Here is a 95772-nt window from a genome sequence, read left to right as displayed (position 1 = left end):
AGACCATCGGGGTGGGCGAACTTCGCCGTGTGGAGGATCGGGGTGCCGGGGTGGTCGGCCGCAGGGCAGGGCCAGTGGAGGGCTTCGGGCCTGTTGAGCCGCTCGTAGTTCATGCCGTGGTAGGACGGGGTGACGGCGGCGATCTCAGTGAAGATCTCCTCGGCGCTCTGGTAGGGGAACTGCTTGGCGTAGCCCATCTTTGCGGCGAGTTCGCTGATGATCTGCCAGTCGAGTTTCGCCTCGCCGGGGGCTTCCTGGGCCTTGCGCCACATCTGGACACGCCGCTCGGTGGAGGTCTGGGTGCCGTCGCGCTCTGCGTAGCAGGCGGCGGGCAGGACGACGTCGGCCATCGCAGCGGTCTCGGTCATGAAGATATCCTGGACGACCAGGAATTCAAGGCTCTCGAGGGCATGCTTGACGTGGGTCAGGTCCGGGTCGGAGAGCATCGGGTTCTCGCCCATGATGTACATGCACTTGAGTTCGCCGGGCTTGTCGGTCAGGACGTCCATCATGACGGTGACCTCGTAGCCGTTCTTGGGCTCGCAGATGCCGTCGGGGAAGCCCCAGGCGTCGGCGAACTTCTTGTGGGCGGCCTCGTCGATGACCTTCTGGTAGCCGGTGAAGACGACCGGGAGTGCACCCATGTCGCAGGCGCCCTGGACGTTGTTCTGGCCACGGAGCGCGTTCACGCCGGCGCCGGGCTTGCCCAGGTTGCCGAGGAGCATCTGGATGTTGGCCACCGACTTGACGTTGTCGACACCGGTGGTGTGCTGGGTGATGCCCATCGAGTAGAGGATCGCGCCGGGCTTGCAGGTGCCGAGCCACTCGGCGGTCTGCTTGAGCTGGTCGACCGGGATGCCGGAGATCTTCGAGACGTTCTCAAGGCTGTAGTCCTCCTTCATGACGACTTCCTTGAGTTTCTCGTAGTCCTTCGTCCGGGTGGCGATGAACTCCTTGTCTTCCCAGCCGTTCTTGATGATCTCCTGCATCAGGCCGTTTAAGATGGCCACGTCGGTGCCGGAGACGAAGGCCATGTAGAGGTCGGCCTGGCGGGCGGTCGCGGTGTAGCGCGGGTCGGCGTAGATGATCTTCGCGCCGTTCTGCTTGGCCTGGACGACCCTGCGACCGATGAGCGGGTGCTGCTCGAAGGTGTTGGAGCCCAGGATGAAGAGACACTTCGATTCGGCGATGTCGCCGATGGAGTTGGTCATCGCGCCGGAGCCGAACGAGGCGGCGAGGCCGGCGACGGTGGACGCGTGGCAGAGCCGGGCGCAGTGGTCGATGTGCCGGGTCTTCATGACGCCGCGGGCGAACTTCATCAGCGCGTAGTTCTCCTCGTTCGAGACCCTTGCCGATGCGAGCGCTGCAAACTCGTCAGGCTTGTAGGACTTGAACTTCTGTGCGATCAGGTCGTACGCCTCGTCCCAGGTCGCCTCGACGAACTTGCCGTCCTTCTTGATGAGCGGCTTCGTCAGGCGGTCGGGACTGTTCACGAACTCGTGAGCGTAGGTGCCCTTGGGGCAGACCTTCCCCTCGTTGACGGGCGAGCGGCGGTACGGTGCCGTGCCGACAACCTTCCCGTCCTGGACGACAAGGTTGAAACTGCAGCCTGTTCCGCAGTAAGGGCACGTCGTAGCTACATAATTCAACGTCATGTTTTTACCACACCTCTATGGCGAACCGTTTATCTGTGGTTAAGCTACTTAAATGGACGTGGTTAACCGGATCTGCCCCGTCCTTATCGGGAGTATGAAAAGGCGAATATCCACCTGTATCACCTCTTTTGACCATTAACCGGGCCTCACCCGGGAAAATCCGGGTTCGGGTGTCGATGGAGAGCAGATATAAGTGATAAACCGATCTCCGGGCGGGGTTCAGGGGCCGCCTCCAGAGCAGAACGATGCCTGCGGCCGAACCGGGAGCAGGAGTCCCGATATCCGAAAGATGCCTTAAGAGACCTGAAACGACCGCCGTGCCTTGCACCAGTCGTCTTTCCTATCTGAGAGAAGATGTTATTATCGGTGGAATCCTACACCGATTATATATCTGCACAGGGAGAGGAGCGCAACCGTGAAGAAGAAGATCCTGATCTCGCCGATGCTCGTGGACCTGGTGGGGAACGCTCTGGCGTCGATGGACGGCGTGAAGTTCACCGAACTCGACGCCTGTCCGTCGTGCGGCGGCCCGGTCACCGGACACGACTTCCGGGAAAAGCGGTTCGCTGTCCTGCTCGATAATGGGAAGGAGCAGACGATCCGTGTCCACGTGAAGAGATTCTACTGCAGGCAATGCGGTGCCCTCTGCTACGCCGACGCGCCGTTCTACCCCGACACCCGGCTTGCTGCGCCCGTCGTCGACTTCTGCCTCGTTCTGGCGCAAAGAATGCCGTTCAACCGGGTGGCGGAGTACCTCCGTGCGATGGGGATCGTCGTCGACCGGGGGACCATCCGGAACTACGCCTCCCGCGACTTCGGCAAGATCCCGGTAACCGAACTCTTCGGTCTCCCGCTACCCTTCTCGCTGCTGAACCTCGCCATCTCCGCCCTCGGACGCGAGAGCTATCCCATCGTAGGGGCAGAAGCGCTCGCTGCCTGCGGTTTCCCACCCGCAGGCCGGGCAGCGCTTTCGGGCTCGGGCAGGCGGTCTCCCGAAGAGCGGTATCAGCGGTATGAATAGGAAGAGGAAGAAGAACGGGAAGCCGAGGGCGAGCGAAACCCCCGTGATGGCGACCGATATCGCCAGCAGGAGGATGGTCAGTCCCCTGCGGCCCGCCGTAACGCCACCTCCCTGACGGCGTACGCCGGCAGCGCGTCCGAGACCGACCCGATCTCCCTATCCAGCGTGGTGCAGCTCAGTTCGCGGGCGAAGAGGTCGGCCCCGATCCCGGCCGCGATCACCTGTTCGGCTCCGCTCTGGAAGAGTGCGCGCCCCACCGCACGAACGATCAGTGTCCGCTGAGCCTCCCAGAACTGCCGGGCCACCTGAACGGCGCCGGAGTTCCCGATCTCGTCGAGGTCCGCGCAGACGACGCGGGCAAGCCTCCGGAGCGCCGCATCCGCGGTCTTCTCGCCGTTGTCGGGTGCCGGGCAGGTGTAGTCCTCCGGGGCGATGTGACCGAGCACGAGATGTGCGTCGGCGCTTGCAGCGAAGTACTCGGTGCTCACCGGGGTCACTCTCCCGTCCAGCGTGACTGAAGAGAGGATCGTGGCGACGTTCGTTCGGAGCATCCCGGTATAGACGAGGTACTGCTTCTGCAGCCGCCGGGTGTCGGTCAGGCCCTTGAGACTCTCGAAGTCGTTGAGGGGAATGATGTCGGCGGTGGTGCTCCCCACGTCGAGGAGGACCGCATCGGGATACTCCTCCCGCAGGTAATCTGCCGAGGCCAGCCAGTTCGCGGCCGCGAGAGCCGGGACGGGCCGGGTATGAAACGCCGCGTCGGTCCCGTAGAAGGCGGCGTCCGGGACGACCGTTCGGACGGCCCCCACGATCCACTCTATCCCCTCCATCTTGTTCACAAAGCAGTCCGCGAGCTCGCCGCTCATCACCACGGCAGCAGGCTCCGCGTAGGGCTCCAGGAGATCCGCGAGCGGCGCACCCTGCCAGAGAGGACAGTAGTGAATATGCACCCCGTCGTCGTCGACGACCTTGAGGTTCGCTCCGCCGATATCGATCCCTATCATACCCGGCTGATCCTCCCGTCTTTGTCAAAGAGGACTCTTCCTGAAAGATGGACCTCTGCCGGCCCTTTACCACGCGACGCCGCAACGAGGATCTCGGCTATCTCCTCCTCCATGACCGCCGCGATCCCGACCAGGCTGGTCGTGGGCCTCGGGTTGACGTCCACCACGTAGACCCGGTCGCCGACGACGACGTCGATCCCGGCATACCCCTGGCAGCCGAGGACGTTCATCGCCTGGACGGCGACATCGACGATCTCCTCCTCGCGGTCGGGGTGGACCGGCGTCTCTCCGCCGAGATACCGGAGATGCCCGTCGTCGCCGACGGCGATCTCCTGCCGGTTTATCGCAAGCAGGAGCGGCGGGTTGCCCGAGTGGAACTCGCAGACGTTGCCGGTCACCCGGCTCCCCACCAGGCTCACGCTCAGGGCCTCCCCTTCGATGTATGCCTCGGCAAACTCGCCGGCGCCCGGCTCCTCGTCCGTCAGCCTGACCCCCACGGCCCCGCAGCCCGTGATCGGCTTGACGACCCTCTTCCCCTCTCCCGGTGCGGGCGGGACCGGGATGCCGTGCCGGGAGAGGATTGCTGCCGTCCGCTGCTTATTCGCGCAGACCGCCGCATTCATGCTTCCACACCCGATGTTATGGGTGAATTGCTCGATAAGGTGCGTGTACCGGAAGATGAGGTGGTCCGGCGCGATGACCAGGCCTACGTCGCACCCCGGTGCGAGCCTCCGGATCTCACCCTCGAAGTCGGGTCCTTCCGGGGTCACCACGTCGTAACCGCACCGCTCGAAGCTTGCGCTGAGCACCGAGAGCATCGCGGCACCCTCGGGCGCAAGCTCAGGGTCGTTGCATACGGAGTATTCGGCAAGAATCGCCTTCATCGTAGTAGAGGTTGGTCGCCAGGCACTTGACCCTGACGATCGGGCAGGTTTTTGATGCGCGGACGCCATCCCTATAGACAAGAATGAAGCCGAAGATTATGCTCACCAACGATGATGGGATTACGTCAGTAGGGCTCTGGGCGGCATACGATGCGCTCGCACCGATCGCAGACGTCACGGTGGTCGCTCCCGCCACCCAGCAGAGCGCCGTAGGGCGGTCGATCTCCATCTTCGAGCCGATCCGCGCGAACAAAGTGACGATGAACGGGGTGCCGGCGTACTCGGTCGGCGGGAAACCGACCGACTCCGTGATCATAGGGCTCTTTGCGCTGCACCTGAACCCGGACCTCGTGGTCAGCGGGATCAACATCGGCGAGAACCTCTCCTACGAGTCCATCATGACCTCGGGCACCGTCGGCGCGGCCCTGGAAGCGTCCAACCAGGGAGTGCCGTCCCTTGCATTCTCGCTCCAGGTGGAGGATCAGGGCGACAAGTTCGACGACCCGTCACGCGTCGCCGACCGGTTCAGCGACGCGAGGCGCGTCGTCCGCGAGGTCTGCGAGCGGGTCCTCACAAACGGGTTCCCGGAGAACGCTCACGTCATCAACGTGAACATCCCGGCATCGGTGCGCGGCGGCTACGAGATCACCCGCCTTGCCGAGAAACTCTTCTACACCGGCGTGGAGGAGCGCCTCGACCCCCGCGGGCGCCCCTACTACTGGATCGACGGGCCCCTGCACGAGGATGCGGAAGAAGGGACCGACGTGCATGCGGTGCAGAAGGGCAACGTCTCCATCACGCCCATCACGCTCGACTGCACGGCGTTCGGGGCCACGGATGCCCTCAGAGGCATCTTCCCCTGACGGCATGGCTATCTGGATGAACGGCGAAGAGTGATCATGAGTACACCGCAGACAGAGTCGAAGCGGAACGCAGGGTATCAGGCGGCAGGAATGGTCGAGGACGGGATGGTCGTCGGTCTCGGCACCGGCTCGACGGTCTTCTTTGCGATGGAGCGGCTGGGCGAGCGGATTCGACGAGACGGCCTTTCGATCGCCGGCGTCCCGACGTCCTACCAGGCGGCAATCCGGGCACGCGAGTACGGGATCCCGCTCACGAGCCTCGACGAGCACCCGGAGATCGATATCGCGATCGACGGAGCCGACCAGGTCGACCCGGCCGGCAACCTGATCAAGGGGCGGGGGGCGGCGCTCCTCCGGGAGAAATGCGTCGCAGACGCGGCCCGGAGAGTGATCATCGTCGTCGATCCGACGAAGATGGTGGAGACCTTCGATGCGCTCGTCCCGGTCGAGGTGCTCCCGTTCGCCTCCACGTCGGTCTCCCGGCGGCTCTCCCTCCTCGGCGCCGTTCCGACGATGCGGGAAGGGGTGAAGAAAGACGGCCCGGTCGTGACCGACAACGGCAACTTCATCCTCGACTGCAGCTTCGGGACGATCGGTTCGCCCCGGGACCTGGAGGCAAAAATAGCCGCCATCCCCGGAGCGCTGGAGTGCGGTCTCTTTACCGCCTACGGAGAAAAGATAACGGTCATCGTTGGTGAGGAGAAGGGGTGCCGCGTCGTATCACTGCGTTGAGATGCATTCACGCATCTTCTGGATAAGGTCTAGCTGGTGGCGGGCTTCTCTCTTCTTTTCTTTCTCGATCGTATCCATGATCTCCGTTATCGGGCGCGAGAGCATGTAGATCTTCACCGGCCGGCCTTTACTCTCGGATTTGCTCTCGCGGGTGTCCACCCAGTCGCATTCCTTGAGGTAGCGCATGGCGATGCTGACCTCGGGCTGGCGGAGATCGGTGCCCCGCTCGATGTCGCGGGATGTTGCCTCCTCGATGTTTGCAAGATAAACAAGCACTTTCGAGACGTTTCTCTTGATGCCGATACCTATGAGGAGTTCGGCAAGTTCCTCATCGCGTGGCGTAAAATATCGTACCTTATCTGACCTCATCCGTTCACCATCAGGCAGTAGTTATTGTTTTAAATCTGACTATAAAAATATTATTATTTCAATGGGAGATTTTGCGATTGTGATGGTTTTAAGAGAATCGATGCAGCATTGCACCGATAGGATACGCTTGTTCTTTGCCTGACCGCGCTCATTTCGGCGGTGAGGGGGTGGCCTCCGGGAGAGGGAATAGATTACGCCTCCACGGCACCTCCGGTACTTCGTTCGCGCCGGACTGCCCAAAAAAGAGATTATTCGATGGAGTTCAGATGAGGCCGAGACTGGAGAGCTCGGAGAGGATCCGCTGAACCGCACGCCTCGCGTCTTCGGGCACCTTGCCGCCGGTGATGATCAGTTTGCCGGAACCAAAGAGGAGGACGACCACCTTCGGGTCGTCGAGCCGGTAGACCAGCCCGGGGAACTGTTCGGGCTCGTACTCGATGCGGTCCAGGTTGAAGCCCACGGCGATCTTGTTTAAGTTGATCGGCGTGCCGAGATCCGCGGACGTGACGATATTCTGGATCTTGTAAGTCAGGTTCTCGGGAATGTCGATACCGAGCGCCCGGAGCTGGTCGCCGAGGATCTGGAGGCCACGCGAGAGACTGTCGATGCTTTTAGCACCCGTCAGGACGACCTTGCCGGAGCCGAAGACGAGCGCGGCGATCTTTGGGTCCTGCATCCGGAGAACGACTCCGGGAAACCGTTTTTTATTGTATTCCGCATCCTTCAGCTGCGAGGCAAGAGAGGGGAGATCAAGAGAATCCGTCACTTTCGCCGAAGCAACGATATTTTCTATCTTGAGGGACTCCTCTGGACTGTGCTCATTCATATTTATAAGATATATAAAAGAGTATATAAAGGGTTGGTTGGTTATTCCTCCAGGGTGGAGATGTCTCCGGGGTCCATACCCAGTTCCTGCGCTTTTAAGACGCGCCTCATGATCTTGCCGCTCCGGGTCTTGGGGAGCGACTGGACGAACTCGATCTCGGAGGGTATGGCGATGGGGCCGAGCGTCATCCGGACGTGGTAGACGAGGTCGTTCTTCAGCTTGTCTCCAGGCTGGCGGCCGTCCTTGAGGATGACGAAGGCTTTGATGACGTTCCCCTTCATGGCGTCGGGTTTCCCGATGACGGCGGCCTCCGCGACGGCTTCGTGGGAGACGAGCGCGCTCTCGACCTCTGCGGTCCCGATGTTGTGCCCGGCGACGACGATCAGGTCGTCCGACCGCCCGATGACCATGATGTAGCCGTCTTTATCCTTCACCGCGAGGTCGGCGGCCGTGTAGCAACCGGGAATGGTGTTCCAGTACTTGCGGTACCGCTCGTCGTCGTTCCAGACCGTCCGCATCATCGAGGGCCAGGGCTCCTTGACGACCAGGAGGCCGCCGGTCCCCGGCGGGCATGAGTTGCCCTCCATATCGACGACATCCGCGACGACGCCGGGGATCGGCTTGCCCACGAATCCGGGGCGCATGGGTTCACCGATCATCGTGGTCAGCATGTGCATCCCGGTCTCGGTCTGCCACCAGGTGTCCACGATGGGGCACCGGTCCTTGCCGATAGTGCGGTAGTACCACTCGAACGCCTCCGGGTTGAGCGGCTCGCCGACGGAGCCGAGCACGCGCAGCGACGAGAGGTTGCAGCGGTTCGGCCACTCCTCGCCTACCCGCATGAACATCCGGATGGCGGTCGGAGCGGTGTAGAAGATGGTGACACCATACTCCTCGATCAGGTTCCACCAGGTGCCCGGGTCCGGGTAGTCGGGGGTCGCTTCGGCGATGAGGCAGGTGGCCCCGTTCAGGAGCGGCCCGTAGACGCCGTAGCTGTGGCCGGTGATCCAGCCGGGGTCGGCGGTGCACCAGTAGACGTCGCTGTCCTTGACGTCGAAGACGTACTTCGTCGTGTAGTAGGTCCCGACGGTGTAGCCGCCGCAGGTGTGGACGATACCCTTCGGGGACCCCGTGGTGCCGCTCGTGTAGAGGATGAAGAGCGGGTCCTCGGCATCCATCGGCTCCGCCGGACACTCCCGGTCCACGCCTTCCGTCAGGTCGTAGTAGTCCACTTCCATCTCGGGGTGGAGTTCGACGGGTTTGTCTGTGTCGCGCCGGAGGATGACGATCCGCTCGACGCTCGGGGCGCTCACGACCGCCTCCTCGACGATGTTCTTGAGCGGGATGGCCTTCCCGCGCCGGTAGGTGACGTCGGCGGTGATGACCACCTTCGCCTCGATGCCCCTGATCCGCTGGTTGAGCGCGTTGACCCCGAACCCGCCGAAGACGACGGAGTGGATGGCTCCGATCCGGGCGCAGGCGAGCATCGCGATGACCTGCTCGGGTACCACCGGCATGTAGATGCAGACCCGGTCGCCTTTGCCGACGCCGAGGCGCTTCAAGCCGTTTGCGAACCGGCAGACCGCCTGGTGGAGCTGGCGGTAGGTGTAGATCTGCTCGTCACCCTCGTCCTCGCCACGCCACATGAGAGCGACCTTGTTCCGCCGCTGGCTGTGGGCGTGGCGGTCCAGGCAGTTGTGGGTGATGTTGAGCTTTCCGTTCAGGAACCACCGGGCATACGGGTAGTTCCACTCCTTCACCCGGTCCCAGGGCTGAAACCAGTCGAGCTCCCGGGCGATGCCGTCCCAGAACCCATCGGGGTCGGCCAGGAACGCCTGGTAGGTCCGGTTGTAGTCGCCTATCCAGGACTGCTCCTTGCAGCAGGCATCAGGGGTGTAGTACTTCACCTCATCGAGTCTGACATTGAAATTATCAGCCATCTTGTCGCCCCTATTATACATTATTAATAATGTATATTGTATATCAACATTCTGGTTGAGGAGGCGGATGCACCAGAGAGGCACCACCCGGCAGCGGGCGGGGAAAACCTCCCGGTCAAACTGTGGACTACGTCATCGCCTGTATGGGGGTCAGATAGCGGTCCCCGTAAAGATACGGGCAAAGAAGAGGGATACGGGGCTTACGCCCGGGATTTAGTCGTATTCGCGCCAGGTCTTCCCGCAGGCCGTGCAGCGGAAGAACCGGACCTCGCTCTCATCTGCCGCCCGCAGCTGCCGCAGCCACCAGTATGCCGTCAGGCAGTCGCACTCGGGACATTTGATGCTCGCGGTCGGAAGGGTTGCTATCTTATCCTCTTCGTCAACGATGGTGATCTCCTTCTCCACACGTTTGTCTGTCTTCCTCAACCGGTCGAGGTCGTTGATCTCCCTGATATAACCGCATTTTTTGCACTTCAGCTGACCCCCGGACGATATCATCAGGCCTTTGCACTGTGGACAGAACATCATTATTATGAATGGGATACCGATCAAAATTAACCCTTGGCCTTGCCGTATGGCCGGGACCGCGCAACCGGCGGCGCGACCGGATCGGGCGCACAAATGCTTTATTGCCGGTTACGCCGATGGGTAAAGGATGAAGGATTACCTGGTGCTGATCTCCTGCATCTGCTTTCTCGCCTTTCTTGTCCCGGGCCGGTTCCGGAAGTACTTTGCCGTCGGCGGCTGGGCAAGCATCGTCGGATACCTCTTCCTTGAGCTCCCCTACTACTTCTCCCTCAATAACTTCATGTATCCGATAATAGCCCTGCTCTCGGTCCCCTTCCTCTATATCACCATCAAATATCTGCTCCTTGGCGATCCGCGGGTGATGCAGCTCTCGGGGATCGCGGCCGTGGCGTTCCTGATCTTCGCTCCCTTCGCCTACATCCCGGCACTCGGGGACTGGCTCATCGCGATCGTCGTGAACCAGACGTCCGCGGCGCTTGCGGCGGTCGGGTACCCCGTGAACCTGGACGCCTGGAACCTGGTGGAGCGCAACGGCTTCAGGACCGAGATCATCCTCGCCTGCACGGGGATTCAGAGCATCGCGATCATGCTCGGCGTCGCCTGGGGCGTGCAGTCGACGCTCCGGCAGAAGGTCATCGGGTTTCTCGTGGTCTTCCCGACGATCTACGTCTTAAACATCGTCCGGAACGTCTTCGTGATCACGGCGTATACCGAGCAGTGGTTCCCCTTCCTCCCCCAGATCGCCGGCAACGGCGAGTTCGGGTACGAGAGTTTCTTCTGGGCGCATAATGTCATGGCCGAACTGGGAGCGCTCGTCTTCCTCGTCGTCCTCGCCTACGCCCTCTTCATGGTCCTTCCCGAACTCGGCACCCTCGCCGACAACCTCTACCGGCTCTACAGGAGCGAGGTGGAACGGATCCTCCGGCCGAAGGCCGCGCGGTCCGATCTCCAGCCCTGACAGGAACCGGCGGAGGCCCCTCCCGGCCAGGGCCCGTGGTTACCGTTGCATGCCTCCACGGGTCCGGGGCATCGCACTTCACACCTCTCGGTGAATCTCGCTTCGTTCGCACCTCGCACCTGATGCCTTCTCATGCTCCGCTCCTCACGGAACATCGCACTTCGCGGCTTCACGTCTTTCGCGTGAGGCCTTATCATTACCCTTGTACATAGTCTCACACGAAGGCGCGAAGGACGCGAAGGCTGGTAGAGGGATGCTGCAACTCCCTTCGCGCGAGGCACTGCCAATTCACGCCTGCCGGCTCAGGGGATACCTCCGGTCGGAGTTAGTGTCGCCGATCTTCGTGGACGACGGGTATTGGGCAGGACATATCTCCCAATCTGAAACGTGAAGAAAAAACGAGGAAAGCAGTCCCCGTTCAGGAGTACTGCCGGTAGAGGTAGAAGATCCGCTGCACCGCCGAGAGGTTCGTGCAGACTGCGATGAGGAGGATCGCGGCCCAGATGTACCCGGTCACGCCGCCGAGCACCAGCACGAGGACGGTCTCGGGCCGCCCGAAGAAGCCGACTCCCTCGAGGGGGTCCTCGATCTTCCCGGCGACTCTCTCCGTATAGCCGATCTCGGCGTAGGTGACCGGCTTGATGAAGGTATTGATCAGCGACCCGGCGAGCGCCAGCCCCACGACGCCGAAGTCGAAGACCGGCGGGACGGCTACAAACTGGCTGATGATGGGGATGCCGGCGAACCCCACGCCCAGGATGACCGCTGCATCGACGTATTTATCGGCGACCCAGTCGAGGACGGCACCGAACTTGCTCTCGGAGTGGTTCCTGCGGGCGACGTTGCCGTCCACGAGGTCGAGGATCGCCGAGACGACCAGCAGCAGGCTGCCCGCAAGAAAGTACCGCTGGGAGTAGGCGAGTGCGCACGAGAAGCCGAAGAGCACGGAGAGGAGCGAGACCTGGTTTGGCGTAACGCCCAGTCGTATAAAAAACGACGCGACTGGCTCCGTATATTTGATGAATTTCGGCCGCAGCGAGGTTATATTCATCGCATACTTTATCATCCCGTGAGGGGTTTAACCTTTGCTCTACCCCGCAGGAAGGTACCTCCTCACCTCGAACGGCGCATACGTTCCAGAATCACCATATTCATAAATGCTGCCGCCAGATAGATCTGCGGGAAGGAAGTCCAATGGTTGTTCACGACAGACCGCACGTGCTCATGATGTCGGAGATCACCGTCGACGGGAAGCTCACTCTGAAGCGCGGGGCCTCAAGCAAGATCCTCATGAAGTACATGGCGCCCGAGACCGAGATCCTCCTCCACCGGACCCGGGCGGAGTGCGACGCCATCATGGTCGGGGCAAACACGATCAGGATCGACAATTCCTTCCTGACGGTCCGGCTGGTCGAGGGGAAGAGCCCGCTCCGGGTCATCCCGTGCAGCCAGGCGGATCTTCCGCCGGACGCGAACGTGCTCGGCCCCGACGCCCGGACGGTCATCGCCGTCTGCGCCAACGCACCGGAGGAGAATGTTGCCCGGCTCCGGGCGTGTGGCGTCGATATCGTCGTTACAGGGACCGACGGGGTCGATCTCCCGGAACTGATGCGGATCTTGAAGACGGATTACGGCGTCGACCGGATGATGATCGAGGGCGGGCCGACGCTGAACTGGTCGATGTTAAACCACCGCCTGGTGGACGAGATCCGCCTGATCCACCTGCCGTTCATCGTCGGGGGCGCCGATACCCCCTCACTCGTCGGCGGCATGCATATCGAGACCGAGAACGAGATGATCCGGCTCTCCCTGAAGCAGTGCTTCATGTGCGGGAGTAACCTGGTCACCGAGTGGAACGTCCTCTACGGGGAGAGTTCCAGCGACTAACCCTTTTTTGCTCCGTAAAATAGTTCCACGCGGCCCTGGAGTCTCACGCAAAGACAGGACCCCCCCAGGTTCTCCCGGTATCGATGAAGATGGTGGGTGATGTGGCCCCGGGAGGCTATTCCGCGAGGCCTTTGCGATTCCGGCCGTCAGATCATGACGTAGGGGTCGGCCTTCATGTACTCGCGGCAGACCGTCGTCGCGTAGTGGCCGGGAGGAAGCGTGAACCGGAGACGGACGTTCGCGCCCGATACCTCCGCTTCCACCTCCGTCGAGAGCGCGATCGGCCGGAGAGCGCCGGCAAATTTCGTCGCCACGAACCGGGAGGCACGCTCGAAGTCCTCAGCGCCGATACCCCGCTCGCGCATCAGGTCCTGCATCACCTCGTCGGTCCGGCCGTGCGGCGTCACCGGCTCCGCCCCCGGAACGAATATGGCGATCCGGCACCGGCCGCGGCGGATCTGGAGCAGGGCCGCCTGCCGGTTCCGCGCCGAGACGATATCCTCGCGGCCGTTCGAGAAGAGCAGCCGGTCCCCGACCTCGGGCTCGGCGAGCGAGAGGCCGGCCTCGATGCGGCGGGAGAGCGCGCAGTTGAAGAGGTAGGACTGGAACGCGCTTACGAGGAGCGAGAGGAGTTTCGGCGGGAGGACCCGGAGCGCACCGGCGTAATCGCCGGGGTTTCCGGCGAGATGGTTCGCCATCGCCCGCTCGTAGGTCATCTGGACGGGGAGAGCGGCGAGCGCGGCTTTTGCGTCCCGGTCCTCGGCGAACCGGCTCCGCGCCCGCTGCGCCTCCTCCGATTCGAGAGGGTATGCCCGGCCGATGTAGGTGACCACGGCACCTTCGTAGTCCCCGCGAAGGATACTCTCGCCGACAAGATGCGTGACCGGCCGGACGACGCCGAACCGCTGCAAGCCGTAATAGTTCGGTATTCCGGCGGAAGCGACCTCTGTGGCCGCCCGCACCCGTTCGGCAAGGCCCTCCGCGGCGCAGTCGCGGATGACGATATCGAACCGGTTCCCCGCGAGGCCGCCGAGAGCGAGCGGGTGCTGCGACCGCCCCACGACCTCAAGCGAGATGTCCTTGAGGTGTACGTGCTCTATCGCCTCGGGCGGAACCTCGTAGAGCGAGAGGTACTGGGTGGTCACCGCGTTCTTGTCCTTGGTCCCCGCCCAGGCGATCCGCCGGTGGCTGATCCCGAGCTGCTTTGCGATCTCCTTGACCGCCCGCTGGAGTTCCCAGTTCGTCTTGGTGAGCCGGCAGATGAGGAAAGGGCCATCCGGATCGCTGATCGGGAGCGGGAGTTCTTCGACGATGAAGTCGGCGGGAGTTGACCGGAGCCGCCCGCCGATGCCGGGTGCCCCGGACGCGTAGTAGCGCATCCCGAGCTCCTGTTCCAGGGGATAGGGCGAGGGCATCATAGCAGGGAGAGGTCGCCGGTGATCCGGTCGAGGTCCTCGGAGCGGGCGGGTCCGAGGCCGAGCGCCGTCACGGTTCCCGGCGGGATCTCGGTCATCCCGGCATCCTGGATGATCGATGCGGGGATGCCCGCGCGCTCCGCGATCGTCTTGAGCTCGAAGAGCTGCCGTTCGGCCGAGACCTTCAGCACCACTTTCTTCTGCCCCTCGTCGAGCCAGGCCTTCTTCGCGATCTTGTCGGCCTTCTCGTAGGCGCCGACGGCGGCGTGGGCGATCTGCGCACACTTCTTGCCGCAGCTCATCTTGATGTCGGCGCGCACGACCAGGCACTGCTTCCACTTAAAGTCCCGTTCTTCCGGCATTTCGGTACTACCTGGGGCATGATCCGTCAAATATACAGCTATGGGGATGGCGCCGGACAGACACGCGCCGCCGCCTCTTCCCGCGCGGAGGCGGATATCTGTCATGCCTCATGGACGCACGCTCAATGCGAGCGTAAGCGGAGCAGGAGCACCGCAGGTGCTGAGAGGAGTCACCTACATCCATAAATTGCACTTCGCGTTCTTCGCGGCTTCGCGTGAGGCTGAGTGCAGGGATACTGACGAGGTCTCACGCGAAGAGCGCGAAGCCGCGAAGGAGCATTACCTGACACCGCCCGACCTCCGGTCTGACAGCCGGCTGTTATCGAAGGGCATCCTCACCCCCCACCCGCCCCCTTTTTATGACCCTGCAAGTCCATTATAGTCTAGAATCGGTCGGCCTGCACACAGGCACCGGCCGCCTGAAACCCACGTCTGCGAGGCATGATAGTCTGGTCTGGGATGTTGTTGTGGTGGGCGCGGGCCCCGCCGGGAGTGCCGCCGCGCGGGCTTGCGCGGAGGAAGGGCTTTCGACGCTCTGCATCGAGGAGCACGGGACGATCGGCCACCCGGTGCAGTGCGCGGGGCTCCTCTCAGCCTCCGCGCTCGCCGAATGCGACGTTTCGAAGAGGTCGGTCTTGAACGAGGTGACCGGTGCCCGGATGGTCTCCGGTCTTGGGGGGGAGCTCCTCTTCGACGCGGGGGTCACGAAGGCATATGTCGTCGACCGGTGCCTCCTCGACCGGGAGATGGCGGAACGGGCGGCGGAGGCCGGAGCGGAGTTCCGCTTAAAGACCGGTGCGTGCGGCGTCCAGGGCGCCTCTCTCCTGACGCGGGGGGTCCGCGGGCGCGAGGAGATCCCCTTCCGCCTCCTGATCGCCGCCGACGGGCCGCGGGGGTCCGTCGCCCGCATGCTCGGCCTTCGAAGGGCGGGAGTCTACCTCGCCGGAGTGCAGGCGGAGGTGCCCTATACGATGGACCCGCGCTACGTGGAACTGCACCCCAACGCCTCCCCCGACTTCTTCGGGTGGGCGATCCCGGTCTCGAGAACCCGCGCACGCGTCGGGCTCTGCGCACGGGAGCACGCCGGAGACCACTTCGCCCGGTTCGTCGCCCGTTACGGGGGAACCTCCCTCCACCTCGTGAGCGGGGTCATCCCGCTCGGCGTCATGCCCCGGACCTACGGCCACCGTACGCTCTTCGTCGGCGACGCGGCGGGTCTCGCCAAACCCACGTCGGGGGGCGGCGTCTACACCGGCGTCCGGTCGGCGAAGCACGCCGCCGCGGTCGCGGCAGCCTGCGTGGCGCGCGGGACGTTCGACGACGAGAGCCTCCGGGAGTATGAGCGGCGCTGGAAGGAGGACTTCGGGCGGGAACTCGATACCGGGATGAGAGCGCTCAGGGTCCGGCAGAGGATGACGCCGGAGGAGATCGACCGCCTCTGCCGGGCCTTGAACGACGAAGACCTCATCGCGACGATCGTGGAGCACGGAGATATGGACCGGCCGGGCGCCCTGCTCAGGAGGCTCGCCCTGAAACCCGCATTGGCCAGGGCTATGGGCATACTTTTCGCATCGGGAGTACGTCAGATTCTTACCGGCTGATACAACCGTCGCGCTTGGTAATACATTTATACCTAAACGTAATACAACTCGTCAGGTGTGTAATGCATATACCTGACTTCATGTTCCCGGTCACCCAGGGCCTCGTCTACTGGGTCATCGCTCTCATCTTCATCCTGCTCGCCCTCCGATGGGCGCGGCACTCCATGGGTGAGGAGAAGGTGCCGCTGGTCGCCGTGCTCGCCGCCGGCATCTTCGCCATCCAGGCGCTGAACATCCCCATCCCCTGGGGGACGAGCGGCCACATGGTCGGTGCGGCGCTCGCGGCGATCGTCCTCGGGTCGCCGTTTGCAGGGGTCTTCATCCTGACGCTGGTTCTCCTCGTGCAGGGGTTCATCTTCGGCGACGGCGGCATCGTCGCGATGGGCGCAAACATCATCAATATGGGCGTCGTCGGGGGCTTTGTCGGCTACTACGGCTATACAGGCATAAGAAAACTGACCGCGAACTCGTTTGCCGCCGCGTTCATCGCCGGGTGGGCTGCGCTCTTCATCTCCGCAATCCTCTGTGCGGTCGAGCTCGCCATTGCCGGCACCTTCCCGCTCGTCCCCGGGCTCACCTTCATGGGGACCTACCACGCGGTCATCGGGCTCATTGAAGGAGGCATCACCGCGGTCGCCCTCTACCTGATCGCATCGGCACGGCCCGACATCCTCGAACACCCGACGGGAGTGAGCTCATAATGGAGACAAAACAGTTCGTCGTCATCGGGATCGCGATCGCCCTCGTGATCGCCGTTGCCGCGCCGTTCCTGGCATCAGGCAACCCCGACGGGCTTGAGAGCGCCTTCTTCAGCATCTACGATGCAAAGCCCTTCATGGGCGACGAGCTCGACGAAGATGCCGCCGGTGCTGCCGAAGAGCACGCGGCGGCCGTGACCGGGAACGAGTTCGCGCACGAGGCCCTCATGCCCGATTACACCATTCCGGGCCTCGACAAGACCGGAGAGGTGCTTGCCGTCGTGATCGGCACGCTCCTCATGCTCGCCCTGGTATACGGAGTTGCCCGGGTGGCTGCACGGCCCGATAATTAGATACCCCACAAACTCCCACTTTTTGCTACCATGCACCTGGTCGAGACCCGCGATCTCACCCACACCTACCGCGGCAATGTCCACGCCCTCGAGGGCGTGAACTTCGTTGCAGAGAGGAAGTCCCGCATCGCCGTCATCGGGCCGAACGGGGCCGGGAAGAGCACGCTCTTCAAGCACTTCAACGGCATACTCAAGCCCGCCTCCGGCGAGGTGCTGATCCGGGGCGAACCGATCACGAAGGAGAACCTCCGCGAGATCCGCAAGTTCGTGGGGATCGTCTTCCAGAACTCCGACGACCAGATCTTCTCCCCCACCGTGGAGCAGGACGTCGCGTTCGGCCCGACGAACCTCGGCCTCGACGAGGCGACGGTCGCCCACCGCGTCGAGGAGGCCCTGCACCTCCTCGGGGTGGAGGAACTCCGTCACCGGGTGCCGCACCACCTCTCCGGCGGCGAGAAGAAACGGGTCGCCATCGCCGGAATCCTCGCGATGGAGCCGCAGGTCCTGGTCCTCGACGAACCGACCGCCGGCCTCGACCCCCAGGGCGTCGCCGACCTGGTGGCGTTCGTCAACCGGCTGCCCGACGAGTACGGCATGACGGTGATCTTCTCGACCCACCAGGTCGACCTCGTGGCGGAGGTGGCTGATTACATCTACGTGATGGACCACGGGAGGATCGTGGCCTCCGGGACGGTCGAAGAGATCTTCACCCGGCCCGAACTGCTCGCCCGGACCCGGCTCGACGTGCCGGTCATACCGAAACTGATCCGGTCGCTGCAGGAGGGCGGTGTCGCCATCGATATGGCCTACACCTACGAGGGTGCAAAGAAGTCGTTCCTCGACGCCTACACGAGAAGAGCATGATCGACGACCTCTACTTCATCGAGAAGCACGCTTACCGGACCAGCATCGTCCACCGGCTGGATGCAAGGATCAAGCTCCTGGTGACCCTCGCTGCCGTCCTCGCGATCATCGCCATGCCCTACTCGACGAAGGTCTACGAGCTCGGCGCCGTCCTCCTCGCCCTCTTCATCGTCCTCTGGGGCGCATCGCGCCTCCCCCCGACCGCCTACCTCCGGAGGCTCGCGCTGATCCTGCCGTTCGGGATCTTCCTCATCGGGTTCCAGGTCTTCGTGAAGAACCCCTACTACGATGTCTTCCACCCGATTGCAGCACTGCCGCTTGGGATCGAGATCTACGCGGAGTCGGTCGAGTTCGCCTCGATCCTCCTCGTGAAGTTCGTCGTCAGTATATCGTTCGTCATCCTCCTCTCGTCGACGACGCGGATGCAGGACCTTCTCGACGCGTCGGGGAGGCTCGGCCTGCCCCGCGAGTTCATCCTCCCGCTCGGGATGATGATCCGCTACATCTTCGTCTTTGCAGAGATCTTCGCCAAGATCCGGTCGACGATGGAGACCCGGTGCTTCGACCCCTTCGACCGCACCCTCCCCTATCGCTACCGGTTCCGCCAGCTCGGCTACACGGTCGGCATGATCTTCATCAGGTCCTACGAGCAGGGCGAGCGCACCTACACGAGCATGCTCTGCAGGGGTTACGGGGAGGACGCCCACCTGCACATCGGGCGAAAGTCCCTCAGCGCCGGGGAGATCTTCTTCTTTGTCGGTGCGATCGCCCTCATCGTGACCTCGTCGGTCCTGATATACCTGCAGCCATAAGAGAGATGCGCGAAAAAGAGATCGTTCATATAACCGGTTGTCCAAAAGGGATGGTATGCCCGCAAAGAGCGAGTTCGGCAGGGGTTTTATCGTCAACCTCATGCTGCTTTCACGGCACTTCGGCCTCCCTTCGGAGAAGGCTTTCTTCGGCGCCGCCGACCACCTCAACGAATTCACCGTGCCGGAACAGTTCCGGGGGACCGAGATCGAGGAGCTCGTCGGACGCCTCCGCAAGATGGTGATCTGGCACCAGCCGGGCACGCTCGACAAGGAGGACGCTGCAGACGTGCGAAGGCTCCTCAACCGGATCGCGGTCGCGCTCGATAAAGAACTCGGCATCAAGGATCCCGACACGGGCAAGTACGACTGACGGGCCCCCTCTCTCCCCCGGCGGATGCCCGGCCGGAGACAGCAGAGTATCGATCCCCGGACCGGGAACCGCGAGGCCCGACCGGTCCCCGCGGACATCTTCGCGCCGGGACGCCATCGAGCCGGGGACCCTCAGAATAAGCCCAAATCAGTGGATTCTTCGGAGCCGTTCAGTATAAGTGGTTACACGACCAATATATACTGTGAGTTTTGCTGCGATTCAGGACGCCGCTCGTTCAGCGGAGGTCACAGATGACTGATACCTACGATGCTTCCCATATCACGGTACTCGAGGGTCTACGGCCCGTGCGGGAACGCCCTGCCATGTACATCGGCAGCACGGAGACCCGGGGACTGCACCACCTCGTCTACGAGGTCGTGGACAACTCGGTCGACGAAGCGCTTGCCGGGTTCTGCGACCGGATCCTCGTGACCGTCCACCGGGACGGCTCGGTCACGGTGGAGGACAACGGGCGCGGTATCCCGGTTGACACGATGCCTCAGTACGGCAAGAGCGCTCTTGAGATCGTCCTCACGGTGCTCCACGCCGGCGGAAAATTCGACAAGAACACCTACCAGGTCTCCGGCGGCCTGCACGGTGTCGGCGTCTCGGTCGTCAACGCCCTCTCAAGCTGGCTCGACGCGACGGTCTTCCGCGACGGCAACGTCTATACGATGCAGTTCCGGCAGGGAGTCGTTGCAAAGCAGATCTCCACCCGCACCGAGACCGAGCGCGAGATGGAGATCCGGTACGAGGAACGCTACGGCAGCCAGCCCGGAAAGCCGCTCGACTACGAGCGCCTCCAGGGAACCCGGATCACCTTCCAGCCCGACCGCTCGATCTTCGAGACCGTCGAGTTCGACTACGACGTGCTGGACCACCGGCTTCGCGAGCTCGCGTACCTCAACAGCGGCCTTACAATCGTCCTCAGAGACGAGCGCACCGGGGATTCGGTCACCTACTGCTTCGAGGACGGCATCAGGCAGTTCGTCGCCCATATCGGCGAGGGGAAGGGGAGCCTCCACGATGATGTCATCTACTTCCAGAAGCGCGACCCCGAGAGCATGGTCGAGGTCGAGGTGGCCCTGCAGTACAACGACTCATACTCAGAGACGATCCACACCTACGTCAACAGCGTGAACACACGCGAGGGCGGCACCCACCTCGAGGGGTTCCGGAGTGCCCTCACCCGGGCGATCAACAGCGCCGCCCACAGAAACAACCTCCTCAAGAACAACGACGCCCAGGTCAAGGGCGAAGACGTCAGGGAGGGACTCGCCTCCGTCATCAGCACCCGGGTCGCGAACCCGCAGTTCGAGGGGCAGACCAAGATGCGCCTTGGGAACAGCAACGTCAGAGGCATCGTGGACTCGCTCGTCTACTCGTCGCTCACCGAGTACTTCGAAGAGCATCCGAAGACCCTCCAGGTGATTGTGGAGAAGGCGATGACCGCTGCCCGGGCCCGGGAAGCCGCCAAGAACGCACGCGAGCTCGCCCGGCGGAAGAGCACGCTGGAGTCGACCGGTCTGCCCGGGAAACTCGCCGATTGCCAGGAGCGGGACCCGGCGAAGAGCGAGATCTACATCGTGGAAGGAGACTCTGCAGGCGGTTCGGCAAAGCAGGGACGGGACCGGAAGTTCCAGGCGATTCTCCCCCTGCGGGGAAAGATCTTAAACGTCGAGAAGGCCTCGGAGCATAAGATCTTAAAGAACGCCGAGATCCAGGCGTTGATCTCGGCTATCGGCACCGGGATCGGCGACAGTTTCGACGCGGAGCGGGCCCGGTACCACCGGATCATCCTGATGACCGATGCGGATGTCGACGGTGCGCACATCCGGACGCTCCTCCTCACGTTCTTCTACCGCTACATGGTGGGGCTCGTCGAGCACGGCTACATCTACATCGCCCAGCCGCCTCTCTTCCGGGTCGCCAGGGGCAAACAGGAGCGATACGTCTACCGCGAGGAGGAGATGCGGGAGATCATCGCCGAGTGGGGCGAGAAGGGCGTCTCGATCCAGCGCTACAAGGGTCTTGGTGAGATGAACGCCGGACAGCTCTGGAGCACCACGATGGACCCGGCAAACCGCATCCTCAAACAGGTCAAGATCGAGGACGCTGTCTATGCGAACGAAATATTCGAGAAACTTATGGGTGAAAATGTAGATGCCCGGAAGGACTTCATCCGCCGGCACGCAAAAGAGGTGAACAACCTTGACATCTGATCAGGTTGTCCCGATCAACATCGAAGAGGAGATGAAATCATGCTACATCGACTACGCGATGAGCGTGATCATCGGCCGCGCCATCCCCGACGCGAGAGACGGCTTGAAGCCCGTCCACCGCCGCACCCTCTTCGCCATGTGGGAGATGGGCAACACGAGCGACAAGCCCTACAAGAAGAGCGCCCGTGTTGTCGGAGACGTGATGGGTAAGTACCACCCTCACGGCGATTCGGCCATCTACGATACGCTGGTGAAGATGGCGCAGCCCTTCTCCTACCGCCACATGCTGGTGGACGGCCAGGGGAACTTCGGGTCGGTCGACGGGGACGCCGCTGCCGCCATGCGATACACGGAGGCAAGGCTCACGAAGATCTCAGAGGAGCTCCTGGCCGACATCGACAAGGAGACCATCGACTTCGTCCCGAACTTCGATGAGTCGCTCCAGGAACCCGACGTTCTCCCGGCCAGGGTCCCGAACCTCCTCATCAACGGGTCGAGCGGGATTGCGGTCGGCATGGCGACGAATATGCCGCCTCACAACCTCAGGGAGGTCTGCGAGGCGACCTGCCGTATCATCGACGAGCCGGGCGTCTCCACCGAGGAACTGATGCGGATCATGCCCGGCCCGGACTTCCCGACCGGCGGGATCATGATGGGCACCGAAGGGGTCCGTGACGCCTACCTGACCGGACGCGGGAAGTGCGTGGTCAGGGGGGTCGTGGAGATCGAGGAGGAAGGCCGGACACCGCAGATCATCATCTCCGAGATCCCCTTCCAGGTGAACAAGGCACGCCTGATAGAGCATATCGCGGGCCTCGTCCGCGACAAGAGGATCGAGGGGATATCCGATATCCGCGACGAGTCGGACCGCGACGGGATGCGGATCGTGATCGACTTAAAGAGAGGTGCCGCACCCCAGGTGATACTCAACTTCCTCTACAAGCATACAGCGCTCGAGTCTTCCTTCGGCATCAACAACCTCGCGATCGTCGACCGCCAGCCCCGAACCTTAAACCTCAAGGAAATTGTCCATGTGTTCCTCAAGCACCGGGTGGACGTGGTCCGGCGGCGAACCGAGTTCGATCTCACGAAGACGGAGGAGCGGAGGCACATCCTCAGCGGCCTCCTCGTTGCCCTCGACAACATCGACGCCGTCATAGCAACCATCCGGGCATCCGGGACGACCGATGAGGCCGGGGCGGCCCTGATGGAGAAGTTCGGGCTGGACGAGATGCAGGTGGATGCGATCCTAAAGATGCAGCTCCGGCGGCTTGCGGCGCTCGAGCACCGGAAGATCCAGGACGAGCGCGATACCCTCGCCAAGGAGGTTGAGCGGCTCTCCGCTATCCTCGCAAGCGAGGCAAGCATCCTCGCCGAGATCCGGAAGGAACTTGTCGATATGGCCGCCCAGTACGGTGACACAAGGCGGACCAGGATCGGGCACACGGCCGAGGCTTTCGACAGGGAGGATCTCATCGAGGACAAGCCGATGCTGGTCTCGCTCACCTCCTCAAACTACATAAAACGGATCGACCTCGACACCTACCGGAACCAGCGGCGCGGAGGCCGGGGCGTCATCGGCATGGCGACCAAAGACGACGACGGGGTCGAGAACGTCTTCGTCGCGAATATGCACGACTACCTCCTCTGCCTCACCGACAGGGGGAAGGTCTACTGGCTGAAGGTCTATGACCTGCCCGAGGGGCAGCGGACCGGGAAGGGCAAGGCCCTCGTCAATCTCCTGAACCTCGGCGGCGACGAGCGGGTGACGACGGTGATCCCGGTCAGGGAGTTCCGGCCCGACCACTTCCTCTTCTTCGCGACGAGGAACGGAACGGTCTCGAAGGTGGCGCTCGACGAGTTCTCGCGGCCGCGGCAGAGCGGGATCAACGCCATCAACCTCCGCGACGGCGATGCGGTGGTGGATGTCAAGGCGATCGACGGGAACCGGGAACTGATCCTGACGACGAAGTTCGGGCAGAGCCTACGGTTCCACGAGGAGACCGTCCGTCCCGTTCACCGGGGTGCGATGGGCGTGCGGGGGATCAAGCTCCGCCACAGCGACGCGCTCCAGGCGATATCCATCGTCGAAGACGACCACCTGCTCACCATAACCGAACAGGGGTTCGGGAAGCGGACGGAGTTCGATGAGTTCCGCGGCCACGGCAGAGGCACGATGGGCGTCCGCAACATCGTCGTCGACGTCCGGGGCGGCGGCGTCGTCGGGTCGACGGCGGTCTCCGACGACAACGAGATCATCGTGATGAGCGCCTCCGGCATCGTGATCCGGACGAAGGTCTCGGAGATCTCGATCCAGAAACGGGGCACCCGCGGGGTCCGGATCATGAAGCTCGACGACGGCGACCGCGTCATCGGGTTCACGATCCTCGATTCGGGCGAAGAGGTGTGAGGCCTCTCTCAGTCCTCTTTTGTTCGGAACTCTCAGCCTGAGATGGCCTGTGAGCGGTCTTTTGCAATGAACCGGGCTGCCCGGGCCGAAAAAGGTTAAAATGCCGGTTTTGCGAAGTACCTGAGCGCTTCGGGCCGGTGCCGCTCGAGCTCCCCGAAGAAGTACTGCGCGAGCTGCGGGTCGGAGTCGTCGATCGCCTGCTGCAGAGTGCGCATCAGCCATCCCTTGATCTCCTGACCCGAATCAAGCGTGTTCATGACGACGACCACCGCCTCATCCACATCCTGTCTATCATTCCATCGATAGGGCATAACTACCGTCTCCGGAGAGGAGATACCCGCCTCACCTATAAAGGGGTTACGGGCCCCCGCACCTCCGGCGGCTCCTCACGGTGCGCCGGTTCCCGGACCGGCCGGTGCCTTCACAGAACAGCAGCCCTCCGCTGATGCGGGAAGTTTATCCGGGTGCGGGGGTAACAGGACGTGCGGACGAGGTGTCAGGCATGTTTCATACGACAGTAGAAGTCAGGACCCGTGGGGAAGGGGAGATCGTCAACCTCACGCCCCGGGTAGAGCAGGCGGTCGCGGAGAGCGGTGTGCAGGACGGGCTTGCGAATATCTTCGTCGTGGGCTCGACCGCCGCCGTCACCACCATCGAGTATGAGCCGGGGGTGCTCTCGGATCTCCTCCGGGCGCTCTCGGTCATCGCCCCGGCCGATATCCCCTACGCGCACGACGCGGCGTGGGGCGACGGCAACGGGCGGTCCCACGTCAGGGCGGCGATCGTCGGCCCGTCGCTCTCCGTCCCGGTGGTCGGGGGCAGGCTCGCCTGCGGCACCTGGCAGCAGATCGTCCTCCTGGAACTCGACGTACGGTCGAGCCGCGAGAGGACGGTCCACGTCACAGTCATGGGCTGATGAACGCCCCGAAAATGATAAACGTAGGATTCCGACTGCCGGAGGGCATATACGCCGGGCAGAGGCGCGGCGCCTGGCTCACAGCCCCGCGAGAGCGTTACCGTTCCGCTCAGCTGCCGGAATCGTTCAAGAATGAGTGGTTTAGTCGAGAGGTACCGTCTCGAGTTGCGATACCAGTTCCCAGATGCGGGTCCGTGCGTGAACCGGCATGTTGGGGTCGTTGCTGACCTCGTCGATCATGGAGATTGCAGTTGCGGCGCGGAGACCGATGCTCCGGGAATCGTCCTGGAGAACCGTTTTCGTCTCATCTGCGACGCGTCGGATATTGCGCGGGATTGTAGAATCCTCGCTGATATTCTGCAGCATCTGGATGCAGATCCGTATTGTTTCGTCTGGACTTGCCATTAGAATTACCCCTCTATTATTAATGGCATCCAGACATATATAAGTTCATCAAGGGAGTTTCACAGAATGACGGCAGATAAGGCAGACGAAGTCATGGCCGGGTATCTCCTGAAAGGCGGGAAGATGCTCGCGAAATCCTGTAAAGTCTGCGGGTATCCTTTATTCGAGTATAAGGGAGAGACACAGTGCGTGATCTGCCCGCTCACGGCGCCCGAGGGCCGCCTACCCGAACCGGAACCGGTTGTGCAGGTCTCCCCCGAACCGGTGCAGTCACCGTCATCCGCACCGGCCGCGGCCGTCCCGGAGGCCGGGGGCCGGGTTGCCGGGGAGATCGAGCGGACGATCGTCCACCTCTGCGAGCGGATCAGGAGCGAACCCCGGGCCGACGAGTGCCTGACCCTGATGAGAGCGGTCAAGAAAGGCGCCGAAGCGCTTGCGGCACTGGGTCAGCGGTAAGGCCTGCGGGCGAGATCCCAGATCCCGCGGGCCGTCTTTTCTCCGATCCCGTGCACCGCGGCAAGGTCCTCCGCCTCGGCATCGACGATCGCCTTGAGCGATCCGAAATGCTCGAGGAGGAGCCTCGCACTCTTCAGACCAATGTTCGGGAACGCCGCAAGCGCGTACTCTTGCTCCTCCTGGACCGAGCGGTAGGACTTCTTCGGGTGCACCTTCCGCTCCCCCCGCTCGCTCCCCTCCCGCTGTGCGAGGACATAGAGCACCTCAGCGGTGTCGTCGGCATCCCTCGTGCGGATCAGCGCGATCCCCATATCGACCGTGATGGCAGCAAGCGTGCCCCGGACGGCGTTCGGGTGGATATTCCGCACCGCGTAGAGATCGTCTTCTCCCTCGATGATCAGGACCGGCCGCAACGCAGCGTCGGCCATGGCCCTGAGCTGCCCGAAGAGGTCCCGCTCGACCAGGGTGTTCATGAAGTCCTGCACGGTCTTCCTCTCGACGAGGATGCGGTCGCCGATGGCGTAGTCGCCGGACTCGAGACGTTCGAGCGTGATCGACGCCCCGAGTTCGTGCAGACGCCCGGCGACCCGTGACGACGTCTCCCGGTCATCGACGGTGATCGCCGGACCTGCGGGGGTAAAGTCCTGGAAACTCACCTGTTTTGTCGCGGCCGGGATGGATGGAGCGGGCGGGACAGGGGGCACCAGGAGAGACCCGGGGTCTGGCGCAGGAACGGGTGCAGGGTCAGGCGCCGTAACCGGTTCGGGGCTAGAAGCAGGGGGGGTGCTCATGCTCCTTATCCCCGTCACCATCGCCCGCTCCCGGTTCTGGCTCACGTAGCGGAACGTCTCGTCAGAGGTGCCTTTCGTCACCAGCACGATGATCGTCCCGCTCCCGCTCCGCCCGGTCCGCCCCTTCCGCTGGATGCTCCGGATCTCCGAGGGGACGGCCTCGTAGAAGATCACCATATCGGTCGAGGGGACGTCGAGCCCCTCCTCGCCGACCGAGGTCGCGACCAGGCATTTGAACGCACCCTCCCGGAACCGGGCGAGGCTCGCGATCTGCTCCTTCTGCGAGAGCCCCTTCTCTGCGTCCCTGGAGGCCTGGCCGACGAACCGCTCGCAGGCGATCCCACCCGCGGTGAGCGTTTCGACGAGGGTCTGGACGGTGTCGCGGTAGGTGGCAAAGACGATGATCCGGCTCTCAGGGTGCGCCGCAAGCTGCGCCTTCACGAGCTCGCGGACGATCGAAGCCTTGGGGTGGAGCTCCTCCTTCCAGCCGCCGGCGACCTCGACGAGGTGCTGGTAGACGGGGTCCCCGACGAGGCGCTTGCTCGCCTTGCTCCCCGCGCTCGAGGCCCCTTCCGCGCCGAGCCTGGCGAGATAGAGTCTGAGCGCCTCGCTGCCCTGAGTCTCGGCGAGCGATATGGCATGGCGAAGTTTCATGCACTCGGCGTGCAGGGACGCCGCGATGAAGGCCGAGGGATCCCGCGTCCGGATACGCTGCTGGATCTGGGCATTGAGGGCGTTCAATGCCTTCATCGAGAGTTTGTCCGGTTTCGGAACGCGGAAGTTGAGTTCCGCGAGCCGGTCGAGGCGCGACCCGACGAGTCCCCGGAGGGCGACGAGCGCCGCCTGGAGCTCTTCGGGGAGGTAGACGTCGAGGTACTGGACGTCGCGCTCGTGAATGTAGGGGCGGACGTCCTCGTCGGTCTCGACCCGGGTCTCGACCGCCTCGATACGGAGGTTCGTGCAGACCTCCTGCACCTTCATCTGGTCGCCCCCGGGGGAGGCGGTCATTGCAAGGAGAAGGGGCCTGTCCGCCGTAGTGCAGTAGTGCTGGGCGAGGAAGACATACGCATAGTTCCCGACCGCCCGGTGGCACTCGTCCACGACCATCATGACGACGTCGGCAAGGCTGTACCTGCCTCCCAGGCAGTCGTTCTTGATCACCTGCGGGGTGGCAAAACAGATCCGGCACGCCTCCCAGGCTCTTGCCCGCTCCTCCGGAGGCGTGTCCCCGGTGAACATGGCAAAGTCGGAGTCCTGCGGTTCGGAGCCTTCACGAAAGAGTAGAAACTGCTTGAAAAAGCGGAGGTGCTGTTCGACCAGGGGTTTCGTGGGCGCGAGCATCAGCACCTTTCCCTGGTGGGAGCGGAGGCGGGATGCCGCGACGAGGAGCGCGACGGCCGTCTTCCCGAGGCCGGTCGGGAGGACGACCATCGTGTTCGCGTCGAGCGCCCGGAGGGCGATCGCGAGCTGGTATCGCCGCTCCTCAATGCTCTGTGGCCGTATCAGCGGGTGGGAGACGCAGTTCATGCCCTGATTTCACGCAACGTGGTGGCGCCGGTGAGGAGCGCGGAGAGGATCTCCGGCAGCCGCTCGACCGGCACGCGGACCTGCTCCATGCTGTCGCGGTCCCTGACGGTCGCGGTGTTGTCCTCGAGCGTATCGTAGTCGACGGTGACGGCAAAGGGTGTCCCGATCTCGTCCTGCCTCCGGTAACGCCGGCCGATGGCCCCGGAGTCGTCGTACTGGGCGAGGATGCGGCACTGCACGAGCCGGTCCGTGATCGTCTGCGCGATGGTGTCGAGGCCGTCGCGGTTCATCAGGGGGAAGACGGCGACCTGGACCGGTGCGACCGCCGGCGGGAGCCGGAGCACCTTCCGGATCTCTCCCTCGACCTCCTCTTCGGCGTAGCTGTGCTCGAGCGCGACGTAGATCATCCGGTCGATGCCGTACGACGGCTCGATGACGTGGGGCATCACCTCTTCGCCGCGGACCTCAACCTCCTCCTCGCGGACCTGGTAGAGGTCGCCGGGGATGAAGAACTCCTCGCCGTCGACGGTGACGTGCGCGCCGTCGTCACCCGGCTCGGATGCAGCGAGAGCATCTGCGATCGCCTTCGCCTTGCCGCGGTAGCGGGGGCCGAGCACGCCCATGTCGGCGGTGATCCGCTTCTTCGTGACCTTCTTCGGCTCGTCGTAGGGCATGAAGACCGTCATCGAGGTGCCGGACTGCCCGGAGTGCGAGCGCAGGTCGTAGTTGGTCCGGTCGGCGATGCCGACGATCTCCACCCAGCCGAAGCGGTCGGAGTAGACCTCGGCGTCCCAGCAGTCGGCAGCGTAGTGCGCCCGCTCGTCGATCAGGTGCTGGCGGAACCGGAGTTTTCCCGGGTTGACGCCGATGGAGGTCAGGATCTGGTGCGTGAGCGCGATGTAGTAGGCGACGTACTCGTTTGCGACCAGCCCCTCGTCGACGGCGGCGCGCATCGTGATCGGGGCCGGTTCCTGTTCATCGAACTGCCGCGCGATGGTGAGGAGGGGCACCAGGTAGTCCGCGTAGCGGTGAAACGCGGGGTGGTCCTTCTCGTTGGGGTGGACGAATATCTCGGCCTCCGCCTGGGAGAACTCCCGCAGCCGGATCATGCCCTGGCGGGGGGAGATCTCGTTCCGGTAGGACTTCCCGATCTGGACGGCGCCGAAGGGGAGCTTATCGCGGTAGAAGCGCAGGAGCCGGGCAAAGTCGGTGAAGATGCCCTGGGCGGTCTCGGGGCGCAGGTAACCCCTCCGTTGCGACCCGGGTCCGATGGTGGTCTCGAACATCAGGTTGAACGCAAAGACGCCCGCCTCGCCCAGGCGCTCCTTGCATGCGGGGCAGGGCAGTTCATAGAGCACTGCCTGGAGCGCCGCGGCCGGGAGCGTGCCCGCGTTCTCGATGCCGTTCTCCGCCGCGATATGGTCGGCGCGGAGGTACTCCCCGCAGTGCGGGCACTGCACCATCTTGTCGGCAAACTCTTTCACATGACCGGATGCGATAAAGATTGCTTCGGTTCCGACGGTGGGACATTCGATCTCGTAGTAGCCTTCCTGGAAGACGTAGAAGGAGCGCCAGAGGTTCTCGACGTTCCTCTTCATCATCGCTCCGAGCGGACCGTAATCGATGAAACCGGCGATCGACCCGTAGATCTCGGATGAGGGCCAGACAAAACCGCGTCTTCTGGCCACTTCCATGACTTTCTCGTAAATATCGCTCGTCTCGGCCATAGTGCTGCAGTACACTTGAGCGGCGGTGCTAATAAAGAATGGTTCTTCGCTCGCACGAGATCACAATTCTTTGTAAAACAGGCACGAAGAAGGGCATTTTTCTTCCAGGGTCGACGGCATTCAGGAAGAGATGGTTACATCCGCGGAAAAGATCACGCTCTTTTGACGGATTATATGGCAAGATTTAAATGTTAAAAGTTGTAATGTAGGGAGCGTTACGCCCCGGTTGGGGGATAGTTATATATATACGAGGTCATCATGGGTGACCTTCAGAGTCAGGCGGTGGAACGCAGACAGAGAGACACGGACATGGCAGAAGATACCCGCAAGCAGCAGCTCCTCGAGCTGTTCACGACCATCACGAACAAGAAGACGATCGTTGAGCCGATGAGGAAGGTTCACGGTACGCTCCGGGATCGCGACGCCGTCGAGCGCGAGATTGCCCTGATCATGCGCGAAGTCCTCGATCAGGGATACTTCAAGACCAAACTCGCTCCAAGGCAGCTCGCAAAACTCGTGGTCGCGTACTACGACGGCAAGAACGATACGGAGATTGCGAGGGCGCTCGGCGATGAGAAGCTGAGCAAGACCGTGGCACGTGCGCGGGTCCGCCTCAAACTCTTCAGGGAACTCGACTTCAAGATGCCGTTCGATCGCGAGACGATGTCGGAACTTCTTGATTCGGGGAAGACCATGAAGGAGATCAGCGAGGAACTCGACGTGAGCCCCTCCACACTTCGTGAGTACCGCCATGTGATCGAGCAGGAGAGGGACACCACTCTCGACCCATACCTGGAGCGGATCCGGGACGTGATGGAGGACCGCGATCTCTCCGAACAGATGACGCGCGGTGTCGCGAACGACGGCCTCTCCGAGGCCATCGACATCACCGAAGCGATCGATATGGGGGAGTTCTAAACTCCCGGTCCACCCTCTGCTTTTTCTCCTGAACATTTTTTAGTGGATAGATCGATCTCTTCTCCATGAGGTTGACCTGGCTTGGCCACGCATGTTTCTCGCTTGAAGGGTCGCAGAAGATCCTGATCGACCCCTTCATCCCGGAGGGCTCCCTCTCCGTGGAACCCGATATCGTCGCCGTGACGCACGCCCACGCGGACCACATGGGCATTACGGCGCAGCTCAAGAAGAAGACGGTCGCGAACAACGAGGTGGCGAAGTACCTGAAAGCAAAGGGCGTTCCTGCCGAATCGATGAACCTCGGGGGCAGCATCACCGTAAACGGCGTCCGGTTCACGATGACGCCCGCGCTCCACTCGTCGTGGCTGGAGGACGAGGGGATGGGCTTTTACGGCGGCGTCGCCGCGGGGTTCGTCATCGCAATGGACGGCGTCACCGTCTACCATGCCGGCGATACGGCGCTCTTCTCCGATATGCAACTTATCCGCGACCTCTACCGACCGGACGTGGCCCTCCTCCCCGTCGGGGGGCGCTTCACGATGGGGCCCGAGGAGGCGATGATCGCGGCCAGGTACGTCGGCGCGCGGCTGGTGATCCCGATGCATTACGATACGTTCCCGGCCATCTGCCAGGACCTGGAGAACTTCAAACGGGCCATCGAGCGGACGACGTCGATCAAGGTCAGGATCCTCGCGTCGGGGGAGGGGATCGACCTGGGGCCGGAAGTGGCCGGGGAGTGAGGGGGCGGCCGCTCTTCACGTTACCGCCCCTCTGCCGGAGGCCGCGTGACCGATGGCGGGGAAGCCGCCCTTCGCACCTGACGGTGCTCACGCTCACTTCGTTCACGCTTCACACCTGCGGTGTTCGAACTCCGTTCCTGAGGGAACGTCGTCCTTCGAAGCCTGGGGGCTTCTCAACCTCGCTTACGCTCGGACTTCGCGTTCTTCGCGGCTTCGCGTGAGATAATCGGTGCGGATAGCGATAGAACCTCACGCGAAGCCGCGAAGCCGCGAAAAGCTCCGGACGTTCCGTCCGGAGTTTGAGCACCGAAGGTGCAAGGGAAGTCAATGGTTTGATCTTCGGGCGGACTGCTTCAAACATTCCAGCAAAGCATTGATATCGGCGACACCAGGGCCCACCACCCTCCCAGAGACGCGCCTTCCCGGGCAGGCGCATCCCCGGGCGCGCACCACTCCCCACCATCGGACCCCGGCAGCCCTCACCAGATCCTGCACAAGGTATATGTGGTCTCAGGCCCGCAGTGAGGCCACGCTCACCGGCATCCGGTGAGAATACCACGTATGGGGTGATGAGAATGGAAGAGAAGATGTTTACCTCCGGCGGCATGGAGCGCCTGCAGGCGATGAGCGACCGGCAGAATGTTCCCTACCCCCGCGGGGACGGAAAGGTCAAACTGGTGACCGCGGACTGGCTTGCCGACCACATAAACGACACCGACCTGAGGATCGTCGACGTCCAGCCGGACGTGCACGACTACATCCAGGAGCACATCCCCGGCGCCGTTTACCTGACAGAGGGAATCCTGCGGGTCTCCAACCGCGGTTTTCCGACATCCTACAGTCCGACCGGCTGCATCCAGGAGTCTTTCCGGCGCGCGGGAATCGAGGCGGACTCGCCGGTCGTCGTCTACACCGGGAAGGGCGCGTTCTCCGGAAGGGGCGAAGGGCTCGGACAGACGATGATGGCCTACTCGCTCGCGAAGTACGGCCACAATATGGTGTACATCCTCGACGGCGGGATCGATCACTGGAAGAGTGCGGGCGGGGAACTCTCGCAGGAGTTCCCCGATGTCGAACCGTCCTCGTTCACTGCCGAGCCTCGCGAGGAGTATGCTATCAGGTACGACGAGTTCCGGCGGATCAAGGACAACGACGATGTAGTCGTGCTCGATGCGCGACCGGCGAAGGTTTATGAAGGACAGGGTCCCTGGCGGATGAGGGGGCACATCCCCGGTGCCATCAGCCTGCCCTGGAGGAGCCTGATGGACGATGGGAACCCGGCGCTGCTCAAGCCGAATGCAGACCTCGATATCATGCTCGAGGAGCACGGCGTCGACCGGACCCGGACGGTCATCTGCACCTGCGGGACCGGCCGGGAGGCCACGAACGAGTTCGTCCTCTTGAAATGGCTCTATCTCTACCCCAATGTCCGGCTCTACGAGGGCTCGTTCACCGAGTGGTCGGCGTATCCGGACAACCCGGTCGTAGAGGGGCCCGAGCCGCGAGCGGCAAGAGCTGAGGCGGCTTTACCACGGTAAACCGCAAATGCCCGGGCAACCGGTCAAAACCTTTATTTTCCCCTTTTTAAAAAGGGAAATTATTATATGCCCCTACAGACCAAGTAGACCTAGAGAGATTTGGATCCGCACAAGACACTTCCCCCCTTGACGTCGTCTTTTTGTGCATCCTCTTCTCTCTAAACCGCATTTCTTCCGGTAACCCCCGTAGTTCCGATCTCCAACAGTATCCTCTCCGGGACCGACCTCCGGTTCGCTCACTCTCTCGACCCTCCCGGACAGGCAGGCCTATCCCCGGCAACCATTTCCAGGCAAGATGCGTTCCCGCCCACTGCTGGCCCACTGCTGTCCGGGACCGCGACAGTCCTCCGCAACCTCGTCTCCATGAGGGCCGGCCGATCCCGGATCGTCCTGCTCCCCTGCGCGCCCGGGATAGTTTAATTTCACCTGCCGCATTACACCCCCGTGGCCGGGACCACGACCATCTCCTCCCCCATACCGCCGTGTTGCGGAGCCTCGCTCCCGCTGGCTTATGGCACGTTACTCCGGAGCGAACCCCGTTAAAAAACGGACCGGGATCTTCAGTCGCCGGGACCGGCAGCAGGCACCTGCGCGGATCATGAAGAAGGTCGTCGTACACGTACGGGAAGACGGGCGCCGGGATGTAGAGAACGCTCTCGAAGGTCTCCGCTACACGATATCCCTCGTGCAGGACGTCTACGAGATCACCACCTACACACCCGAGGAGAACCTCGACAACCTGATCGAGAAGATTCGCGACAAACTGGACCTCGAGCATCCCGAGAACATGATAGAGGTCTCGTCTCCGGACTTCGTCGTCTCCTCGCTTCTCGAACGCTTCGAGAAGGATGTCGACGGGCAGGAGGAGACGACGCCGGTCGAGAAGCTGCTCGACACCATAAAAGGATACGAAACCCTCGACCTCGACAAACTGGCGTTGACGTCCATCGCCGGGCTGATCGCCCTCTCCGGGCTGCTGCTTGACAACGAGACGATCATCATCGGGGCGATGCTCCTCTCCCCGATCATGGGCCCGATCTACGGGTTCGCCGTTTACGCCGCTCTGGGCATGATCCAGGACGCCCTGCGTTGCATCGGCGTGCTGGCGGCGCTGCTTCTCGGCGTCTTCGTCCTTGCCGCCGTCGCCACCTTCCTGATCAGTCTCGTCATGCCGCTCGGACCGACCGACGAGATCACCACGCGCCTCGTGTTGAATCCCATCTACACGCTGATGGCTGTGCTTCTCGGCTTCGCGGCGGCAGTGGCGTTCAACAAGGGCACGACGGAGGTGATTGCCGGCGTCGCCATCGCTGCCGCCATCATCCCGCCGACCGTGGTGGCCGGGTTCATCCAGATACTCGATCCCATCCAGCTCTTCTCTTCAGCGCTGCTGGTGATCGGGCAGATCGTCGGGCTGATGGCGGGGGCACTGGTCGCCGTGGCCCTGCTGAAGATAGAACCGCGGCGCCCGCACGAAAAGGCAGTCGCACGGCGGTACCGGAAATGGTCGGTCGTAACGACCATAATCCTCTTCGCCCTGCTCCTCTGGCTCACGACGTTCATGTGGATATAGCGGCCCGGCCGCCCCATCACTTCACGTCCACCCTTCTCCCGGTGACCATGTAGCAGACCTGTCCGGCGATGTCGCAGGCGTGATCGGCACAACGCTCCAGGTAACGGGCGATCATCACGTAGTCGATGCACCGGGTGATCTTCTGCGGGTCTTCCATCATGTGCGTGATGCTCTCGCGAAAGATTGTGTACCTGAGGTTGTCCACGACGTCGTCCCGGTCCGACATGCCCACGATAAGCCCGACATCCTCGGATCGGTAGGCCCTGAGGGCGTCGTCGACCATGCCGCAGACCAGGTCGGCCATGTGCGGCAGGCTCATCAAGTTCGCGGGAGGGGGATTTGCCGGGAGTACGTCCACGAGTTGTGCGACATCCTTCCCGTACCGGCCGATACGATAGAGTGCGAAGTTCATCCGGAGCGCGCAGACGATAGCGCGGAGATCGCGTGCCATGGGCTGGTAAAGGGCGATGAGGCGGAGCGCCGCCTCTTCGATGGCGTGACTCCGGTCGGCGAGTTCCGTCTTTCGTTCGTACACCTGCCCGGCAAGTTCGGGGTCGCGGTTCTGCAGGGCGATTATGGAATCCGCAAGCATGCCGTACGCAAAGGCCCCCTGTTCGAGAACGAGGTTCTTGAGGTCTTTGAGTTCTTCGTGAAATTTGTCAGCCATATTACCTTCTACCCGAAACGTCCGGTCACGTAGTTGTTGGTCAGTTCCTCCTGCGGGCTCTCGAAGATCCGACCGGTCGGTCCGAACTCCACGAGTCTCCCAAGATACATGAACCCCACAACGTCGCTGACCCGGGCCGCCTGCTGCATGTTGTGGGTCACCATGACGACCGTGTAGCGGTCCTTGAGGTCGTTGACGAGGTCCTCGATCTTTGCCGTGGCGATGGGGTCGAGCGCGGAGCAGGGCTCGTCCATGAGGATGATCTCCGGCCCGACCGCAAGTGTCCGCGCGATGCAGAGCCTTTGCTGCTGTCCCCCGGAGAGGCCCATCGCGGACCCGTGGAGCCGGTCGGCCACCTCGTCCCAGAGCGCGGCGCTCTCGAGGCTCTCTCTCACGGTCTCGTCCAGTCTCTTTTTGTCGCGGATGCCGTGGACGCGGGGCCCGTAGGCGACGTTGTCGTATATGGACGACGGGAAGGGGTTCGGCTTCTGGAAGACCATCCCGATCCTCTTCCTCAGGTCCACGACGTCGCAGTCGGGGGCGTGAATATCCCCCCCCTCAAAGAGGATTCTGCCGTCGATCCTGGCGCCCTCGACGAGATCGTTGAGCCGGTTGAAGCAGCGCAGGAGGGTCGATTTTCCGCACCCCGACGGCCCGATCAGGGCGGTGACCCGGTTTCGCGGGATGGAGACGGATACGTCGCGGAGAGCATGACTCTCACCGTAGTGGAGGTTCAGGTGTTCTGTCGTAAGGATACTGTTCTCGTTCTGCATGTGGTCACCACCGGATAGATTGCTGACAACGGTTCCGGACGACGATCGCGACCAGGTAGACGGCCGCCACCAGCGTGAGAAGGACCAGCGCCGTCCCGTACTGGTTCTCCCGCGCCCCGGGAACGCTCGTCGCCAGGATGAAGAGGTGGTAGGGGAGCGCCATCACCGGTTCCATCACCGACGTGGGGAGGAACCGCTGCGAGAAGACGACCGCAGTGAAGAGGATCGGCGCGGTCTCTCCTGCAGCCCGCCCTATACTGAGGATGGTGCCGGTCAGGATTCCCGGCACCGCCGGCGGGAGGACGACCCGCCGGATGGTCTGCCAGGGCGTCGCGCCGAGGGCGAGGCTCCCCTCCCGGATACCGCCGGGAACGCTTCTTAGTGCCTCTTCGGTCGTCCGGATGATGGTGGGGAGGACCATCAGCCCCAGCGTGATCTGGCCGGCGAGCAGCGACACTCCGAGGTTCAGGTAGAGCACCAGGAACGCGAACCCGAAGAGGCCGAAGACGATGGACGGCGTGCCGCCGAGGAGGTCGACGCCCGCCCTGATGATCCTGGTGATGCGCCCCTCCCGGATGTACTCCTGGAGGTAGATCGCTGCACCGATGCCGACGGGGAGAGCAAAGAGGATGGCGCCCCCGACCAGGTAGAGCGTCCCGACGATCGCAGGTCCTATGCCGCCCGCCCGGCCGAGGTTGCTCGGCGGGGCGGTCAGGAACTCCCAGGAGATCGCCGGTATGCCGTTGTAGACGATATCGAAGAGGATCACCCCGAGCACGAAGAGGACGACGCCCGCGGCAGAATACAGGAGCCCGAACGCGATCTTCTGCCCGGTCCTGGGGGAGATCCTGCGCCGGACGTATGCCGCGACGAGAAGCAGCACGGCGACGACGGCGGCAACCAGGACGCCTGTAGCCGCTGCAAGGAGGATGAGCGCGACGGTGCCGGCGACCGCATAGGCATAAGGTCCGGCCACGTTGCGCCTCCCCCTCCGGACCCCGCAGGCCGCGGTCGCCGTATGCCGCTCGCCGACCCGCGCGAGGATCTGTCTCGCGAGGAGGTTGACCCCGAGGGTGATCGCGAGAAGGACGACTGCGACCCCGAAGAGCGCGTGGTAGTGGGAGCTGCCGACGGCGACCTCGCCCATCTCGATACCCAGCGTCCCGGTGAGCGTCCGGACCGGGGAGAGGACGTTCCAGAGGGGATCGGGGAGAACGCCCGCGTTGCCCGTCACCATGATCACCGCCATCGTCTCGCCGATCGCCCGTCCCATCCCGAGGATGATCGCGGCAGTGATGCCGGAGAGCGCGCCCGGGACCACGACCCCTGCGATCGTCTGCCAGTGCGTCGCGCCGAGGGCGAGCGACCCCTCCCGGTACGTCTGAGCGACGGCGCTGATCGCATCCTCCGAGACGCTGACGATCGTGGGGAGCGCCATGATGCCGAGCAGGATGGAGCCGGCAAGCCAGGTCTCGCCGGACGCGACGTCGAAGGAGACGCGGATCCAGTCGGTCAGGATGATGAGACCGAAGAAACCGTAGACCACCGAAGGGATCCCGGCAAGAAGTTCGACGGCGGGCTTCACGACCGCGCGGACCCGTGGCGGCGCGAGCTCGGCGATGAAGACGGCGACCGCGATCCCGAACGGGACGGCGAGCGCCATCGCACCGAGCGTGACGAGAAGGGTGCCGGCGATCAGGGGGAAGATGCCGTAAGACGGCGTCATTCCTGTCGGGTTCCAGACGTCGCCGGCAAGGAAGTGCCATGCCCCGGCCTGCTCGAAGATCGGGTAGCCGTTCATGGCGAGGAAGAGGAAGATGAAGAAGACGGCGACGACGGCAGAGACCGCCGTGCAGAAGAGAAGCGTTCTTGCGGCTCCCTCGCGGATCCGCCGGACCTTCACCGGGAGGGAGAGAGGTATCCGCGGGGCGGGCAGATCTTCGGGCACCCGCACGACCCCGGGGCGGGTGAAGGCGGCCGGGTCATAGAACCCGGTCTCCCCCTCCGCGTGGAGTGGCATACTGCCGCCTGAAGGGAGGGGCATGATAGGATCGTTGTCTCCTCTGTTCATGGTAACGGACCGAACTCCCTGCCGTCTTCCGGCAACCGGGCAATACCTGTTGTCTGGGTCTGCCGGCAGGATAGGCATTTCCGAAGGAGACTATACCGGTATATGTAATCACCATAAAAGATAGGGCGGTATATACTGCCCCGAACATATATATCGTCACGGCACCAACGCGTACCGACCCATGGAGATCAGAAAGGTTCAGATAACCGGCGGCTCGTCGTACATCGTATCCCTGCCCAAACAGTGGATAAAATCGGCAAACATCCAGAAGAACGACCCGGTAGGACTGATCGTCCAGCCCGACGGCTCGCTCCTGATCACCCCGAAGATCGACGGGGAGGCGGTCCGCCGGACCAGGGTCTTTGAGGTCGGCGCCACGACGGACCGCACCTACCTGCTCCGCCTCCTCGTCGGTGCGTACATCACCGGGTTTACGGCTATCCGTATCGAGTCGAAAGGCCGGCTGCCGCCGTTCGTCCTGCAGCTCGTCAGGGAGTTCACGCAGATGGCGATAGGCCAGGAGGTTGTCGGCGAGACGGACTCCTCGATAACGATCAAGGATCTCCTCAACCCCGCAGAGATGCCGTTTGAGAACACCATCAAGAGGATGCACGTTCTGGCACGGGGGATGCAGCAGGACGCGGTGGCCGCGGTGAGGGGGCGCGATGCGGCCCTTGCCCGGAGCGTCATCGACCGGGATACGGAGGTGGACCGGCTGCACTGGCTCGTCGCGCGGCAGGACAACCTTATCCTGACCGATACCACGCTCTCGCGCCGGATGGGCATCCCGGTGAACCAGGCGGCATACTACTTCCAGGTGAGCAGGATCATCGAGCGGATAGCCGACCATGCCACCCGGGTGGCATACAACGCTCTCATCCTGATAGAATTCGACCCCGATCCGGAGACGCTCGATCTCATCGATGCTGCGAGCACGCTCTCCCTCGAGATCTTCACGTGGAGCATGGAGGCGTTCCACACGGGCGATCTCAAGAAGGCGAACGCGACGCTCCAGAAGGTGCGCGACCTCGAGGAGAGGACCCGCGAGATCAACACCCGTGCGCTCCAATCCGAGGCGGTGGCGGCGATCCCCGTGGGGCAGATCGCAGACAGCATCCGGCGGATCGGAGAGTACTCCGGGGACATCTGCGAAAACGTCATCAACCATATCGTCGGGCAGGAAGCCTGAAGGGGCAAAAAGCCTCCCGGTGATCCCTTTTTTCGGGCGGAGAGCAAAACCTCGATCAGGATATCCCTTCTGCCGGTGATACCGTGAGCAGCCTCGTCCCGATCGTCGTCCTCACCGTCGTCTTCTTCCTGATCGCCGTCCGGAGGATCGGGGGCATTAACTTCCGGATCTGGCAGGTGATGCTTCTAGGGGCCGGCGCGGTCCTCGCGGCCGGGGCGATCACGCCACAGGATGCGCTCGCGTCGATCAACCTCGACGTGATGCTCTTCCTCTTCTTCATGTTCGTGATCGGGGAGGCGCTCGCAGCGAGCGGCTACCTCTACCACCTCTCCTACCGCCTCTTCGCGCGGGCGGAGTCGGTGAAAAGCCTCGTCCTCCTCATCCTCGTCGGCGCCGGCGTGCTCTCGGCGCTCCTGATGAACGACACGCTCGCGGTCGTCGGCACCCCGCTGATGCTCTACTTCGCCCGCCGGCACGGCATCTCCCCAAAACTCCTCCTGCTCGCACTCGCGTTCGCCGTCACGACGGGGAGCACCGCAAGCCCCATCGGGAACCCGCAGAACCTCCTCATCGCGCTCTCGGACGGGATCGAGAACCCGTTCGTCACGTTCCCTCTCTACCTCGCCGTCCCGACGGCGATCTCGCTCCTGCTCGCCTACGCCTTCCTCTGCCGGGCGTTCCCGGGAGAGTTCCACGCGGCCCCGCTGGTCCACCGTAACGAGGAGATCTGCGATCCCGCCCTCGCGGCCCTCGCCCGTCTCTCGCTCGTCCTGCTCGTCCTCCTGATCGGCGTCAAGGTCGCCGCGGCCGTTTTCATCCCGGATATCGAGATCAGGCTGACCTGGATCGCGGTCATTGCGGCCATACCCGTCCTTGCCGGGAGCGGGCGGCGCTTTGAGCTCGTCCGCCGGATCGACTGGCCGACGCTGGCCTTCTTCGCCGGGCTCTTCGTCCTCATGGCAAGCGTCTGGCAGTCGGGATTCTTCCAGCCGCTTATCGAGGGAAGTTCGCTCGATCTTGCCGCCGTACCGGTCATCGCCGTAGTGAGCGTCGTCGTCTCCCAGTTCGTCTCGAACGTCCCCTTCGTCGCCCTCTCCCTCCCGGTCCTCGAGCACCTCGGCGCCTCCACGGTCGGGATGATGGCGCTTGCGGCCGGCAGCACCATCGCCGGGAACATGCTGATCCTCGGCGCGGCGAGCAACGTCATCATCATCCAGGGCGCGGAGAAGGAGGGGGAGACGCTGACGTTCGGGGAGTTTGCCCGGATCGGCGTCCCGCTCACCGTCGCCCAGACCGCCGTCTACGTCCTCTTCCTCTCGCTCCTCCCGGTATAAGGGTGGCTCAGGGCCGGAAGGACTCCATCGAGCCGGGTTCCGCGTCGAGGTCGAGCGAGAGCGAGCCGAACCGGACCGATGCGGCGGCGGCATGGTCGAAGGCCGGGGCCAGAACTTCGATCAGGCGACCTCCGGGGTGCATCTCCCGGACGAGGGCGAGGGCGAGGCTGAAGTTCTCCGGGTCGTTGAAGGAGACGAGCCTCCCCCCGACCCCGCGGGGGGCTCTCAGGTCGGGGACCCGGCCCTGGAGGCCGAGCCCCTCAAGCACGACCTCCTGCGGGGTTGTACCGGCAAAATAGGCCAGAAAACGCTCTTCGCGGTAGCGCCGCCGTCCGAGAGGGGGCCGGGAGACGGCCGCAGGGGATACGGGGAGGCGGTGAGTCGTGATCCCGGAGTGCCGGGCGAAGTTCGCAAGGATCCGCTCCAGTTCCCGCCCTCGCTGGAGAGCGACGATCCGCGTGGGACGGAGCAGGTCGATCATCTGGACCTGGAACTCGGTGCCCACCCCGCCGGCGACGAGACCGGGCGAATCGATGACGACCACGCGGGCCCCGAGCTCGGCAGCCATCTCGACGAGGCGTTTTGCCCCCGTCAGCGTCTGGACGAAGTGGCCTCCCGGCGAGGTCGAGCCGACGAACCGGAGATAAGGCCGGCCGGGCGGCTCCGGCGCGCCGGGATAGAGGACCATCCCCTCGGTCGTCGGCGGGCCGAGCCGGGACTGCCCGGTGTCGCAGTCGACGTACGCGGTCCGCACCTGGGCTGCGGCCGCTTCAACGAGGTAGCGGCAGAGCGTCGTCTTCCCGCAGTCCGTCCGCCCGACGACATACACCCGCTCCGGACCCTCGCCCGTCGCGAGCGTCGCGGCGAGTTCCTCCCATCCGTCTCCGATCCTGATCATAAACTTCCGGAAGAGGATATTGCGGCTCATAGGTATAGTTCCTGACGGAACGCCCCTCCGGCCCGATCCGCGGGCTCTCTTCCGGCCGCCAGGTGCCGGGGAGAGGATTTATCAGGAGTGCCCGCCACCCGCAGGCCATGCACAGAACGGCAGCAACCACGGAGACGGTGCCCGCAGCGCTCGGGAGGACGTTCCCCACCCTCCTCGCCACGTCGCTCACCGGCCGGGTCGTCACCCTCCCCGACGACGCGGAGGGGGAGATCTCGCTCATCGTCCTCGTCTTCCTCGAATCCGCAGGGCCGATAACGGAGCCAGGGCGCGGGCCCTTTGCCGGGGCGTTCACCGAAGAATCCCGGGTGAAGACCTACCTCGTGGCGGTCGTCGGCGACAGCCTTGTCGGCAGGTCCCTTGCCGAGAGCATCGGCCGGGGGCTGCGCGGCGGCGTTCCCCCGGCGCAGCACGATATGGTGCTGACCATACCCGGGGATATCGAACAGTGCCGGCGGGCGTACGCGATCGGCGACCCGTCGCTCGCCCACATCTACCTCCTCGACGGCCGTGGTATCATCCGCTGGATGGAGCGGGGCACCGCCACGCCGGAAGGGCTCGCCGCCCTGGTGGACGCGGCCAGGACGACGCTTGAGCCGCTCATCGAGTGATGCCGCGGCCCGCCGGCATGAGGGCGGCGGCGAAGGCGAGCAGGGGGCCGACCACGAGCCCCGCCCAGACGGCGAGGCCGAGGATGCCGAGCACCGCCATGGCGACCCGCTCCCACGCTCCGACCCGTTCGTGGAGGGCAACCCGGAGTGAGAGGACGCCGAGGAGAATGGGGGCGAGCGCGAAGGCGAGGGTCAGGATGACGGCGGCACCGGGGGCCGTCCCCATGGCCGCGATAACCGTCTGCGAGAGAGTCATGGCGCCGCCCCCGATGAAGAGGAGACCCGCGGCCGCTCCGGAGAGCGCAAAGAGGGAGAGGTCCCCGCGCCGACGGAAGATCAGCCAGGCTCCCACGGCGATGACGGCGATCATCGGGGCGAAGATCAGGAGGTAGGACTGCCCTTCGTGGCGGTGGATGCGGACGAGGTCGACCGGGACGCGTATCCACTCCGTAAGGGTGTACGACTCCACAAAGCCGAGCGCGAGAGTATAGTTCCCACCCGGCCCGGCCGTGTAGACCGCGAGGGTGTAGTCGCCGGCCGCGGGTGCCGTCGTATCGATCCGGGCGACCGGGTAGAGTCTCGACGGCGTGAACGGTTCATACTCCGCCTCTTCCGGAAGGCTCCCCGGAACCGCCGTGGCGCCGGCGCCCTCCGGGACAGCGACGTAGGGCGGGACGGGGCCGGAGGTCTCGATGAGCGGCCCCGCGAGCACCATGCCGGGGACGAACTCTCCGGCCCGGGAGACCTGGAGGGTCGCATATATCCGCTCCCCCTCCTCCACCTGGAACCGATAGTACCGGACAGCGGGGCCTTCGGGCAGCGAGCCGTAGATCGCCCAGGACTTTGCCGGGTCCTCGATGACGATCGCCGACTCCGGCGAGGAGCCGTCCTGAGGGAAGAGGGGGACGTGGGCGAGAGCGGGGATTACGCCGAGGAGAGCGACGAGAAGAGCGACGAGCGTCAGGCGTGGTCCGGGTGCCATGGGTCTGCCACACCCGCCGGAACCATAATGGTTCCGCCCCGGCGGGACCCCGGCAAAAAGGAATTATAAATTCTTCAACGCAACGATGTCCGTCACGCCGGTAAGCTTCCAGATATTCGAGCGCTCTTCGGAAGCGATGGCCTCAAGCGGCTCCTCGGGCTTGTGGCCGAGCGCGGCAAGGATATTCTGCGAGAGGTTGTGCGCCCGGATCATGCTCACGAACTTCTCCCGGATGAGTTTCTTCTCGATGGCGTCCTCAAGCTGCACCAGGTAGCCCTGCATCGTCACGAAGGTGTAACAGGACATATCGCTCGAGTACTTCTCGATCTCGACCGAGACATAGGGGTGCTGCCGGAAGAGGTCGTTCTTCCTGCCGTACTTGGTCGCGAGGAAGTAGAGGAACTTCCCGTCGAAGACATACAGGAACGGGGCGATATACGGGTATTTACCGCCCTGGAACGCAATACGGCTGAGAAAACTCTCTGCGATGAGTTTATCGTACTCTGCTTTATCCATACTCGGGATCTTCACGATCTCCATCAGGCATCCTCTTATCCCGGTAACCTGTACGAGTACATATAGATTTCCCCCGGCGGGCTTACTCTGTCCTGTGCGGGCAAAATCCCTGTTTACCGTCGCCCTGACAGCAAGAACCTTCCGTCATTACCGGTAGTGCTCCATAACATCTCTCCTCATCGCCGGAGCCGTGCTCATCGTTGCACCGTGTCCATGAACTGAAACGTCTTCAGTGCTCCGAGATACGCTGCGAGCATGGCGATCGACCAGGCGAAAGGTCCCGGCGTCATTCATCGTGAGTTATGAGCATCTCACAACCGCGATTGCAAGGGCGTTCCAGAAATAGCAGCGAAGAGAGGTTATCGGGAGAAAAGAGTAAAGACAAGCCCGGGGTCCCGGGTACGCTTCAGAGATGTTGAGCCAGTAGCTATATTTACCGCCCCGGATTAATTTCCTTTACGCGCGACGTTGCCTGCGTATCTGAACAATCAGGCATCCGAAGGCTGGTGGGTAGAAATAACTCTGTAAGTCGATAAAGTACCAATCACCGGCTGCCGACATGGCCCGGATATGACTTCAACCCCACGCCAGCCAACTACATTCACCGTGCCGGTAACCGGGATAGAGCAAAAACCGCCATAGTAACCGCGGGCGGCGGCATTGATCCGCTCAACTACCGACAGGCCATGCGAAACATCATCCAGAGCGGAAACAGCACAGTCTACGGAGTCACTACGATCTTCAGAGGCGGAAACATCACCGACAAACCTTACCCGGCCGCAAGCAGCGTTCTGCTGTGAGCGTGGAAAAGATGCGAAAATACGCAGCTATCCCCAGCACCGTCTCGGCAGTCCGCATTGCCGCCCTCCCCCTTCTGTTATTTCTGATGAGCCAGAACTCTCTGCTGAGTCTTCCGTTCTTTCTCTTCTTGTGCGCAACCGACCTTGCGGATGGCTATCTGGCGAGGAGACTCGGCGTAGCCTGCAAAATGGGCACGTTTTTCGACTCAGCAGCCGACTTCGCCCTGATAATGGGCTCCTTCGCACTATTCTATGCGCACGGCCTCTACCCGGCCTGGGTTTTAATCCTGATCCTGTTCTCCTATGCCCAGTTCGTGTTGACGAGTCTGCATCGTGTGCAAATCATAGACCCCGTGGGCAAATACTTCGGGAGCTTCCTCTACATCGCTATAGCCGCCACACTGCTCTTTCCCATAGGCACGACGTTTGAAGTCGTAGAAGTCGCTTTTGTAGCATTCGCGGCCGCGTCATTTTCGAGCCGCATATTGTTCTTTGCCCGGTTTCACCGCAACAAAACTCCAATCACGGAAAGCGTCGGTAAAACCGTTCGGGAGGAGTGACTGCGGGAAGTCGGCTGGTGCATGCCTGCTCTGCATGCTACAATTATTGCTGAGTGAACCGGCAAAAACAGGGATTGGATCGATAAGACACCCCATAGAGATAACTATCAACCAAAAAAGGGCGGTGCGGATCCTATATGACCGACACAGCCCTCGTAGTGCAGGCTAATAGCAATCCCCCCGTGAATACCTCCTGTGACTAAAGGTGCAAAAGGATCTCTTGAAGACGCACTACAGGTATTCTGCCGCGCTCGGGCCGCTTCAAACGGTCCATTCTCGCAAGCCCACGACAGACGGGCATCAGCCTGCAGCGGAAACAGTTTCCTCTCCGGGGCCCTTTTTCCAAACAGAAAATATAATAATGTTTATATATATTAATCAAAAGAAAAATGCGCATGAGCAAGCACCATGCAAACGCTCTGATTTTCTTAGGGATTGCCGCCTGCGCGGGATTCCTCCTCTCCGTACCGGCCGTTGCCGGTTCCGGCCAGGGGCTTCAGGTGCTGGAGTCAGGGGAGCTGTTTCTCTCCCCGTTCAGCAACCTGACGGCACCCGGAAACGGATCCGGACCATCCGGCTCCCCGGCACTCCCGGACGAGGAGGAGATCTCCGATGCACCCGCGGCCCCCCTGGATACCGGGTCTCCCGACCTTCCCACCGGAATGGAGACGGTGACCCCCGCCGATCCGGAGACCGGCAGCGAACCTGTCGATCCGGCTCCCCTGGCCGGGACACCCTCCGGCGGGACAGGCGGGTACGACGACGAGCGGCTGGCGAGACTGATCAACACCGCCGGCATCAGCCTGATGCGGCTCTCGATGGAGCACGCCCATGCCCTCTACATGCAGGATGCGGACGCCGCCGCCGTAGCCGCGGACGGGCTGCACGCGCTCTCCATCAGGCTGCTTGCCGAGGTGCAGCCGCTCCAGGTCTCCTCTGGCCAGCAGCCCGTCAAGGACGAGTTCATCAGGTCGCTCTCGGCATACACCACGGCGAGCCAGACGCTTCTCGACTCAACGGCTGCCACGAAGGAAGAGGCGGTTCCGGTGGCTCTCAGGGACCTGGCGACAGCGTCCGGGAACCTTGAAACGGTCAGCCGGCAGGCCGTCTCCGTACAGCCGATCGACACCGGGAGCTCCACGTCGGACGCCACCGTCCTGACGGTGGAGACGTCCAGGACCCGGACGGGCACCGGAACGGCCGCACCGCCCACGGAGCCCCTCCGTATCGGGGAACGATACACCTACGACGACCAGCCGGGAGAGAACATGATCTCGCTGCTCGCGGACTCGGCGAGGGTCGTGAAGAAGTACGAGACTGCCGCCGTCAACGGCTCGATGGTGATGAACGAGGCGGACGAGGGGCGTGCATTCTTCCTCGTCGCCGTCAAGGCGACCAACCTCGGCCACAAGGGTGACTCCGACCTCTATACCATCGAGACACCCGGACGGGACGCATTCGTTCTCGAACAGCACGGGATGACGTATGCGCCTCTCGAGGCCCCCCCGTTCACATCGCTCGGAGAGTCCTTCGATCGGAAGATGCTCGACCGGTATCAGACACTCAAGGGTTACCTCTACTTCGACGTGCCCGCGACCTTCGAGGTCTCCGGGGCGACACTCAGGGCGGAACTCGGGTATGCCGGCACTCCCGCATGGGGCCTCGAGAGAGAGGCCGGCAACGCGAGTGCGGTATAACCCGCACGACGCTTTTTTTGACCCTCCCCCGTCCGATCAGAGGGAGAGCAGCTCCACGTCCCGGCCCGACGTGTCCAGCACGGCGATGGTCGGCTGCCCGGTCAGGTAACCGCAGGCCTCTCCGGGGTTGATGACGAGCGTCGCTCCGAATTCCCTGACCTCCGCGCGGTGGGTGTGGCCGTGGACCACGACGTTGAAGGCCTTTTGCCCTATGAGCGCCTGCAGGAGTTCACGGTCGTCGCCGTGCAGCAGCCCGATGGTCATGCCGCCTGCGGTTACGGCGGCAAAGCCTCCGCGCAGGCTGAGTGCCTCGTGCTCGGCAAACCGTTCCGATAAGAGCCTGTGGTCGCCGTCGTTGTTCCCCATAACGCCGATCATGGGCGAGTGCAGGTTCGCGAGCCGGGGGATGACGAACGGCGAGACGTAATCTCCCGCGTGGAGGACCAGGTCCACCCGCTCGCTGTTGAGCTGCCTCACGGCCGCATCCACCGCCCCGAGGTTGTCGTGTGTGTCGGAGAGGATCCCGATACGCATGGATCACTACCTTGCCGCCGTCACGATATAGATGACGGCTGCGTAACGACCCGGGGGCAGGGTGCCGCCCCGCCTGCCGATGGTGCGGGATATACCGCGTTCTCTCCGTCCCGCCGTGCGCCTTCACGCACAATAACCCCCACAATTCCCGAATAGGCGTATATACTCAGGCCATTTACACCGGAAGCTCTTTATCGGGCTATTGTCTGATACTGGAATAGGAGCATGCTCCGGAGTGCATCGGATACGATGTACCGGGAGCCCTGAGAGAAGAATGGATTCATGGAGGTACAGCATGTGGGCTTATATCAGGTATCCCGACGGCAGCACAGAAGAGCGTGAATTCCCTGCGGGGGTGTCTATCGAGATCGGCGACATCCTTGAGGACGGCGCGGTTGTCATTGATCTCCCGTACTCCGACAACTGCGACGACGATGCGGAAGTGCCGACAATCTACGACGACTGAGGCGTTTTGCCGTCCCGGGCTCCTCTTCTGAACGGCCCGGCGACGCGGCGCATCGGCTGGACGTTTGCCCCCTCCATCTCGCCGAGGGCAAACGCGAACCTCGCCCGGATGGTCGGCGGGAGATCGCTCTCGGGTATCGAGACGAACCCGTACATCCCGTAGAACTCGACGAGGTTCAGGACCGAGTGCATGTACAGGGTGTCGTGCTGGCACGCTTCGACGAGCGCGTCCATCGCCCTCCGGGCATACCCTTTTCCCCTGAACCGGGCGGGTGTGAAGACCCCGTCGACCTCGTAGCCGTCGGGATGCCGGCGGCACCGGGCAACGGAGACGAGGGTGCCGTCCGCGAAGACCCCGAAGATCCGATCGGTCTTCCGGTCCGCTTTTAACTGGTGGTAATCGGTCCAGATCTCCTCGGCAAATGCGAACTCATCGCTCCTGAGCTCCCGCGCTTCTATCCGCAGGTCGGTTGGGGCCGAGATCACCAGCACCGGCTGTTTTGCGCAGCCCGCGACGGCGGCGGTGACGCTCCCGAGCGAGACGTTCCCCGGGGCGTCGCGCTTCCCGATGCGCGGGATGACGACTGCGGAGGCACCAAGTTCGTCCGCCACGGCGCAGATGGTGCGGGCCGGGTCTCCGGTTCTTACCAGTGTGCGAACCTCGCGACCGGAGGGAGTCAGGCCGTCTTTGAGGAGAGCAAGCCGGGTACCTGCTTCCTGCCCGGTCACCGCGCTTCCGGGCTCGACGACGTGCAGGAGCACCGCCGCTCCGTCGCCGGCAGGACGTTCCAGGATCGAGCGGATCTCCGGCGCCGGCGGCGAGAGGTCGGTCGGGACCAGGAGCCGCGCAAAGAGCGGCGGCCCCCCTCCTCCCGACTGCGGGGCGATCAGGATATGCACCCGGGCCTCCCGGAGCACGGCGGCCGCGACGTTCCCCGCAAAGGGGTTCCAGAGCAGGCCATGGTCCCTGACGCCCATCGCGATCAGGTCGGCACCCGTCCCGGCAGCGGCCCGGAGTATCCTCTCCGAAACGCCTCTCCCGTCGTCGTCTTCGATCACCGTCTCGACGGAGAAGCCCTGTGCCGCGAGCGCCTCCTGCACCCCGCGCAGCACCCCTTCACCGGGCAGGGAGCCGGCCGATACCCGGGCGTGGAAGAGGACGACCTCACGGATACCCGGGATCTCGCGGAGCCGCTGGGCCACGCTCATCGAGGCAACGGAAAGGTCGGTCGGGATAAGCACCTTCGTAAACATGCTCTCGCCTCACACGATCCGGTATCCGTCCGGCGGCACGTGGATGACAAACCTCGCCCCTTCGCCGGGCATCCCGGTCTCCCGGATCGTCATGCCGGTGATGGAGAGGATCTCGCGGACGAGGAAGAGGCCGAGCCCGCCTCCCCCGCCGATGCCGTAGGCGAAGATCTCTTCCTTCCCGGCCTCGGGGATACCGACGCCGTCATCCTCGACGTAGACCGCGAGCCCGTCGTCCCGGAGCTGGTAGGTGACGACGACCTGCGAGACGGTCTTCCCGTGGCGGACCGCGTTCTCGATCAGGTTCGAGAAGACCTTCTCAAGCATCGGGTCGGCGAAGACCTCGACCCGCTCCACCCAGGCTCGGACCGATACCTCGTGGAGCGGCAGTTGCGACGCCGCCCCCCGGACGACCTCCTGGAGAGGCTGCCACGCCGGCGGCCGGAGACCGAGGTCCTGGTAGTCGCGGGTGATCTCCGCACGGCGCTGCACGAGCCGGGCGTCCTCGCAGAGGTCGTCTAAGTAGCGGCGGACGACAGGGTCGCGGAACTGCTGCATGCCGCCGCCGATCCGTCCGAGGAGGCCGGATACCGCTGCCATCAGGTCGTTCCGGGTGAGGCGGCCGAGCATGTTGAGTCTGGTGTTCGCCTCGCGGAGAGCGTCCTCCGCGTTCTTCCGGGCGGTGATATCCACGAGCGTGAGGATGACCCGCCCGTCGGGGAGCCGGCCGCCCGATACGAGCACCCGGACGGCGGCACCGTCCGTGCGGCGGAGGCTCGTCTCGTAGCCGTAGATGGCGTCATCGCGGAAAACCCGCGCCCGGACTTCTTCCCAGGCTCCCGGATCCTCGAAAAATCGCGTCACCGGCTCGCCGACCAGGTCTCTCTCCCGGGAGCCGAGCAGGGCGGTGCCCATATAGTTGGCCTCCTCGATGCGCGGCCCGGTCTCGTCAGGTGCGATGAGGAACGTCGCCGCCTCGGAGTTGTTGAAGATCCCGCGGTAACGCTCCTCCTGCTCCCGGAGCCTCAGGGTCAGGAAGGATACGACCGCACCGACGGCGACGAAGACCGCCGCCCGCGAGAGCGCCGAGACGATCACGCCGGGCTCACCGCCGGCAAACGGCAGGGCCATCGCCAGGTAGCCGAGGCCGAGAGCGAGCGAGAAGACGATGCCGCGGCGGGGGAACCAGTAGGCGGCAAGCACGATCGGCAGGTAGATCAGATGCGGGAGGACGATCGTGATCCCGGCAAAAAGCCCGGCGGCGTTCACGGCAAAGACGATTGCGGCCGATGCCGCGAGCAGGAGAGGCCGCATGCTCGCTCCTGCCGGGAGTGCTGCTCTACGGTGCGTGTTCGGCATGGTTCCTGTAAGGCGCTTTGGTCCCGGCGCCTTAAAATGGATCTGATCGATGTGGCGGCGCGGACGGGCCCGCCGGCTCCTCCTGTGTCCCTTCCCCGGGGACGGGGTCATGCAAAGGCATATGCCCTTCGTTCCGCCATACTTGATCGAACTAACCGGGAGAAACCATGAAGATATCGCTCCTCCAGGTGAATACGGTTGTCGGCGACCTCTCCGGCAACGCCGACCGGATAGCGGCGGGCGTCGAGGAGGCGTCCCGCTTCCGGCCGGACCTGATCGTGACCCCCGAACTCTCCCTGCCCGGCTGCCCCGCCCGGGACCTGCTCCTCGAGAGAGGGTTTGCAGAGCGGGGTCTCTCCGTCCTGGAGGACCTTGCGGCCGACCTTGCCGGCGCGCCGCCGGTCCTCGTCGGCTTTGCGGAGCCGAACCTCTCCGGGAGAGGCCGACCGCTCTACAACGCCGCCGCCCTCCTCCGGGGCGGGGTGGTGGAGGAGACGTTCCGCAAAGCCCGCCTCTCTTCCGGCATCCTCGATGAGGGCCGTTACTTTGAGGCGGCGGCCCCGACCCCGCAGGTCTTCCGCCTCGGCGAAAGGACGATCGGGGTCTGTATCGGCGAGGAGGTCCGGGGCGGCGGGGAGGCGATCGTGAACCTCGCCGCACCGCCGTTTGCCGCCGGCGCTCCCGCCCGGCGGGAGGAGGCGCTCTCCCGCCTTGCAAAAGAGAACGGCGTCCCCATCCTCTCGGCAAACCTCGTCGGCGGGAACGACGACCTCATCTTCGCCGGCCGGAGCTCTGCCTTTGACGCCGGGGGGACCCTCATCGCCCGCGGCGCGGCCTTCGCCGGGGACGTCGTGAACGTCGACCTCGCCCGTCCCACACCGCAGGCGGTCGCTCCTGCCGCCCCGGCACCGGAGTCCGAGATCTGGCAGGCGCTGGTGCTCGGCACCCGCGACTACGTCCACAAGTGCGGCTTTACCTCGGCTCACCTCGGCCTCTCCGGCGGGATCGACTCCTCGCTCGTCGCCTCGATCGCCGTCGAGGCGCTCGGTCCGGAGAACGTCCTCGGCGTGCTCCTCCCCTCCCCCTACACCTCCGCGGCAAGCGTCGAGGACGCCCAGGAACTCGCGGGGAACCTCGGCATCCGGGTGGAGTGCATCCCGATCGCCCCGATGATGGAGGCGTTCGACGGGGCCCTTCAGGGGGTCTTTGCCGGCAGGCCCCGTGACACCACCGAGGAGAACCTGCAGGCGAGGATCCGGGCGACGGTCCTGATGGCGCTCTCGAACAAGTTCGGCTCCATGCTTCTCTCCACCGGGAACAAATCGGAGGCCGCGGTCGGCTACTGCACTCTCTACGGGGATACGGCAGGAGGGCTCTCGGTGATCGCCGACGTCCCGAAGGGGATGGTCTACCGGCTTGCCAGACAGCTGAACAGGGAACGCCCTGTCATCCCCGGCCGGGTGCTCGAGAAGCCCCCCTCCGCGGAGCTCCGGCCCGGCCAGACCGACCAGGAGAGCCTCCCCCCCTATGACCTCCTCGACGCGATCCTCCACCGCCACATCGACTGCTTCGAGTCGCCCGAGAAGATCGTCGCCGCCGGGTATCCCGCGGCGACCGTCTACCAGGTCTTTTTGATGATCCGGCAGACGGAGTTCAAGCGCCGGCAGGCTGCGCCCGGACTCAGGGTGACCGGCCGGGCGTTCAGCACCGACTGGCATATGCCGATCGCTGCGAGGCCCTGGTGGCAGGGGGACGCCCGCTGATGGCGGCGCCCCTCACGAAAGACCTGCTCGCGATCTACGGCGCTCTCCTGGCTGCTCATGGCCACCGGCACTGGTGGCCGGCGAAGACGCCGTTCGAGACGATGATCGGGGCGATCCTCACCCAGAACGTCTCCTGGACGAACGCAGCCCAGGCCGTCCGGAACCTGGAGGACGCCGGGATGCTCGACCCGGACCGGCTCGCCGCGGCCGATGCCGGCGAGATCGCCCGCCTGATCGTCCCGTCCAGGTTCTATAACCAGAAAGCCGGGCGGATCCGGGAGTTCGCCCGGGTCTACGCCGCGGAGTTCGAGGCGGACCCGGCGGTGATGGCCGCCGTGGAGACCGACGCCCTGCGCGAGCGTCTGCTCGCGGTCAGGGGACTCGGAAAAGAGACGGTGGACTCCATCCTGCTGTATGCCTGCAAAAAGCCGGTCTTCGTCGTCGACGCCTACACGCGGCGGATATTCTCGCGCTACGGCCTCATTCCCGAGGATGCGTCATATGACGAGATGCAGCGCCTCTTTACGGAGAGCCTCGCGCCCGACGTGACGCTCTTCAACGAATACCACGCCCAGATCGTCTTCCTCGGGAACACGGTCTGCAGAAAGACGCCGATCTGCGGCCGCTGTCCGATCCGGACGATCGGGGATACGCTCGCGTGCGCCGGCGCGCGGGGGTGATGGGGACGGGCGGCCGCATCTCGCGGCTTCACGCGAAATCCCGTCCCCTTACAACTGTTATCTCATGCGAAGGCGCGAAGACGCGAAGTCAGTATCTTTGCTAGCCACCCATATCTTCGCGTCTTTCGCGACTCGAAACCTGAAGGCCTCTCACGCTCCGGTCCTGATGGACCATCGCGACTCGAAACCTGAAGGCTTCTCACGCTCCGGTCCTGATGGACCATCGCGACTCGCAATTCGCACTTCGCGCGAAACTTCTCCCGCCTACAGTCACTGGCTCACCCGAAGTTGCGAAGTGTGAAACTTGGGCGCCACCGGGTGCAGGGGGGTTCAACGCCTGCTCACTTCTTCCGGTAGATGTTCAGACCGATCTTGATATCCTCATGCTCCGGCACCGAGACGTTGCCCTCGGTGGAGGCGACCGTGATCGATTTTCCGCTCTTTGACTCACCGAACTCTTTTGCGAGGTCCACGCGTATGGTGAGGATGCTCCCCTCGATCGTCATATCGACGTTCTTCATACTCATCCGTCATACGCCCGGACAGATATGCGCTTTGATCGATCGGATCGGGGTGGCGTGGAGCCGTCGGACAACAGGGGAGCGCTGAAGAGTTCTACTGGTGCAGGTTTAGCAGCTTCTGTTTACCCAGCCCGGAATGGCAATCGTTAAATAACCGCCTCACGTTCCATTATTTTAGTTATGGTAGGCAAAATCAAGCGCATGATTGAAACAATCATCGAAAAACGGTCCAACGGAAACGAAACATTGAAGAATACGACCCGTACCAAGTTGATCATCAAGGGATACAGCCCCGAACGCTGGACATCACAGTCCGAGGACGATCCGGCAAAGATTGCAGAACTCAGGCAGATCGCCCGGGATATGGGCGTAGAGATCTAGGAGGTTTTTTCATGAGCGTTACTACCGCTTCTACAACGGCACTATCGATCGAGCAGGCTGTCGACGAAATCAGGGATCAGTGCAGCGGAATCTCTCCACGGCTGGTGCTCTTCTTCGCATCCTCCCGGTACAACCCGGCGTCGATCGGCAGAGCGATGCACGATGCATTCCCTGGAGCTCAGGTCATCGGCTGCTCGACCGCCGGGGAGATCACCAGCGGCCGGGTTATGAAGGACTCGATTGTTGCCATGGCGTTTGACGAGGGCACTATCGAGGGTGTCGCCTGCAGTGCCGTCACCGACATAACCTCTCCTGATGCACTTGCGGATGCCGTCAGGGGGCTCGAAGGCGGTATCGGTACGCCGCTCAGGGAGCTCGATTTCCAGAAATACGTGGGGGTTATCCTGATCGACGGGTTGAGCGGTGCCGAGGAGCAGGTAATGGACCGGCTCGGAGACCTGACCGACGTGGCGTTCATCGGTGGCTCTGCAGGTGACGACCTCAAATTTCAGTCTACCCATGTCTACCTGAACGGGGCGGCATATACCGGCGCTGCCGTGCTCGCGCTCCTGAAACCCGCCGGTGAGTTCGACATTATCAAGACCCAGAGTTTCCGGACCCTGGATGCCGTCCTCGTGCCGACGAAAGTGAACGAGGAACGGCGCGAGGTCATCGAGTTCAACGGGATGCCTGCGGTCCTCGCGTACGCGAGAGCGCTCGGTGTCTCCGTCGAGGATGCGCCGAAGAGGTTCATGCACAACCCGGTCGGACTCGTGACCGGTGACGACTTCTTCGTCAGGAGTCCCCGGCAGATCGACGGCGGCGGCATCCTCTTCTACTGTAAGGTCAAGGAGGGAATGGAACTCGCGCTGCTGGAAGCCACGGATATCGTCGAAGACACCCGCAGGGCCGTCGACGAGAAAGTCCGACAGCTGGGCGGAGCCTCTGCCCTCATCAACTTCCACTGCATCCTGAGGGCGCTGGAACTCGAGGAAAAAGGGCAGGAAGAGGCATACGGGTCGATATTCACCGATATCCCGACGATCGGGTTTTCCACCTACGGCGAGGAGTACATCGGGCACATCAACCAGACCTCGACGATGCTCATCTTCAAATAACCTCTTTTTTTGGCCGGGGACGGCAAACGCTATCCCGGCCCCGGTCCAACCCTACCGGCAAACCGGACTACGTGGCGCGATGGAGACAAAACACAGCATTCTTGAGAGATACTTCGGCTACACCTCGTTCCTCCCCCACCAGGAGGAGATCGTCGATGCCGTGCTTGCCAGAAAGGATGTTCTCGCCGTCATGGCGACCGGGGGCGGCAAGTCCCTCTGCTACCAGCTCCCGGCGCTCGTCTTTGAGGGGCTGACGGTCGTCGTCTCCCCGCTCATCGCCCTGATGAAGGACCAGGTCGACAGCCTACGGGCAAACGGCGTTGCGGCCGCGACGATCAACAGCTCGCTCGGCTACGGGGAGCAGAAGATCATCGAGCGGGTCATCCTCGAAGGCCGCATCCGGCTCCTCTATGTCTCGCCGGAACGGGCCGTTCAGCCGGCATTCCTCTCGCTCCTCTCAAGGGCGGACGTCCGGCTCATCGCCATCGACGAGGCGCACTGCATATCGATGTGGGGCCACAACTTCCGGCCGGAGTACCGCCGGCTCCGGGTGCTCAAGGAGCGGTTCCCGCGGGTCCCGGTCATCGCCCTGACCGCGACCGCGATCCCCGCCGTCCAGGACGACATCGTTGCAGAGCTCGCCCTGAAGAGCCCGGTCCGGTTCGTCGGGAGCTTCAACCGCAAGAACCTCACCTACCGGGTGGTGCCCAAAGCCCGCTATTTCCCGAGACTCGTCGCTTACCTGAACGAGCACCGGGACGACGCCGGGATCGTCTATGCCGCAACGAGGGAGGGGGTCGAGACGCTCGCGACGAAACTCCGGAGCAAGGGTTTTTCAGCGCTCCCTTACCATGCAGGCCTACCTGAGACCGTCCGCACGGAGCACCAGGAAGCCTTCTCCCACGGTGACGCCACGATCATCTGTGCCACCATCGCCTTCGGGATGGGGATCGACAAACCCGACGTCCGGTTCGTCATCCACACCGACCTCCCCAGGGACCTGGAGTCCTACTACCAGGAGACCGGGCGGGCGGGGCGGGACGGGGACCCGGCCGACTGCATCCTCTTCTACAGCCGGGGCGACTACGGCATGATCCGGTTCCTCATCGAGAAGGAGTCTGCCGATGCGGGCATAAAGGACGTGGCCTACCGGAAGGCGGGAGCGATGCTCGACTACTGCGAGACCACCGGGTGCCGGAGGAAGTTCCTGCTCGCCTACTTCGGCGAGGCTTACCCTGGAGATCGGTGCGGCGGGTGCGACCGGTGCGAGACGCAGGTCCAGGTCTTTGACGGGACGGAGGCCGCATCGGCGATCGTCGCCTGCATCCGCGAAACAGGAGAGCGCTTCGGGGCATCCTACATCGCGGACGTCCTGAGCGGAGCGAAGACCGCGAGGATCCGCGAGAACGGGCACGATACCCTCCCCGCCTACGGCTCGGGCAGGGGCTACACCCGCGATCAGTGGCTCCTCTTCATCCAGGAGATGGTCCGGAAAGGGTTCGTCGCGTCGACCGGAGGCCGCTATCCGGTCGTCGTACTGAACGACCGGAGCCGGGCGGTGACGGGCGGCGGTCTCGCGGTGCCGCTCACGGAGCCACAGCCAGAGGGCGTCGTCGCGGCGGAGGCGGAGGAGGACTACGACGAGGCCCTCTTCGCCAGGCTCCGCAGTCTTCGGAAGGTCCTCGCCGACCTCGAGAACGTGCCGCCGTTCGTCATCTTCAATGACCGGAGCCTGCGGGAGATGGCGAGACGCCGCCCGGCGAGCGGCGTCGAGCTCCTCCGGATCTCCGGCGTCAGCGAGGCGAAACTGCAGCGTTACGGCAGGAGATTCCTCGACGCCATCGAGAAGCACTGTGCCGGGCAGGGGGCCGGGCCGAAGCGACGCCGCGGGTGATGAGCGGCCGTCCCGGCTCCCTCTTTCCCGTCTTGCTGCGTATCCGATGACTCTTTTGCGGTGTCCCAAGAGGACGGAGCGTTCAGGAGCCGGCGAAGCCGGAGGGGATGACGAAGAACCGGACGGTGGGTTGCAGTGGTCGCACTTCCGGCAGGTACCGGAGAGGAGTATATCTGTGGAACAGACGGTGGATCAATCCTGCCCACTAAAAATATATCGATATTAATATATATTTCAGAATATTATCCCTTCTTCGCAGACCGGGGGTGTATCAGCAACTGCACCAACCGCCGATTCACAGAAGATCAACCGATAACGCAACCTTCAAGGTACCCGCTTACCGCCCCGTAAGGGCTCACACGACCGCCTATAGCCGCCCATCCACCCGTATGCCGTGACTCGAATGCAATGACGCCGGCGTGTTCTGATACACCTGCCTTGCCCGGGCAAACTGCTTAAGGAGTTGACGTGATGGGAAAGAAGAGCAGAATTCTGATCTTCATATTGTTAGCCTCGGCATTGGCGACCATCGCCGGTGCCGCCGCTGTAGATATCTCTGTGGTATGGAATAAGACATACGGTGGACCCGGTGCAAACGACTCGGCATACGCGATCGTTCAGGTGCCAGGGGATAGAGGATACCTCTTTGCCGGCGAGACCGGGTCGTTCGGTGCGGGAGAGGCAGACGCCTGGCTGGTAAATCTGACCGGATCGGGCGACGAGCGATGGAACAGAACCTATGGCGGCCCGGAAAAAGATACAGCCCGCGCACTGATCAACACCTCGGACGGGAATCTCCTCCTTGCAGGGACACTCACCTATGTCACCGAAGAGAACCGGAAGGATACCGACGCCTGGGTGATGAAACTCACTCCTCAGGGCGAGATCCTCTGGAATGAGACCTTCGGCGGACCGGACGTCAACATCTCGACGTTCGCGGTTGCCGGAGCATCGGACGGAGGCTACATCATTGCGGGTGAGACAGCGTTGTGGGGCGAACCGGATACCGATGCCCTGGTGATCAAACTCAACAGTTCCGGATACGAGGAATGGACCCGGACCTTCGGGGAACCGGGGTGGAACGACTCGGCCTATGCGGTTGTTGAGACCGAATCAGGTGAGATCGGTGTTGCAGGAAGCACGGAATCGTTCGAGTCGTTCGGAACGGATGCACTCATCCTGAAGCTCGACTCCTCCGGGAACGAGCTCTGGAACGTGACCTTCGGCGGTCAGGAGAACGATACTGCCCGTTCGATCGTCCTTGCTCCGGACGGGGACTTCGTCTTCGCCGGGAGTTACATGAGCCGGACCGCCCCCAACAGTACGGAGGATGACGCCCTGGTCGCCAAAATCAATCCCGACGGAGAGATCGTCTGGAACTGGACCTATGGAGACGCGAACGAGAACGAGTCGGCCGAATCGATCATCGCCACCTTCGGCGGCGGGTACCTCTTTGCCGGCAGGAGCGGGAATCTTTCTACCGACAACGACGCCTGGGTCGTGAAACTTGATAGCCTTGGGGCCGTCGAGGGCGACCTGGCGTTTGGAGGTGTAAACCCGGGTGACCGGGCCGCATCGGTCGTCCAGACAGCGGCATCCGGGTATGTTGTCGCCGGAACTTTCAACAACACGGCGATAGGCGGCACGCCAGAGACCGATGCCTGGGTCGTGAAACTTGCAACGATAGAGAAGAGTGTGACACAGCCACCGGCAAAACCGCCGAAACCGCCGAGGGTCTGCCCCGTGCAGTGCCCCCCGCCGACACCGAAGCCGAAACCGCCCGCACCAACAACCGGATGCATCGGTAACTTCGTCTGGAACGATACCAATGCCAACGGTATCCAGGACAAAGACGAGGGAGTGATAACCGGAGTCACCGTCACCCTCCTCGATGCGCAGCAGCGGACGATCACCACCACGACTACCACCTCCCGGGGATACTCCTTCAGCGGTCTCAACCCCGGCAATTATTACATCAGGTTCAGCCTCCCGCAGGGCTACGCGTTCACCGTGAAGGATGCCGGTCAGAACGATAGACTGGACAGCGATGCGAACGTAACGACCGGCAGGACCGACAGGATCTCCCTGAAAGCAGGAGAATGGCAGTGCTGGTGGGATGCCGGGCTGATCAGGCAGCAGGAACCGCCGGTGCCGAACACAACCGCAAACAGCACTATCGGCGGTTTCGTCTGGAACGATACCGACGGTAACGGCCTCCAGGACGAAGAGGAGGGGGGCATCGCCGATGCCGGCGTCGAACTCTACCACATAAATGAGACACTCGTTAACTCCACAACAACAGATGCAAACGGGACCTACGAGTTCGATGCCCTCCTGGCGGGCGACTACTACCTGCACTTTGAACTGCCGGACGGCTTCAACTTCACACCGATGGACCAGGGTACCGACGACGCTCTTGACAGCGACGCCGACCCGGCAACGGGGAGGACGGAGAAGATCACGCTCGCCGAAAACGAGACGCAGTCCGACTGGGATGCCGGGGCGAACGTGACGGCTGTAATAGAACCAGCTGACGAGAACGCCACCATCGGCGGCTTTGTCTGGAATGACACGAACGCGAACGCGCTTCAGGACGAGGGCGAAGAAGGGGTGCCCGGGGTACTCGTGCGGCTCCTCTACGAAAATGAGAGCCAGGTCACGGATGCGGCCGGAACCCCCGTTGAAACGACCACAGGAGAAGACGGATACTACACCCTGCAGGGCGTGGTCGGCACGACCTACATCGTCGAGGTCATGCCACCTGAAGGCTTCACCTTTGTTGCGCCGGATGCCGGGGATGACACGCTGGACAGCGACATCCTCCCGGAGACCGGCCGGACCGGGCCCTTTGAACTGACGGGAGAGGGCCTCACCCGCGATGCAGGACTCGCGGTATCCGAAGAAGCGACCGCTACTGTCGGCGGGATTGCCTGGAACGATACGGACGCGAACGGTATCCGGGATGCCGGCGAGATGGGACTCGCGGGGATCGTGGTGACCCTCCTCGACATGGGTGGTGCGGAAGCCGGGACGATGATGACGGATGATGCCGGAGCCTACCGGTTTACTGATGTTGCCGCCGGGGCCTACGCCGTGCGTTTCACGCCGCCGGAGGGCTACACCTTCAGCCCGGCAGGCGAGGACAGCACCGCCGATCCCGCCACCGGTACGACGCCGCAGTTTGAACTCGACCCGGGCGAGGAGCAGACCGACTGGAACGCGGGGCTCGTACCGCCGGTCGCGGAAGGAGAGGTGACGCCGGAGGAGGAAGTGACGCCGGAAGAAGAGATGACACCTGAAGAAGAAGTGACTCCGGAAGAGGAGATAACACCTGAAGAGGAGGTGACGCCGGAAGAAGAGACAACACCTGAAGAGGAGGTGACGCCGGAAGAGGAGATGACACCGCAAGGAGAGACGAATGAAAGCGGCATTGTGTATGTGTAGGCCCGCGGGAGAGACTCCTCTGTCCGGGCGAGGCAGCACCGGGCGCTTCCGGCGCGGAGATTGTGCGGAGAGCGGCCCCTTTGCCGGGAGGCCGGTGCCGACCGGAAGTTCCCCTTTTTTTGGCGTGCGCTCTGCGGCAGACCGCTCAAACATCCTGAACAGGTCCCGCAACACCGTTCTAAACTCGATGTCTTAATGAGCAAGGAACGCCAACGCGCAATGTATTGGCACCATGCGGCTCATATCGTGGAACATAGATCTCTTCCGCTCCGGTTTAAAGAGCGTGGAGAAGAAGGTCGAAGCAGTCTGCCAGCATTCGCCGGATATCGTCGCCTTCCAGGAAGTGACGGACCGGGCACTGCCGCTCTTCCGTGAAGAACTGGAGAACTTCGGGCTGGTCTACTCCGTCGACAGCCTGGGCCTGGTGGAGATCGCCCGGGTGGCATATATGGCCGAGCGTCTGAACGAACTCCGTTCGCGGAACGCGAACGATCCCTTCCAGTTCGCATACAACATCTCCCGGCTCTCCGAGCAGTGCTCGCCGACCGCCGAAGCGAAGGACTACGGGTGCCTTATCGCGAGCAGGTATCCCCTCACGCCGTTAAACCCGCTCGACTTCGACATCCCGTGGAAGCAGCGGCTGGTCTCCGCCGCCGTCAGCGCACCCACGGGCGAGTTCGAGCTCCACAACGCTCATGTGCCGACGGCGATAGGCGGCCGGAGGAACGAGATCGTCAAGGCGGAAACGCTGGTCGGGATCTACCAGCGTCTCGCCGTGAGATCGATGAGGCCGCGGATCCTCTGCGGTGACCTCCATATCCCTGAAGCGGAACTCTCCGACGGAACGATCGTCCCCTTCTACCGCGACATCGTCCCGGACGAGGCCTATACCACCACGGTCTCCGAGAACGACGAGTATCTCGGCCGGCCGAGGAAGTGGTGGTATAACGCCGAGATGAACGTCCTCTCCGGCCTTGCGGAGTACGACCTCCCCGACGTCTTCCGGAGACTGCACGGCTACCGGGCACGGGAGTACAGCTGGTGCCCCGACCGCGGCCCCGAGGACGTCCCGAAGTGCAAGCGCTACGACCATGTCTTCGCCTCCGCGCGCCTGAACCCGACGGCGTGCTGGTACCTGCACGACCTCCGGGGGCAGGGGCTGAGCGACCACTCGGCCGTGGTGGTAGACTTCGAGCCGTGAACGATCCTTTCGCTCCACAGGGGGCCGCTTCCCGGTTCTAAACTATTTTCCCGCATCGGGGCTAACGCTTCCCCCGGAAGTGACGGAAGCGTGAAGATTGCCGCAATAGTGGGAAGCCCGCGGGGGATGCGGAGCAGGACGAGAAAACTTGCAGGCCTCGTGCTTGCCGGGGCCGAAAGTGCCGGGGCCGGGGTCGACCTCATCGACCTCGCCGACCTCCAGATCGTCCCCTGCACCGCCTGCGAGAGTTGCAGCCTGGATGGAACGTGCGTCTTTGCCGATGACTTTGCTGCCGCATACGACCGGATGCTGGACGCCGACGGGCTGGTGCTCGCCTCGCCGGTCTACGTCGACAACGTCAGCGGGCAGATGAAGGTCTTCATCGACCGTCTGGCGGACGCCATCCACTACCAGACTCTCGCCGGGAAGTACGGCTGCAGTCTCGCGACCACGCAGGTATCGGGCGGCGACGCGGTCGTCGGCTACCTGAACCACGCCCTCAACTATCTCGGGGTGGCGGCGGTCGGAGGGATGAGCGTCGCGCTCGACGACGGCCCGGAGGCGATCGACCGGGCGGAGCCGGCGGCACGCGATCTCGGCCGGCGGCTCGTCCGTGCCCTCGGCGACCGGCCGCGATACCCGGACCAGGAGGCCGAAATGGCGGAGAACCGGGATTATTTTGCCGGGATAGTGCGGGCGAACCGGGACTGGCGGCCGGACGAGTACGAACGGTGGGTGCGGGAAGGCTGGATCAGGGACGAGTGAGACCGGGCGGCTGTAACGGTCTCAACCACTCTTTCCCAAGCCCGGGCAGCCGCGTTACACACACGCGAGCTCCAGTACTTCACTAATGTTGTGAGGAAGCCCGCTCGAAGGTAAACCATCGACCTCGCGTCGCACCTAGCGGTGCTCGAACTCCGGACCCGCACCTTCGGTGCTCCAGCTCCGTTCCGTTGGAACGTCGCACCCTTCGGCCCATCGCACTTCGCCCCCCCTTCGCGGCTTCGCGTCTTCGTGTGAGACTGTATCGATATCAGCACCAAGTACCTCACGCGAAGTGCGAGCGTAAGCGAGCTTGAGCACCGCAGGTGCGAGGCGCGAAGAACGCGAAGTCCAGTGTCCGGGGTACCGTCAGCGCTTCTTCGCACCTTCGGTGCTTGAGCTCCAGTCGTTCGACCCGCCCGCACATCGCGGCGTTGCGCGAGACCGCATCACGTGATGCCAGGTGCAAGATTTAGCGAAGTATTGAGTTCTGTCAACAGGGATCAAAAGGCGCCGTGCTCTTCGCCACGGCCCGGACATAAACAGTGAGCGCCGGGAGGGAGATTTGAACTCCCGAGGTGCCAGGCACCAGAGGCTTTCAAGGCCACCGCCTTCCCGGACTAGACTATCCCGGCTCGCCTTAACCTATTGGTCGGCGGATAAAAAAAGGTTGTTCATCCCCGGCGCGCGAGGACGACCGCAAGGAGTGCGAGGAGCGCGAGGAGCGCGGGGACCGGTGCGGCCTGCGCCGGGGTGGGAACCGCGTCTCCGAAGAGGCCGGGCGCGGTCTGGCTCACCCGGACTGCGTCCGCGTTCGACGCCGAGACCTGCACCGCTCCGCTGTCGTTGTAGCTCATAGGGTAGACCTTCACGTAGACCGGGCCTCCCCGTGCCGCAACCGTCACGGTCTCCGGCTCGAGCATGCCCTTGTCGTTGACTTTGCGGGAGTTGTTGTCCTCGTCGATGTACTCGACCACCCAGTCGATCCCGGCCGACGTCACGATCGTCACCGTGCCGCTCTTCGTATCAACCTCAAAGTATGCCGGGGCGGACCGCGTCGCGGGGGCGCTCGCGGAGATCATCGCCGGCGTCGCCGTCGGGCCGGGGGTTCCGGAGATCACGAACTCACGGGTGCCGATGTAGCCCCTGGAATCTCCGAAGGTGACCCTGTAGACGCCCGCGGCGGAGATGGGCACCGCCGTAGAGAACGCCCCGTCGGCGTTGGTGGCGATGAACTTCGGCCCGTAGACGGTGGCGCCCTGGTGCTCGACCTCGATCTGCACGCCGGCGCTACCGATCCCGCTGATCGCGCCCCGGAGGTCGAGGCTGCCGTCGAACTCCTGATTCGACGGAGAATCTACCCTGAGATCCCCTGAACGGTCGACCAGAGTGACGAAGAGCTGGGTCTTTGAAGTACTCCCGAAGGTGGTCCGCGTGGGATCGATGATCTCGATCAGGTACTGGCCTGCAGTAAGGCCCCCGGTATCAAACGTCGCGGAGAACCTGCCGTCCTGCTGCACGACGATCGTCTTCCGGGCCACTTCGCGTTTTGCGTGCTGGACATTATACAGGATGATCTCCGTGCTGAATCCCGGGCTGAGCGAAGGCGTTCCGGCCTCTCCCAGAATCGAGGTGCCCGTGACATCGAGCGGGCTGCCGACGTACACGGTCTGCGGCCCGCTGATTGCGACGTACGCGGCAGACACCGTGCCGACAAGCACCATCGCAGCAACAAGCGTCAGCCATGCGATCCTTTTCATACCAGTACATCAACGAATATGAGGTATAATGCTATCCAAATTTACCGAGAAACCGCTGGCGTCCTGGCGGGGGAAAGACCGCTATGACGGGCAGATCCTCGATACGCTGACGGTTATCTTCCGGAGCGGCGGATGCTCCTGGAACCGTTGCCGGATGTGCGGCTACCGGCACGAGCGTTACCCGGACCTCCCCCGGGACGAGCTCGCCGAGCGGCTGATCCGCCAGGTCCGCTGGGTCAAAGAGAACTTCCGCGACGACGATTACCAGATGCTCAAGATCTTCACCTCCGGCAGTTTCTTCGACCCCAACGAGGTCCCCCCTGCAGCCCGCCGCGCCGTCGCGGAGGCGTTCAGGGGCAAGCTCGTCATCGCCGAGACCCGGCCCGAATATGTCGATGCAGAGGCGCTCGAAGAGTTTCGGGACGGCATCGATACCGGCACCTGGTCGCGGCCGCTCGCCGTCGCGATGGGGCTTGAGACCACGAACGACGCCATCAGGGAGAAGAGCATCGATAAGGGGTTCACCTACGCCGACTTCCTCCGCGCCGCAGGGGTCGCACACGCCGCCGGGACCGACGTGAAGGCCTATCTGATGATGAAACCCCCGTTTCTTACCGAGCGCGAGGCCCGCGACGACATGGTCCGCTCCATCAGGGACGTCTCCACGGTCGCCGAGAGCATCTCCATGAACCTCTGCACCGTCCAGAGCAGGACCGAGGTCGAGCGCCTCTGGAACCAGCAGGCCTTCCGCCCGCCCTACCTCTGGAGCGTCCTTGACGTGCTGATCGGATCGCCCGTGCACGTCCTCTGCGACCCCGTCGGCGGCGGGCAGGCCCGCGGCCCACACAACTGCGGCACCTGCGATGGCCCGATCGTGAAGGGGATCGGCGACTACTCGCTGACGGAAGACGTCGAACTCCTCCGTGCCCTCGCCGAGACGGAGTGCGGGTGTAAAGAAGAGTGGGAATTCGTGCTGGAACGGGAAGAACCGTTCTGTATGCCGCTCACCCGCTAGCACTTCTCTTTTTGTTCCTTCAGCTGCTCGCAGAGCAGCGGGAGGAACGTCCCGGCGTCGCTCACGACGCCGATCGCCTGGGTCGTGCCCCGGTCCATCAGTTTCGTCACCGACGCGGGGTTGATATCGACGCAGACCGTCTTGACGTAGGAGGGGAGACAGTTCCCCACGGCGATCGAGTGGAGGAGGGTGCCCACCATCAGCACCATCCCGATATCGTGGATGTGACGGCGCATGGCGTCCTGCGCCTCCACGACGTCCGTGATCACGTCGGGGAGCGGCCCGTCGTCCCGGATAGAGCCGGCGAGCACGAAGGGGACGCCTTTCTTCACGCACTCGTACATGATTCCCCCCGTGACGACCCCCTGGTCGACCGCGTTCTTGATCGACCCGGCCCGCATGATCTCGCTGATGGCGCAGATATGGTGCTTGTGCCCGCCGGTGACGAGCGTGCCCGTCTTCACGTTCATCCCGAGCGACGTCCCGAAGAGGTTGGACTCGATATCGTGCGTGGCGAGCGCGTTGCCCGCAAAGAGCACGTCGATGTAGCCGGTACGGATCATCTTCGCAAGGGCATCGGCCGCTCCCGTGTGGACGATGGCGGGACCGCCGACGAGCGCGATCTTCTCCCCCTTCTGCTTCATCACGAGGATCTCGCGGGCGATCTTTGCGATGATCGCCTCGCTCGGCCGCTCCGACGAGACGGTTCCGTGCATGAACTCGAAGGTGCTGACCTTCCGCGGCCGCTCGGGGTAGACCACCCGCACGCCGCCCTCGCTGACGACGACGAGATTGCCGGCCTTGATCTTCGAGATCGGGGTGCAGAACGCCCTCTTCTGCTCCTCGTCGATCACGATATGGCAGTCCATCTCGATGTTCTCGACAGGCAGCCATTCACCCTGGTATTTGACGAAGGTCGGGTGGTTGGTCGTCGAGTAGAACCCTTTCGGGACGATCCGGTCACCCTCGGCCGGTACAAGGGTGATGTCGTCGATCTCGGGGGTGCGTGCGCCGAGCCGGTGCAGTTCGGAGAGGATGGCCTCGAGTTGCCCCTCTGCGTGAGCCGCCACGCGCAGCCGTGCGTAGCTCGTGTCCGTCTTCTGCTTCCCGACGTTGAACGTGAGGATCTCGAATTCCCCTCCCATATCCATGATCCTGTCAAACACAAGGGTCATAACGCCGGAATCGATGATATGGCCCTCCAGTTCGATTTCCCGGCAGAACTCCATATATAGAGATCGGTGATAGTCGGATAATACAGTTTCCCCGCATGCTCGCGGCGTATCCCGCGACGGGGACCCACTCCGGCTGCGGCAGGCAGCCCCGGAGGCTACGGATTCCGATTCCGGCAGAGGTAATCCTGCACCAGCACGAGCTCCTCGCGCGTGTTGATGTTGAAGACGAGCCTCCGGTCGGGGAGGAGAAGCTGGAGTTCATCCTGGGGGCCGCCGAGGTCGCCCGCCGTCAGGATGTTGATCCCGGCCGGGCAGGCCGGGACGCCGTCGACCGTCTCCACGTACTGCGTGCGGCAGCCGTGCTCTTCGCAGAGGGCGCGGGGGACCCACGTGGAGCAGGCCGCCGTCCCCGCCCGGCGCCAGGCCTCCTCGACGCCGGCGACGATATCGGACGCAAGGCAAGGAAGGTCGGAGACACAGGTGAAGAAGGGCTCTCCGACCCCCGCGAGGTCCGTCGCCGCCGCACGGATATCCTCGACATAGCCGAGCCCTTCGGCCGCATACAGGGCGACCCCCTGCGCCCGGCACCAGTTCTTGGTGAACGGGGTCCGGTGCGAGGCGACCACGACCACCTCGTGTCCTGCAGCCCTAAAAGCGTCGACGACGTAGGCGAGCATCGGCCGCCCGCAGATCGTGACGAGCGGCTTCTCGCCCATCCCGAGCCGGGAGCCCTGCCCCCCGGCCATGATCAGGGCAAGCATGCTTCGAGCGCCTCGATCAGTTGCCGGTTCTCCTCACGGGTCCGCACGGCCACGCGGATATGACAGGGGAGCCCGAACGACCGGCAGTCCCGGACGAGGATGCCGCGCGAGAGGAGCCGTTCGACAAGCAGCTCCGCGGGGAGCGGGATTTCTATAAGGATATAGTTTGCAGACGGCGGCTCGTAGGTGAGGCAGAGGCTCTCAAGGCCGGCAGAGAGCCATTCTCGCTCGCGGGCGATCCGCTCCCGCGACGCACGGAGCAGGTCATAGTGCCGGAAGGCCTCTATGGCAAAGGCCTCGGCAAACGTGTTGACCGTCCAGGGGAGGCGAACCGTCTCCACCCTCGCGATCAGTTCGGGCGTGCCGAACGCGTAGCCGAACCGGATCCCCGGCACGGCGAAGCTCTTCGTCAAGGAGCGCAGGAGAAAGAGATTCTCGTGGCGGACATCGACAACGCTCTGGCGGGGGTCGGCGAGTTCGATGAAGGCCTCGTCGAGGAAGAGGTAGCTCCCCCGGGCGGCCGTCCCAGAGAGCAGCCGGAGGACCTCCTCCCGGCTGCAGAGCCTTCCCGTGGGGTTGTTCGGATTGCAGAGGAACCGGACGGCGGCCCCGGCCTCTTTGGGGGTGCAACGGGCACCGGCAAGCCTCACCGCCATCTCGTACTCGGCAAACGTCGGAGGGACGATGCAGGCGGCGTCTCCCCTGCCGAGCACGGCGGAACAGAACGCGCGGATCAATTCGACGGATCCGTTGCCGACGGCGATCTCATCCGTCCCGCGCCCGAATGCTCTCCCGATCTCCTCTTTGAGCGCCTCATATCGGTCGTCCGGGTAATCATAAAGCGCCGAAGGGTCGGGGTTCCAGGGGATCTCCGGGGGGTAGGGGTTCACGTTGGCGCTGAAGTCGAGCAGCCTGCCCTGCTCCCGGGTGCGGTGCCAGCGCACCCGGCCACCGTGCTCCATCCGTTCGGGAAGGTTATCTCTCATATCTCTGGCAATCCTGTGAAGGTATGTTGTCGGCTGCTATCCATAAAACCGTTATGTCGGACAAAAACTCATTTCAGAAGGTATATATACGATACAAATATTATTATGGCTTATCTGATGAAGTCAGACGAAAAGATCACCGTAGTCTGACAAATGGCAGACTTCAGGCTGCCATATGTCAGATACGAGTGATTGAGATGATGGATCGGATAACTATCAGACTGCCCCGGCAGCAGGTTGAGATGCTCGAGAGGCTGGTGGAGGCTGGCGAGTTCCCCACGGTATCGGAGGCTGTGAGGTATTCGGTCAGGGCGCTTCTGGAGAAACATGGAAACCGTGCTCTACGCGAGGCCGATCAGATTTCATTCCAGGTTTAGGAGGTATTAAATGCAGACGATCATCAACGAGGCGTTAAAACACGCGGAACGCGAAAAATTCCTGAAGACGGATTCGGTTGAGGGAGAAGACGACATCCTCGGCCAGCCGAGGATTGTCATCGTCGGATGCGGCGGTGCGGGCAACAACACCGTCAACCGCCTGTATCACATGCAGGTGAACGGTGCGGAGACGATCGCGATCAACACGGACAAGCAGCACCTGGACATGATCCAGGCGGACAAGAGGGTGCTTGTCGGCAAGTCGCTCACCAAGGGTCTCGGCGCCGGCGGGTTCCCCGACGTCGGCAGGCGTGCGGCCGAGATGGCCCGTCCGACCCTCGAAACCCTGCTCTGCGACGCGGACCTCGTCTTCATCACCGCCGGTATGGGTGGAGGTACCGGCACGGGAACTGCCCCGGTCGTCGCGCAGATCGCAAAGGAGCAGGGTGCGATCGTCGTCGGCATGGTCAGTTATCCCTTCCAGGTCGAGAAGGCCCGGCTTCTTCGTGCGGAAGAAGGGCTTGAGCAGCTCTCGGCCTCGGCCGACTCGGTGATTGTCCTCGACAACAACCGCCTCATCAAGTACGTGCCGAACCTCCCGCTCGGCCAGGCATTCTCGGTCATGGACCAGCTCATCGCGGAGACTGTCAAGGGCATCAGCGAGACGATCACGGAACCGTCTCTCATCAACATCGATTACGCCGACGTACGCGCCATCATGAGCAAGGGAGGCGTCGCCGTGATGCTCGTCGGAGAGAGCAAGCAGCAGAACAAGGCCGAGAGCGTCGTCCACGAATGCCTCAACCACCCCCTGCTCGACATCGACTACCGCGGGGCGACGGGGAGCCTCATCCACATCACGGGCGGCAACGACCTGACTCTCCAGGACGCCGAAGAGATAGCAAGCTCCCTGACCTACGAACTCGACCCCCACGCCGATGTCATCTGGGGAGCGCGGGTGAACAGCGACTACGAGGGAAGAGTCCGCGTCATGGCGGTCATGACCGGCGTCAAGAGCGCGCAGATCCTCGGGAGCCACCGCACCTACGAACCGGCGACACAGCGGTCCGGCGCGCCCATGGGCAGGCGCATCGCCGGAGACGCCCCGAGCGGACACCTCATCGACTTCCTCTGAAGTCACCCAACCCCCTTATATCATTTTGTCCCGATCGCCCCCCGGCAGCGCGCCGCCCGATTCTCCTGCGAAATACTTAATAGCAGAGATGACGTTTGAAATATAGACGTTCTTGTATAATCCCTCCAGCACGGGGTGTATTGTGCAGGGCGCAGAACCACAAGTTCTGCGATTGCCAAGTACCGAGGTTGAACACATGAACAGACCGCTGAACGACGGCCTCGAAGACGAGTCCGGAAAACGTCTTTTCTTGTGGTGTAGCCGCTACATCAGCCTCCGGTATCCCTCTGGACACACGGGAGCGATCCTGCTGGCGGGGATATGAGACAGGTACCGAATATCGAGGATTGGTAGAGAATGCTGAACGATCTGATTGAGAAGAGAAAGAAAGTCCTTGCGGAGTCTGAACAGCACAAAGACCGGCGCAATGAATTGAACGCGCTCGCCAGCAAAAACGCCCGCGAACGCAACACCTTAAACACCCAGACCCGCGAGTTCGTCGAGGAGGCGCAGCAGCACAAGGAGCAGCGGGACAAGATCAACGAGGAAGTTCAGGCGCTGAAGGACCAGAGAAACGATTACAACGACAAGGCCAACACGCTCTTCGATGAGATCGAGTCCTTCAAGAAGGACCACGGCAACCTCAAGAACCGGGGCGTCAAGGAGATCCAGAAGCAGATCGAGCACCTGGAGTTCAAGCAGCAGACCGAGGTCTACAGCACCGATAAAGAGCGCGAGCTGATCGAGAAGATCAAGCAGCTGAAGGCGGCGGCAAAGGACCAGGAGGCCGAGTTCGAGCAGAACAAGGAGATGCGGACGAAGCTCACCGACGCCCGCGAGTTTCGCAGGCTTGCCTCCGAGATCCACAAAGACGTCACCGAGAAGGCCGAGGCCGCACAGCAGCACCACGACCTGATGGTGGAGTCCTACCGGAAGGCCGACAAGTCCCGCGAGGAGGCGGACAAGGCTCACCAGCAGTTCGTCGAGGCCCAGGAGTCGGCCGACGAGGAGCACAAGCAGTTCATCGCCTGCCAGAAGGAGCTCCGCGACTACGACAAGGTCATCTCCGGCCTGCGTAAGAAGACCAAGAAGACCAAAGTCACCAAGGAGCAGAAGGCCGTCCGGAAAGAGGCGGAGCGCATCTTCCAGCAGTTCCGCGGCGGAGAAAAACTCACGACCGACGACCTGCTCCTGCTGCAGCGTGCAAAACTTATTTAATACTTTTTTATCCCCTGCTGCAAATTATTTAATAGATCCGAGGAGATGTTCTATTGCATGGCAAAAGAGCGGACGCTCGTCCTCTGTGTCGATCGCGATGACGATCTGGGGTTCAAAGCCCGGATCGATGGTCCCATCGTGGGCAGAGAGGCATGCCTCCATGCGGCCACATCCCTTGCCCTGACCGATCCCGAAGACTCCGACATCAACGCGATCTTCGAGACGATCCGGCTCTACGACGACCTGGTCAAGCGGGGGGAGGAGGTCGCCGTCGCCGTCCTCTGCGGCAACCACATGAACATGCTCGAGGGCGACCGGAGGATTGCGGCGGACATCGATACGATCCTCACGGCAACGGGTTCCACATCCTGCATCCTGGTGACGGACGGTGCCGAGGACGAGTACGTCCTCCCGATCATCCAGTCCCGGGTGCCGGTCAGCAGCGTGCGGCGGGTCGTGGTCAACCAGATGCCGAACCTCGAAGGGACCTACTATATCCTCAAGCGGCTTCTCGACGACCCGAAGGTCTCGAAGATTGTGCTGGTCCCGGTCGGCCTCGCCATGCTCCTGTATGCCCTCGGGTACCTGCTCGGGTATCCCGAGGGGGCAACCATCGTCGTCGTCGGCGTCATCGGCACCTACCTGCTCTTCAAGGGCGTCGGTATCGACGAGGTCTTCGGCTACCTGGTCACTTCGTTGAAGTCGTCGCTGCACGGCGGCCGGTTCACCTTCGTCTCCTATATCGCCGCGATACTGCTCGGGATCGTCGGGCTGGTCCTCGGCCTCATCAGCCTCCTTGAGTACTACACATCGTTCGGCATCTTCTTCCAGATCCTCGCGTTCATCTACGGTGCCATCATCTGGTTCACCGCCGCCGGCCTCGTTGCATCGGTTGGAAAGATCATCGACGTCTTCTTGAACGAGCGGGAGGCGATCCAGCGGGTGGTCGCCCTGCCGTTCTTCGTGCTCGCCATAGGGGCCATCGCCTACGGTGCGAGCATCTACATCCTCTCGATCAGCGATATCCCCGGCTTCCCCATAACGAGTGCGGATGGAGTGAAGTACATCATCTTCGCGACGATCGGCGGTCTCTTCTGCGCGTTCTTCGGCGTCTACCTCCAGTCGCTCCTCGGCCGCTGGGTGGACGAGCGAGAGCCGGTCCCGCTGAAGAGAGGCGCGTGAAGGTTCGGGCATCCCCTCATTTATCAACGACGTAGCGGAGGAACCGCTTCGGCCTGATACCGGCCACGTTGAGGAGCATCACCAGGATGTAGACGGCGCTCAGGCGATACTTCCCGACCTCGAGATACCGCCGCGGCGATACGCCGATGGGACGGTCCGCCAGGACCAGCCTTCCATACCGGCGTGCCGCCCGCGAGAACTCCACGTCCTCCAGGTAGGGGAGCGGCTCGTATCCCCCGATCGCAAAGAAGGCCTCTTTTTTGATGAATATGCCGAAGTCGCCGAAGAAGGTCTGCGTCCGCGCCGCCAGCAGGTTCCCAAACCAGCTCGTCAGGGAGAGGAGGGGATCGCGACTCTCAAACGCATGACGGAAACCCCCGCCGATCACCCCGTCCTCTTCCAGCGCCCGACCGATAGCACCCGGGGCATCCGGAGCGATTCTGCAGTCGGCGTGAAGGAAGAGCAGAACGGTTCCCGTGGCGTGCCGGGCTCCGGCGTTCATCTGGATGGCCCTCCCTGCCGGGGAGGAGAGCACGGCGATTCGACGGGAGAACGAGCCCGCTGCCGCCCGGAGTGCCGCACACGTGCCGTCCGTGCTCCCGCCGTCGACGACGATCAGCTCAAGCGGTCCCTCGAGAGCCTCGATATGGGCCAGAAATGCGGGGACATTCTCCTCCTCATTGAGCACCGGCGTGACGATCGAGAGCATGAAGAGTCCTCTCCTCAGCCACATCTCCGTCACCGAGATATATGATGATGCGCATGGTAGGAGCGTGTTCGCGAGGCTGCTGCCATGAACGATGAGGGACGGAACGTCGATACGGCCATCACGCGGGGCTGCCTTCATCCCGCTGCAGGAGACGTGATGCGCTATTTTGAGGAGGAACGGGTCTACTCGCTGCAGATCGAGTCGACCCTCGCCTGCCCGCAGGGGTGCCGCTACTGTTACGCCCCGCCCGATGCCGGCCAGGTCAGGGAACTCCCCGCCGCCGATATCGCAGCCGTCCTCACCTCGGCGGCTGCGATGGGCGTGAGAGTCGTCGACTGGCTGGGAGGCGACCCGCTGGCCCGCGGAGACTGGCACGATCTCGCACTGCAGGCCCGGGATCTCGGTCTCGTCAACAACATCTGGTCGAGCGGCATCCCGCTCGCCGATCCCTCTATCGCGGAGCAGGCCGTCGCCGTAACGGAAGGCGGCTTCATCTCCGTCCACCTGGATACCCTCGACCCCGCGATCTATGCCCGGCTCCACGATGGGGATGCCCGGGAGAAGATACGGGCGATCTGCCGCGGTATCGAGAACCTTCAGGCCTTCGGCAAACCCGCGAGCGAGCTGGTCAACTGCATCACGTTCACGCGGCCGCTTGCCGGGAGCGACCTTGCGAGGACGATGCGGTACTTCTGCGAGGAACTCGGGATGACGGTCTGCCTGACGCAGATGTGCACGGTCGGCGGGGCATGCTCCCGCCCGGAATGGGTGCCGACCGTTGCCGAGATCCGCGACGCCTGCCGTGCACGGGACGCGATCTGTTGCCCGGGCTCGCCCCGCTCGTTCGGGACGATGGACGTCGATAAATTCTACTGCGGGACCGCGATCTGCGTGACGGTGGACGGCGACATTACGCCCTGCTCGGTCATCAGGGAGGGATTCAAGAATATCAGGGACCGGACACTCTGCGAGATCGTAACGGATCACCGTGACGAACTGCTCTTTTCAGGGATGAGACGGAAGGGCCCGAGCTCATCCGCCTGCGCCCGGTGTGAGCAGAACTCCGTCTGCTGGGGCTGCCGGGCGATGGCGTACTACGAGACCGGAGACCCCCTGGGGCCCGACCCGAAGTGCTGGCGGGCGGCGGGCGGGAGGTGAAGGAAGGTGCCCGATATCAACATCGGCGACGTCGTTGCGGCCTACGAGGGGCCTGTGGGCAGGATCTGGGAGATGCTGATGGGCGAGGAGATCCATGTCGGCGGGAGAGAGGAGACCGGGATTCTCGCGGAGGTTGCGGGCGTGAATGCGGGCACGCGGGTGCTGGACGTCCTCTCCGGTCTCGGGGGCCCTGCCCGTCACCTGGCACGCACCTACGGCGCGAGGGTGACCGGTCTCGATGCAACGGGACGGATGGTGGACGAGGCGGTCAGACGCACCGCAGACGCAGGCCTCAGCAATCGAGTCGCCTTCCGGCTCGGGAACGCCCTCGATATGCCCTTCCGATCGGGGACGTTCGATATTGTCTGGGGGCAGGACGCCTGGTGCTACGTGACCGATAAAGACCGGCTAATACGCGAGTGCCGCCGCGTAGCGGCTCCCGGCGGCAGGATCGCCTTCACCGACTGGATTGAGGCCGGGCCCATGGGCGACGTTGAACGCGAGAGCCTCAACGCCTTCATGCTCTTTTCCTCCATGGAGACCCTGAACGGATACCAGAGGCTGCTCCGGCGGCACGGGTTCGTCGTGGAGCGGTGCGAAGACCTCAGCAGGGAGTTCTCATCGCACCTGCACCGTTATCAGGACGCCCTCGCAAACGACCTGAAAGAGCGGATCGTCGAGCTCTTCGGGATAGATCTCTTTCTGGACGTGGAGCGCGGCCTTGACCTCTGGGCGAGGGCCGCCGACGAGGGGAAGGTCGGCAGGTGCCGCGTCGTGGGCAGGAAAGAGTGATGGAGGCGGCTGCCGTTATGGCCCGGGTGCCGGTCCCGGGAGAGGTGAAGACGCGGCTCATCCCGCCGCTCACGCCCCCGGAAGCGGCGCGGCTATACACCGGTTTCCTCCAGGACGCGATCGCCCGTCTCGCCCGGCTCGATGGCATCGCCCCGTTCGTGGCCTACACGCCTCCGGCTCCGGGCGAGCACCTCGCCGGGCTCGTCCCCCCGGAGATCCCCATGCTCCCCCAGACCGGCAGAGACCTGGGGCAACGCCTCGCCTCCGTTGCAGAGGCGCTCTTCTCGCGGGGGGCAACGGCGGCCGTGCTCTGTGACAGCGACAGCCCGACCCTTCCCGGCCGGTATATCGAGGAGGCCTTCCGGAGACTCCGCGAGAGCGATCTCGTCATCGGGCCCTGCGACGACGGCGGTTACTACCTGATCGGGATGCACGGATCCATCCCCCGCCTCTTCTCCGGCATCCCCTGGAGCTCGGCTCATGTGACGCAGCGGACCGTCGAGGTTGCCGGGCGCCTGGACCTCACGGTCTCCCTGCTTGACCCCTGGTACGACATCGACACGCCAGCCGATCTGGACCGCCTCTGCCGCGAGGTGGCGCCGTCGCCCAAAGACGGGACCGTTGCCCGTCATACCCGCCGCGCCCTGGAGGAGATAGGGCTGCTGCCGAAAACGTAAAGCCGGGCAGAAACCTGCCCACGAAGACCGGATCCCCGGCCCTCTCACTGCCCGGCAAAATAGCCGAACCCTTCAGGGAACTCGCTGATGTTCTCGTAGTATTTGATGTCGTGCGGGGTGACGATGGTGACCGACGGCACGACCACGCCGAACCTGTGCGCCGGGAACCAGTAGGATCCCCGTCCGTAATCATCGGAGACGTTGTTGACGCGCACCTCGATACACTCGAGATCGAGACGGCGGACCTCCGTATCGTTGAAGTTCAGTATGCCGAGCGCCTTCTGTCTCAGGTCGGATTTTCCGAGGAGGAGAACGAGAAACTTGATGCCGCCGTCGACCGTATAGTTCATGGTGACGAAAGCATCCTCGTTCTCCAGCCGGACGGTAACGTCCTGAACGGTGATGTAACTGTACCGCTCCTCGCCCTCCGCTGCTACGGGCAAGACGAGAGTGGATATCAGCATCAGCATGACGCCGAAGGCCAGCCACTTCATTAATAGAATAGTTATGGAAGGGGTCATAAATGCTTTATGGTGCACCGGCGTAGGAGAGGCCGTTTTACCGGCATATCGGCATCCTCACTCAAATAAGACCCGATTTTTCGGTACTCCGGTGCCCGGGAGCGCAGATCTCGGGACGGAGAGGTACCGCGTGAACTGTACGGGAGCCCGGCGGATAGGTTCCGTCGTGCATCCCGATAGAGTAAAAAACGATGGAATAAAAAAGTGCCTCTAACCCTACCTCGCATGCGTGAGGACGATCTCGATACTGGAGACGTTCGTCTTGCCTGTGTCGGTGTCGATCATCTCGGTCGAGGTGAAGATCTCCTTCTTGTTCACGTTCTCGAGGAACCGGTTGAGCGCAATCTCGGCCGTATCGACCGCACGTGAGATTGCCTTCCCCCGGGCCTTGATCGCGACTTCCTCCGCTCCGTTGTTGAACTGGGTGACCACCGCGAGCACATAGTTCATGACTGGCTTGTTTCCAACGAATACTGTGTTATCCTTTATCATTCGCCCACCTCGTCTAAAGGTACTTCTTCGAGCATATCAGCTCCGCGTTGAGGACGGATGCGCCTGCGGCCCCACGGATGGTGTTGTGTCCGAGCGCAACGAACCGCAATCCTTCCCTGATTCTCCCGACAGATACCGTCATGCCCCGCCCCCGGTTACGGTCGAGCCGCGGCTGCGGACGGTCGGACTGGTCGAGGAGCTCAACTGCCTTTGCCGGCTGCAAGGGTAGATTGCTTAAAGGTGACTTAAAGTTTGCGTAAGCTTTTTTCACTTCGTCAACCGGCTCCTTCACGTCGATCCAGACCGCAATGGTGTGCCCGTCGATGACGGGAACCCGGTGGCAGCTTGCGCTCACGCGGAACGGTGCGGGGATCACCTCGGAACCGTTGAACTTCCCCATGATCTTGAGGGTCTCGGTCTCCATTTTCTCCTCTTCGGAGCCGATGTAGGGGATGACGTTGTCGTAGATGTCCATGGCAGAGACGCCGGCAAACCCGGCTCCCGAGATCGCCTGCATGGTCGCTGCACGCACGTCGTGGAACTCAAACGACCTGATAGGGGCGAGGGCCAGTGCGAGGACGATGGTCGAGCAGTTCGGGTTGGTCACGATGAACCCGCCGCGGCCGCGGTCCCGCTGGACGTCGATCAGCCCCAGGTGATCGGGGTTGACCTCCGGGATCACCAGCGGGACCTCAGGGTCCATGCGGTGCGAACGGGCGTTGCTGCAGACACCGATACCCGCGTCGGCGATCTCGGTCTCAAGAGACGTCGCCACATCCGCAGGCAGCGCTGAGAAGACAAGGTCGCAGTCTTTGACACTCTCGACGGTTGTGGGAGTGACGACGAGATCGCTGACGTTGTCCGGGTACGGCGCATCGAGGCGCCAGTTGACCACCTTGCCATACGGTTTTCCTGCACTCCGTTCAGAAGCGGTGAGCGTCTGGAGATTAAACCAGGGATGATCCGCTAAAAGCTGAACGAAGCGCTGTCCCACCGCTCCTGTGGCACCAAGCACTCCTACGTTAATCATAGACAAAATATCTGTAGTGTAGGTGGTATTAAAAGAGATGGTTTCTTCATTTTGCGGAATGAAGGGCCGGAGTTGGGAGATAGGCCGACCAGAAAGCCCCGTTTCTCAATAATCTGGCATATAGAGGATAAAAACGGGATAAAACCCCGCAGATTCGAGATATACGGGCGTCGGGCGTATGCGCCGGGCGGCCGAAGATCCGACGTGTCAATCGGAACAGTCATCTTACCTATTGCCAGGAGCGGCATCCCGTACGGGGTACGGCAACGAGTCCGCGGACCTGCCGCACCAGGGGAAAAGAGGCAGGAAGCCTCGCCCCATCAGGGCGAGACCGATTACTCCATCGATATTGCTTCGGACGGGCACTCGTCGACGCAGGTCTCGCAGTCAACGCAGAGATCGGCGTCGATCTTTGCCTTGCCGTCTTCCATGCTGATGGCCGAAGCCGGACAGATATCCACACAGGATTCACAGGCGGTACACTTCTCGATATCAATAACTGCTGACACTTTGTCTCCTCCAAACGTACGTTACGAATATGTTAACATGTTTTAGAAGGGTATCAAAAATAAATTTCGCTTTCTCCGGATTGGCCGGAGACACTGTTCAGAGTTCGAGGACTTCCTGCATGGAGTAGATCCGGGGTTCCCTGCCGGAGACCCACCGGGCGGCCCGGACCGCACCCCGGGCAAAGACTGCCCGATCATAGGCGCGGTGGGAGACCTCGATGCACTCGAAGTTCCCCGCGAAGAGGACGGAGTGATCGCCGACGATGTCGCCGCCGCGGATGACGTGCATCCCGATCTCGTTCTTCCGCTCGGTCTCCCCGACGCGGCCGTAGACCTTCTCGCGGTCGCCGAGCTCCTGGTCCAGGATCTCGAGGATGGTCTTTGCCGTCCCGCTCGGCGCGTCCTTCTTGTAGCGGTGATGGGCCTCCGTGACCTCGATGTCGTAATCGCCGAGCTGGCGGGCGGCCTCCCGCACGAGCTTCCAGAAGATGTTGACGCCGATCGAGAAGTTGCTTGAGATCACCGCAGGGACGTTCCCCTCGACGGCGACGCGGATCGTCTCCCGCTGCTCGGGGGAGAACCCGGTCGTCCCGACGACGAGCCCCACGTTGTTCCGCGCTGCGGCCTTGATGTTCTCGACCGCAGCGGCCGCAACGGTGAAGTCGATCAGGACATCGGGCCTCGTCTGTTTGAGGAATTCATCGATTCTGGCTGCAGGGACCACTTCCTTCTCAAAGAGCGTCCCCTCTTTCACATCGATGCCTCCGACGAGCTCCATGTCGGGAGCCTCGTCGACGAGCCGGCCGATGTTGGTGCCCATGCGTCCCAGGGCCCCGGATACGACTACCTTAACCATAATTTACCAGCACCTCTCTCAGTTGTTCCGTCCTCTGCCCGTCCAGTTCGTCGAGGGGCAGCCGGACGGGGCCTGCGGCCATCCCGATGAGCTCCACGGCTCTCTTCACGGGGATGGGGTTCGTGTCGATGAACATCGCCCGCATGAGCGGAGCGAGTTCGTGGTGCAGGCCCTGTGCGCGGGCAAGGTCGCCTGCACGGAAGGCCTCGTACATCCGGACCATCCGGCCGGGGTCGATGTTCGCGGCCACCGAGATCACGCCCGCGCCGCCGATGGCGAGGACGGGGAGGGTCATCGCGTCGTCACCGGAGAGCACGACGAACTCCTCGTCCTGCGTCCCTTCGATGATGCGGGAGATCTGGGTGATATCGCCGCTGGCCTCCTTGATCCCGACGATGTTCGGGTGCCGGGCGAGCTCGATGACCAGATCGGGCTGGAGGTTCTGTCCCGTCCGGCCGGGAACATTGTAGAGGACGACCGGGAGGTCGAGGTCCGCGAGTTTCGTGAAGTGCTTGACGAGCCCGGAGCGGTTCGGCTTGTTGTAGTACGGGCTGATGACGAGGGCGCCGTCCGCGCCGGCATTCTTCGCCGACCGGGTCAGGCGAACGGCCTCCTCGGTGTTGTTCGAGCCCGTTCCCGCGAGGACGGGCACCCGCCCGTTGACGACCTCGACGGTCTTGCCGATCACCTGCTCATGCTCCTCGAACGTGAGCGTGGCGGACTCCCCGGTCGACCCGCAGGGCACGACGCCGTGGACCCCTCGTTGCACTAGCGATTCGATGTTGGACCGTAATCCTTCAAGATCGAGACTCGACCCGGAGTCCCGGTGAAAAGGAGTAATAATGGCCGGAAGGATTCCCTCAAACATATAGTGAGGTTTACCGCTTCCTGGTATTTATCTTTCTTGAGATGTATCCGGCAACCCTGTTGCGGACGAACTTGCTCCCGATGATGGCGACCTCAGAAACGGCGTGCTTGTTCTCATCAAAGTCTCCGCTGAACCTCTCACGGTGCTTGACCAGGAGTTCTTCGCCGAGGTTCTTGATATAAGATGGCTTTATACCCATGTGGACCTTCCCTTATAATTGTGCATAGATTATGCGATTCGACAGTTTAAGAATATTTTGTGCGACCGCGACCGGATCTTCTCCTAACACCCTGATCATCGGCTCTTTTCCCATGGCCCCCCGGTCGTAGATGATGTCCGGGACGCCTTCCTTGCAGCAGGAGGCGACGCCCCAGTCCATCGTCCGGACACCGGGCGGCTCTTTCGTCCGGTCAAAGGAGCAGACCTCGAAGAGAAGGTTATCGAGTTCCGGCAGGAGCGCCTCGGAGAAGCGGATGTTTGCCGCGCTCCGGATCCGGGGATCGAAACGCATCGCCGTAAGGACGATCCGGGCCACATGATCGCTTGCCCCAAAGCGAACCTCCCCGACGGGGTGGACCGCCTCACCGAGCCGGACGATCCTGCCGAGGACCGCCGCGACGTCCTCGTTGCCGCGCGCGTCGGGCAGCGCGTAGACGACGTTCATCCCGACCTCCGGGATGAGCCGCACGTCCATCCGTTCGACAAGCAGCGCTACCGCCTCATTTAGACGTTCGATCACTCTTCCACGGTCTTCCGGTGCCATGTCCTCTATCCTCGCCGCCGGTGCCATATATGGGTTGCGTTCAGGCAAGGCCGAGGTCGCCGCGGACGTCCTTGAGCCCCTCGATCGCAAGGCCGTAGAACGTCTCGAGGTCCACCAGGGGCTCGATCAGCCGGATCCTCTCGCGTTCGCAGCCGGCGGCAAACGCCTTCTCCTTGAACTTCTTCTTCACCGTCCGGGGGGTGACCTCGTCGAGCGCCCCGCCCTTGACGAGAGCGCAGGCGAGGATCAGGCCCGATACACTGTCTGCGGCCTGGAGCGCAAGCTCGACCGGGCGCTCGTAGTCGGAGGTGAGCATATGGTTGTGGCGCCTGACAACGTCCGCAATCTCTTCAGGGACCCCGTTGTCGCGGAGGATCCGGTAGCCCTCGACCCCGTGGCGATCCATATCCCCTCCGACGAGGTCGTAGTCGATGTCGTGCAGGAGGCCGATGATCTCCCACGTCGCGGCGTCCTCGCCGAGGTGTTCCGCGACCTTCCTCATGATCCCCGCCGTGGCGTGACTGTGCACGATGTGTGACGGCGACGCCACGTAACGCCGGAGCAGGGCCACTGCCTCGTCTCTCTCCATGCGGGATGGATTGTCGCCCCTGCACCATAAGTATGCGGGTCTCCCGCGCCGGCACGAATCGGGCGGCTCCTCCTCCGGGGATAGAGATATACCTGCCCCTGCCCCACCTCTGTACATGAATCTACGGGTTCTTGAGGTGCTGGTCGCACTCGGGTGCCTCGCACTGTTTATCGTGCTGCTGGTGATGCTGCCTGCTGTGATGGTGGGAATGGAGGGGATCGCGTACATCGTCGCGCTGGTCATCTTTATCGCCGTGCTCAGCACTGCGGGCTACATGGTCGACAAAATGGCCGTTTAGCCCCGCTTCTTCTTTACGTTTTTCCTGAGCCGGTAGTAACTCAGGGGGTGGTTGACCCGTTCGCAGTCTTTATTGCGGTTCGCACAGAGCCCGAAGGTGCGCATGGTGGCGCACGACGGCGGGGTATACTCGGTGCCGCCCCGGCCGGAGATGTGCTCGACCTGGTACATCGTCTTCTCCACGTCGAAGTCGGGCGCACGCGAGAAGATCTCGGCGATCCCGGTGGTGCTCATCCCGACGGTGTGGAGGAACGACGTGATCGCGAACCGGCCCATGTGGGTCAGGTTCGTCCCTTCGGTGATCGCCCGGATGAGCGCGTTGATGCAGGGCGGGAACGCCTCCTCCTTGATCTCGCCGAACTGTTCGAGGGCCTGCTGCTGCTGCAGCGCCGCGATCTCTTTTGTGGCCGGTGCAAGACGCTCGCAGATCCCCGAAGGGACCCGGAGAGGCATATGGTCGACGAGGATGACCCGGATCCGCTCCCGGATCAGGTCGTCGATCTCGCCCGGCGCAAGGTGCACCGTCCCCTGCCGCACGTCACGGTTGACGAGACGCCAGCGCAAGTCGCGCATATGGGTCACCAGTTCCACGTAGTCGATGACCGGGAGAGCATCGGCCCCGGTATCGATGCCGATGCTCATGGCTACGAAGCGGCGGATCTCCGGGTCCTCGGTCGCAAGAAAGAACGATGCGCGTTCAGACTCGTACCGCGCGAGGCGGTCGACGAGCAAGCGGTCGCCGACGCAGGAGACCAGCACCCGGGCCAGCGCGTAGCCGGCGATCTCGAACTCGGGCCTTAAGTTGCGTGCCGCCTCGTCCTGGAACTCCTTCTTCTGGGTAAGCGCGGCGATGACCCGCTCCTTCGCCCGATCGAGCGCCGCCGCGCCCGGGCTGCTCGCGAGGAATTCTTCAAGCGACTCCACGTGCCGGCGGGCCAGCTCCTGGGACTCTTTCAAAAAGGGGTATCTGGGGAGTACTTTCTGGTCGAGTGCAATATCCATCAATCGGCCTCGATCCGAGGAGCAAGGAGGTACTCGACGCGGCCGTTGCCGTCAGCAATGTCAAAGGCAAACCGTACCGGGTGGTCGATGCCGAGGTAGACCTCCACCTTCTCCGCGCGTGCCATGACCCGGCCCATGTCCTTTAAGTAGTCGAGCGAGAAGAGCGAGCGGGCCCGGACGGGAGTTAGGGCGACAAGTTCGTCCTCGCCGAGGGCGAGCTTGATGTGGTCGGTGTCCCCTTCCGCTTCCATGTAGAAGGTCATGGCATCGGGGTCGATCCCGAGCGCGATCTTGTCGGAGATGACGGCGGCCGCCTTGATGGCACTGTTTAACGCGTCGCCGGCGATGATCGCTTTCCCGGGGAGTTCGATTCCCGGCGGGTTCGGGTCTTTCCGGATGGTGTTGACGTCCAGAAGCGTGATCGAGTAGCGGTAGCCTCCGAAGCTCAGCTCCAGCTTCCGCTCTTCGTCGAGCAGACTCAAGGTCAGCGCATCGCCCTTCCCCATCATGCCGATGATATTCTTCATCTTTGCGATATCCAGGCCCAGTTCTCCGGCTGTCGCCATAAACGAGTTGAACGCCGTGCTCCGGAGTTCCAGGGAGACCATGGCCACGTTTGCGGTATCGACGGCCCGCGTCCGGATCAGGTCGTCGGCCGTGTGGAGGCGGCACTCCGTCACCAGTGCGGCGATCGCGTCGATGGATTCCCGAAATATATCTGCATCAATCGTTGCCTTTAACATTCTGACCCCTTATCAAACTCTCGTTGAAAGTATATAATCGCGTTATTCATTATAGTGCTTTACGATATGCCCCAATCGTGCCCCGTCTTCCGGAACGGGTCGGCATGACATCCATCGGGGCCGCACCGTCCGGGCGGGTGGCATATCCTATACATTCAAGGTTGAACGCATCGATTAGTACATGTGATCTCCCGATCACGCTGATGGTGAGCAACCGCCTATCAGCCCCAAGCGGAGGAGAATCTGGCAATGGGCTCCCAATGGACAAGAGACAGCGTCTATCGCAAGGCAATGAAGGCGGGGTACCGGGCTCGGGCCGCCTACAAGCTGCTGGAGATCCAGCAGAAGAACGGGATCATCAGGCCCGATGACAACGTCGTCGACCTTGGGGCAGCGCCGGGCAGCTGGCTGCAGGTGCTCCGCGACCTGACCGACGGGAAGGTCATCGGGGTAGATCTCAATCCGATTGCACCGATGGAACGTATCACCACCATCGTCGGAGACTTCACCGATCCTCAGGTCCAGGAACGGATCCACGAGGAGGCAGGCGGGGTCGTCAACGTCGTGGTCTCCGACGCCTCACCGAAGCTCTCCGGGCAGAAGAGTTACGACCAGGCCCGGGCGACCGGGCTCGGCGAGGACGCCCTGGCGTTCGCCTGCACGCTCTTAAAACCCGGCGGCAACATGGTGATCAAGTCGTTCCAGGGAGAGCTCTTCGCGGAACTGCTCGCCGAGGTGCGCAAGCATTTCTACTCTGTTCGGGGCTACCGGACGAAGGCGTCGCGGAGAGGGAGCGCCGAGACCTACATTATTGCCAAGAACTTCAAGGGACAATGCGATGGTGCTGAAGGACCCCTATAACCGGAGCGTGACCAATCTCCGGATCAGCCTGACCTCAAGGTGCAACCTGCGGTGCATCTACTGCCACGCCGAGGGCGAGGTGAGCCCGAAAGAGCAGATGAGCGCCGAAGATATCGCCGAGTTGATGCGGGTGGGCGTGCAGTTCGGTATAAAGAGTATAAAATTCACCGGCGGCGAACCCCTCCTCCGCCGGGACCTCGTCGATATCGTCCGTTCGGTGCCGGAGGGCATCGAGTCGTCCCTGACAACGAACGGGACGCTCCTCGCCGCGAAGGCGGCGGAACTCAAAGAGGCCGGGCTTGCCCGGGTGAACGTCAGCCTCGATACGCTCCGGCCCGAGCGCTACAGGGCCATCACGGGGAAGGATTACCTCGCCGACGTCCTCGCGGGGATCGATGCGGCGATCGAGGTCGGCCTGACCCCGGTCAAGCTGAATATGGTGCTCCTCGAAGGCATCAACGAGGACGAGATGGACGACTTCATGGCGTTTGTCCGGAGCAAAAAGGACGTCATCCTGCAGGTTATCGAGTTGATGGAGTTCAACGAGTGCAAGTTCCATGGCGACGTGGACAGCATCGAGCAGGAGTTGAACGAGCGGGCGACCCGGATCGTCACCCGCCGGATGCACCACCGGAGGAAGTACTGCCTCGACGGCGCCGAGGTCGAGGTGGTCCGCCCCCTCCACAACACGGAGTTCTGTGCCTTCTGCAACCGCCTGCGTTTGACCTCGGACGGCAAACTCAAGCCCTGCCTCCTCCGGAGCGACAACCTGGTCGACATCCAGGGCAAGCACGGTGCGGAACTTGAGGACGCGTTCCGCGAAGCCGTCAACAGGCGCAAGCCGTTCTTCACGTGAACAGCGGATAGGCCGGCGGGGTCGAACGAAGTCCCGCTTCCAGAACCCCCGTCCTCCTCCTCTCCCCGCCGGTCATCGCCACTCGAACGGTCATCGCCACTCGAAAATTGCTGCGCAATTTTCTCAAGCTCCTGCCGTTCCGGCAGTCGCATTCTGCATAGAAGGAATACTTTTTGTACCACCCTCCCCAATAGGAGTGTATGCTGGAAACGAACGAGTACGCCCGCGTCATGCAGAAACTGTACGGCAAATCGCTGATGCTGGAGAGCCCCTCCGAGTTCCACCCGGTCCTCCACTTCTACTTCACCGATGCCCTCGCCCACATCGATTTCACCCTCGGCATCCTCGCCTACAATTACATGTCGCCCCGGAACGTCATGAGCATGGAATACATGCGGTGGCGGCTGGACGAGGAGAAGGTCGGGGAGCGGGCGTACTTCCCCGACTTCATCAACTGGCTCAAAGAAGAGCACCCGGAGAAGTTCGGGGAACTCCCGATGCTCTGGTCGGGTGTCTACGACCGCGCCGATCCCGCCCAGTACCGGAGCTTCCGGATCGTGCTCAACCCCGACGACAAGAAGGCGCTTCCCGCCGACTACCTCTCGGCGTTCATCGACGAGTTCTTCGACCCGAAGTTCGTCAAACAGCTCTACAAGACCTCATCGCTTGCGCGCCTCTTCGACGAATTCGCGGCGAAGAGAGCGCCATAAGGAGATCCATGTATGGATGTCGCCCGACTCGCTTCATCACTCGTCCGGATCAAGAGTGAGAACCCGCCGGGGAATACCGCCGACGTGGTCGCGTTCATGGCGGAGTTCCTCGACTCGCTCGGGGTGAAGAACCGGATCGTCTCTCATCCGGGCGGGCGGGACAACCTCATCACGACTGAGGCGGGCTCCCGGCTTCTCCTCTGCGGCCACGTCGATGTGGTCCCGGCCATCCCCGACGACTGGACGCACGACCCCTACAGCGGCGAGGTTGCCGGCGGCTACGTCTGGGGAAGAGGCTCGACCGATATGAAAGGGGGATGCGCCGCCCTCCTCGCCGCTTACCGGGACCTCGTCGAGAGCGGGGTGGAGCCGAAGGCGCAGTTCGCCTTCGTCTGCGACGAGGAGACCGGCGGGGAGCACGGGATCCGGTCGCTCCTCGCACAGAACCTTCTCTCGCCCTGCGACTGCCTGATAGCCGAGCCGACGCCGGAGATGAGCCCGGCCCTCGGCCAGAAAGGCCTCTACCGGATCAACCTCTCCTTCCGCGGCAGGCCCGGCCACAGCTCCCTCTACCCCCTCGTCGGGAAGAGCGCCGTCATGGCGGCCTTCGACCTCATCGGCTACCTGCGGGAGGTCCACGCACGCCCGTTCCCGCCCGGCGAAGATCTCAAGCCGCTGGTCGCCCAGTCCGCCCGGGTCTTCTCCGAGATATTCGGGATCGAGGGAGGGGATAAGATCCTCACCCGGGTGATGTTCAATCCGGGACGGATCGAGGGCGGCGAGAAGGCGAACATCGTGGCGGAGCAGTGCCGGATGGAACTCGACATGCGGGTGCCGTGGGGATGCTCCCTCGACGACCTCAGGAAGGGTATCGCCGAACATGCCCCGGACGCCGCGATATGCGAGACAGACGTCGCCGAACCGACCCTGACGCCCCCGGACGCCCGGATCGTCAGGACGGTCTGCGCCGAGGTGGAGCGGGTCTACGGCAGGCCGGCGGTCCCGTTCCTCCAGTGGGCCGCAAGCGACGCGAAGTACCTCCGCGATAAGGGATTCGACGTCGTGGAGTACGGGCCCGGAGAGGTCCCGACGCTGCACGCGGTGGACGAGCGGGTCTCCGTGAAGCAGCTCGAGCGGGCGGTGGACGTCTACCGCGGGGTCATCCGGGCGTACTCGGCGTGAAGAGGGACATCTTATTTTCTCACCGCTACCTGTTGTGCAGAGCGACTGGCCGATCTCCTTCAGGCGTTTACGGCATCCTTGAGTGCGTCAAGAGAGAACTTCGAGAAGACGAAGCCCAGGACCAGGGCAAAATACATCGAGATCGTGCGGTCGACGAGGACGATGGCGATGGCCGTCGCCGAAGGGACCCCCATGGATGTGATGAAGTAATTCAGCGAACCTTCCATCGCCCCTACGCCGAGAGGGATCTGTGAAGCAAGACCGATGATAAAGGCGAGGCTCATAAATATCGATAGCTGGATCGGGTTTAAGAGGAAGCCAAACGCCATCGCCACACACCAGAGCCTGATGAATTCCAGGACGAGCGAGATGAGCGTGATCAGGAAGACCACGATGATGTTGGAGAGCGGCATCTTCCGGATATGCAGACTGGGGCCCTGTTCTCTCTTCTCGATGGGCAGCCTGACCAGGACCTTCTCCGCTAGCCCCATAAAGAAATCCGCTTTGTAGTAGAGGACCAGCAATAGAAAGAGTACGAGCAGGGTGAACTCCAGTGCAATTACCGTCACGGCCCTGAGCTGGATCATGACGATCCCCGCAGCGACCAGGAAGAGGATGGTCAGTTCAAAGAAACGCTCGTAAAAGAGCATGGACACCCCATCCAGGAACTGGAGGCCGTACTTTCGTTTCATGAAGTAGGCTTTATACAGGTCGCCGACCTTCCCGGGGGTTATATTCGCAAAAAACAGACTGGATACGCTCACGAGGGAGGCATCGTACCATGAGATCTCCTGGTAGTAATATCTGCTCAGGTACTTCCATCGGTAGACCTTCGACCCGATATTTGCGAGGGACAGCGCAAATGCAACGACCAGCAGGGGAATACTGATCGTCGTGATAATCCATAGGTTGCCGATGATGCCCGATTGCGATATGAAGTAGGCCAGGATGACGAGGCCGATTAAGAGAAGCAGCAGCTGGATGGCTCCCTGGCGAGTTACACGAAATCTCATGGCATCCTCGGCACTTCAGGCATGTATACGCAGGCAGGACAGGCGGGTGAAGCCGGATTCTCATCTCCATGTGTCTTCTCGACACATTAAACCAGCGTAGAAATCCGCCAGACGCCAGCCCTCCGCAACGATAACCATCGCCCAGATTTTATCAACTCCAGACGCAAATAATACTTTACCGTTTCGTGGTGAGGATCCGATGATTTCCATAGTCATTCCGCTCTACAACGAAAGAGATAACATCCTGACGTATAAGGACGAACTTTTTCCAAAAGTCGAGCATATTGCGGAAGTCATAGGAGAATCCTTTCAATATATCCTTATCGACGATGGAAGCCGGGATGACACGTATCCCTTGATCCAGGATCTCGCACGCGAACGATCCGACGTCATCGCGGCGACAAACGGGACGAACAAAGGCATGGGCGCGGCAATCAAGCACGGGCTGCGGTACTGCGAAGGAGACCTCGTCGTGACGATGGATTCCGACCTCACGTTTCGCCCGGAGGATATCGAGGGCCTGGTAGCCGCATACCGGGCGTCGCATCCGGACTGTGTCTCAGGGTCTCCGTACCTCGAGCAGGGGCTGATGGAGGAGGTCACCTTCATCAGGTACCTGCCGAGCAAAGTGGTGAACACGCTGTACCAGATCGCGCTTGGTGCGAAGATTACCTGCGTAAGCCCCATCTTCCGGCTCTATAAGAAAGAGGCCCTGGACGGGATGCACATCCAGAGTAACAATTTTGAAATTAATGCCGAAATACTGGCAAAATTAATTCTGAGCGGCAGGTCGGTGGTAGAGATCCCGGTTGAACTCCATACACGCAAGTATGGCGAATCGAAGATCAACACTCGAAAGGAGATTGTGAACCACGTGCGACTGCTGACCAAGATCGCCAGGATCCGGATCTTCAAAGGAGACTGGGATTGACGCAGGTTAAATCCTGATTTATCATAGCTACAGCGAGTTCGTGACCATCGAAGGTGATCCGTATGCGTATAACGGTTGTAATCGGAACCCGTCCTGAGATCATAAAGATGTCCCCCATCATCCGGTATTGCGAAGAGCAAGGTCTCGACTACTCTCTTGTCCACACCGGCCAGCACTATTCTTACGAGATGGACGCGATGTTTTTTGACGAACTCGAACTCCCGCAACCTGAGTATAAGCTGAATGTGGGGTCCGGGACACATGCCGAGCAGACCGGGAAGATTATGGTCGGCCTGGAACGCATCCTTCTGCGCGATAGATCCGATGTTGTCCTCGTGCAGGGCGACACCAACACGGTGCTGGGCTCGGCGTTATCCGCCGCGAAGTTGAACGTGGAGGTCGGGCACGTAGAAGCCGGCCTGCGGAGCTGGGACAGAACGATGCCCGAGGAGGTGAACCGCCTCCTGACGGACCATATCGCACGATACCTGTTTGCCCCTACGGAGACGGCGGAGACCAACCTTCTCCGGGAAGGCATCGACGGGAAGAAGATCTGGGTCACCGGAAACACGGTTGTCGATGCCGTTTTCCAGAATATCAAGATAGCACAGCAACGATCAGATATTCACCATGACCTCGGACTCGAGCCGGGACAATACTTCTTACTCACCGCTCACCGGCAGGAGAACGTCGACGATCGTGAGAGACTGGAGAGGCTGATCGGAGCAATGCGGGATCTCTATACGGCCTATAACCTCCCGATCGTGTTCCCCGCACATCCACGCACACTAAAGCGTCTCGACGAGTTTGGCCTCTCCGTTCCGGAAGGGCTGCGCATACTCGATCCACAGGGCTACCTGGAATTTCTGCTCTTAGAGCAGTCTGCGAGGGCGATCCTGACAGACTCCGGCGGCATCCAGGAAGAGGCGTGTATACTGCACGTTCCCTGCATAACATTGCGGGAGAATACCGAACGGCCGGAGACGCTGGATGTTGGAGCGAATGTTCTCGCAGGAACCGAGCCGCACCGGATCCTGAATGCCGTCTCGGCCATGCTATCGAGAGAGGCGTCGTGGGCGAATCCATTCGGTGACGGTCAGTCGGGTAGAAAGACCGTAGAGATACTTCTCGATTCCCGATGATATCCCTCCATTTTTTCAGCCCGCCAATATACGTCCCGGTAAACCCGGGAAGATGCGCCTGATGCCCCACCCCCTATGGGCAGGGCAGTTCATCGAAACGGTCTTGACCGTTTACATCCCCGAGGACGATCTCAACCGGGCCTTTTCGGCAACGCTCCCATCACTGAGCGCCGGGGGTCGCCGTCAGGCCGCAGGGTTCAGCCGCTGCCTTCCTATGCCGACCGGAAGAGGAAGATCCCCATATGCTGTCCGGCAAACTCCGCATTCCCGTCAAGCCAGCTGACCGCGTCGCCGCTGGGGTCCACGGCAAGGATATCTCCGGTCACCACGTAGAATGCGCGCCGGTCGGGATACTGCTCGCGGATAGCCCGGAGTTCGTCCCCGGTCGTCGCCCCGAGCTCGATAGTCCCGTCGGTCGCGTTGCTGTAGTAGTAGTCGAGCGGCTGCGCCATGTAGGGCGGCAGCACGACGACGAGGTCCCCCTCCGCAGTCATCCCGCCGAGCTCCGTGGAGAATCCGCGCCAGTCGTTCTTCTGCGGGGTCGTGTAGTAGGTCGCGAGGAAGGGGGTGCTGATGAGGAACGCCGCTATCACGACGACGTAGACCGCCCGCCTATCCCGGACCAGGGCATGGAGTGCGGGATACGCCGAGGCTATCCCGACGAAGTAGATCGGGAGAAGGAAGATGAGATGGCGCGGGATCATCGGCATCCTCGAGGAGAGGATGATGCTTGCCGCGAGGGGGAGGACCAGCATGAAGAGGAGGAGGAGCGCCCCGTTCCGGTCCTCGCGCCAGGTGACGGCGACACCGAGCAGGAAGAGGAGGAGGAAGAGCGCCATGAGGAGGTCGCTGAACCCCGATACCTGGAGAAGGGTCTGGTAGATGACGTCGAACCCCTGCACCCCGAAGGTCGGGGCGGACGATGTCCGGACGAAGAAGAGATTGACGGTGACGATGAGGAGAGGCAGGGCGGCAACGATGAAGGCAGCAAGCCCCATTGCCGGTTTTCTCGCGCTCCGGGGGTCGCGCCGGATCTCGCCGGCACGGGTGACGAGGGCGTGGAAGACGAGGACGGCGACCGGCACGATGGCGTAGAAGTGCATCCAGAACGCGATCGCGGAGAACACCCCGAAGAGAACCCAGGAGCGGGCCTCATCCGACCGGCTCGCCCGGACGTAGAAAAGCAGCGCGAGGGAGAAGAAGAAGAGCATCGGGGCGTAGGCCCGGGCCTCCTGCGAGTAGAAGATGTGGAAGGGCGAGAACGCAAGGAGGGCGGCGGCGATGAGCCCGACGTTTCTGTCCCTGAACTCCTTTCCGATATAATACACAACAGGGATCGTCAGGACGCCGAGGAACGCGGGGAGGAGACGGAGCACGAACTCGCTCTCCCCGAAGATGAGCATCCCATGCTCCAGCCAGTAGAAGAGCGGCGGGTTGAACTCCCCGCCTGCGGTGCTCTCCCAGATGCCGATGAGCGACTGCCGGGCAAACATGAGGGTCGAGGCCTCGTCGAGCCAGAGCGAGTTTCCGCCGAGGTTGTAGAACCGGAGGAGGAGCCCCGCAACCGTCAGCCCGATGAGGGCCTGCAAGTGCCTGCTGGCCCTGACGGCGGCCGCAAGCGACGTCTCCGGGAGTTCCGGCGAGGATGCGCCGGGATCCCCGCTATCATCGTATCGTGCTCGTGCCTCGTATTTTCCCTGCTTTTTACTCATCGCTATCATCAACCGTTGGCCCCAGCCGCTGATATACGTTACTGGATGTCCCCGGAAGGCCATGGAAACCGGCAGATGCCCCTATTGCGGCAAGGGAGTCCGGCAGCAGGCATCTACGGTGCCCGGACCCCCATCAGAGCGCCGCTCTACCGCGAACGCACGATTTTTGCACATCTCGGGGGTGCCGACCACAAATGCAGCTCGCCAGATATATTTTACGTGTAGAATATTTCTTCAGCAATACGGGGGTAAAAGAATAAATACCCCCTTGCATAATCCCTCATACGTGACCAGGGTGTATAAATCGTTCTCTGTTGCCGCCGTGCTGATACTGCTCCTTGCATCTGCCGGATGTGCAGAGCTGCCGCCGAGCGGCGAATCCGGGTGGTCCGGCCTCTTCTCGCCCTCCGAGACCCAGGAGATACCCCCGGCGGGGGAGCCCGATCCGGGGTACCTGACGCCGGCGACCCCGTATCCCACTCCCACAAGCAGCAGGACCAGCCCCACGCTCAGCCAGGCGCCGCAGGCCTCTCCGACGCCGGAGCCCTACGTGATCATCTATAACCGGACGACGCAGTTCAACGCCACGCATACGGTGGAAGCCTTCTCCTTCAACCTGACCGCGCCGCCCCTCCTCATCGAGTTTAAGGTGGAGCCGGAGATGGTCACGAGGATCATCGAGGCGAAGAGCGACTACGAGAAGAAGCAGTACAAAGAGTACAAGCAGACCTTTCCGAGCGAAGACGCGTGGTTCAAGGTGACGGTCAGGGAGCGCGGGTCCGGCAGGATCGTGGCGGAGGACGGATTCGGGAAACTCTACAGCGCGGATACCCGTAAACAAGTCTTTATCGGCAGGCACGGGGACTTCCTGATCGAACTTACCGGGAACAAGGCGAAGGTGCATGTCGTGATGCGCGCAGGAGGTGTCTGACCCCTTCGAGGTCGCCACCTGCCCCGTGCCTGCCGCGGCGATCGCCTCGATCCCCGGTTTTTCATCCGGGGACGGCCGGATCCCGGAGCCTTCCCCACAGGACCCCTCTCTTCCGAAGGCGAAGTCTTTTTAAGGAGGACAACGTAGTAATTAGGGGAAAGGCACAGGCCCCTGTGTCCCGGTAGGGTAGTGGATATCCTAGAAGCCTGCGGAGCTTTTGACCCGGGTTCAAATCCCGGCCGGGGCGTCGTTTCCTCCGGGGTACAAATCCCCGTCAGTTTTTCACATTCTTCAGGCGAGCGTACGCTCGCGATCTCCGGCCGGTTGTTCTTCATCGCTCTCCAGGGCGTCACGGACAGGCGATGTCTGTGCGGGCCTACCGGCGACCCGCCTCAGGCTGCTGGTCCACCCGCGAACGGAGTTTTTCAGGCCGTCCGTGGAGGGGTTACCCCTCCGGCCTGCTCATGTACCTTGAAAACCACCGGGAGCAGAGATCAGGAATCCTCTTCCCCCGTGGTCGAGATGCGAACAAACGTCTGCGCAGGTGGCTCCGCGCCGTCTCCATGCCTTCGCAGGAACTGCCTGACGTTCGCCGACTCGACCCACCCCCGGTCGAGCTGGGTGATGATCCCGTTGATCCGGCATGACTGTTCGAGGATCTTCTCGGTGAGCGGATCGTCGATCATCTCCGCATACCCGACGATCACCTGCAGCGGGTTCCGGATATGATCGCCAAGAATAGCAAACTGTTCGATGTTCTTCCCAAGCTGCGTATACGTCTCGCGCTTCATCTGATCGGTGAGTATCCGCTCGGTGATATCCATAACGATCAGCATGGTACAGAGCGGCTGCCCGGCATCGTTCTGCACGATGCTGCCCGATAGATGGATATGGAACGGCACTCCGCCGTTCCGCAGCCCGATCGTCTCTTTCACGAGGACGCTGTTGTCGAGGAGATGGCCGGTAATCTTCTCCCCGATGGTGGGATCGGCAAAGAACGCCTCCAGGGTCTTCCCTGCAACCGATCCCTCCTCCCCGTACCCGAACATCGAGGCAAAACTCGGGTTGGCATACAGGATGGTCCCGGCGAGATCGGCGATCAGGATACCGTTGGTCGAGGACTCAAGAGCGCTCTCTTTTATCTTGAGTTCCCTCTCGGTGCGGAGCCGATCCGTGATGTCTCGCGCAATCGCCACCATGTACTGGTCGCCGCCGAAAGCGACGAACCGAACGGTGATCTCCATCGGGATCTCCCTTCCTTCTCGCGAGACGAGCGACGCGATGTAAGTCTGCCGGAACCCGGACGATATATCCCTGTTCTTCCGGAGGAGTTCGGCAAATCCTGCCCTCTTTCGCGGGCAGAGCAGGCCGGAGAACGGTGTCGCCAGCAGTTCCTCCTTTGAGTAGCCAAGGTACGTGCTCGCAGATGCGTTCACGTCCGCGAGATTCCCGGTCTCTGTGCGGATCAGGAATATCGCGTCGTGCGTCTGGTCAAGGAGTGCCCTGAACCGCTCGAGCTCCGCAAGCCGGCTCTGCAGCTCCGGGTAGTAACTCTTGTGCAGAGACGTCTCCCCAAGACCGATGATCTTCTCCCGGAGCGTATCCGGGTCGTCGGGAGGTTCAGAGTGCACGCTCATAGATCCGCTCGATATCCTCGCAGGTGAGCCTGCGCGGGTTCGTCACCATACAGGGGTCGGCATACGCCCGCCGGGCGAGCGTCCCGATCGCATCTTTCCGGACACCGACCGCGGCGAGGGTCCCGGTGATGCCGAGCGATCTCCGGAACGCCGCTATACTCTCTGCCGGGGATGTCCGCCCGTCCTGTACCGGGCAGAAGATCTCCCCTATTCGATCGTATCGATCCGGCGCCGCCTCATAGTTGGCCGCGATCACGTGCTCGAGAAGCAGCGCGTTGCACCGCCCGTGGGCAAGATCGCAGGCCCCGCCGATACTGTGGGCCATCGCGTGTACGGCTCCGAGGCTGGCGTTCGAGAACGCCAGACCGGCGTAAAGGCTGGCAAGGAGTGTCGAGAACCGCAGGTCCAGGTCGTCGGGCCTCTCCATGACCGCAGGCAGCGCGTCGCGGATGAGCCGTATCGCCTCGAGGGCATGCATGTCGGTCATCGGGGAACTGGCGTTCGAGACGTAGGACTCGACCGCGTGGCTGAGGGCGTCCATGCCGGTGTCCAGGGTCAGTTCCAGGGGCATCGTCGTCAGCGGCTCGGGGTCGAGCAGAGAGATGTCAGGGACGAGCGTCTTGGAGATGATGGCGACTTTCCGCTTTCGTGCCTCGTCCGTGATGATGGCGAACTGGGAGACGTCGGCAGAACTCCCGGCCGTCGTCGGGATGCAGATGAGAGGCGGGGCAGGCACCGGCACCCGGTCGACGCCCTCGAACGCGAGGATGTCCCGCATGTTGGAACTCGCTATCCCGATCCCCTTGGCGCAGTCCATCGGGCTCCCTCCGCCGACGGCGACGAGACCGTTGCATTCTTCGGACCGGTACGCCTCCATCCCCGCCATCACCTGCGTGGAGCGGGGGTTGACGGAGACGGAGTCGAAGACGGAAAACGAGATCCCCGCCTCGGTCAGGCTCTCCCCGACCGCCTCCGCCCATCCTGCCGCCCGGACACCCGGATCGGTGACGAGGAGCACCCGCTTCACCCCGAAGTTGCGTGCACACCGGCCGGCAAGCTGGAGTGCTCCGTATCCACAGATGAACTCGGGGGCTACAAACTTTCTCAGGTCAAGCTGGCTTCTTCGGATCATGATGTGACAGGTAGTGTTCCGGAGATCGAAGCTAGATTCCCAACCAGTTGTACTGAGCCGTATCCATATATATCTTGGCGAATGGTCATAACAGACTAATATATAGTACTGAATCACAGTCGGCGAATTCATGTCGATTACGAAATTTTATTTAAAATTTGGGCAGGCCGTAGAGAAAGGCGCGACTTTGCGGATAAATTAGATCCCCGCGCCGCCCGGCCGGTGCCGCATTGTTTTGCCGGAATACATTTCCTGGAGTTGCTCGCACCGACCGCAACTTTATCATCTCATGCGGAGGGGGAGGGACGTATGACCGAGAAGAGTCGCCCGCCACTGCCGCCGTTCACGTACGAAACAGCGGTGCAGAAGGTCCGTATGGCCGAAGATGCCTGGAACTCCCGTGACCCCGAGAGGGTCTCGCTCGCGTACACCGCCGACAGCGTATGGCGCAACAGAGCGGAGTTCATCAACGGCCGCGAGGAGATCGTCGCATTTTTGCAGCGAAAATGGGCAAAAGAGCTCGATTACCGCCTGATAAAGGAGGTCTGGGCGTTTCACGAGGCACGTATCGCCGTGCGGTTCGCGTACGAATGGCATGACGACTCGGGCAACTGGTTCCGCTCCTACGGGAACGAGAACTGGGAGTTCGACGAGTCCGGCCTGATGCGCCGCCGTTACGCCAGCATCAACGATCTCCCGATCAAGGAGGGGGAGCGGAAGTACCGCTGGCCGCCGGGACGGCGCCCCGACGACCACCCCGGACTGTCCGATCTGGGGCTGTAACCCTGGCGTCCGGGGAGGCGGAGATCGGGCTCATGAGCCGCCTGCCCCTTCTGCGCCAGAGGAGAGGGGACGGGGCGTTCTCCGGTCTTCTGCCTGTCAGGTCGGCAGATTCTATCAGCGTTTGTTCGATGTATATTGGGGCAGTATCCCTCCCCCCCTGCTCACGCTTCGATCATGTTCTCCTTGAGGCGCCGCATATCGACGAACCGGCCTTGCCCACGATCTTCTCGTTCTGCCGGATTAAGATCAAGTGCCTTGGCCCCGGTAATTGAGAGCATGCCCCCAGAGATAGATCGGGAATCCCCCGTCTGGCCTCTCTGCACCGAGATGAAAAATGTATCAAAGAAGGGGATTACTGGTCCTGGTCCTTCCTCTTCCTTCTC

At 62.6% G+C, this 95772-nt stretch carries 96 protein-coding genes and 2 tRNA genes (2 of these 98 running past the window's edge); 51 read left to right on the top strand and 47 right to left on the bottom strand.

What is annotated here, in order from left to right; translation table 11 throughout:
• A partial coding sequence (fdhF, locus tag F8E02_RS08855; RefSeq protein WP_317065128.1) for a formate dehydrogenase subunit alpha occupies nucleotides 1–1655 on the bottom strand: 1655 nt, incomplete at its 3' end.
• A gap of 415 nt (nucleotides 1656–2070) precedes the next feature.
• Between fdhF and F8E02_RS08850 the strand changes: the two genes are divergently transcribed.
• Nucleotides 2071–2676 (top strand): hypothetical protein, encoded by a 606-nt coding sequence (locus tag F8E02_RS08850; protein ID WP_317065127.1) that lies wholly within the window; start codon nucleotides 2071–2073, stop codon nucleotides 2674–2676.
• Between the two features lie 77 nt (nucleotides 2677–2753).
• Here F8E02_RS08850 and F8E02_RS08845 read toward each other — a convergent pair whose 3' ends face one another.
• Together F8E02_RS08845 and F8E02_RS08840 are read right to left on the bottom strand one after the other, a co-directional pair.
• Nucleotides 2754–3680, bottom strand: coding sequence for a hydantoinase/oxoprolinase family protein (locus F8E02_RS08845; protein ID WP_317065126.1), 927 nt, complete (start codon nucleotides 3678–3680; stop codon nucleotides 2754–2756).
• Entirely contained in the window at nucleotides 3677–4564 is an 888-nt protein-coding gene (locus tag F8E02_RS08840) for an ATP-grasp domain-containing protein (RefSeq protein WP_317065125.1), read from the bottom strand. The genes F8E02_RS08845 and F8E02_RS08840 overlap by 4 nt, the downstream gene beginning before the upstream one ends.
• Before the next feature lie 83 nt (nucleotides 4565–4647).
• On the opposite strand from F8E02_RS08840, the gene surE reads away from it, so the two are divergent.
• Complete coding sequence (surE, locus tag F8E02_RS08835; RefSeq protein ID WP_317065124.1) at nucleotides 4648–5427, top strand: 5'/3'-nucleotidase SurE; 780 nt, start codon at nucleotides 4648–4650, stop codon at nucleotides 5425–5427.
• A 36-nt stretch (nucleotides 5428–5463) separates the two neighbouring features.
• On the top strand, nucleotides 5464–6159 hold the full coding sequence (gene rpiA, locus F8E02_RS08830; protein ID WP_317065123.1) for a ribose-5-phosphate isomerase RpiA: 696 nt from the start codon (nucleotides 5464–5466) through the stop codon (nucleotides 6157–6159).
• Here rpiA and F8E02_RS08825 read toward each other — a convergent pair.
• From F8E02_RS08825 to F8E02_RS08810, 4 genes are all read right to left on the bottom strand, one after another.
• A complete protein-coding gene (locus tag F8E02_RS08825) occupies nucleotides 6148–6528 on the bottom strand; it encodes an ArsR family transcriptional regulator (protein ID WP_317065122.1) in 381 nt (126 codons plus the stop codon). The two genes, rpiA and F8E02_RS08825, sit on opposite strands and share 12 nt — an antisense overlap.
• Nucleotides 6529–6790: 262 nt before the next feature.
• Nucleotides 6791–7354 carry a TATA-box-binding protein gene (locus F8E02_RS08820; protein ID WP_317065121.1) on the bottom strand — a complete coding sequence of 188 codons (564 nt, stop codon included), beginning with the start codon at nucleotides 7352–7354 and terminating at the stop codon, nucleotides 6791–6793.
• Between the two features lie 41 nt (nucleotides 7355–7395).
• A complete protein-coding gene (gene acs / locus F8E02_RS08815) occupies nucleotides 7396–9294 on the bottom strand; it encodes an acetate--CoA ligase (protein ID WP_317065120.1) in 1899 nt (632 codons plus the stop codon).
• Between the two features lie 213 nt (nucleotides 9295–9507).
• Nucleotides 9508–9822, bottom strand: coding sequence for a transcription factor S (locus F8E02_RS08810; RefSeq protein WP_317065119.1), 315 nt, complete (start codon nucleotides 9820–9822; stop codon nucleotides 9508–9510).
• Nucleotides 9823–9949: 127 nt separating this feature from the next.
• On the opposite strand from F8E02_RS08810, the gene artA reads away from it, so the two are divergent.
• Nucleotides 9950–10780 (top strand): archaeosortase A, encoded by an 831-nt coding sequence (gene artA, locus F8E02_RS08805; protein WP_317065118.1) that lies wholly within the window; start codon nucleotides 9950–9952, stop codon nucleotides 10778–10780.
• Nucleotides 10781–11198: 418 nt separating this feature from the next.
• Here artA and F8E02_RS08800 read toward each other — a convergent pair whose 3' ends face one another.
• Nucleotides 11199–11831, bottom strand: coding sequence for a CDP-alcohol phosphatidyltransferase family protein (locus F8E02_RS08800; RefSeq protein ID WP_317065117.1), 633 nt, complete (start codon nucleotides 11829–11831; stop codon nucleotides 11199–11201).
• A 143-nt stretch (nucleotides 11832–11974) separates the two neighbouring features.
• Between F8E02_RS08800 and F8E02_RS08795 the strand changes: the two genes are divergently transcribed.
• On the top strand, nucleotides 11975–12667 hold the full coding sequence (locus F8E02_RS08795; protein ID WP_317065116.1) for a RibD family protein: 693 nt from the start codon (nucleotides 11975–11977) through the stop codon (nucleotides 12665–12667).
• Between the two features lie 146 nt (nucleotides 12668–12813).
• On the opposite strand, the gene truD is transcribed toward F8E02_RS08795, so the two are convergent.
• Nucleotides 12814–14085, bottom strand: coding sequence for a tRNA pseudouridine(13) synthase TruD (truD, locus tag F8E02_RS08790; protein WP_317065115.1), 1272 nt, complete (start codon nucleotides 14083–14085; stop codon nucleotides 12814–12816).
• Nucleotides 14082–14444, bottom strand: coding sequence for a peptidyl-tRNA hydrolase Pth2 (gene pth2 / locus F8E02_RS08785; RefSeq protein WP_317065114.1), 363 nt, complete (start codon nucleotides 14442–14444; stop codon nucleotides 14082–14084). The genes truD and pth2 overlap by 4 nt, the downstream gene beginning before the upstream one ends.
• Before the next feature lie 449 nt (nucleotides 14445–14893).
• Here pth2 and F8E02_RS08780 point away from each other — a divergent pair, with 449 nt between their 5' ends.
• The 8 genes from F8E02_RS08780 (at nucleotide 14894) to gyrA (ending at nucleotide 23774) form a co-directional block, all read left to right on the top strand.
• Nucleotides 14894–16045: an NAD(P)/FAD-dependent oxidoreductase gene (locus F8E02_RS08780; protein WP_317065168.1), complete on the top strand. Its 1152-nt coding sequence runs from the start codon at nucleotides 14894–14896 to the stop codon at nucleotides 16043–16045.
• A 62-nt stretch (nucleotides 16046–16107) separates the two neighbouring features.
• Nucleotides 16108–16746, top strand: a complete 639-nt coding sequence (gene cbiM, locus F8E02_RS08775) for a cobalt transporter CbiM (protein ID WP_317065113.1) — start codon at nucleotides 16108–16110, stop codon at nucleotides 16744–16746.
• Nucleotides 16746–17096: a PDGLE domain-containing protein gene (locus F8E02_RS08770; RefSeq protein WP_317065112.1), complete on the top strand. Its 351-nt coding sequence runs from the start codon at nucleotides 16746–16748 to the stop codon at nucleotides 17094–17096. Before cbiM ends, F8E02_RS08770 begins: the two co-directional genes overlap by 1 nt.
• A gap of 30 nt (nucleotides 17097–17126) precedes the next feature.
• On the top strand, nucleotides 17127–17960 hold the full coding sequence (locus tag F8E02_RS08765; protein WP_317065111.1) for an ATP-binding cassette domain-containing protein: 834 nt from the start codon (nucleotides 17127–17129) through the stop codon (nucleotides 17958–17960).
• On the top strand, nucleotides 17957–18772 hold the full coding sequence (gene cbiQ / locus F8E02_RS08760; RefSeq protein WP_317065110.1) for a cobalt ECF transporter T component CbiQ: 816 nt from the start codon (nucleotides 17957–17959) through the stop codon (nucleotides 18770–18772). Before F8E02_RS08765 ends, cbiQ begins: the two co-directional genes overlap by 4 nt.
• Nucleotides 18773–18827: 55 nt before the next feature.
• On the top strand, nucleotides 18828–19142 hold the full coding sequence (locus F8E02_RS08755) for a hypothetical protein (RefSeq protein ID WP_317065109.1): 315 nt from the start codon (nucleotides 18828–18830) through the stop codon (nucleotides 19140–19142).
• Between the two features lie 251 nt (nucleotides 19143–19393).
• The gene (gene gyrB / locus F8E02_RS08750) at nucleotides 19394–21364 is read left to right on the top strand and encodes a DNA topoisomerase (ATP-hydrolyzing) subunit B (protein WP_317065108.1); all 1971 of its coding nucleotides are present in this window, start codon (nucleotides 19394–19396) and stop codon (nucleotides 21362–21364) included.
• Nucleotides 21354–23774 carry a DNA gyrase subunit A gene (gene gyrA / locus F8E02_RS08745; RefSeq protein WP_317065107.1) on the top strand — a complete coding sequence of 807 codons (2421 nt, stop codon included), beginning with the start codon at nucleotides 21354–21356 and terminating at the stop codon, nucleotides 23772–23774. Before gyrB ends, gyrA begins: the two co-directional genes overlap by 11 nt.
• Nucleotides 23775–23869: 95 nt before the next feature.
• On the opposite strand, the gene F8E02_RS08740 is transcribed toward gyrA, so the two are convergent.
• On the bottom strand, nucleotides 23870–24055 hold the full coding sequence (locus F8E02_RS08740; RefSeq protein ID WP_317065106.1) for a hypothetical protein: 186 nt from the start codon (nucleotides 24053–24055) through the stop codon (nucleotides 23870–23872).
• Between the two features lie 221 nt (nucleotides 24056–24276).
• Here F8E02_RS08740 and F8E02_RS08735 point away from each other — a divergent pair, with 221 nt between their 5' ends.
• Nucleotides 24277–24690 (top strand): secondary thiamine-phosphate synthase enzyme YjbQ, encoded by a 414-nt coding sequence (locus F8E02_RS08735; protein WP_317065105.1) that lies wholly within the window; start codon nucleotides 24277–24279, stop codon nucleotides 24688–24690.
• Between the two features lie 141 nt (nucleotides 24691–24831).
• Here F8E02_RS08735 and F8E02_RS08730 read toward each other — a convergent pair whose 3' ends face one another.
• Complete coding sequence (locus F8E02_RS08730; protein ID WP_317065104.1) at nucleotides 24832–25095, bottom strand: UPF0147 family protein; 264 nt, start codon at nucleotides 25093–25095, stop codon at nucleotides 24832–24834.
• A gap of 66 nt (nucleotides 25096–25161) precedes the next feature.
• Here F8E02_RS08730 and F8E02_RS08725 point away from each other — a divergent pair, with 66 nt between their 5' ends.
• Nucleotides 25162–25551 carry an Sjogren's syndrome/scleroderma autoantigen 1 family protein gene (locus F8E02_RS08725; protein WP_317065103.1) on the top strand — a complete coding sequence of 130 codons (390 nt, stop codon included), beginning with the start codon at nucleotides 25162–25164 and terminating at the stop codon, nucleotides 25549–25551.
• Here the strand turns inward: F8E02_RS08725 and F8E02_RS08720 are convergent.
• Nucleotides 25542–27869: a DEAD/DEAH box helicase gene (locus tag F8E02_RS08720; protein ID WP_317065102.1), complete on the bottom strand. Its 2328-nt coding sequence runs from the start codon at nucleotides 27867–27869 to the stop codon at nucleotides 25542–25544. The genes F8E02_RS08725 and F8E02_RS08720 overlap by 10 nt on opposite strands.
• On the bottom strand, nucleotides 27866–29596 hold the full coding sequence (gene glyS, locus F8E02_RS08715) for a glycine--tRNA ligase (protein ID WP_317065101.1): 1731 nt from the start codon (nucleotides 29594–29596) through the stop codon (nucleotides 27866–27868). The genes F8E02_RS08720 and glyS overlap by 4 nt, the downstream gene beginning before the upstream one ends.
• 309 nt (nucleotides 29597–29905) lie before the next feature.
• Between glyS and F8E02_RS08710 the strand changes: the two genes are divergently transcribed.
• The 4 genes from F8E02_RS08710 to F8E02_RS08695 all read left to right on the top strand — a co-directional run bounded on the left by F8E02_RS08710 (nucleotide 29906) and on the right by F8E02_RS08695 (nucleotide 34365).
• Nucleotides 29906–30514: a response regulator receiver protein gene (locus F8E02_RS08710; protein WP_317065100.1), complete on the top strand. Its 609-nt coding sequence runs from the start codon at nucleotides 29906–29908 to the stop codon at nucleotides 30512–30514.
• A gap of 65 nt (nucleotides 30515–30579) precedes the next feature.
• Complete coding sequence (locus F8E02_RS08705; protein ID WP_317065099.1) at nucleotides 30580–31254, top strand: metal-dependent hydrolase; 675 nt, start codon at nucleotides 30580–30582, stop codon at nucleotides 31252–31254.
• Nucleotides 31255–31829: 575 nt separating this feature from the next.
• Complete coding sequence (locus F8E02_RS08700) at nucleotides 31830–32792, top strand: sulfurtransferase (RefSeq protein ID WP_317065098.1); 963 nt, start codon at nucleotides 31830–31832, stop codon at nucleotides 32790–32792.
• 598 nt (nucleotides 32793–33390) lie between these two features.
• A complete protein-coding gene (locus tag F8E02_RS08695) occupies nucleotides 33391–34365 on the top strand; it encodes a TIGR00341 family protein (protein ID WP_317065097.1) in 975 nt (324 codons plus the stop codon).
• A gap of 16 nt (nucleotides 34366–34381) precedes the next feature.
• On the opposite strand, the gene phoU is transcribed toward F8E02_RS08695, so the two are convergent.
• Genes phoU through pstA form a run of 3 tightly spaced genes read right to left on the bottom strand, consistent with a single transcriptional unit; the run spans nucleotide 34382 to nucleotide 37825 of the window.
• The gene (gene phoU, locus F8E02_RS08690; RefSeq protein ID WP_317065096.1) at nucleotides 34382–35032 is read right to left on the bottom strand and encodes a phosphate signaling complex protein PhoU; all 651 of its coding nucleotides are present in this window, start codon (nucleotides 35030–35032) and stop codon (nucleotides 34382–34384) included.
• Between the two features lie 8 nt (nucleotides 35033–35040).
• Nucleotides 35041–35805, bottom strand: a complete 765-nt coding sequence (gene pstB, locus F8E02_RS08685) for a phosphate ABC transporter ATP-binding protein PstB (protein WP_317065095.1) — start codon at nucleotides 35803–35805, stop codon at nucleotides 35041–35043.
• A 4-nt stretch (nucleotides 35806–35809) separates the two neighbouring features.
• Nucleotides 35810–37825 (bottom strand): phosphate ABC transporter permease PstA, encoded by a 2016-nt coding sequence (gene pstA, locus F8E02_RS08680; protein ID WP_317065094.1) that lies wholly within the window; start codon nucleotides 37823–37825, stop codon nucleotides 35810–35812.
• Nucleotides 37826–38057: 232 nt separating this feature from the next.
• On the opposite strand from pstA, the gene F8E02_RS08675 reads away from it, so the two are divergent.
• Together F8E02_RS08675 and F8E02_RS08670 are read left to right on the top strand one after the other, a co-directional pair.
• On the top strand, nucleotides 38058–39065 hold the full coding sequence (locus F8E02_RS08675; RefSeq protein WP_317065093.1) for a phosphate uptake regulator PhoU: 1008 nt from the start codon (nucleotides 38058–38060) through the stop codon (nucleotides 39063–39065).
• Nucleotides 39066–39148: 83 nt separating this feature from the next.
• Nucleotides 39149–40399 (top strand): SLC13 family permease, encoded by a 1251-nt coding sequence (locus tag F8E02_RS08670; protein WP_317065092.1) that lies wholly within the window; start codon nucleotides 39149–39151, stop codon nucleotides 40397–40399.
• A 7-nt stretch (nucleotides 40400–40406) separates the two neighbouring features.
• Here the strand turns inward: F8E02_RS08670 and F8E02_RS08665 are convergent, their stop codons facing one another.
• A complete protein-coding gene (locus F8E02_RS08665) occupies nucleotides 40407–41297 on the bottom strand; it encodes a polynucleotide 5'-hydroxyl-kinase (protein ID WP_317065091.1) in 891 nt (296 codons plus the stop codon).
• 137 nt (nucleotides 41298–41434) lie between these two features.
• Between F8E02_RS08665 and F8E02_RS08660 the strand changes: the two genes are divergently transcribed.
• A complete protein-coding gene (locus F8E02_RS08660; protein WP_317065090.1) occupies nucleotides 41435–41956 on the top strand; it encodes a hypothetical protein in 522 nt (173 codons plus the stop codon).
• Here the strand turns inward: F8E02_RS08660 and F8E02_RS08655 are convergent.
• Together F8E02_RS08655 and F8E02_RS08650 are read right to left on the bottom strand one after the other, a co-directional pair.
• Nucleotides 41946–42938 (bottom strand): hypothetical protein, encoded by a 993-nt coding sequence (locus tag F8E02_RS08655; RefSeq protein WP_317065089.1) that lies wholly within the window; start codon nucleotides 42936–42938, stop codon nucleotides 41946–41948. The genes F8E02_RS08660 and F8E02_RS08655 overlap by 11 nt on opposite strands.
• A gap of 63 nt (nucleotides 42939–43001) precedes the next feature.
• Nucleotides 43002–43478 (bottom strand): pyridoxamine 5'-phosphate oxidase family protein, encoded by a 477-nt coding sequence (locus tag F8E02_RS08650; protein ID WP_317065088.1) that lies wholly within the window; start codon nucleotides 43476–43478, stop codon nucleotides 43002–43004.
• A gap of 772 nt (nucleotides 43479–44250) precedes the next feature.
• On the opposite strand from F8E02_RS08650, the gene F8E02_RS08645 reads away from it, so the two are divergent.
• Both F8E02_RS08645 and F8E02_RS08640 read left to right on the top strand, forming a co-directional pair.
• Nucleotides 44251–44814: a CDP-alcohol phosphatidyltransferase family protein gene (locus F8E02_RS08645; RefSeq protein ID WP_317065087.1), complete on the top strand. Its 564-nt coding sequence runs from the start codon at nucleotides 44251–44253 to the stop codon at nucleotides 44812–44814.
• A 395-nt stretch (nucleotides 44815–45209) separates the two neighbouring features.
• Nucleotides 45210–46511 (top strand): hypothetical protein, encoded by a 1302-nt coding sequence (locus F8E02_RS08640; RefSeq protein ID WP_317065086.1) that lies wholly within the window; start codon nucleotides 45210–45212, stop codon nucleotides 46509–46511.
• Between the two features lie 36 nt (nucleotides 46512–46547).
• On the opposite strand, the gene F8E02_RS08635 is transcribed toward F8E02_RS08640, so the two are convergent.
• A complete protein-coding gene (locus tag F8E02_RS08635; protein WP_317065085.1) occupies nucleotides 46548–47045 on the bottom strand; it encodes a metallophosphoesterase in 498 nt (165 codons plus the stop codon).
• Between the two features lie 295 nt (nucleotides 47046–47340).
• Here F8E02_RS08635 and F8E02_RS08630 point away from each other — a divergent pair, with 295 nt between their 5' ends.
• Nucleotides 47341–47511, top strand: a complete 171-nt coding sequence (locus tag F8E02_RS08630) for a ubiquitin family protein (protein WP_317065084.1) — start codon at nucleotides 47341–47343, stop codon at nucleotides 47509–47511.
• Here F8E02_RS08630 and F8E02_RS08625 read toward each other — a convergent pair.
• Nucleotides 47499–48764: a GNAT family N-acetyltransferase gene (locus F8E02_RS08625; protein ID WP_317065083.1), complete on the bottom strand. Its 1266-nt coding sequence runs from the start codon at nucleotides 48762–48764 to the stop codon at nucleotides 47499–47501. The genes F8E02_RS08630 and F8E02_RS08625 overlap by 13 nt on opposite strands.
• A 9-nt stretch (nucleotides 48765–48773) precedes the next feature.
• The gene (locus F8E02_RS08620) at nucleotides 48774–50075 is read right to left on the bottom strand and encodes an ATP-binding protein (RefSeq protein ID WP_317065082.1); all 1302 of its coding nucleotides are present in this window, start codon (nucleotides 50073–50075) and stop codon (nucleotides 48774–48776) included.
• Between the two features lie 212 nt (nucleotides 50076–50287).
• Here F8E02_RS08620 and F8E02_RS08615 point away from each other — a divergent pair, with 212 nt between their 5' ends.
• Together F8E02_RS08615 and F8E02_RS08610 are read left to right on the top strand one after the other, a co-directional pair.
• Complete coding sequence (locus tag F8E02_RS08615; protein ID WP_317065081.1) at nucleotides 50288–51883, top strand: NAD+ synthase; 1596 nt, start codon at nucleotides 50288–50290, stop codon at nucleotides 51881–51883.
• Nucleotides 51883–52563 carry an endonuclease III domain-containing protein gene (locus F8E02_RS08610; RefSeq protein WP_317065080.1) on the top strand — a complete coding sequence of 227 codons (681 nt, stop codon included), beginning with the start codon at nucleotides 51883–51885 and terminating at the stop codon, nucleotides 52561–52563. The genes F8E02_RS08615 and F8E02_RS08610 overlap by 1 nt, the downstream gene beginning before the upstream one ends.
• A 341-nt stretch (nucleotides 52564–52904) precedes the next feature.
• On the opposite strand, the gene F8E02_RS08605 is transcribed toward F8E02_RS08610, so the two are convergent.
• Entirely contained in the window at nucleotides 52905–53084 is a 180-nt protein-coding gene (locus F8E02_RS08605; RefSeq protein ID WP_317065079.1) for a hypothetical protein, read from the bottom strand.
• Between the two features lie 201 nt (nucleotides 53085–53285).
• Here F8E02_RS08605 and F8E02_RS08600 point away from each other — a divergent pair, with 201 nt between their 5' ends.
• The 6 genes from F8E02_RS08600 (at nucleotide 53286) to F8E02_RS08575 (ending at nucleotide 61887) form a co-directional block, all read left to right on the top strand.
• Nucleotides 53286–53465 (top strand): hypothetical protein, encoded by a 180-nt coding sequence (locus F8E02_RS08600; RefSeq protein ID WP_317065078.1) that lies wholly within the window; start codon nucleotides 53286–53288, stop codon nucleotides 53463–53465.
• A gap of 11 nt (nucleotides 53466–53476) precedes the next feature.
• Nucleotides 53477–54583: an FIST signal transduction protein gene (locus tag F8E02_RS08595; protein WP_317065077.1), complete on the top strand. Its 1107-nt coding sequence runs from the start codon at nucleotides 53477–53479 to the stop codon at nucleotides 54581–54583.
• Nucleotides 54584–54662: 79 nt separating this feature from the next.
• The gene (gene recQ / locus F8E02_RS08590) at nucleotides 54663–56477 is read left to right on the top strand and encodes a DNA helicase RecQ (RefSeq protein WP_317065076.1); all 1815 of its coding nucleotides are present in this window, start codon (nucleotides 54663–54665) and stop codon (nucleotides 56475–56477) included.
• Nucleotides 56478–57098: 621 nt separating this feature from the next.
• Nucleotides 57099–59921 (top strand): SdrD B-like domain-containing protein, encoded by a 2823-nt coding sequence (locus F8E02_RS08585; protein ID WP_317065075.1) that lies wholly within the window; start codon nucleotides 57099–57101, stop codon nucleotides 59919–59921.
• A 232-nt stretch (nucleotides 59922–60153) separates the two neighbouring features.
• The gene (locus F8E02_RS08580) at nucleotides 60154–61122 is read left to right on the top strand and encodes an endonuclease/exonuclease/phosphatase family protein (RefSeq protein ID WP_317065074.1); all 969 of its coding nucleotides are present in this window, start codon (nucleotides 60154–60156) and stop codon (nucleotides 61120–61122) included.
• 90 nt (nucleotides 61123–61212) lie between these two features.
• On the top strand, nucleotides 61213–61887 hold the full coding sequence (locus F8E02_RS08575) for a flavodoxin family protein (protein WP_317065073.1): 675 nt from the start codon (nucleotides 61213–61215) through the stop codon (nucleotides 61885–61887).
• A 547-nt stretch (nucleotides 61888–62434) separates the two neighbouring features.
• Here the strand turns inward: F8E02_RS08575 and F8E02_RS08570 are convergent.
• Nucleotides 62435–62519, bottom strand: a tRNA-Ser gene (locus F8E02_RS08570).
• A 39-nt stretch (nucleotides 62520–62558) separates the two neighbouring features.
• A complete protein-coding gene (locus tag F8E02_RS08565) occupies nucleotides 62559–63644 on the bottom strand; it encodes a hypothetical protein (protein WP_317065072.1) in 1086 nt (361 codons plus the stop codon).
• Between the two features lie 28 nt (nucleotides 63645–63672).
• Between F8E02_RS08565 and F8E02_RS08560 the strand changes: the two genes are divergently transcribed.
• Nucleotides 63673–64659, top strand: a complete 987-nt coding sequence (locus F8E02_RS08560; protein WP_317065071.1) for an archaeosine biosynthesis radical SAM protein RaSEA — start codon at nucleotides 63673–63675, stop codon at nucleotides 64657–64659.
• Here F8E02_RS08560 and F8E02_RS08555 read toward each other — a convergent pair.
• From F8E02_RS08555 to F8E02_RS08545, 3 genes are all read right to left on the bottom strand, one after another.
• Nucleotides 64656–65888 (bottom strand): ornithine cyclodeaminase, encoded by a 1233-nt coding sequence (locus F8E02_RS08555; protein WP_317065070.1) that lies wholly within the window; start codon nucleotides 65886–65888, stop codon nucleotides 64656–64658. The genes F8E02_RS08560 and F8E02_RS08555 overlap by 4 nt on opposite strands.
• Nucleotides 65889–65989: 101 nt before the next feature.
• A complete protein-coding gene (locus tag F8E02_RS08550; RefSeq protein WP_317065069.1) occupies nucleotides 65990–66595 on the bottom strand; it encodes an NTP transferase domain-containing protein in 606 nt (201 codons plus the stop codon).
• Nucleotides 66583–67581, bottom strand: a complete 999-nt coding sequence (locus F8E02_RS08545; protein ID WP_317065068.1) for a pyridoxal phosphate-dependent aminotransferase — start codon at nucleotides 67579–67581, stop codon at nucleotides 66583–66585. The genes F8E02_RS08550 and F8E02_RS08545 overlap by 13 nt, the downstream gene beginning before the upstream one ends.
• 197 nt (nucleotides 67582–67778) lie before the next feature.
• Between F8E02_RS08545 and F8E02_RS08540 the strand changes: the two genes are divergently transcribed.
• The 4 genes from F8E02_RS08540 to F8E02_RS08525 all read left to right on the top strand — a co-directional run bounded on the left by F8E02_RS08540 (nucleotide 67779) and on the right by F8E02_RS08525 (nucleotide 71493).
• Nucleotides 67779–67958 carry a ribbon-helix-helix domain-containing protein gene (locus F8E02_RS08540; RefSeq protein ID WP_317065167.1) on the top strand — a complete coding sequence of 60 codons (180 nt, stop codon included), beginning with the start codon at nucleotides 67779–67781 and terminating at the stop codon, nucleotides 67956–67958.
• A gap of 10 nt (nucleotides 67959–67968) precedes the next feature.
• Nucleotides 67969–69093 (top strand): cell division protein FtsZ, encoded by a 1125-nt coding sequence (gene ftsZ, locus F8E02_RS08535; protein WP_317065067.1) that lies wholly within the window; start codon nucleotides 67969–67971, stop codon nucleotides 69091–69093.
• A 357-nt stretch (nucleotides 69094–69450) separates the two neighbouring features.
• The gene (locus F8E02_RS08530) at nucleotides 69451–70311 is read left to right on the top strand and encodes a coiled-coil protein (RefSeq protein ID WP_317065066.1); all 861 of its coding nucleotides are present in this window, start codon (nucleotides 69451–69453) and stop codon (nucleotides 70309–70311) included.
• A 57-nt stretch (nucleotides 70312–70368) separates the two neighbouring features.
• Nucleotides 70369–71493, top strand: coding sequence for a DUF373 family protein (locus F8E02_RS08525; RefSeq protein WP_317065166.1), 1125 nt, complete (start codon nucleotides 70369–70371; stop codon nucleotides 71491–71493).
• Nucleotides 71494–71509: 16 nt separating this feature from the next.
• Here F8E02_RS08525 and F8E02_RS08520 read toward each other — a convergent pair whose 3' ends face one another.
• The gene (locus F8E02_RS08520; RefSeq protein WP_317065065.1) at nucleotides 71510–72202 is read right to left on the bottom strand and encodes a TIGR04283 family arsenosugar biosynthesis glycosyltransferase; all 693 of its coding nucleotides are present in this window, start codon (nucleotides 72200–72202) and stop codon (nucleotides 71510–71512) included.
• 84 nt (nucleotides 72203–72286) lie between these two features.
• On the opposite strand from F8E02_RS08520, the gene F8E02_RS08515 reads away from it, so the two are divergent.
• The 3 genes from F8E02_RS08515 to F8E02_RS08505 are packed head-to-tail and all read left to right on the top strand — an operon-like array spanning nucleotide 72287 to nucleotide 74829.
• Entirely contained in the window at nucleotides 72287–73360 is a 1074-nt protein-coding gene (locus F8E02_RS08515; protein WP_317065064.1) for a radical SAM/SPASM domain-containing protein, read from the top strand.
• A 6-nt stretch (nucleotides 73361–73366) separates the two neighbouring features.
• Entirely contained in the window at nucleotides 73367–74152 is a 786-nt protein-coding gene (locus F8E02_RS08510; RefSeq protein ID WP_317065063.1) for a methyltransferase domain-containing protein, read from the top strand.
• Complete coding sequence (locus F8E02_RS08505) at nucleotides 74152–74829, top strand: TIGR04282 family arsenosugar biosynthesis glycosyltransferase (RefSeq protein WP_317065062.1); 678 nt, start codon at nucleotides 74152–74154, stop codon at nucleotides 74827–74829. Before F8E02_RS08510 ends, F8E02_RS08505 begins: the two co-directional genes overlap by 1 nt.
• 44 nt (nucleotides 74830–74873) lie before the next feature.
• Here F8E02_RS08505 and F8E02_RS08500 read toward each other — a convergent pair whose 3' ends face one another.
• The 9 genes from F8E02_RS08500 to F8E02_RS08460 all read right to left on the bottom strand — a co-directional run bounded on the left by F8E02_RS08500 (nucleotide 74874) and on the right by F8E02_RS08460 (nucleotide 80457).
• Nucleotides 74874–75323, bottom strand: coding sequence for a hypothetical protein (locus F8E02_RS08500; RefSeq protein ID WP_317065061.1), 450 nt, complete (start codon nucleotides 75321–75323; stop codon nucleotides 74874–74876).
• A gap of 243 nt (nucleotides 75324–75566) precedes the next feature.
• Entirely contained in the window at nucleotides 75567–75842 is a 276-nt protein-coding gene (gene albA / locus F8E02_RS08495; protein ID WP_317065060.1) for a DNA-binding protein Alba, read from the bottom strand.
• Nucleotides 75843–75855: 13 nt separating this feature from the next.
• Complete coding sequence (asd, locus tag F8E02_RS08490) at nucleotides 75856–76872, bottom strand: aspartate-semialdehyde dehydrogenase (protein WP_317065059.1); 1017 nt, start codon at nucleotides 76870–76872, stop codon at nucleotides 75856–75858.
• Nucleotides 76873–77207: 335 nt separating this feature from the next.
• Nucleotides 77208–77381, bottom strand: a complete 174-nt coding sequence (locus F8E02_RS08485) for an indolepyruvate ferredoxin oxidoreductase subunit alpha (protein WP_317065058.1) — start codon at nucleotides 77379–77381, stop codon at nucleotides 77208–77210.
• A 97-nt stretch (nucleotides 77382–77478) separates the two neighbouring features.
• Nucleotides 77479–78237: a 4-hydroxy-tetrahydrodipicolinate reductase gene (gene dapB, locus F8E02_RS08480; protein ID WP_317065057.1), complete on the bottom strand. Its 759-nt coding sequence runs from the start codon at nucleotides 78235–78237 to the stop codon at nucleotides 77479–77481.
• The gene (gene dapA, locus F8E02_RS08475; protein WP_317065056.1) at nucleotides 78230–79105 is read right to left on the bottom strand and encodes a 4-hydroxy-tetrahydrodipicolinate synthase; all 876 of its coding nucleotides are present in this window, start codon (nucleotides 79103–79105) and stop codon (nucleotides 78230–78232) included. Before dapA ends, dapB begins: the two co-directional genes overlap by 8 nt.
• 10 nt (nucleotides 79106–79115) lie before the next feature.
• Complete coding sequence (locus tag F8E02_RS08470) at nucleotides 79116–79304, bottom strand: 30S ribosomal protein S17e (protein ID WP_317065055.1); 189 nt, start codon at nucleotides 79302–79304, stop codon at nucleotides 79116–79118.
• 12 nt (nucleotides 79305–79316) lie between these two features.
• A complete protein-coding gene (locus F8E02_RS08465) occupies nucleotides 79317–79868 on the bottom strand; it encodes a thiamine-phosphate synthase family protein (RefSeq protein WP_317065054.1) in 552 nt (183 codons plus the stop codon).
• 40 nt (nucleotides 79869–79908) lie between these two features.
• Nucleotides 79909–80457: an HD domain-containing protein gene (locus tag F8E02_RS08460; protein ID WP_317065053.1), complete on the bottom strand. Its 549-nt coding sequence runs from the start codon at nucleotides 80455–80457 to the stop codon at nucleotides 79909–79911.
• A 115-nt stretch (nucleotides 80458–80572) separates the two neighbouring features.
• Between F8E02_RS08460 and F8E02_RS08455 the strand changes: the two genes are divergently transcribed.
• Complete coding sequence (locus tag F8E02_RS08455; protein WP_317065052.1) at nucleotides 80573–80755, top strand: hypothetical protein; 183 nt, start codon at nucleotides 80573–80575, stop codon at nucleotides 80753–80755.
• Here the strand turns inward: F8E02_RS08455 and priL are convergent.
• Nucleotides 80752–81756 (bottom strand): DNA primase regulatory subunit PriL, encoded by a 1005-nt coding sequence (priL, locus tag F8E02_RS08450; protein WP_317065051.1) that lies wholly within the window; start codon nucleotides 81754–81756, stop codon nucleotides 80752–80754. The two genes, F8E02_RS08455 and priL, sit on opposite strands and share 4 nt — an antisense overlap.
• Nucleotides 81756–82499 carry a DNA polymerase sliding clamp gene (locus F8E02_RS08445; protein WP_317065050.1) on the bottom strand — a complete coding sequence of 248 codons (744 nt, stop codon included), beginning with the start codon at nucleotides 82497–82499 and terminating at the stop codon, nucleotides 81756–81758. The genes priL and F8E02_RS08445 overlap by 1 nt, the downstream gene beginning before the upstream one ends.
• A gap of 249 nt (nucleotides 82500–82748) precedes the next feature.
• Between F8E02_RS08445 and F8E02_RS08440 the strand changes: the two genes are divergently transcribed.
• The 4 genes from F8E02_RS08440 (at nucleotide 82749) to F8E02_RS08425 (ending at nucleotide 86108) form a co-directional block, all read left to right on the top strand.
• Entirely contained in the window at nucleotides 82749–83360 is a 612-nt protein-coding gene (locus F8E02_RS08440) for an RlmE family RNA methyltransferase (protein WP_317065049.1), read from the top strand.
• Entirely contained in the window at nucleotides 83338–84216 is an 879-nt protein-coding gene (gene moaA, locus F8E02_RS08435) for a GTP 3',8-cyclase MoaA (protein WP_317065048.1), read from the top strand. The genes F8E02_RS08440 and moaA overlap by 23 nt, the downstream gene beginning before the upstream one ends.
• Before the next feature lie 200 nt (nucleotides 84217–84416).
• Nucleotides 84417–84926: a hypothetical protein gene (locus tag F8E02_RS08430; RefSeq protein WP_317065047.1), complete on the top strand. Its 510-nt coding sequence runs from the start codon at nucleotides 84417–84419 to the stop codon at nucleotides 84924–84926.
• A 12-nt stretch (nucleotides 84927–84938) separates the two neighbouring features.
• Nucleotides 84939–86108: a M20 family metallopeptidase gene (locus tag F8E02_RS08425; RefSeq protein ID WP_317065046.1), complete on the top strand. Its 1170-nt coding sequence runs from the start codon at nucleotides 84939–84941 to the stop codon at nucleotides 86106–86108.
• Nucleotides 86109–86167: 59 nt separating this feature from the next.
• Here F8E02_RS08425 and F8E02_RS08420 read toward each other — a convergent pair whose 3' ends face one another.
• Nucleotides 86168–87121, bottom strand: coding sequence for a lysylphosphatidylglycerol synthase transmembrane domain-containing protein (locus F8E02_RS08420; protein ID WP_317065045.1), 954 nt, complete (start codon nucleotides 87119–87121; stop codon nucleotides 86168–86170).
• Nucleotides 87122–87320: 199 nt separating this feature from the next.
• Here F8E02_RS08420 and F8E02_RS08415 point away from each other — a divergent pair, with 199 nt between their 5' ends.
• Together F8E02_RS08415 and wecB are read left to right on the top strand one after the other, a co-directional pair.
• A complete protein-coding gene (locus F8E02_RS08415) occupies nucleotides 87321–88052 on the top strand; it encodes a glycosyltransferase (protein ID WP_317065044.1) in 732 nt (243 codons plus the stop codon).
• 62 nt (nucleotides 88053–88114) lie between these two features.
• Entirely contained in the window at nucleotides 88115–89194 is a 1080-nt protein-coding gene (gene wecB / locus F8E02_RS08410) for a non-hydrolyzing UDP-N-acetylglucosamine 2-epimerase (protein WP_317065043.1), read from the top strand.
• A gap of 212 nt (nucleotides 89195–89406) precedes the next feature.
• On the opposite strand, the gene F8E02_RS08405 is transcribed toward wecB, so the two are convergent.
• The gene (locus F8E02_RS08405; protein WP_317065042.1) at nucleotides 89407–90906 is read right to left on the bottom strand and encodes a glycosyltransferase family 39 protein; all 1500 of its coding nucleotides are present in this window, start codon (nucleotides 90904–90906) and stop codon (nucleotides 89407–89409) included.
• Nucleotides 90907–91192: 286 nt separating this feature from the next.
• Here F8E02_RS08405 and F8E02_RS08400 point away from each other — a divergent pair, with 286 nt between their 5' ends.
• Together F8E02_RS08400 and F8E02_RS08395 are read left to right on the top strand one after the other, a co-directional pair.
• Nucleotides 91193–91837, top strand: coding sequence for a hypothetical protein (locus tag F8E02_RS08400; RefSeq protein ID WP_317065041.1), 645 nt, complete (start codon nucleotides 91193–91195; stop codon nucleotides 91835–91837).
• Between the two features lie 175 nt (nucleotides 91838–92012).
• Nucleotides 92013–92084, top strand: a tRNA-Arg gene (locus F8E02_RS08395).
• A gap of 247 nt (nucleotides 92085–92331) precedes the next feature.
• Here F8E02_RS08395 and F8E02_RS08390 read toward each other — a convergent pair.
• A complete protein-coding gene (locus F8E02_RS08390) occupies nucleotides 92332–93468 on the bottom strand; it encodes a PAS domain S-box protein (RefSeq protein ID WP_317065040.1) in 1137 nt (378 codons plus the stop codon).
• The gene (gene ercA / locus F8E02_RS08385) at nucleotides 93458–94606 is read right to left on the bottom strand and encodes an alcohol dehydrogenase-like regulatory protein ErcA (protein ID WP_317065039.1); all 1149 of its coding nucleotides are present in this window, start codon (nucleotides 94604–94606) and stop codon (nucleotides 93458–93460) included. The genes F8E02_RS08390 and ercA overlap by 11 nt, the downstream gene beginning before the upstream one ends.
• A gap of 309 nt (nucleotides 94607–94915) precedes the next feature.
• Between ercA and F8E02_RS08380 the strand changes: the two genes are divergently transcribed.
• Nucleotides 94916–95389: a nuclear transport factor 2 family protein gene (locus F8E02_RS08380; protein ID WP_317065038.1), complete on the top strand. Its 474-nt coding sequence runs from the start codon at nucleotides 94916–94918 to the stop codon at nucleotides 95387–95389.
• A gap of 161 nt (nucleotides 95390–95550) precedes the next feature.
• Here the strand turns inward: F8E02_RS08380 and F8E02_RS08375 are convergent, their stop codons facing one another.
• A protein-coding gene (locus F8E02_RS08375) for a hypothetical protein (RefSeq protein WP_317065037.1) crosses the window boundary here: on the bottom strand, nucleotides 95551–95772 show its 3' portion. Its footprint extends 3 nt past the window's final position; only the last 222 of its 225 coding nucleotides appear in the window; the start codon falls outside the window, past its right edge — the gene reads right to left on this strand; it ends in the stop codon at nucleotides 95551–95553.
• Nucleotides 95742–95772, bottom strand: the end of a protein-coding gene (locus F8E02_RS08370; RefSeq protein WP_317065036.1) for a PKD domain-containing protein. The gene runs 13118 nt beyond the window's last position; only the last 31 of its 13149 coding nucleotides appear in the window; the start codon falls outside the window, past its right edge; it ends in the stop codon at nucleotides 95742–95744. The genes F8E02_RS08375 and F8E02_RS08370 overlap by 34 nt, the downstream gene beginning before the upstream one ends.

Origin of the sequence: Methanoculleus caldifontis (genome assembly GCF_032842345.1) — an archaeon.
Taxonomy (GTDB): domain Archaea; phylum Halobacteriota; class Methanomicrobia; order Methanomicrobiales; family Methanoculleaceae; genus Methanoculleus; species Methanoculleus caldifontis.
This window is presented reverse-complemented; position numbering and strand designations above follow the sequence as displayed.

Excerpts from the sequence above, each read along its gene's own strand:
- ftsZ (WP_317065067.1), top strand. The coding sequence starts at position 67,969 with ATGCAGACGATCATCAACGAGGCGTTAAAACACGCGGAACGCGAAAAA.
- F8E02_RS08710 (WP_317065100.1), top strand. The coding sequence starts at position 29,906 with ATGGCAGAAGATACCCGCAAGCAGCAGCTCCTCGAGCTGTTCACGACC.
- acs (WP_317065120.1), bottom strand. The coding sequence starts at position 9,294 with ATGGCTGATAATTTCAATGTCAGACTCGATGAGGTGAAGTACTACACC.
- ercA (WP_317065039.1), bottom strand. The coding sequence starts at position 94,606 with ATGATCCGAAGAAGCCAGCTTGACCTGAGAAAGTTTGTAGCCCCCGAG.
- priL (WP_317065051.1), bottom strand. The coding sequence starts at position 81,756 with ATGGATATTGCACTCGACCAGAAAGTACTCCCCAGATACCCCTTTTTG.
- dapA (WP_317065056.1), bottom strand. The coding sequence starts at position 79,105 with ATGTTTGAGGGAATCCTTCCGGCCATTATTACTCCTTTTCACCGGGAC.
- F8E02_RS08420 (WP_317065045.1), bottom strand. The coding sequence starts at position 87,121 with ATGAGATTTCGTGTAACTCGCCAGGGAGCCATCCAGCTGCTGCTTCTC.
- F8E02_RS08415 (WP_317065044.1), top strand. The coding sequence starts at position 87,321 with ATGATTTCCATAGTCATTCCGCTCTACAACGAAAGAGATAACATCCTG.
- rpiA (WP_317065123.1), top strand. The coding sequence starts at position 5,464 with ATGAGTACACCGCAGACAGAGTCGAAGCGGAACGCAGGGTATCAGGCG.
- F8E02_RS08470 (WP_317065055.1), bottom strand. The coding sequence starts at position 79,304 with ATGGGTATAAAGCCATCTTATATCAAGAACCTCGGCGAAGAACTCCTG.
- F8E02_RS08565 (WP_317065072.1), bottom strand. The coding sequence starts at position 63,644 with ATGAAAAGGATCGCATGGCTGACGCTTGTTGCTGCGATGGTGCTTGTC.
- F8E02_RS08625 (WP_317065083.1), bottom strand. The coding sequence starts at position 48,764 with ATGTTTACGAAGGTGCTTATCCCGACCGACCTTTCCGTTGCCTCGATG.
- F8E02_RS08615 (WP_317065081.1), top strand. The coding sequence starts at position 50,288 with ATGAAGATATCGCTCCTCCAGGTGAATACGGTTGTCGGCGACCTCTCC.
- F8E02_RS08770 (WP_317065112.1), top strand. The coding sequence starts at position 16,746 with ATGGAGACAAAACAGTTCGTCGTCATCGGGATCGCGATCGCCCTCGTG.
- F8E02_RS08620 (WP_317065082.1), bottom strand. The coding sequence starts at position 50,075 with ATGCGGCCTCTCCTGCTCGCGGCATCGGCCGCAATCGTCTTTGCCGTG.
- F8E02_RS08500 (WP_317065061.1), bottom strand. The coding sequence starts at position 75,323 with ATGAAGTGGCTGGCCTTCGGCGTCATGCTGATGCTGATATCCACTCTC.
- F8E02_RS08555 (WP_317065070.1), bottom strand. The coding sequence starts at position 65,888 with ATGGAGTTCTGCCGGGAAATCGAACTGGAGGGCCATATCATCGATTCC.
- F8E02_RS08845 (WP_317065126.1), bottom strand. The coding sequence starts at position 3,680 with ATGATAGGGATCGATATCGGCGGAGCGAACCTCAAGGTCGTCGACGAC.
- F8E02_RS08605 (WP_317065079.1), bottom strand. The coding sequence starts at position 53,084 with ATGAAGAACGTCGATATGACGATCGAGGGGAGCATCCTCACCATACGC.
- F8E02_RS08820 (WP_317065121.1), bottom strand. The coding sequence starts at position 7,354 with ATGAATGAGCACAGTCCAGAGGAGTCCCTCAAGATAGAAAATATCGTT.
- F8E02_RS08630 (WP_317065084.1), top strand. The coding sequence starts at position 47,341 with ATGTGGGCTTATATCAGGTATCCCGACGGCAGCACAGAAGAGCGTGAA.
- F8E02_RS08660 (WP_317065090.1), top strand. The coding sequence starts at position 41,435 with ATGCACAGAACGGCAGCAACCACGGAGACGGTGCCCGCAGCGCTCGGG.
- F8E02_RS08460 (WP_317065053.1), bottom strand. The coding sequence starts at position 80,457 with ATGGAGAGAGACGAGGCAGTGGCCCTGCTCCGGCGTTACGTGGCGTCG.
- F8E02_RS08810 (WP_317065119.1), bottom strand. The coding sequence starts at position 9,822 with ATGATGTTCTGTCCACAGTGCAAAGGCCTGATGATATCGTCCGGGGGT.
- F8E02_RS08515 (WP_317065064.1), top strand. The coding sequence starts at position 72,287 with ATGAACGATGAGGGACGGAACGTCGATACGGCCATCACGCGGGGCTGC.
- dapB (WP_317065057.1), bottom strand. The coding sequence starts at position 78,237 with ATGGTTAAGGTAGTCGTATCCGGGGCCCTGGGACGCATGGGCACCAAC.
- F8E02_RS08405 (WP_317065042.1), bottom strand. The coding sequence starts at position 90,906 with ATGAGTAAAAAGCAGGGAAAATACGAGGCACGAGCACGATACGATGAT.
- moaA (WP_317065048.1), top strand. The coding sequence starts at position 83,338 with ATGGTGCTGAAGGACCCCTATAACCGGAGCGTGACCAATCTCCGGATC.
- F8E02_RS08520 (WP_317065065.1), bottom strand. The coding sequence starts at position 72,202 with ATGCTCTCGATCGTCACGCCGGTGCTCAATGAGGAGGAGAATGTCCCC.
- cbiM (WP_317065113.1), top strand. The coding sequence starts at position 16,108 with ATGCATATACCTGACTTCATGTTCCCGGTCACCCAGGGCCTCGTCTAC.
- cbiQ (WP_317065110.1), top strand. The coding sequence starts at position 17,957 with ATGATCGACGACCTCTACTTCATCGAGAAGCACGCTTACCGGACCAGC.
- F8E02_RS08380 (WP_317065038.1), top strand. The coding sequence starts at position 94,916 with ATGACCGAGAAGAGTCGCCCGCCACTGCCGCCGTTCACGTACGAAACA.
- recQ (WP_317065076.1), top strand. The coding sequence starts at position 54,663 with ATGGAGACAAAACACAGCATTCTTGAGAGATACTTCGGCTACACCTCG.
- F8E02_RS08650 (WP_317065088.1), bottom strand. The coding sequence starts at position 43,478 with ATGGAGATCGTGAAGATCCCGAGTATGGATAAAGCAGAGTACGATAAA.
- F8E02_RS08720 (WP_317065102.1), bottom strand. The coding sequence starts at position 27,869 with ATGAACTGCGTCTCCCACCCGCTGATACGGCCACAGAGCATTGAGGAG.
- F8E02_RS08580 (WP_317065074.1), top strand. The coding sequence starts at position 60,154 with ATGCGGCTCATATCGTGGAACATAGATCTCTTCCGCTCCGGTTTAAAG.
- F8E02_RS08560 (WP_317065071.1), top strand. The coding sequence starts at position 63,673 with ATGCTATCCAAATTTACCGAGAAACCGCTGGCGTCCTGGCGGGGGAAA.
- F8E02_RS08675 (WP_317065093.1), top strand. The coding sequence starts at position 38,058 with ATGGAGATCAGAAAGGTTCAGATAACCGGCGGCTCGTCGTACATCGTA.
- F8E02_RS08655 (WP_317065089.1), bottom strand. The coding sequence starts at position 42,938 with ATGGCACCCGGACCACGCCTGACGCTCGTCGCTCTTCTCGTCGCTCTC.
- F8E02_RS08610 (WP_317065080.1), top strand. The coding sequence starts at position 51,883 with ATGGCGGCGCCCCTCACGAAAGACCTGCTCGCGATCTACGGCGCTCTC.
- asd (WP_317065059.1), bottom strand. The coding sequence starts at position 76,872 with ATGATTAACGTAGGAGTGCTTGGTGCCACAGGAGCGGTGGGACAGCGC.
- F8E02_RS08550 (WP_317065069.1), bottom strand. The coding sequence starts at position 66,595 with ATGCTTGCCCTGATCATGGCCGGGGGGCAGGGCTCCCGGCTCGGGATG.
- F8E02_RS08640 (WP_317065086.1), top strand. The coding sequence starts at position 45,210 with ATGAGCAAGCACCATGCAAACGCTCTGATTTTCTTAGGGATTGCCGCC.
- F8E02_RS08705 (WP_317065099.1), top strand. The coding sequence starts at position 30,580 with ATGAGGTTGACCTGGCTTGGCCACGCATGTTTCTCGCTTGAAGGGTCG.
- F8E02_RS08800 (WP_317065117.1), bottom strand. The coding sequence starts at position 11,831 with ATGAATATAACCTCGCTGCGGCCGAAATTCATCAAATATACGGAGCCA.
- F8E02_RS08735 (WP_317065105.1), top strand. The coding sequence starts at position 24,277 with ATGTTTCATACGACAGTAGAAGTCAGGACCCGTGGGGAAGGGGAGATC.
- F8E02_RS08600 (WP_317065078.1), top strand. The coding sequence starts at position 53,286 with ATGATTGAAACAATCATCGAAAAACGGTCCAACGGAAACGAAACATTG.
- F8E02_RS08755 (WP_317065109.1), top strand. The coding sequence starts at position 18,828 with ATGCCCGCAAAGAGCGAGTTCGGCAGGGGTTTTATCGTCAACCTCATG.
- F8E02_RS08525 (WP_317065166.1), top strand. The coding sequence starts at position 70,369 with ATGGCAAAAGAGCGGACGCTCGTCCTCTGTGTCGATCGCGATGACGAT.
- F8E02_RS08635 (WP_317065085.1), bottom strand. The coding sequence starts at position 47,045 with ATGCGTATCGGGATCCTCTCCGACACACACGACAACCTCGGGGCGGTG.
- F8E02_RS08765 (WP_317065111.1), top strand. The coding sequence starts at position 17,127 with ATGCACCTGGTCGAGACCCGCGATCTCACCCACACCTACCGCGGCAAT.
- F8E02_RS08455 (WP_317065052.1), top strand. The coding sequence starts at position 80,573 with ATGAATCTACGGGTTCTTGAGGTGCTGGTCGCACTCGGGTGCCTCGCA.
- pth2 (WP_317065114.1), bottom strand. The coding sequence starts at position 14,444 with ATGCCGGAAGAACGGGACTTTAAGTGGAAGCAGTGCCTGGTCGTGCGC.
- F8E02_RS08440 (WP_317065049.1), top strand. The coding sequence starts at position 82,749 with ATGGGCTCCCAATGGACAAGAGACAGCGTCTATCGCAAGGCAATGAAG.
- artA (WP_317065118.1), top strand. The coding sequence starts at position 9,950 with ATGAAGGATTACCTGGTGCTGATCTCCTGCATCTGCTTTCTCGCCTTT.
- F8E02_RS08545 (WP_317065068.1), bottom strand. The coding sequence starts at position 67,581 with ATGAGAGATAACCTTCCCGAACGGATGGAGCACGGTGGCCGGGTGCGC.
- gyrB (WP_317065108.1), top strand. The coding sequence starts at position 19,394 with ATGACTGATACCTACGATGCTTCCCATATCACGGTACTCGAGGGTCTA.
- glyS (WP_317065101.1), bottom strand. The coding sequence starts at position 29,596 with ATGGCCGAGACGAGCGATATTTACGAGAAAGTCATGGAAGTGGCCAGA.
- F8E02_RS08840 (WP_317065125.1), bottom strand. The coding sequence starts at position 4,564 with ATGAAGGCGATTCTTGCCGAATACTCCGTATGCAACGACCCTGAGCTT.
- surE (WP_317065124.1), top strand. The coding sequence starts at position 4,648 with ATGAAGCCGAAGATTATGCTCACCAACGATGATGGGATTACGTCAGTA.
- truD (WP_317065115.1), bottom strand. The coding sequence starts at position 14,085 with ATGATGCCCTCGCCCTATCCCCTGGAACAGGAGCTCGGGATGCGCTAC.
- F8E02_RS08725 (WP_317065103.1), top strand. The coding sequence starts at position 25,162 with ATGACGGCAGATAAGGCAGACGAAGTCATGGCCGGGTATCTCCTGAAA.
- F8E02_RS08505 (WP_317065062.1), top strand. The coding sequence starts at position 74,152 with ATGGAGGCGGCTGCCGTTATGGCCCGGGTGCCGGTCCCGGGAGAGGTG.
- F8E02_RS08530 (WP_317065066.1), top strand. The coding sequence starts at position 69,451 with ATGCTGAACGATCTGATTGAGAAGAGAAAGAAAGTCCTTGCGGAGTCT.
- F8E02_RS08665 (WP_317065091.1), bottom strand. The coding sequence starts at position 41,297 with ATGATCAGGATCGGAGACGGATGGGAGGAACTCGCCGCGACGCTCGCG.
- F8E02_RS08700 (WP_317065098.1), top strand. The coding sequence starts at position 31,830 with ATGGAAGAGAAGATGTTTACCTCCGGCGGCATGGAGCGCCTGCAGGCG.
- F8E02_RS08795 (WP_317065116.1), top strand. The coding sequence starts at position 11,975 with ATGGTTGTTCACGACAGACCGCACGTGCTCATGATGTCGGAGATCACC.
- F8E02_RS08430 (WP_317065047.1), top strand. The coding sequence starts at position 84,417 with ATGCTGGAAACGAACGAGTACGCCCGCGTCATGCAGAAACTGTACGGC.
- pstB (WP_317065095.1), bottom strand. The coding sequence starts at position 35,805 with ATGCAGAACGAGAACAGTATCCTTACGACAGAACACCTGAACCTCCAC.
- F8E02_RS08730 (WP_317065104.1), bottom strand. The coding sequence starts at position 25,095 with ATGGCAAGTCCAGACGAAACAATACGGATCTGCATCCAGATGCTGCAG.
- F8E02_RS08695 (WP_317065097.1), top strand. The coding sequence starts at position 33,391 with ATGAAGAAGGTCGTCGTACACGTACGGGAAGACGGGCGCCGGGATGTA.
- F8E02_RS08445 (WP_317065050.1), bottom strand. The coding sequence starts at position 82,499 with ATGTTAAAGGCAACGATTGATGCAGATATATTTCGGGAATCCATCGAC.
- pstA (WP_317065094.1), bottom strand. The coding sequence starts at position 37,825 with ATGCCACTCCACGCGGAGGGGGAGACCGGGTTCTATGACCCGGCCGCC.
- wecB (WP_317065043.1), top strand. The coding sequence starts at position 88,115 with ATGCGTATAACGGTTGTAATCGGAACCCGTCCTGAGATCATAAAGATG.
- F8E02_RS08825 (WP_317065122.1), bottom strand. The coding sequence starts at position 6,528 with ATGAGGTCAGATAAGGTACGATATTTTACGCCACGCGATGAGGAACTT.
- F8E02_RS08425 (WP_317065046.1), top strand. The coding sequence starts at position 84,939 with ATGGATGTCGCCCGACTCGCTTCATCACTCGTCCGGATCAAGAGTGAG.
- F8E02_RS08540 (WP_317065167.1), top strand. The coding sequence starts at position 67,779 with ATGATGGATCGGATAACTATCAGACTGCCCCGGCAGCAGGTTGAGATG.
- albA (WP_317065060.1), bottom strand. The coding sequence starts at position 75,842 with ATGATAAAGGATAACACAGTATTCGTTGGAAACAAGCCAGTCATGAAC.
- F8E02_RS08465 (WP_317065054.1), bottom strand. The coding sequence starts at position 79,868 with ATGGCACCGGAAGACCGTGGAAGAGTGATCGAACGTCTAAATGAGGCG.
- F8E02_RS08595 (WP_317065077.1), top strand. The coding sequence starts at position 53,477 with ATGAGCGTTACTACCGCTTCTACAACGGCACTATCGATCGAGCAGGCT.
- phoU (WP_317065096.1), bottom strand. The coding sequence starts at position 35,032 with ATGGCTGACAAATTTCACGAAGAACTCAAAGACCTCAAGAACCTCGTT.